Source organism: Sporomusa sp. 246TCP1 (assembly GCF_057319775.1).
Genome location: NZ_CM170492.1, coordinates 4,014,901 through 4,130,243, shown reverse-complemented (window position 1 = coordinate 4,130,243; position 115,343 = coordinate 4,014,901). Strand labels below are relative to the sequence as shown.

Annotated in this window: 102 protein-coding genes, 1 pseudogene, 3 riboswitches and 2 other annotated features (2 of these 108 only partly in view); of the genes and pseudogenes, 90 read left to right on the top strand and 13 right to left on the bottom strand. The window is 43.9% G+C overall.

Annotated features, from left to right (window positions below):
* The 19 genes from AC1ECB_RS19525 to AC1ECB_RS19435 form a co-directional block, all read left to right on the top strand.
* Positions 1–479: the 3' portion of a LamB/YcsF family protein gene (locus AC1ECB_RS19525; RefSeq protein WP_485665351.1), read on the top strand. It extends 286 nt beyond the left edge of the window; 479 of the gene's 765 nt are visible here — the last part of the coding sequence; the start codon falls outside the window, past its left edge; its stop codon occupies positions 477–479.
* 28 nt (positions 480–507) lie between these two features.
* The gene (locus tag AC1ECB_RS19520; RefSeq protein ID WP_485665350.1) at positions 508–1,299 is read left to right on the top strand and encodes a putative hydro-lyase; all 792 of its coding nucleotides are present in this window, start codon (positions 508–510) and stop codon (positions 1,297–1,299) included.
* A gap of 48 nt (positions 1,300–1,347) precedes the next feature.
* Positions 1,348–2,106 (top strand): 5-oxoprolinase subunit PxpB, encoded by a 759-nt coding sequence (gene pxpB, locus AC1ECB_RS19515; RefSeq protein ID WP_485665349.1) that lies wholly within the window; start codon positions 1,348–1,350, stop codon positions 2,104–2,106.
* Positions 2,103–3,110, top strand: a complete 1,008-nt coding sequence (locus tag AC1ECB_RS19510) for a 5-oxoprolinase subunit C family protein (RefSeq protein WP_485665348.1) — start codon at positions 2,103–2,105, stop codon at positions 3,108–3,110. The genes pxpB and AC1ECB_RS19510 overlap by 4 nt, the downstream gene beginning before the upstream one ends.
* A gap of 58 nt (positions 3,111–3,168) precedes the next feature.
* Positions 3,169–3,633: an acetyl-CoA carboxylase biotin carboxyl carrier protein gene (accB, locus tag AC1ECB_RS19505; protein ID WP_485665347.1), complete on the top strand. Its 465-nt coding sequence runs from the start codon at positions 3,169–3,171 to the stop codon at positions 3,631–3,633.
* Positions 3,634–3,684: 51 nt separating this feature from the next.
* Positions 3,685–5,037, top strand: coding sequence for an acetyl-CoA carboxylase biotin carboxylase subunit (gene accC / locus AC1ECB_RS19500; protein ID WP_485665346.1), 1,353 nt, complete (start codon positions 3,685–3,687; stop codon positions 5,035–5,037).
* A gap of 204 nt (positions 5,038–5,241) precedes the next feature.
* On the top strand, positions 5,242–5,661 hold the full coding sequence (locus tag AC1ECB_RS19495; protein WP_485665345.1) for a bacteriohemerythrin: 420 nt from the start codon (positions 5,242–5,244) through the stop codon (positions 5,659–5,661).
* The gene (locus tag AC1ECB_RS19490) at positions 5,658–6,116 is read left to right on the top strand and encodes a chemotaxis protein CheX (RefSeq protein ID WP_485665344.1); all 459 of its coding nucleotides are present in this window, start codon (positions 5,658–5,660) and stop codon (positions 6,114–6,116) included. The genes AC1ECB_RS19495 and AC1ECB_RS19490 overlap by 4 nt, the downstream gene beginning before the upstream one ends.
* Before the next feature lie 165 nt (positions 6,117–6,281).
* Complete coding sequence (locus tag AC1ECB_RS19485) at positions 6,282–7,220, top strand: BadF/BadG/BcrA/BcrD ATPase family protein (protein WP_485665343.1); 939 nt, start codon at positions 6,282–6,284, stop codon at positions 7,218–7,220.
* Positions 7,221–7,242: 22 nt separating this feature from the next.
* Positions 7,243–8,160 carry an N-acetylmuramic acid 6-phosphate etherase gene (gene murQ, locus AC1ECB_RS19480; RefSeq protein ID WP_485665342.1) on the top strand — a complete coding sequence of 306 codons (918 nt, stop codon included), beginning with the start codon at positions 7,243–7,245 and terminating at the stop codon, positions 8,158–8,160.
* Positions 8,157–8,462, top strand: a complete 306-nt coding sequence (locus tag AC1ECB_RS19475) for a PTS sugar transporter subunit IIB (protein WP_485665341.1) — start codon at positions 8,157–8,159, stop codon at positions 8,460–8,462. The genes murQ and AC1ECB_RS19475 overlap by 4 nt, the downstream gene beginning before the upstream one ends.
* A gap of 12 nt (positions 8,463–8,474) precedes the next feature.
* Complete coding sequence (locus AC1ECB_RS19470; protein WP_485665340.1) at positions 8,475–9,743, top strand: PTS sugar transporter subunit IIC; 1,269 nt, start codon at positions 8,475–8,477, stop codon at positions 9,741–9,743.
* Positions 9,740–10,081 carry a PTS lactose/cellobiose transporter subunit IIA gene (locus AC1ECB_RS19465; RefSeq protein WP_485665339.1) on the top strand — a complete coding sequence of 114 codons (342 nt, stop codon included), beginning with the start codon at positions 9,740–9,742 and terminating at the stop codon, positions 10,079–10,081. The genes AC1ECB_RS19470 and AC1ECB_RS19465 overlap by 4 nt, the downstream gene beginning before the upstream one ends.
* A complete protein-coding gene (locus tag AC1ECB_RS19460) occupies positions 10,069–10,959 on the top strand; it encodes a family 4 glycosyl hydrolase (protein WP_485665338.1) in 891 nt (296 codons plus the stop codon). The genes AC1ECB_RS19465 and AC1ECB_RS19460 overlap by 13 nt, the downstream gene beginning before the upstream one ends.
* Complete coding sequence (locus AC1ECB_RS19455; RefSeq protein WP_485665337.1) at positions 10,859–11,380, top strand: family 4 glycosyl hydrolase; 522 nt, start codon at positions 10,859–10,861, stop codon at positions 11,378–11,380. The genes AC1ECB_RS19460 and AC1ECB_RS19455 overlap by 101 nt, the downstream gene beginning before the upstream one ends.
* Positions 11,381–11,402: 22 nt before the next feature.
* Positions 11,403–12,152 carry a carbohydrate deacetylase gene (locus tag AC1ECB_RS19450; RefSeq protein WP_485665336.1) on the top strand — a complete coding sequence of 250 codons (750 nt, stop codon included), beginning with the start codon at positions 11,403–11,405 and terminating at the stop codon, positions 12,150–12,152.
* A gap of 45 nt (positions 12,153–12,197) precedes the next feature.
* On the top strand, positions 12,198–12,464 hold the full coding sequence (locus AC1ECB_RS19445) for an HPr family phosphocarrier protein (protein ID WP_485665335.1): 267 nt from the start codon (positions 12,198–12,200) through the stop codon (positions 12,462–12,464).
* Positions 12,465–12,499: 35 nt separating this feature from the next.
* Positions 12,500–13,741 carry an exo-beta-N-acetylmuramidase NamZ family protein gene (locus AC1ECB_RS19440; RefSeq protein ID WP_485665334.1) on the top strand — a complete coding sequence of 414 codons (1,242 nt, stop codon included), beginning with the start codon at positions 12,500–12,502 and terminating at the stop codon, positions 13,739–13,741.
* 21 nt (positions 13,742–13,762) lie between these two features.
* Positions 13,763–14,620 (top strand): DUF2889 domain-containing protein, encoded by an 858-nt coding sequence (locus tag AC1ECB_RS19435; protein ID WP_485665333.1) that lies wholly within the window; start codon positions 13,763–13,765, stop codon positions 14,618–14,620.
* A gap of 40 nt (positions 14,621–14,660) precedes the next feature.
* On the opposite strand, the gene AC1ECB_RS19430 is transcribed toward AC1ECB_RS19435, so the two are convergent.
* Together AC1ECB_RS19430 and AC1ECB_RS19425 are read right to left on the bottom strand one after the other, a co-directional pair.
* Positions 14,661–15,296: a LysE family translocator gene (locus AC1ECB_RS19430; protein ID WP_485665332.1), complete on the bottom strand. Its 636-nt coding sequence runs from the start codon at positions 15,294–15,296 to the stop codon at positions 14,661–14,663.
* A 339-nt stretch (positions 15,297–15,635) separates the two neighbouring features.
* Positions 15,636–16,208 carry a nitroreductase family protein gene (locus AC1ECB_RS19425; protein ID WP_485665331.1) on the bottom strand — a complete coding sequence of 191 codons (573 nt, stop codon included), beginning with the start codon at positions 16,206–16,208 and terminating at the stop codon, positions 15,636–15,638.
* A 161-nt stretch (positions 16,209–16,369) separates the two neighbouring features.
* Here AC1ECB_RS19425 and AC1ECB_RS19420 point away from each other — a divergent pair, with 161 nt between their 5' ends.
* The 4 genes from AC1ECB_RS19420 to AC1ECB_RS19405 all read left to right on the top strand — a co-directional run bounded on the left by AC1ECB_RS19420 (position 16,370) and on the right by AC1ECB_RS19405 (position 19,308).
* Complete coding sequence (locus AC1ECB_RS19420; protein ID WP_485665330.1) at positions 16,370–17,224, top strand: helix-turn-helix transcriptional regulator; 855 nt, start codon at positions 16,370–16,372, stop codon at positions 17,222–17,224.
* Positions 17,225–17,523: 299 nt separating this feature from the next.
* A complete protein-coding gene (locus tag AC1ECB_RS19415; protein ID WP_021169690.1) occupies positions 17,524–17,883 on the top strand; it encodes a cupin domain-containing protein in 360 nt (119 codons plus the stop codon).
* A 229-nt stretch (positions 17,884–18,112) separates the two neighbouring features.
* Entirely contained in the window at positions 18,113–18,658 is a 546-nt protein-coding gene (locus tag AC1ECB_RS19410; RefSeq protein ID WP_485665329.1) for a flavodoxin family protein, read from the top strand.
* Between the two features lie 20 nt (positions 18,659–18,678).
* On the top strand, positions 18,679–19,308 hold the full coding sequence (locus tag AC1ECB_RS19405; protein WP_485665328.1) for a flavodoxin family protein: 630 nt from the start codon (positions 18,679–18,681) through the stop codon (positions 19,306–19,308).
* Between the two features lie 154 nt (positions 19,309–19,462).
* Here AC1ECB_RS19405 and AC1ECB_RS19400 read toward each other — a convergent pair whose 3' ends face one another.
* The 3 genes from AC1ECB_RS19400 to AC1ECB_RS19390 all read right to left on the bottom strand — a co-directional run bounded on the left by AC1ECB_RS19400 (position 19,463) and on the right by AC1ECB_RS19390 (position 24,120).
* Entirely contained in the window at positions 19,463–21,193 is a 1,731-nt protein-coding gene (locus AC1ECB_RS19400) for a B12-binding domain-containing radical SAM protein (RefSeq protein WP_485665327.1), read from the bottom strand.
* Positions 21,194–22,315: a cyclic nucleotide-binding domain-containing protein gene (locus AC1ECB_RS19395; protein WP_485665326.1), complete on the bottom strand. Its 1,122-nt coding sequence runs from the start codon at positions 22,313–22,315 to the stop codon at positions 21,194–21,196. It lies immediately after the preceding gene.
* A gap of 170 nt (positions 22,316–22,485) precedes the next feature.
* Positions 22,486–24,120, bottom strand: a complete 1,635-nt coding sequence (locus AC1ECB_RS19390; protein ID WP_485665325.1) for an ATP-binding protein — start codon at positions 24,118–24,120, stop codon at positions 22,486–22,488.
* Positions 24,121–24,567: 447 nt separating this feature from the next.
* Between AC1ECB_RS19390 and AC1ECB_RS19385 the strand changes: the two genes are divergently transcribed.
* From AC1ECB_RS19385 to AC1ECB_RS19270, 24 genes are all read left to right on the top strand, one after another.
* Positions 24,568–25,998, top strand: coding sequence for an amino acid permease (locus tag AC1ECB_RS19385; protein ID WP_485669372.1), 1,431 nt, complete (start codon positions 24,568–24,570; stop codon positions 25,996–25,998).
* A gap of 70 nt (positions 25,999–26,068) precedes the next feature.
* Positions 26,069–26,566 carry a HutP family protein gene (locus AC1ECB_RS19380; RefSeq protein ID WP_485665324.1) on the top strand — a complete coding sequence of 166 codons (498 nt, stop codon included), beginning with the start codon at positions 26,069–26,071 and terminating at the stop codon, positions 26,564–26,566.
* Positions 26,567–26,870: 304 nt separating this feature from the next.
* Positions 26,871–27,287 (top strand): IS200/IS605 family transposase, encoded by a 417-nt coding sequence (tnpA, locus tag AC1ECB_RS19375; protein ID WP_485664871.1) that lies wholly within the window; start codon positions 26,871–26,873, stop codon positions 27,285–27,287.
* 157 nt (positions 27,288–27,444) lie between these two features.
* Entirely contained in the window at positions 27,445–28,977 is a 1,533-nt protein-coding gene (gene hutH / locus AC1ECB_RS19370) for a histidine ammonia-lyase (RefSeq protein WP_485665323.1), read from the top strand.
* 1,058 nt (positions 28,978–30,035) lie between these two features.
* On the top strand, positions 30,036–30,497 hold the full coding sequence (locus tag AC1ECB_RS19365) for a GNAT family N-acetyltransferase (RefSeq protein WP_485665322.1): 462 nt from the start codon (positions 30,036–30,038) through the stop codon (positions 30,495–30,497).
* 86 nt (positions 30,498–30,583) lie between these two features.
* The gene (locus tag AC1ECB_RS19360) at positions 30,584–30,718 is read left to right on the top strand and encodes a hypothetical protein (protein WP_485665321.1); all 135 of its coding nucleotides are present in this window, start codon (positions 30,584–30,586) and stop codon (positions 30,716–30,718) included.
* Between the two features lie 24 nt (positions 30,719–30,742).
* Positions 30,743–32,077, top strand: coding sequence for a TIGR00341 family protein (locus tag AC1ECB_RS19355; protein WP_485665320.1), 1,335 nt, complete (start codon positions 30,743–30,745; stop codon positions 32,075–32,077).
* A 187-nt stretch (positions 32,078–32,264) separates the two neighbouring features.
* On the top strand, positions 32,265–34,130 hold the full coding sequence (locus tag AC1ECB_RS19350) for a sigma 54-interacting transcriptional regulator (protein WP_485665319.1): 1,866 nt from the start codon (positions 32,265–32,267) through the stop codon (positions 34,128–34,130).
* Between the two features lie 239 nt (positions 34,131–34,369).
* Positions 34,370–34,669, top strand: coding sequence for a UxaA family hydrolase (locus AC1ECB_RS19345; RefSeq protein ID WP_485665318.1), 300 nt, complete (start codon positions 34,370–34,372; stop codon positions 34,667–34,669).
* 24 nt (positions 34,670–34,693) lie between these two features.
* Positions 34,694–35,857: a UxaA family hydrolase gene (locus AC1ECB_RS19340; RefSeq protein WP_485665317.1), complete on the top strand. Its 1,164-nt coding sequence runs from the start codon at positions 34,694–34,696 to the stop codon at positions 35,855–35,857.
* A gap of 28 nt (positions 35,858–35,885) precedes the next feature.
* Entirely contained in the window at positions 35,886–37,160 is a 1,275-nt protein-coding gene (locus tag AC1ECB_RS19335) for a nickel pincer cofactor-dependent isomerase, group 22 (RefSeq protein WP_485665316.1), read from the top strand.
* A gap of 483 nt (positions 37,161–37,643) precedes the next feature.
* Positions 37,644–38,492: a sce7726 family protein gene (locus AC1ECB_RS19330; protein WP_485665315.1), complete on the top strand. Its 849-nt coding sequence runs from the start codon at positions 37,644–37,646 to the stop codon at positions 38,490–38,492.
* Between the two features lie 4 nt (positions 38,493–38,496).
* A complete protein-coding gene (locus tag AC1ECB_RS19325) occupies positions 38,497–39,432 on the top strand; it encodes a sce7725 family protein (protein WP_485665314.1) in 936 nt (311 codons plus the stop codon).
* Position 39,433: 1 nt separating this feature from the next.
* The gene (locus AC1ECB_RS19320; protein ID WP_485665313.1) at positions 39,434–40,507 is read left to right on the top strand and encodes an RES family NAD+ phosphorylase; all 1,074 of its coding nucleotides are present in this window, start codon (positions 39,434–39,436) and stop codon (positions 40,505–40,507) included.
* Between the two features lie 748 nt (positions 40,508–41,255).
* The gene (locus tag AC1ECB_RS19315) at positions 41,256–43,136 is read left to right on the top strand and encodes an IS1634 family transposase (protein WP_485665312.1); all 1,881 of its coding nucleotides are present in this window, start codon (positions 41,256–41,258) and stop codon (positions 43,134–43,136) included.
* A gap of 942 nt (positions 43,137–44,078) precedes the next feature.
* Complete coding sequence (locus tag AC1ECB_RS19310) at positions 44,079–44,453, top strand: molybdopterin-dependent oxidoreductase (RefSeq protein WP_485665311.1); 375 nt, start codon at positions 44,079–44,081, stop codon at positions 44,451–44,453.
* Positions 44,431–44,829: a molybdopterin dinucleotide binding domain-containing protein gene (locus AC1ECB_RS19305; protein ID WP_485665310.1), complete on the top strand. Its 399-nt coding sequence runs from the start codon at positions 44,431–44,433 to the stop codon at positions 44,827–44,829. The genes AC1ECB_RS19310 and AC1ECB_RS19305 overlap by 23 nt, the downstream gene beginning before the upstream one ends.
* Before the next feature lie 283 nt (positions 44,830–45,112).
* Complete coding sequence (locus AC1ECB_RS19300; RefSeq protein WP_485665309.1) at positions 45,113–46,507, top strand: ATP-binding protein; 1,395 nt, start codon at positions 45,113–45,115, stop codon at positions 46,505–46,507.
* 118 nt (positions 46,508–46,625) lie between these two features.
* A complete protein-coding gene (locus AC1ECB_RS19295; protein WP_485665308.1) occupies positions 46,626–47,396 on the top strand; it encodes a creatininase family protein in 771 nt (256 codons plus the stop codon).
* A gap of 29 nt (positions 47,397–47,425) precedes the next feature.
* On the top strand, positions 47,426–48,583 hold the full coding sequence (locus tag AC1ECB_RS19290; RefSeq protein WP_485665307.1) for an ABC transporter substrate-binding protein: 1,158 nt from the start codon (positions 47,426–47,428) through the stop codon (positions 48,581–48,583).
* A 48-nt stretch (positions 48,584–48,631) separates the two neighbouring features.
* On the top strand, positions 48,632–49,501 hold the full coding sequence (locus AC1ECB_RS19285; protein ID WP_485665306.1) for a branched-chain amino acid ABC transporter permease: 870 nt from the start codon (positions 48,632–48,634) through the stop codon (positions 49,499–49,501).
* Positions 49,502–49,516: 15 nt separating this feature from the next.
* Positions 49,517–50,497: a branched-chain amino acid ABC transporter permease gene (locus tag AC1ECB_RS19280; protein WP_485665305.1), complete on the top strand. Its 981-nt coding sequence runs from the start codon at positions 49,517–49,519 to the stop codon at positions 50,495–50,497.
* A 9-nt stretch (positions 50,498–50,506) separates the two neighbouring features.
* Positions 50,507–51,280, top strand: a complete 774-nt coding sequence (locus AC1ECB_RS19275; RefSeq protein ID WP_485665304.1) for an ABC transporter ATP-binding protein — start codon at positions 50,507–50,509, stop codon at positions 51,278–51,280.
* Positions 51,281–51,985, top strand: coding sequence for an ABC transporter ATP-binding protein (locus AC1ECB_RS19270; RefSeq protein ID WP_485665303.1), 705 nt, complete (start codon positions 51,281–51,283; stop codon positions 51,983–51,985).
* Here AC1ECB_RS19270 and AC1ECB_RS19265 read toward each other — a convergent pair whose 3' ends face one another.
* The gene (locus AC1ECB_RS19265; protein WP_485665302.1) at positions 51,986–53,380 is read right to left on the bottom strand and encodes a sodium:solute symporter family protein; all 1,395 of its coding nucleotides are present in this window, start codon (positions 53,378–53,380) and stop codon (positions 51,986–51,988) included.
* A gap of 114 nt (positions 53,381–53,494) precedes the next feature.
* Positions 53,495–53,702, bottom strand: a binding site (T-box leader).
* Positions 53,703–53,856: 154 nt separating this feature from the next.
* Here AC1ECB_RS19265 and AC1ECB_RS19260 point away from each other — a divergent pair.
* The 11 genes from AC1ECB_RS19260 to AC1ECB_RS19210 all read left to right on the top strand — a co-directional run bounded on the left by AC1ECB_RS19260 (position 53,857) and on the right by AC1ECB_RS19210 (position 62,994).
* Positions 53,857–54,042 (top strand): hypothetical protein, encoded by a 186-nt coding sequence (locus tag AC1ECB_RS19260; protein WP_485665301.1) that lies wholly within the window; start codon positions 53,857–53,859, stop codon positions 54,040–54,042.
* A gap of 160 nt (positions 54,043–54,202) precedes the next feature.
* Complete coding sequence (gene thiS / locus AC1ECB_RS19255; protein ID WP_485665300.1) at positions 54,203–54,397, top strand: sulfur carrier protein ThiS; 195 nt, start codon at positions 54,203–54,205, stop codon at positions 54,395–54,397.
* A 2-nt stretch (positions 54,398–54,399) separates the two neighbouring features.
* Positions 54,400–55,203, top strand: coding sequence for a sulfur carrier protein ThiS adenylyltransferase ThiF (gene thiF / locus AC1ECB_RS19250; RefSeq protein ID WP_485665299.1), 804 nt, complete (start codon positions 54,400–54,402; stop codon positions 55,201–55,203).
* A 14-nt stretch (positions 55,204–55,217) separates the two neighbouring features.
* Positions 55,218–55,985: a thiazole synthase gene (locus AC1ECB_RS19245; RefSeq protein WP_485665298.1), complete on the top strand. Its 768-nt coding sequence runs from the start codon at positions 55,218–55,220 to the stop codon at positions 55,983–55,985.
* 5 nt (positions 55,986–55,990) lie between these two features.
* Entirely contained in the window at positions 55,991–57,142 is a 1,152-nt protein-coding gene (gene thiH, locus AC1ECB_RS19240; RefSeq protein ID WP_485665297.1) for a 2-iminoacetate synthase ThiH, read from the top strand.
* 7 nt (positions 57,143–57,149) lie between these two features.
* Positions 57,150–57,749: a thiamine phosphate synthase gene (locus AC1ECB_RS19235; RefSeq protein WP_485665296.1), complete on the top strand. Its 600-nt coding sequence runs from the start codon at positions 57,150–57,152 to the stop codon at positions 57,747–57,749.
* 141 nt (positions 57,750–57,890) lie between these two features.
* Positions 57,891–58,232 (top strand): DUF3870 domain-containing protein, encoded by a 342-nt coding sequence (locus tag AC1ECB_RS19230; protein ID WP_485665295.1) that lies wholly within the window; start codon positions 57,891–57,893, stop codon positions 58,230–58,232.
* A 228-nt stretch (positions 58,233–58,460) separates the two neighbouring features.
* Complete coding sequence (locus tag AC1ECB_RS19225) at positions 58,461–59,576, top strand: M20/M25/M40 family metallo-hydrolase (protein ID WP_485665294.1); 1,116 nt, start codon at positions 58,461–58,463, stop codon at positions 59,574–59,576.
* A gap of 17 nt (positions 59,577–59,593) precedes the next feature.
* A complete protein-coding gene (locus tag AC1ECB_RS19220) occupies positions 59,594–60,685 on the top strand; it encodes a dipeptide epimerase (RefSeq protein ID WP_485665293.1) in 1,092 nt (363 codons plus the stop codon).
* A 26-nt stretch (positions 60,686–60,711) separates the two neighbouring features.
* The gene (locus AC1ECB_RS19215; protein WP_485665292.1) at positions 60,712–62,022 is read left to right on the top strand and encodes a GntT/GntP/DsdX family permease; all 1,311 of its coding nucleotides are present in this window, start codon (positions 60,712–60,714) and stop codon (positions 62,020–62,022) included.
* Between the two features lie 78 nt (positions 62,023–62,100).
* Complete coding sequence (locus AC1ECB_RS19210; RefSeq protein WP_485665291.1) at positions 62,101–62,994, top strand: serine hydrolase; 894 nt, start codon at positions 62,101–62,103, stop codon at positions 62,992–62,994.
* 143 nt (positions 62,995–63,137) lie between these two features.
* On the opposite strand, the gene AC1ECB_RS19205 is transcribed toward AC1ECB_RS19210, so the two are convergent.
* A complete protein-coding gene (locus AC1ECB_RS19205) occupies positions 63,138–63,485 on the bottom strand; it encodes an ASCH domain-containing protein (RefSeq protein ID WP_485665290.1) in 348 nt (115 codons plus the stop codon).
* Positions 63,486–64,098: 613 nt separating this feature from the next.
* Between AC1ECB_RS19205 and nspC the strand changes: the two genes are divergently transcribed.
* Together nspC and AC1ECB_RS19195 are read left to right on the top strand one after the other, a co-directional pair.
* The gene (nspC, locus tag AC1ECB_RS19200) at positions 64,099–65,202 is read left to right on the top strand and encodes a carboxynorspermidine decarboxylase (RefSeq protein WP_485665289.1); all 1,104 of its coding nucleotides are present in this window, start codon (positions 64,099–64,101) and stop codon (positions 65,200–65,202) included.
* A gap of 28 nt (positions 65,203–65,230) precedes the next feature.
* Positions 65,231–66,481 (top strand): saccharopine dehydrogenase family protein, encoded by a 1,251-nt coding sequence (locus tag AC1ECB_RS19195; RefSeq protein WP_485665288.1) that lies wholly within the window; start codon positions 65,231–65,233, stop codon positions 66,479–66,481.
* A gap of 65 nt (positions 66,482–66,546) precedes the next feature.
* Here the strand turns inward: AC1ECB_RS19195 and AC1ECB_RS19190 are convergent, their stop codons facing one another.
* The 3 genes from AC1ECB_RS19190 to AC1ECB_RS19180 form a co-directional block, all read right to left on the bottom strand.
* On the bottom strand, positions 66,547–68,229 hold the full coding sequence (locus tag AC1ECB_RS19190) for an EAL domain-containing protein (protein WP_485665287.1): 1,683 nt from the start codon (positions 68,227–68,229) through the stop codon (positions 66,547–66,549).
* A gap of 75 nt (positions 68,230–68,304) precedes the next feature.
* Positions 68,305–69,147 carry a TIGR00266 family protein gene (locus tag AC1ECB_RS19185; RefSeq protein ID WP_485665286.1) on the bottom strand — a complete coding sequence of 281 codons (843 nt, stop codon included), beginning with the start codon at positions 69,145–69,147 and terminating at the stop codon, positions 68,305–68,307.
* Between the two features lie 124 nt (positions 69,148–69,271).
* Complete coding sequence (locus AC1ECB_RS19180) at positions 69,272–69,679, bottom strand: PaaI family thioesterase (RefSeq protein ID WP_485665285.1); 408 nt, start codon at positions 69,677–69,679, stop codon at positions 69,272–69,274.
* A 255-nt stretch (positions 69,680–69,934) separates the two neighbouring features.
* A riboswitch (ZMP/ZTP riboswitch) is annotated at positions 69,935–70,021 on the top strand.
* A 56-nt stretch (positions 70,022–70,077) separates the two neighbouring features.
* Positions 70,078–70,196, top strand: a riboswitch (molybdenum cofactor riboswitch).
* A 718-nt stretch (positions 70,197–70,914) separates the two neighbouring features.
* Here AC1ECB_RS19180 and AC1ECB_RS19175 point away from each other — a divergent pair.
* Entirely contained in the window at positions 70,915–71,577 is a 663-nt protein-coding gene (locus tag AC1ECB_RS19175; protein WP_485665284.1) for a redox-sensing transcriptional repressor Rex, read from the top strand.
* Between the two features lie 132 nt (positions 71,578–71,709).
* Here AC1ECB_RS19175 and AC1ECB_RS19170 read toward each other — a convergent pair whose 3' ends face one another.
* Entirely contained in the window at positions 71,710–72,099 is a 390-nt protein-coding gene (locus AC1ECB_RS19170) for a hypothetical protein (RefSeq protein ID WP_485665283.1), read from the bottom strand.
* A gap of 178 nt (positions 72,100–72,277) precedes the next feature.
* A riboswitch (molybdenum cofactor riboswitch) is annotated at positions 72,278–72,396 on the bottom strand.
* 538 nt (positions 72,397–72,934) lie between these two features.
* On the opposite strand from AC1ECB_RS19170, the gene modA reads away from it, so the two are divergent.
* The 8 genes from modA to AC1ECB_RS19130 all read left to right on the top strand — a co-directional run bounded on the left by modA (position 72,935) and on the right by AC1ECB_RS19130 (position 80,665).
* Positions 72,935–73,747, top strand: a complete 813-nt coding sequence (gene modA / locus AC1ECB_RS19165) for a molybdate ABC transporter substrate-binding protein (protein WP_485665282.1) — start codon at positions 72,935–72,937, stop codon at positions 73,745–73,747.
* Between the two features lie 125 nt (positions 73,748–73,872).
* Entirely contained in the window at positions 73,873–74,559 is a 687-nt protein-coding gene (gene modB / locus AC1ECB_RS19160) for a molybdate ABC transporter permease subunit (protein WP_485669371.1), read from the top strand.
* A 305-nt stretch (positions 74,560–74,864) separates the two neighbouring features.
* Positions 74,865–75,671 (top strand): polysaccharide deacetylase family protein, encoded by an 807-nt coding sequence (locus AC1ECB_RS19155; RefSeq protein WP_485665281.1) that lies wholly within the window; start codon positions 74,865–74,867, stop codon positions 75,669–75,671.
* A gap of 78 nt (positions 75,672–75,749) precedes the next feature.
* Positions 75,750–76,010: a binding site (T-box leader), on the top strand.
* Between the two features lie 54 nt (positions 76,011–76,064).
* Complete coding sequence (ilvB, locus tag AC1ECB_RS19150) at positions 76,065–77,762, top strand: biosynthetic-type acetolactate synthase large subunit (protein WP_485665280.1); 1,698 nt, start codon at positions 76,065–76,067, stop codon at positions 77,760–77,762.
* Positions 77,762–78,259, top strand: a complete 498-nt coding sequence (gene ilvN, locus AC1ECB_RS19145) for an acetolactate synthase small subunit (RefSeq protein ID WP_021169647.1) — start codon at positions 77,762–77,764, stop codon at positions 78,257–78,259. The genes ilvB and ilvN overlap by 1 nt, the downstream gene beginning before the upstream one ends.
* 185 nt (positions 78,260–78,444) lie before the next feature.
* On the top strand, positions 78,445–79,302 hold the full coding sequence (locus tag AC1ECB_RS19140; protein WP_485665279.1) for a response regulator: 858 nt from the start codon (positions 78,445–78,447) through the stop codon (positions 79,300–79,302).
* On the top strand, positions 79,293–79,754 hold the full coding sequence (locus AC1ECB_RS19135; RefSeq protein ID WP_485665278.1) for a chemotaxis protein CheX: 462 nt from the start codon (positions 79,293–79,295) through the stop codon (positions 79,752–79,754). Before AC1ECB_RS19140 ends, AC1ECB_RS19135 begins: the two co-directional genes overlap by 10 nt.
* A 53-nt stretch (positions 79,755–79,807) precedes the next feature.
* Positions 79,808–80,665 (top strand): YitT family protein, encoded by an 858-nt coding sequence (locus AC1ECB_RS19130; RefSeq protein ID WP_485665277.1) that lies wholly within the window; start codon positions 79,808–79,810, stop codon positions 80,663–80,665.
* Between the two features lie 65 nt (positions 80,666–80,730).
* On the opposite strand, the gene AC1ECB_RS19125 is transcribed toward AC1ECB_RS19130, so the two are convergent.
* Positions 80,731–81,483, bottom strand: a complete 753-nt coding sequence (locus AC1ECB_RS19125; RefSeq protein WP_485665276.1) for an exodeoxyribonuclease III — start codon at positions 81,481–81,483, stop codon at positions 80,731–80,733.
* A 426-nt stretch (positions 81,484–81,909) separates the two neighbouring features.
* On the opposite strand from AC1ECB_RS19125, the gene AC1ECB_RS19120 reads away from it, so the two are divergent.
* From AC1ECB_RS19120 to AC1ECB_RS19030, 19 genes and pseudogenes are all read left to right on the top strand, one after another.
* Entirely contained in the window at positions 81,910–83,205 is a 1,296-nt protein-coding gene (locus AC1ECB_RS19120) for a dicarboxylate/amino acid:cation symporter (protein ID WP_485665275.1), read from the top strand.
* Positions 83,206–83,381: 176 nt separating this feature from the next.
* Complete coding sequence (locus tag AC1ECB_RS19115; RefSeq protein ID WP_485665274.1) at positions 83,382–84,590, top strand: MFS transporter; 1,209 nt, start codon at positions 83,382–83,384, stop codon at positions 84,588–84,590.
* Positions 84,591–85,245: 655 nt separating this feature from the next.
* Positions 85,246–86,439: a hypothetical protein gene (locus tag AC1ECB_RS19110; protein WP_485665273.1), complete on the top strand. Its 1,194-nt coding sequence runs from the start codon at positions 85,246–85,248 to the stop codon at positions 86,437–86,439.
* 51 nt (positions 86,440–86,490) lie between these two features.
* Entirely contained in the window at positions 86,491–86,847 is a 357-nt protein-coding gene (locus AC1ECB_RS19105) for an energy transducer TonB (protein WP_485665272.1), read from the top strand.
* 87 nt (positions 86,848–86,934) lie between these two features.
* Complete coding sequence (locus AC1ECB_RS19100; RefSeq protein ID WP_485665271.1) at positions 86,935–87,357, top strand: hypothetical protein; 423 nt, start codon at positions 86,935–86,937, stop codon at positions 87,355–87,357.
* A gap of 504 nt (positions 87,358–87,861) precedes the next feature.
* A complete protein-coding gene (locus AC1ECB_RS19095) occupies positions 87,862–89,319 on the top strand; it encodes a WD40 repeat domain-containing protein (RefSeq protein WP_485665270.1) in 1,458 nt (485 codons plus the stop codon).
* Between the two features lie 27 nt (positions 89,320–89,346).
* Positions 89,347–89,883, top strand: coding sequence for a lipase family protein (locus AC1ECB_RS19090; protein WP_485665269.1), 537 nt, complete (start codon positions 89,347–89,349; stop codon positions 89,881–89,883).
* 213 nt (positions 89,884–90,096) lie between these two features.
* Entirely contained in the window at positions 90,097–91,203 is a 1,107-nt protein-coding gene (locus AC1ECB_RS19085; RefSeq protein ID WP_485665268.1) for a WD40 repeat domain-containing protein, read from the top strand.
* A 27-nt stretch (positions 91,204–91,230) separates the two neighbouring features.
* On the top strand, positions 91,231–91,767 hold the full coding sequence (locus tag AC1ECB_RS19080) for a lipase family protein (protein ID WP_485665267.1): 537 nt from the start codon (positions 91,231–91,233) through the stop codon (positions 91,765–91,767).
* Positions 91,768–91,958: 191 nt separating this feature from the next.
* A pseudogene (locus AC1ECB_RS19075) lies at positions 91,959–92,306 on the top strand (Tle-like phospholipase domain-containing protein); the annotation flags it as partial.
* Positions 92,307–94,396: 2,090 nt separating this feature from the next.
* A complete protein-coding gene (locus AC1ECB_RS19070; RefSeq protein WP_485665266.1) occupies positions 94,397–95,185 on the top strand; it encodes a calcium-binding protein in 789 nt (262 codons plus the stop codon).
* 913 nt (positions 95,186–96,098) lie between these two features.
* Entirely contained in the window at positions 96,099–96,455 is a 357-nt protein-coding gene (locus tag AC1ECB_RS19065) for a hypothetical protein (RefSeq protein ID WP_485665265.1), read from the top strand.
* A 126-nt stretch (positions 96,456–96,581) separates the two neighbouring features.
* A complete protein-coding gene (locus AC1ECB_RS19060; RefSeq protein WP_485665264.1) occupies positions 96,582–96,875 on the top strand; it encodes a hypothetical protein in 294 nt (97 codons plus the stop codon).
* A 52-nt stretch (positions 96,876–96,927) separates the two neighbouring features.
* Positions 96,928–97,329: a hypothetical protein gene (locus AC1ECB_RS19055; RefSeq protein ID WP_485665263.1), complete on the top strand. Its 402-nt coding sequence runs from the start codon at positions 96,928–96,930 to the stop codon at positions 97,327–97,329.
* A 17-nt stretch (positions 97,330–97,346) separates the two neighbouring features.
* Positions 97,347–106,730 carry a proprotein convertase P-domain-containing protein gene (locus AC1ECB_RS19050; RefSeq protein WP_485665262.1) on the top strand — a complete coding sequence of 3,128 codons (9,384 nt, stop codon included), beginning with the start codon at positions 97,347–97,349 and terminating at the stop codon, positions 106,728–106,730.
* Positions 106,731–106,830: 100 nt separating this feature from the next.
* Complete coding sequence (locus AC1ECB_RS19045) at positions 106,831–108,978, top strand: type I secretion system permease/ATPase (RefSeq protein WP_485665261.1); 2,148 nt, start codon at positions 106,831–106,833, stop codon at positions 108,976–108,978.
* Positions 108,969–110,366 carry an HlyD family type I secretion periplasmic adaptor subunit gene (locus AC1ECB_RS19040; protein WP_485665260.1) on the top strand — a complete coding sequence of 466 codons (1,398 nt, stop codon included), beginning with the start codon at positions 108,969–108,971 and terminating at the stop codon, positions 110,364–110,366. Before AC1ECB_RS19045 ends, AC1ECB_RS19040 begins: the two co-directional genes overlap by 10 nt.
* A 142-nt stretch (positions 110,367–110,508) precedes the next feature.
* Complete coding sequence (locus AC1ECB_RS19035; RefSeq protein ID WP_485665259.1) at positions 110,509–111,423, top strand: Na/Pi cotransporter family protein; 915 nt, start codon at positions 110,509–110,511, stop codon at positions 111,421–111,423.
* A 223-nt stretch (positions 111,424–111,646) separates the two neighbouring features.
* Entirely contained in the window at positions 111,647–112,243 is a 597-nt protein-coding gene (locus tag AC1ECB_RS19030; protein WP_485665258.1) for an ECF transporter S component, read from the top strand.
* A gap of 91 nt (positions 112,244–112,334) precedes the next feature.
* Here AC1ECB_RS19030 and lepB read toward each other — a convergent pair whose 3' ends face one another.
* The gene (lepB, locus tag AC1ECB_RS19025) at positions 112,335–112,898 is read right to left on the bottom strand and encodes a signal peptidase I (protein WP_485665257.1); all 564 of its coding nucleotides are present in this window, start codon (positions 112,896–112,898) and stop codon (positions 112,335–112,337) included.
* Between the two features lie 179 nt (positions 112,899–113,077).
* On the opposite strand from lepB, the gene AC1ECB_RS19020 reads away from it, so the two are divergent.
* Entirely contained in the window at positions 113,078–113,929 is an 852-nt protein-coding gene (locus AC1ECB_RS19020) for a YitT family protein (RefSeq protein ID WP_485665256.1), read from the top strand.
* A gap of 542 nt (positions 113,930–114,471) precedes the next feature.
* Positions 114,472–115,343 carry the 5' portion of a lipoate--protein ligase gene (lplA, locus tag AC1ECB_RS19015; RefSeq protein ID WP_485665255.1) on the top strand. 130 nt of this gene lie beyond the right edge of the window, so 872 of the gene's 1,002 nt are visible here — the first part of the coding sequence; its start codon is at positions 114,472–114,474; its stop codon lies beyond the right edge, outside the window.

The window sequence follows — 115,343 nt, the reverse complement described above, 5'->3', positions numbered from 1 at the left end:
TGGCCTTTATTAAAGCCGAAGGCGCAAGTATGCAGCATGTTAAGCCGCATGGCGCCCTCTATAATATGGCGGCCAAAAGCAAACCGCTGTCAGCAGCTATTGCCGAAGCTGTTTATAAGGTAGATCCCGGTTTAATTCTGTTTGGTCTTGCGGGTAGTGAACTAGTCGCTGCCGGAGAAAGAATTGGCCTGCAGGTAGCTCATGAGGTATTTGCCGACCGTACATATCAGCGTGACGGTTCGTTAACCCCACGCAAACAACCGGATGCACTGATTACCAATCAGGAAGAAGCCGTGCAGCAGGTTGTCCGCATGATTAAGGAAGGCAAGGTATTATCGCGACAAGGCCAGGATATTGCCGTCAAGGCCGATACGGTATGTATTCATGGTGATGGTAAACATGCGCTGGAATTTGCCCGGAAGACACGGGAATATCTCCTTAACGACGGGATAGCTGTCAAGGCTATGGGTGATAAATAGCAACATTGGGACAAAAAGAGGGATGAAAATGAGTGAGTATGCAAATATGAGTCCGGCGGAAGTACGTGCCCTTATTCGCCGGAATGAATGGACTAAACCAACATCCGGAATGGCTAAGGGATTTACCCAGGCCAATCTGGCTATTTTGAAGAAGGATATTGCCTTTGATTTTCTTTTGTTTTGCCAGCGGAATCCGAAACCCTGTCCGGTGCTTGATGTCACCGAGGCCGGATCGCCGGTGCCCAGGCTGGTGGCTCCCACTGCGGATATCCGCACAGATATTCCTAAGTACCGGATTTACCGGCATGGCGAATTGGTAGACGAAGTAACAGATATTCTTACCTACTGGGAAGACGATATGGTTGCTTTTCTTATCGGCTGCAGCTTCACGTTTGAACATCCGTTGATGAATAGCGGTATTCCCGTGCGTCATATCGAAGAGAACTGCAATGTGTCCATGTATAAGACCAATATTCCCTGTGTACAAGCAGGCTGCTTTGAAGGCCCGGTAGTGGTGAGCATGCGGCCAATACCGGAAAAGGATGTTGTGCGGGCAGTCCAGATAACCTCCCGCTTCCCATCCGTTCATGGTGCGCCTATTCATATTGGTAATCCGGCCGGTATTGGGATAAAGGATATTGACAAGCCGGATTTTGGTGATCGTGTTACGATTAAAGCCGGAGAGGTTCCGGTATTTTGGGCCTGTGGCGTTACGCCGCAAGCGGTAGCTATGCAGATAAAACCTGAGTTGATGATTACCCATGCTCCCGGTCATATGTTTATTACCGATATACAGGATGAAAAATTCAGTGTGTTGTAAGTAACGCTGTAGCATGCTATATATAGCAAGAGACAGAGGTGGATACTCGTGAGTCAACAAACAGAGACGGCTGTGCTTGAATACCAACTGCTGCCTGTCGGCGAGGCAGCCCTTATGGTGGAATTCGGTAAAGGCATTAATCCTGAGACAAATAAGAAAGTAAAGGCACTAGCCGATTATCTGGACCGGCAGCCTTTGCCGGGAATGTTAGAATATGTATCGGCTTATTCCAGCGTTACTGTGTTTTTCAATCCGGCACAAGTAAAGCAATTGTGTAAAGAACAGTTAAACCAGCAAGCAGAACCGCTGGCTTATGAAGTTTTTGCTGATTTATTAGTAGAAGTGCTGAGTAAACTAGACAATAGTATAGCAATTGTGCCCAGAACGGTGGAAATTCCCGTCTGCTATGGTGGTGAATTCGGCCCGGATCTTGCTTATGTGGCAGAGTATAATAACCTTACAATGGAAGAAGTAATTGAAATCCATAGTCAGGGGCAGTATCTAGTGTATATGATCGGATTCGCCCCTGGATTTCCTTATCTTGGCGGCATGTCGGAAAAAATAGCCACACCCCGGCGGTCGTCACCGCGTCTGGAAATTCCGGCAGGCTCTGTAGGAATTGCCGGGATGCAAACCGGTGTCTATCCGATCACAACCCCTGGCGGCTGGCAGTTGATTGGCCGTACGCCGCTGCCCTTGTTTCGCCCCCTGGCGGCATGTCCCAGTCTCTTGCAGGCAGGCGATATTATCCGGTTCCGGCCAATTTCTTTGGCTGAATATCAGGAATATGAGGAGGACAGGCCATGAGTATGACTGTGCTGCGGCCCGGCCTGCTTTCCAGTATTCAGGATCTGGGCAGATATGGTTTTCAAAAGTACGGCGTGATTGTAAGTGGCGCTATGGATTCCTACGCACTGCGCGTAGCCAATATTCTGGTTGGCAATGAAGAAGACGAAGGCGTGCTGGAAATGACACTAATGGGGCCGTCGCTGCGGCTGGAGCAGGATATGCTGCTGGCCATAACCGGCGGCGATATGGCGCCAACCATTAATGGCGCAGCAGTGCCTATGTGGCGGCCGGTTTATGTAAGGAAAGGCAGTGTGCTCGATTTTAAAGGGTGTAAGTCAGGCTGCCGTTCCTATTTGGCTGTGGCCGGCGGCTATGCTATTCCGGCCGTAATGGGTAGCAAAAGTACCTATTTGCGGGCAGGACTTGGCGGCTTTCACGGGCGGGCATCGCAGCCAGGGGATGTGCTTCCTTTACGAAAGTCCTTGTCAGGAGTGGCCGGACGGTTAATTAAACAATTAGCTGTTAAGCTACAGGATCATGCTTTTGCTGCTACGGCTTGGTATGTGGCAAAGGGTAACATCCCCAAGCCTACTCAGTCGATTCAAATACGCATTACCCGTGGTAATCAATATGAACATTTTACAGCAGAAAGTAAGGCGCAATTTTTTTGTCGTCCTTTTCAGGTTACTGCTCAGTCTGACCGAATGGGGTATCGTTTATCAGGTCCGGTGATGGCGTTAAACGAACCGCTGGAAATGATTTCAGAGGCGGTTGCACTGGGTACTATCCAGGTACCGCCTGAGGGCAACCCGATTATTTTGCTGGCAGATAGGCAAACCGCTGGGGGTTATCCCAAAATAGCTCAAGTTGCAGCAGTAGATGTTGCTATTATCGCTCAGACCAGACCAGGAGATCAAATTTGGTTTCAGGAAATATCGTTAAAAGAGGCAGAGCAGCTTTATCTTGAACGGGAAGAATATTTGCAGTACCTCAAACAAGCCATTGCCTTACGGCTAGTTTAACTCTATTGTATTTGCTTGGATGCGCAGTAACGGTAAGAATGATTGAGGAGTGAAATTCATGTTTACCATTGATGAAATAAAAGAATTAATTAAGGCCGTGGATCAATCGTCGATTGGTCACTTGGAATGGAATAATCAAGGTGCGAAGCTAGTCATTACAAAAAATCCTGGCATGACGCAAGTGCAGCCGGCTACCGTGCCGGTCTCGCCAGGTACTGCTTTGCGGGAATCAGTGGAAACGGCAGCGGCAACTGGTGAAACGGTAGCGGTAGCTGATGAAACGACATTTCGCGAAATTCTCTCGCCAACTGTCGGAACCTTTTATGCTACCCCTGAACCTGGTGCAGCGCCGTTTGTAACTATTGGTGACAGGGTAGAGGCAGGTACTGTTGTGTGCATCCTGGAAGCCATGAAATTATTTAATGAAGTATCTGCAGACGTAACAGGAGAAGTTGTGAAAGTGTTGGTGAAAGACGGAGATTTTGTGGAGTATGGCCAGCCGCTGTTATTAGTAAAGCCATAGTATCCCCGGTTTAGCAAACAAGATCAGGTAGAGGAACAAAGGAGAAAATAAATGTTCAAAAAAGTGCTAATTGCTAACCGGGGTGAAATTGCCGTCCGGATTATTAGGGCCTGTCGTGAAATGGGAATTGGTACTGTCGCTGTTTATTCGGAAGCTGATGCGCAAGCACTGCATGTCAGGTTAGCCGATGAAGCGTATTGCATCGGTCCGGCTGCTGCCAGGCAGAGCTATTTAAATGTAGCTAGTTTGCTTACGGTGGCTGCTGCTACCCAGACTGATGCCATTCACCCGGGCTATGGTTTTTTAGCTGAGAATGCGGAATTTGCCGAAGCTTGTAGTGCTTGTGGAATAACCTTTATTGGCCCCAGTCCGGAAGCTATCAGGAGGATGGGAGCAAAAGCAGCAGCCCGAGATACCATGAAGCAGGCAGGTGTTCCCATTATCCCTGGTACGGAGGGTATTATAGAGGAAATAGCAGTGGCCGTTGCTGTGGCTGAGACCATTGGCTATCCGGTGATCGTCAAGGCCACCGCCGGTGGCGGCGGCAAAGGCATGCGGGTAGCTGCTAATGCTGCAGATTTAAGCCAGGCCATTCGTCAGGCGCAAAAGGAAGTAGAAGTTATTTTTGGCGACTCCGGTGTTTACTTAGAAAAATATTTAGAAGAGCCCCGGCATATTGAAATGCAGATTATGGCCGATAGCTACGGCAATGTCGTCTATCTGGGCGAACGGGATTGCTCTATTCAGCGCCGTCATCAAAAACTGGTGGAAGAAGCGCCGTCACCGGCTCTGGATGAAAGGCTGCGCCAACAGATGGGGCAGGTTGCCGTGCAGGCTGCCAAGGCGGTACATTACCAGGGAGCAGGCACGGTAGAATTTCTGCTGGATAAACATGGTGAATTCTATTTTATTGAAATGAATACCCGGATTCAGGTTGAGCATGCCATAACGGAGATGGTTACAGGCATTGATTTGATTAAGGAACAGCTAGCCGTGGCGGCAGGCTGCCGTCTCAGTTTTTCGCAAGCAGAAGTACAGGTAAATGGCTGGGCTATGGAATGCCGTGTCAATGCAGAAAATCCAGCCTGTAACTTTATGCCTTGCCCCGGCAAGGTAGGACGCTATCTGCCGCCTGGTGGGTTTGGTGTCAGAATTGACAGTGCTGTATACCCCGGGTGTGATATCTCTCCTTTCTATGATTCCCTGGTGGCAAAAGTCATTGTCTGGGGTAAAACCAGACAGGAAGCCATTGAACGGATGAAACGGGCGCTTAGCGAATTTGTTATTGAAGGCGTGCATACCACTATTCCCTTTCATCAGATGCTATTGAACCACCCCCTATTTGTTAAGGGCGAGGTGACAACAGGTTTTTTGGAAACCTATTGCAATATAATGGAAGAATAGGACGGACATAAGGATACCAACTTTGATGTGTTAGCATAAAAAGCGGGGCCTGAACCATTTTAAGTGGATCAGGCCCCGCTTTTATGAATAAGCTCTTCCTCATTGCATTTTATTTTTGGTAATTTTAACTAGACTATTTTTAAATTGTAGATTATAATAGTTAACAAACAACTATTATTAATTACAAGGGGAGATGGATGTCCTATGATATGGAAAGAAAAATATAAAATTGGAATTCCAACCATTGATAAACAACATGAGGAACTGTTTAACCGTGTTGCTGATTTTGTGCAAGCTATTCGTCAGGAAGGCCGCTGGGAGGAAAAAATAGAAAAGGTAAAGGATACGATGGTGTTTCTGCAGGAGTATGTTGTGACACATTTTAATTATGAAGAACAGTATCAACAAACATTAGGCTATCCAGACTGTGAAGAGCACCATAACATTCATGAGGCATTTAAGGCAGATATCCAAAGTTCGGCGAAAGAATTTGCGGATGCAGGTTATCATGAGCAAGCTGTGCAAATTTTGGCAGGCAGACTGTTGGCTTGGCTGATTAATCATGTGGTTGCGACAGACCAGAAGATGGCACAATATGTGACAGAACAGGGGTTGGAAATATGAAGGCAGAATATGTAAATCCGGTCTTTAAGGCTGTTACGGATGTTTTTAAGGCTATGCTGGATATTGAAGTAAGCCGGGGAGCAACAGGGGTTGCAGCTGGTGGGAGCCAGGAGGTGGATATCCGGATTAATGTGAAAGGTGATGTTTCTGGTTCCATTCTGTTTCAATTTCCGCAAGATACGACATTAAATATTGTGCAAATCATGTCCGGCATGGAATTGAAGGAATTAGATAGTTTTGTTACTTCGGCCATGGGGGAAATATCTAATATTATTAGCGGTAATGCAGCAAGCTATCTATCGCAGCTTAATTATCATTGTGATATTATGCCGCCGCAAATTGCTGTGGCTGATGCCGTTGTTTCATCGCATTTTTCTCCTGAAACCTTGAGTATCCCATTGCATACTAATATAGGAGATATGAATATATGTATTTCTCTTGACGAAATGAAATAAGGTATGAATTAAAATGGTCGATGCTAAAATTTGGCTTACTGAAATAATCGCAAACCTTGGTAGGGGAGCGGTTATTTTTTATTGGACATGTTTTATTTTTTTTCTGAAAAAAGTAACAGGAAAGAAAGTGGTCTGTGTCAAATATTGCTGAGAAGTAGAAATGTTATGTCAGGTGATGTGATGATGAAATGGGTTATAGGGATAGATGGTGGCGGAACTAAAACTGTGGGCTGCGCTGCAGCTGTTACCGGCAAGATTTTAGGCCGGGTGGAAAAGGGGCCTGGCAACTATCACATCACCGGGGTGGCCAAATTTACGGCAGTGATTGCTGGTATCATTGACGAACTGGCCGTTAGCTGTAATTTGAAGAAGGCGGACTTACTAGTAGTAAGTCTTGGGCTGGCCGGTGCTGACAGAGTAAGAGACAGGGAAATTGTCCTGGAGGCACTGGCAGAATTAGGTCTGCCTTGCTGTTACCTGGTAAATAGTGATGCCAAAATTGCGTTGGTCGCAGGTTTAGGGAAAGCCGAAGGTATTATCTTGATTGCCGGAACAGGCTCAATTGCCTATGGGATAAATAGGCAGGGTGCTGTCATTCGCGCCGGTGGCTGGGGACACCTTGCCAGTGATGAAGGCAGCGGCTATGCAATTGGCCGTCAGGCAGTAGTAAGGGGAATTCGGGCTGCTGAAGGGCGCGATAAAGCTACGATAGTACTGGACATGATCATGGAATACGCAGGCCTAAAAAGTTGGAATGATATGATTGGCTATATTAATAACCAAACGACGTCGAAAGGTGATATTGCAGCATTTGCCCAGGTGGTGGGGGACGCAGCCAAGCAGGGAGACCAAGTGGCGATCGAGATAGTAAAGCAAGCAGGCGATGCGCTGGCCAGCTTGGTGGAATCGGTTATTACCCGTGGTTTTGGTTGGGGAGAACCGGTGCAAGTATGCATGTATGGTGGCATCGTAACCAATATTTTGATGATTCGTGAGCGGCTGGAAGAGGTTCTGGCTGATAGGGCCAACACTGTAGCTTGTAAAACTCAACCGGTAGAAGGGGCTGTACGGCTGGGGCTTGAATGGGTGCAGAACAAGGTTTGAAAATTCGGCTGGGGGCGATGAGATGGGTGTAAAAATTGAAGATTTGCTTACCGAAGCGGTTAATCCGCAAACGGTGAATATGGATAAGCTGACTACAAGCCAACTGCTCGAAGCCATCAATGCGGAAGACAAGACAGTGGCTGCGGCGGTGGCAGAGGAAATACCCTATATTGTATTGGCGGTTGATAAAATAACAGCAGCACTGCAAATTGGCGGACGATTGATTTATATCGGAGCCGGAACCAGTGGGCGGCTAGGCGTGCTGGACGCCGCCGAGTGTCCGCCGACCTTTGGCGTTGAGCCTGATCAGATAATCGGGCTAATTGCCGGAGGTGATACAGCTTTGGTAAAGGCGATAGAAGGAGCCGAAGACGAGATTAGCGGTGCCGTTATTCAATTGCAATTAGTGAAGCTTACAGCGAAAGATGTGGTTGTTGGTCTGGCAGCCAGCGGCAGAACTCCTTATGTCCTTGGTGGTTTGAAATATGCCAATACGGTTGGCGCTTTTACTGTCGCCATAAGCTGCACGCCGAATTCGATGATTGGCAAGGTGGCTAAGCTTGCCATTACTCCATTGGTGGGGCCGGAGGTAATCACCGGATCTACCCGGATGAAGGCTGGCACGGCTCAAAAACTGGTACTTAATATGCTGACAACAGCAGTCATGGTTCGGTTGGGAAAGGTGTACGGCAATTTAATGGTAGATGTTAAGCCGACTAATGCCAAACTGGTTGAAAGAGCCAAACATATTGTCGTTCAGGCAACAGGAGTAAGCTGCGAGCGGGCTGGAGAAGTTCTTGTACAGGCAGGAATGAATCCCAAGACGGCCATTGTCATGATTGAACGAGATTGTTCTGCTGCACAGGCCTCCTGCTATCTGGCGGCAGTTGGTGGGTTTATTCGTAGGGCGATTATAGATGAAAAGAGGACGGAAAGATGAAGTTACTATTAGTATGTTCTGGCGGCATGTCTAGTGCTATTGTAGTTAAAACCATTGAAAAGGAAGCCGCTAAGATGGGTCAGGTGATTACTGTTAAGTCGGTAGGCAGTGGTGAATTTGCTGAGGAACTCAAAAATGGCTGGGATATAGCACTGATAGCGCCTCAGGTGCGGCATCGTGCTGCCTTTTTTCAGGAGGCCGCGGCAGAATATAATGTTCCTGTGGCCATTATTCCGCCACAAGGGTATAACCCGATGGGTGGAGCCATCATTTTAGCAGAAGTTAAGAAGATATTGGATTAGGCAGGAGAGAAGATGCACAAATTTTTTGCACTGCTTGATAAATATCTAATACCTACCATGACCAAGCTGTCAGAACAGCGACATCTTCGCGCGGTGCGCGATGGGATTATTTCTACTATACCACTCATTATTGTTGGTAGTTTCTTTTTGATCCTGGCTTTTCCCCCGTTTCCGGCCCTGGCGGCGGCTATCAAACCCTACACAGGCCAAATCCTCATACCATTCCGGTTAACTATGGGCTTGATGGCTCTTTACGCTTGTCACAGTATTGGGTATCATCTTGCAAAATCATATAAACTTGATGGAGTGTCAGGCGGAATTTTGGCGATGGCCGCCTTTTTACTGACAAGTGTGCCGGTGACTTACCAGGATAAGGGAATGGCGCTGCTAATGGAAAATCTCGGGGGCGGCAGTATGTTTGTCGCTATTATTATGGCCATTTTTGCTGTAGAGGTACTGCGGTTTGCCAAGACACGCAAGCTAACGATAAAGATGCCGGGCGGAGTGCCGGAATCGGTTGCCAAGTCGTTTGAGGCTCTTATCCCGGCAGCCGTTATTATACCGGCAGTCTGGCTAGTGCGGGATTTTATCGGGTTTGATATTCATCATTTTGTATTGGAATTATTTCAGCCATTAGTGCTGGCAGGCAACACGTTAGCCGGGATCTTAGTACCCATTGTTATTATTACTTTGCTTTGGGCAACCGGTATTCATGGTGATTCGGTGGTTGGCAGCGTAGCCCGGCCGGTGTGGCTGGTGTTGCTTGACCAGAATATTGCGGCCGCGGCCGCCGGGCAACCGATTCCTAATATTGCGCCAGAGCCTTTTTTTCAGTGGTTTGTTTGGATTGGCGGCTCAGGAGCCTCTCTTGGTTTAGTGCTGATCATGCTTTTTTCTAAAGCTCCTTATCTCCAAAGTATGAGCCGGGTCACTTTTTTGCCGGGAATCTGCAATATCAATGAGCCAGTTATCTTCGGGGTCCCAATTATGCTTAATCCGCTTTTGTTTTTACCGTTTCTGCTTAGTCCGGTCGCTATTGCGATTCTTACTTACTTTATTATGGATATTGGCTTAGTGAATAAGCCTTATATACTTGTACCCTGGACCCTGCCTGCACCCATCGGGGCTTATCTTGCCACAGGCGGTGACTGGCGGGCAATTGTGTTGGTATTTGTTAATATTATAATTGCTGCTGCACTTTATTATCCGTTCCTTAAAGCCTATGAACGCAAACTCAGCAGAGAAGGCATGGCGGGGGAACTGGAGGAGGGATTGAAATGACAGAAGAAGTAATTTTCAAAATTATTCTCCATGCCGGTAATGCCAGGGCTGAAGCCTATGATGCATTGCAAGCCGCCCAGGCGGGAGAATTTATCAAGGCTGCTGAACATCTACAGCGAGCCGAGGAAGAAGTAGGTGCTGCCCACCGGGTTCAGGCTGATATGATTCAACAGGAGGCGCAGGGCAATAAAGTGGAGCTTACGCTGCTGACTGTACATGCGCAAGATCACTTGATGACAGCAATGTCCGAGAAAAATCTAATTGAGAGTATGATTGAAATGCACAAAACTATCAGACAGCTTTCTGCCAAGCTGGAGGCGTCCTCATGTCAGGATTAAAGGTTGTTGTTATTGGCGGCGGCAGCAGCTATACGCCGGAATTGATTGACGGTTTTATCCGGCGTGCGGCAGAATTGCCTGTTGCAGAGATCTGTCTTGTTGATATTTTGTCAGGGCAGCATAAACTGGATATTGTCGCTGATTTGGCGCGACGGATGGTTGCTAAGGTAGGTTTGGACAGTAAAATTACCACTGCTATGGACCGGGCGGCAGCGCTGCAAGGAGCTGACTTTGTGGTTACCCAGTTTCGGGTTGGGGGGCTGGCCGCGCGCGCCCGGGATGAACGGTTTCCATTGCAATATGGTGTATTAGGACAGGAAACTACTGGTCCCGGGGGTTTTGCCAAGGCGTTGCGTACGATTCCTGTTATTCTGGATATTTGCCGCGACATGACAAAGTTATGCCCTGAGGCTTGGTTGATTAATTTTACTAATCCTGCAGGTTTGGTAACCGAAAGTGTGCTAAAATATACCAAGGTTAAATGCCTTGGCTTATGTAATGTTCCCATCCATATGAAGATGACGATTGCCAAACTGTTGGATGCCGATGCTAACGATATCTTTATTGATTTCGCCGGACTTAATCATCTGGTCTGGGGACGAAAGGTATGGCACAGAGGTATTGATGTTACGGCAAGCGTCCTGGAAAAGATGCAGGATGGAGCGGCTCTTACAATGAAAAATATCCCGGATCTCAAGTGGGATGGCGATTTTCTGCGATCATTGGGGATGGTGCCTTGCCCGTATCATCGCTACTATTACATGACAGACTCTATTCTTGCCGAAGAGCAGGCTGCAGCGACAGCAGGGGGCGGGGACAAGAGCAGAGATAGTTCAGGCTGTAGAAGAAAGCTTATTCAAACTATATCAGAATCCTGAACTGGCGGAAAAACCGGCAGAACTGGAAAAACGGGGCGGCGCCTATTATTCAGATGCGGCGGTATCTTTGATTAGTGCTATCTACAATGACAAGCGGGAAATACATACGGTAAATACTGTGAATCAGGGAGCTATCAGTGGTTTGCCAATCAACTGTGTTATTGAAACTAACTGCGTTATTAGTAAAAATGGTGCTAGGCCGTTAACGGTGGGGACGCTTCCGCCAGAGATTGCTGGCTTGGTACAGCAGGTGAAGGCCTATGAAATGCTGGCTGTAGAGGCCGGCGTGCACGGGGATAGCAATAAAGCGCTGCAGGCTCTGGCTAACCATCCGTTGATTCCTTCTGTCAGGGTAGCCAAACAACTGCTGGCTGATTTGCTGTCATTAAATGCGGCGTATTTACCGCAATTTAAGGATTGATTAGGGGAAGCGGGGATAAGATATGCTTGATTTAATAATAAATGCCGATGACCTCGGGTTAACACCCGGTTGTAACCAAGGGATTATCAAAGCACTAACTGCAGGGATTGTTACGGAAACTACCCTGATGGTTAACACCAGCTATACGCAGGATGCAGTAGAAAAACTTAAGCAGCATGGGGTAAAGCGGGTTGGTCTTCACCTAAACCTTACATTTGGCCAACCAATTATACCGGCGGCTCAAGTTTCTAGTCTGGTAGATGCTCAGGGACGGTTCCGGCGTAAGGCAGCTGAGGCGGTAACCTTTATGAAGACCGCTGATATAAAGCGCGAATTAAATGCCCAGGTTGAGAAATTCCTGGCTACTGGACTGGGTCTGACACATTTAGACAGCCACCATCATGTCCACACCTATCCGGAGGTACTGGAAATAGCCATCGAGCTGGCAAAGCAACTTGGCGCACCGCTGCGGCAAGGCAATGCGGTTGTTCAACAAGCCATTAGCAAGGCCGGTGTCGCAACTACTGATGCTATTGCACTTGAATTTTACGAGCAGGGTGCGAATATGAATCATTTAATACAAATTATCCAAAGTCACCCGCAGGGTACACTGGAGATTATGTGTCACCCGGCTGAGCCGGACCAACTGCTTTATGATATAAGCTCGTATAATCGGTGGCGGGAACAAGAATTGGCAGTCATGCTATCGATGGAAATACGAGAGTTCATCAATAATAATAATGTCCGGTTGGTCGGGTTTGATGCTTTGTAGGTATATTGTCAGTAGGGATAAAAATTGACTGTAAGGAGAATTTTCATGTTAGAACAGACTGTAACTATTGTAAATAAGGTGGGTTTACACGCCCGTCCGGCGGCTTTGTTGGTAAAAACAGCCAGCGACTTTCCCGGTGAAGTGCTGTTGGTAAAGGATGATAAAACCTATAATGCTAAAAGTATTCTTGCTATTATGAGCGCCGGGATTAAACAAAACGATAGCATCGTGGTTAGGATCAATGGTGAAGGGGAAGTTCAGGCTATGGAATCGGTTATTGCTCTCATCAAATCGGGATTTGGTGAAAATTAGATGTAATAAATTGTTGGAAACTGGGGGGAGAAGGCTTGAAAAATAAGTGGAATGGTATATGGATGACTGCAATGGTGGTCGCATTATTACTAATAGGAAGTGTTATCGGCTTTGCCAGTTCTGCGCAACCGGAAAAAACCAGGGTTAAACTGGGAATTGACAATGTTGATCAACACCTGGCGCTTTTTGACGGTAAAAGGGTTGGTCTTATCACTAATGCCACTGGTATGAACAGCCAGTATCAGAGCTCGATTGATGTTTTGGCGGCCAAGACTAATCTGGCAGCCTTATACTCCCCGGAACATGGCATTCGCGGCGCAGTTTCTGCTGGTGACAAGGTGGGCAGCCTTACAGATGCTAAGACTGGTTTGCCTGTATATAGTTTATATGGCGCTACCAAAAAGCCAACACCAGAGATGCTCCAAAATATAGATGTACTTGCTTTCGATATTCAGGATGTCGGCGCACGTTCTTATACTTATATCTATACTATGGCTTACGCGATGCAAGCAGCTAAGGAAAACGGCAAAACCTTTGTAGTATTTGATCGCCCCAATCCGATCGGGGGAGTGGCGGTGGAAGGTGGTCTTATTAAAAGCGGTTTTGAATCCTTTATTGGGATGTACCCCATTCCCATCAGGCACGGTATGACTGTTGGCGAGCTGGCGAGACTATTTAACCAAGAATTTGGGATTGGCTGTGATTTGACGGTTGTAGAAATGACCGGCTGGAGCCGGGAGATGTATTTTGCAGAGACAGGCTTGCCGTGGGTAATGACATCACCCAATATTCCCACACCAGATACGGCGCTGACCTATCCGGCGACAGGTATCTTTGGCGGTACTAATATATCGGAAGGTGTAGGAACGACCAGACCTTTTGACTTTGTCGGTGCTCCCTGGCTAGACGCTGAGAAATTTGCCGAGCGTATGAACGCCATGAAACTTCCGGGCGTAGTTTTCCGTCCGGCGTACTATATTCCCCGTTTTGGCAACTTTACTGGTCAAACGTGCGGCGGGGTTCAACTTCATGTAACGGATCGTAAAGCATTTATGCCTGTAAGGACAGGCTTGAGCTTGTTATTTACCGTTGAGGAACTAAGTGATGGCCAGTTTGCTTTTACATTCAGCGGTAAGGGAGCACCGATGATTGATTTGATTACCGGTGATGACGGACTGCGGCTTGGCAGGTATACATTAGAGGAATTGCTAGTGAGTTGGGAGCAAGAAGCTAAGGATTTCAAGGAAATGGCAAAAGCTTATTATATTTATCACTAGCGGCAACAGGGGGTCAATGTAATGAAATTTAATTTTCACTGCAATATATTTACAACAGTGCAACGAAGTGGTAAGAACGACATAGTAGCACAAAGTCATCTCGTTGATACCGTTATGAATGCGAGTGCCAAAATCAGGGCATCAGTCAATAGCTTTAAGATTTTCGATGCCAGATGGGATATCTACCATTCGCCTGGCGGCAAACTCAATGCTGGCGGCGAAGTTGTCGGTATGCACGGTGCTGAGGCTTATATTGACGCCGGTCCGGTGTTGCGAGCTGCGACTGAATCCTTAGGATCAATGCCCCGCTATCTTTTGACTGACTGCATCGCCGGTATTGTGTTGGGCGAAATTGGCATTTTTAAAGAAAGAGGTTACTCTAACCTTGATGAGTTGGAGCATTTCTGGCGGAAAAACCAGGCTACCTCTTGTTATCGTTTTGCCCATATGGATAGATCGACGCAAAGTTGGTCTGGTTACATTGAGGGCAACCGCAGCTGGACTGATTGCTTGTTCAACCGTACTAAGACCGCTACCATCTTTAGTGATGATTCTGGCAAAATAAAAGTGTGCGGCACACTCGCCGACTTTTACCATGAATTATCCATAATCGTAACTCTCGACAAAGGCATTGTTGTGGATTGTGACGGACAGTTTTTACGCTATCCGGACTCGATCTGTCTGGAATGTATCGGTCGCCTGAATGATCTGATCGGAAAATCATTAAATGAATTGACAAAAAAAGAACTCGGCCGCTACATTGGCGGTCCGTTGGGCTGCAGCCACTTGCTTGATATACTTGATCATATCAAGCTAACAATAAATCAGGCCGATAAATACGATAACCTACAACAAGGCAAGCAAGTAAACAAGGTATGAACCGTTTCAATACGGCTCATGCCTTGTTTTTTACCTGCTATTACGTTCTTTCCGCAAATGCCAATCGTATTCCCAGAGCAATCAGAATTGAACCTAAAGTACGGTCAAGCCAAGAGTTAATCGCTTGATTTCTCCGTAGACAGCCAGTGATTTTGGCAGCAAGAAAAATAACAGAGAATTCGACGACAAAGCCCATTAGAATAACCAGAATACCTAGTCCAAATAACTGAAGTGGTACAACCCCTATTTCCGGACGAATAAACTGCGGTAAGAAAGCCATAAAGAAAATGGCAGCCTTTGGATTTAGAATATCAACAAGCATTCCTTGTTTAAATGCCGCCCATGAGGATACTTCTACTATTTTTGCTGCAGATAACTCCGGGATAGTTCCGGCGCTGCGCAAATTTTTGATTCCTAAGTAGATTAAATAGGCAGCTCCTACGTACTTTACAACAGAAAAGGCAATAGCTGAGGTTGCGAGAATAGCAGAAAGCCCCAGTGCGGCAGCAGTCACATGTACTAAAGCACCGGTACCGACGCCAAGTGAAGAAGCCATGCCGGCGTTTTTACCACAAGCGATTGTCCGGGAGAGTATGTAGAATAAATCAGGCCCTGGTGAAATATTAATGGCTAGTGAAGTTGAAAGGAATAGTATCCAATAGGTAAGATCGTCCATATTTTCACCTCCAATTTTCTTATTTTAGCGCAGAATGTGAATTGGCGTAACTCTGAAGAATGTCCAGCATATTCCACCACGGTTACTATTATACACTATCAGCTCCCCATCTAAAAATGAATAGCTTGTGACATAGCGTAAATAAAAAAAGTGCTCTAGGGCCAAGAGTATCAAAGCTTTAGAGCACTTTCAGGTTATTTCTTTTGACTAGCCGAGTTTAAGAATGTCGTGATTGTGGGCAATGGTGACGATAAAATTCTTTCGAGACACGGGGTCATCTTGGAGGCAGATGTAAAGATATTCCGCCTGGCATGGCTTTGTTTAACTTTGGACCAAAAACTACGCAAATATAATCTCAAACGGTTTTCTCTTGTTCGAACTTTCGGTAACAGATTTTTTGCTTGCTGGATGGCCGATAATCAGCGGTGCAACTAATGCGTAATTTTCTGGAACTCCCAGTTCCTTTTTTACAATTGGGTCAGCGAATATATTATGGGCTTCCCCAATCCAACAGCACCCAAGCCCCTCTTCCTCGGCAAGAAGATGGAGATTGCCTGCGACCATGCTGCAGTCATAAATGTACCAGTAGGAGTCGGTGTTTCCATAGATGATGATAATTGAGGAGGCGTTGTAGAATATATTGGCCGTGGGATCGCGAAATGTTTTTTCATACTGTTGCATATGCGGAGAGGTAGGGAGATTCTCCAACCACATCTTCTTAGCCGCATCCGAGTATGCTTTCATTTTTGCCTTATCTGTGATGACAACAAACCGCCATGGCTGATTGTTCGAACCACTTGGCACCCAGACTGAATTATTGATTAATTCGGTTAACTTTTCTTTTGGCAACACCTCATCAGTAAAATTCCTGCATGAGGTACGCCTTCTGCTGAGGGTTCTGATCATTTCCATATAAATTCCCCTTTCTCTTATCCCCGACAGATCTTGGTGATGATTATTCATTGCCGTTATAACATCTATTTCTTTATCCTCCTTGTTAATAGATATTTGACAAAATGTATGTTATCATTATTACAAAGTTTTTATCCTATTGCCAGGAGTGAAATTATCCTATGATTAATACTCCCACTAAAAACCTTGAGGAAATCCGGCGAATAGAATTATCGAAGTTTTTACGTACTCGTCGAGAACGGATAAACCCTGAAAATTATGGATTGCCTATTTCGCCAAGACGCCGAACTCCCGGACTCAAACGTGAAGAAGTGGCTCAACTCGCTGGGGTAAGCGTTTCATGGTATACATGGTTGGAACAAGGACGTCCTATTCAGGTTTCAGAACAAGTCTTAAATAGTATTGCTCGTGTTTTTCAACTTGATTGGGCAGAACGCAAACATCTATTTGTACTTGCCAAAGATTATTATCCCACTCAGGAATTAGCTACAGATAATACTTGTTTTATTAGTTCAAACTTACAACAAGTGCTTGATGTATTCGGTATTTGTCCTGCCTATGTTATGGATCAGCGCTGGCAAGTTGTAGCTTGGAATAAAAGCGCATGTAAGATTTTTGCGGATTTTTCCACCCTATCTCCCCGTGATAAGAATCTTATCTGGCTTTTATTTACTGATCCTTATCAAAAAGAATTATTAGTGGAATGGGAAAAAGAGGCCAAACGGTGCCTTGCAATGTTTCGAATTAGTAGCGATCAATATATTGCGGAGCCATGGTTCAATGAATTAGTAAATAGTTTGAAAAATATCAGTCCTCATTTCAGGAAATGGTGGGATTTGTATGATATTCAAGTCCCACAAGGAAAGTGCAAAAAAATAAATCATCCTGTAGTTGGCCCAGTAACATTGCAACCTACAACATTATTATCTGCAGAATCTCCTGAATTAAGAATCATGGTTTATACCCCACTTTTGGATGAAGACACAAATAAGCTTATTAAATTGAATTCCGTCTAAAAACCTGGATAGAGGTCTCGCCAGCAAAGCGCTTTGCTAGCGAGACCTCTATATATAATGAATTACTATTTTTTTTTATGCCCATAATTATTTATTTACGAATCGTAATGTTGAGTAGTTATTTTGTTACTACTTGTTGCTCTATTTAAATAAAAATAAATTATTAGCAGGATTTATTTTCTATTAGTAAAATGTTTGGTTAAATTGGTTACTTATAGATAAAAATACTGATAAATATGTTACAATTAGATAAGAAGGATCTTTTTGTATGAATAAATATAATTGGGGAGTGTAAAGTTATGGAGAAAATAGTTCTTTCTAAGAAATTTAGTCTTTTTACAGAATACTGGAGTCCGAAGATAGTAGGCGAGTTAAATAATTCTTACATAAAGCTGGCCAAATTAAAAGGAGAATTTGTTTGGCATCACCATGACAACGAGGATGAAATGTTTTTTGTTGTAAAAGGACGACTAGTAATAAAATTCAAAGATAAAGATGTTGTGTTGGATGAAGGTGAACTGATTGTTATTCCAAAAGGAGTTGAACATCTTCCTATTGCAGAGCACGAAGTACATGTGATGCTTATCGAACCTAAAACTACTTTGAATACTGGTAATATAGTAAATGAGAGGACAGTTGAAAATTTGAATAGAATATAGGTAGTGACGCCCGAATAGAAATACTAACTAAAGATCCCTCCTTAGCTACATATAGAAATGAAAATAATACATGGTATAAAAAAGGATACTATACCACAAAAAAGTGCATACTTGCAAGTTGAGCTATTAGTATGTATTATAAAGCACAGGATAGTATTTCCAGGAGCAAAACGCAACGCCATTAACTAGCAGTCTCTTGGGAGTATCCTTTACTAAAGGAGGAATCTATATGTTAAAAAATATACTCGTTTTAACAGGTAGCCCTAGAAAAGGCGGCAATAGCGATAAGTTGGCCGATGCATTCATTGCCGGCGCCCGGCAGGCGGGACACACGACTGTAAAATATACAACTGCCGATAAAAAAATCAAGGGATGTATAGACTGTCAGACTTGTTTCCAAAATGGTACCGCCTGTTCTGTTCCAGATGATTTTAATGAGCTTGCGCCGCTTCTGGAACAAGCCGATATGGTTGTGTTCGCAACACCATTGTACTGCTTCTCGTTTCCGGCACAGTTGAAAGCTGCTATTGACAAGTTCTATTCTTATTTAATATCGAAAAGGACATTGAAGGTAAAGGAATGTGCGCTTCTAGTCAGCGGAGGTGCGAAAGATGAAACTAAGTTCGAGGGTATTGTTAAGTCCTATAAACTAATTGCTGAATTTCTGAATTGGAAGGATAGCGGCATAATCATTGCACCAGGGCTTCATGATAAAGATGATATTCTGAAGACCGACGGACTAAAGCGGGCTGAAGCATTGGGGAAAAACATTTAATTATACAGGAGGTACTGTTTATGAAAGTAGTTGCATTTAATGGAAGTCCTAAAAAGGAAGGAAACACTTATTATGCTCTAAAAATTGTAGCTGAGGAACTTGAAAAGGAAGGAATAGAAGTCGATATTGTTCATGTTGGCAACAAAACAATAAGAGGATGCCTTGCTTGTAACGCCTGTGTCAAAAATAATAATGAGAAATGTATAATTGATAATGATGAAGTAAATGAATGGATACAAAAAATGAAAATGGCTGATGGCATACTATTAGGCTCACCTGTCCATTATTCGGCTATAGGCGGAACGATGAAGTCCTTTTTGGATAGAGCATTCTATGTTGCCAATACAGGTTTTTTAAGGCATAAGGTAGGAGCGGCTGTTGTTGCTGTTAGGCGATCAGGTGGAGTTACTACGTTTAATCAACTAAATAATTATATTAACTATGCTGAAATGCTTATGCCAAGCACAAATTACTGGAATGTTATCCATGGGATGAGACCGGGCGAAGCTCTAGAAGATGAAGAAGGAAGACAAATAATGAGAGTTCTGGGGAAAAACATGGCCTGGCTCATGAAAATAGTTGAAAATGGACAACAAACTATAAAAGAACCAGAAAGAGAAAATAAAATACTTACTAACTTTATTCGATAGTGAAAGTGAGGCATGAACCATTTAATGTGGTTCATGCCTCGTTTTTCGTGTGTCCGGCATGGGCATTTACTCGTTGATGAAAGTTGAATATGGGAAGTGATAGTGCCAAACGATAGTCTGGAAAGGGAAGGCTAGTGCAAAGTCCAGGTCGGGATTATAGTGTATTTGAGGCCGCAATTTGCCTACTGACTTTATTGATGGCTGCTGCAATCTCGCGTGTATAGTCCGAACTACCGCTCATGATGTCAATAAGCGTACGCTGCTTAAAGATAAGTAGATCGGTCTTAGAACTAAGTCCGATCGCCTCGGTCATCATTAAGTATTCATCTGAAATATCTGTGGGAATGCCAAGGCTTGCCGCGTAGGCTCGCAGCTTGCCTGTCTCGTTAAGCAAAGTCTTGCCTTCCATAGTGTTGAGAGCAAACCCCATATCCTTCCATAGCTCGGCAGGTTTGTAAATAGAGTATTCGTAGCGCATGAAATTCTGCGCAAAAGCTGCCGCTCCTTCTGAAAATGTGAAACCGTATTTTTCCGGATTACAATACCAGCTTGTTTCCGGAAACGGTCCCGGCGGGTTTACAATGACAGTATCAGGCAGCGTTGCATCAATAAGATCAACATTGGCGTTGTACACTTCATTCAACTCAACTTCTGGAGGCAACGGGCAAGGGTAAATGAGTGACAGTCCGATACGGCATGGTAAGCCGGCAGCATCTGAGGCCAGCCTAATTGTTGCGATAGTACCGACAATGTCCTGTTTCGTTACCCCTTTGTTCATGACCAGCTGATTAACATCATCATGTCCGGTTTCGCCACCCATAAATACTGCTCGTAATCCCGCCTGAATCATAAGGCGATAGGCAGTAAGCATTTCTTGGTTGGGCTTACCGGCACGGATAAACATGGAGTACCGGATGGTAAGACCACGCGCCAGAATTGCTTCTGCAATATTCCGGCCATGTTCGATAGTGGTTTCCGAGCTGCTAAAGCGAAAAAAAGCAATTCCGCGCTGCAGCATGGTTTCCATTTCAGTAATAATATCGGCTACTGGCCGGGGGGTAAAGGGAACTGTGCAGCGGGTATGGGAGCAAAAATTACAACTATTCCAACTGCAGCCAACACCATCGACAATCGTATGAAAGTGAATTTTATCTTCAAGATCTGCATCCCGGTAGTCCGGGATTGTCTGGCTAGCTAAACTTTGTACAAGTTCTTCTTTGTCACCGGCAAAGCCGCCGGTTTTGAGCAAAGTTCCGCCAAAGGTCTTTTGCACCTGGTCAAGAAAGGTGCTCCTAGTATGGTTCTGGCGGCGCAGGTTAACAAGTTTGGCAAGTATTTCTTCACCAGGCCCCATGATCGCAAGATCAAAGCAGGGTTCACGCAGTACAAAGTCGCCATATACCTTAACCTGTGGCCCACCAACGATTATTATTGTTTCAGGGCAGTGATTTCTGACTGCCGTTGCCAGCTCGCAGCTCCATTTGAAAGCATCTCCGTACCAAAGCTTGAGTCCCAGTAGCGGGATATTTTTGGATTTTATCTCCTTGACAATTTGTTCAATCCTGGCTTGCATATATTCGTGTCTGCAATGCAGTGTATAAGCGTGAAGCGGCCAGGATGCCAGCAGCAGCCCGTGGCCAAGTAACTTGTTATGGTAGGTTTTAAGCTGCAGTTTGACTATTGCTCGTAAGAGACGCACGCACCTGGCAGGTATTCTTTTTTCCAAGGATGTTATCCTTTGATCGTCGATGACCTCTGCCAGAATATCCTTTGTTTCAAGGTAGGTTCTGAGTATTGCCAGACTGTTTTCCAGCGCGGTATCGGACACAACCCGCTGCCGGGGTGCAAAGCTGTTAACCAATAGGATTTCAAGTGTGCTATTCATTTATTTAACCTCCCTATTTTGATTGATAAAATGCAGTTTTCCTGGAATCTCGGGGAAAGAACGACATAATTTTTCGAAAGGAGCACGCGATAGTACCAAAATGACTGAGTTTTCAGTCGCGATGACATCATTATGATGATGGGTCTGATCTAAGATACCGATGTCGCCAAAAATGTCACCAGGTTTGATTGGTGAAGCCTGGCCGTTAAGCACGCTCATTTGACCGGCAAGAAGGATATTTACCTCATTGCAGACGTCCCCCCGTCGAATGAAATAGTGCTCACGGCTGCATTCGATAAGGGTGCCAATTTTCAGGAGTTGCCCGGCTTCCTCGTCATTTAGGTCACGTAAAATCTCCAGATTGGTAACAGGGTTACCGACTAACTGTTTAATGGTATTCCAATGGTCTTGACTGCTTGTAAGAATACCAACAGGATATTTGAAGGCTTCTGGCACATTGCTTGCCAGCCATTGTTTAGCTGCCGGAGAATTTGTTAGTTTTCTTGCCAGGCGTAGATACGGAGATTTCACAGCTTTAAAGTGGTCAATGTCTTCAGTCAGCAGTAATGTCGGCACAATAAAGCCATATCCAGGATCCTGGAAGCCTGGAGCAATTTGGCGATAGCCTAATTGCTCGTACATAGGAATAAGATAAGGATTCGAACCACTGAAACTAAATTGAACATTATGCTGACGCGACAACTCATAGACTTTGGCCATGAGTCTGAAAGATAACGGGGTTTTGCGCAGGCAGGGATCAACCATAAGTTTAGTAGCGAAACACATGGTTTTCCTTGCCGGGTCAAATTCTTGATAGCGATTTAACTGAAATATCTGGCCCAACCGTGCTGGAAAGTCTTTGGCACCACCAATCACAGCCCGTGCAGTACCAACTATTTGACCATTTAACTCTGCATAGGCCAGATGACTCCAGGAATCCATTTCTTCAGAGATACTCTTTTTTACATGGTCGGCTCCGGGGATAGATCTTTTCATTTCTTCCACCTGAATCTTATAGCGAAATTGATAAATTGCCTGTCGTTCCTGCTCTGTGACAGCATCTTTAATTTGGACGTGTTCACAATCCTGATTTGTTTGCGTGGAGTATTGCTTATTTAGCATACTTTCGTCACCTCTTATTTTTGTTGTTATCAGGCAAATAGAGTTTTAACTGGAGGATCCACAAAATCACCTGCCTTTCTATTTACCTCTCGGTGCAACCAGCGTGAAATCATCTCTGGCGGCAGAAATAAAAAAAAAGACCTCTCGGCCTTTTTTCCAGTAGTAAGGAGCTAGCTGTTAGGAAATATAACATTTATCGTTGTTCCAGCTGGCCCAGTGTTAATATCCAGTTTAGCATTATGTCTAAGACAAATACGATAGCAGATAGCCATTCCCAAGCCTGTGCCATTTTCCTTAGTTGTAAGAAAGGGCTTACCCAGGTTGTCCATGACATGGTCAGGAATTCCTTTACCCTGATCAGTGACAGTAAGTGTTGTATTATTTCCGCTAGCCAATGTTTTAATTTCCAGCTTTCCGCCTGATGTCATTGCCTCAATAGCGTTGCGGGTGAGGTTAAGTATAAGTTGCTTGATTTCTTTATCGTCAATATACAGTACCGGAATATCGCCCAGGTTTAATTCTACGGTGACTTGTGATGGTACTGCAGTTGCCTGTACTAAGGGGTGAAGTGCCAGTAAAATATGATTCAAATTGCATTTTTTCATTTCAACGATTTTATTTTTGCTAAGTGATAGATATTCAGTAATGATCTGATTGGTGCGGTCAAGTTCTTCCAATAAAAGACCAAATTGCTCCTTATAATTGATGAAATCGTTTTTCTTTCCTAGAAGCTGCAGGTAACCCCGTACGGTTGTCAGGGGATTGCGGACTTCGTGGGCAAAATTGGCAGCCATTTCGCCAACAATATTTAGTCGGTCAAGCCGCGATACGTCTTCCTCTAATAGTATTCGCCTGGTAATATCCCGCACAATACCCTCGGCAGCTATGGGACGGCCAGTGGAATCAACAACAAATGAGTTTTTTTGTTCTGCCCATACGATATCCCCATTTCTCGCTCTTACCCGCAGAGTTACGAAACCATCAGGGAGATTGCCGGCAGTTGCTGTTTTTCTCAATTTAGCGCGGTCATCAGGGTGAATGATACGCATAACCTGCCGAAGTGTCCGGAAGTGGTCGGGCGGATAACCTGTCAGGTGAGTCACCGCCGGACTAATATAATCAAATCCTGCAGGTGAATTGAAGTTGTATCGGTAGATAACATCGGTGGTATTTCTGGCAAGCAACTGATAGTATTGTTCTAATTCATTTCTGGTTTTTTCGAAATAGACGAGGATAATTCCTATAGCGATGGCGTATCGGAGTAATCCATCAATTAAATAGCCCCAGGGTGCAAACCAACTTAGGCAAAATAAGAATGGCATGTCGAAAGCATGCACTCCTAAAAGAACAAATGCAGAAGCGGTAAGCCATTTTCCCATACCATGGGCACAACTATTCCAAATGACCAAGCCGGTATAGATGTAGGCGGAGCCAACAAAAGCTACCCCAGGAAGCATATATAGACTGGGTGCCAGTCCCCCAAAAATACCGAGAAAGGAAAGCGTTGAGAATCCTAAGGCCGTTACCAGCCACTTCGGTGATAAGCGTTTGCCCGCAAAACCTACTGCCCCTGCAATCATGAGCAGACTGTTGGCAAAAGACAGTCCAATATAGAGAAAGGATGGCACGATTAATTGTTCGCCAAAAGGTTTGTCCAAAAAGACAAGCCTGATTTCCTGTAAGATCCATACCAACACCCATTCTGCCAGATAACTTTGCTTATATTGAATAAATAGGTAGGTATAGGTTAATACCATTAAGGCAGTAGCAATAATGTTTGTTGTGATAGCCGTATCAAGCGACATGCAGATTCCTCCTAGGTGCGTTCACTTACAACACTTTCGACAACTTCTAGAAAACTTCCTGGAATTCCTCTACATATTTCGACTTGCCCGGTTATAAAAATGCAAAAAACGTCATCCGAGGAAAGACTTACTTCCAATTCTGAATCTGATGCTTAAATGGGGGAAATTATAGGAAGGGGATTGACGAAATAATTTCTATAATTTATAATAGACTTAAAGTTCGAAAAATTACATCATATTCCGTTTGTTATGCCTATAGCTATTAGATATTAGGGGGCAAAACTCTATTTTGAGTTTTGCTCTTTTTTATTTGGCCATTGCTGCTGTTCATCCTATTTAGGCCAAGCATATTTCAAATCAATCAAACCGGGGGAGGGGGAAGAAGTCGCACAGCATACCGAAAATCAAAAGGATTTGTAAAGCTTGTAAAAGGTTGGGGGAATAATGATGACAACACCAACAGTAAATCTTGAGCAACTTTGTCCGGAGAAGTCCGGGCTCAAACGTGATATGAAGTCACGTCACCTCATGATGATTTCTATTGGAGGAACGATTGGCACCGGGCTATTTATGGGCTCAGGCCAGGTAATCAGCCAAGCTGGACCGTTTGGTGCTATTCTAGCCTATTTATTTGGTGGTTTTGTAATGTATCTGGCGCTCTTGTGTTTAGGTGAATTAGCAGTGGCCATGCCTGTGGCTGGTTCATTTCAGACCTATGCCTCGCGGTTTATTTCGCCGGGTACTGGTTTTACTGTCGGCTGGTTGTATTGGATTAATTGGGCGGTTTGTATTGCTGCCGACTTTACTGCTGCCGGTATTATTATGGCAGCTTGGTTTCCGGAGGTTGCCGTTTGGATTTGGTGCGCAATCTTTGCGGTGGTGTTAGCCGCGTTGAACTTGATTTCTGTCAAGGTATACGGGGAGACTGAATTTTGGTTTGCCAGTATAAAAGTAGTGGCTATCGTTGGCTTTATTATTGCCGGTGCCGGATTAATGTTTGGTTTTGCTGGCCGGGAAGGTGCAATCGGCTTATCGAATTTTGGTATAGGCTCTGGTCTTTTTCCTAACGGGGGCTGGGCTGTATTTTTAACCATGATTACGGTAGTATATTCCTTCCAGGGATCAGAATTGGTCGGGATTGCAGCTGCTGAATGCGAAAATCCCGGCAAAAACGTGCCGCGTGTCATTAAAGGGATTGCTTTGCGAATTGTGCTTTTTTATGTGTTTGCCATGATTGTACTGGCGGCTACTATTCCATTTAGGGAAGCCGGTCTGCTGGAAAGTCCGTTTGCTCATGTATTTGGCCGTATTGGCATTCCGCTTGCCCAGGATATTATGAGCTTTGTTGTGCTTACTTCTGCTTTGTCGGCAGGTAATTCTGCGCTATATGTTTGTTCGCGGCTGCTCTGGTCAATGTCCAAGGATAAGCAGGCACCTGGCTGGTTATCAAAGTTGAATTCGCGGGGAGTTCCTTTTTATGGCGTACTTGTGACCCTGGCGCTATCTGGTTTATCCTTGCTTACCAGTGAGTTTGCCGCAGATACTGTGTACTTGTGGCTTATGTCCAGTGTAGGTTTGACAGGTTGCCTAATCTGGTTTATCATTGCCTGGTGTCAGCTTAACTTCCGCAAGAATTTCATGCAGTTAGGCGGCAAATTGGAAGAACTGATTTTCAAAACTCCATTTTACCCCATTGTGCCTGTCATTGCCATGTTATTAAACGTCGGCATTATTCTCAGCCTATATTTTGATGAATCACAGCAAATTGTTTTGTATACCGGTATACCGGTCGTGGTGTTTATCTATCTGTATTATATATTGGTGCATAGTAAAAAAGGCGAAAATGCCAACGCGGTGGATAGTAGTTTGAAAGCATAGCACTTTAGCCTTGACTTTTTTCAAGAGCTGACTTATGATGCAACTAAGATATCTTCCGTAGATAAGAGATATGAGTGTAGCGGCAGGTGCTAATTTGCCCACAGAAATAGGGAGAAAGCATGGATATAGTTCAATGATGAGTTTGGGAAAAATAGCTGTGTTATCAGTCTTGCAATCAGAACCGGAAGAGGTCAGGTTGCTGGATCAGAGCTTGCCATCAGGCTACAAAGTATATAAAAGCAAAGTGGGATCGATGGATTCAGCGAAGATTTTTGCAGCTATCGAAACAGCTGCAAAGCGCGAAGGTTTTATTAGCAGCAATTATCGGGAAGAACACGCCTTATACCATAGTATTCTTGAAGCCTATCAGGGTATCTGCCGGGGCAATGCAGGCTTAGGTAATGTATTGCGCAGTGCAGGTTTGTTATATAGCATCGTCCGCGGACCCAGAACAGTCGGTTGTGCTGATGACGGCGAATGGATTGCGGTTGCCTTGTACGGTTATATGGGAGCACCCATGAAGGGCTTTGAGCATGAAGTGCTTGGCCTGGGGATGAATCCGATTTGATCAGCTTAATAAAAAATAAAGCAGTAATAATAAAGTTAACCCAAAGTTATGAGATATAAGGGGTAAACTCAGTAATGAGTTTACCCCTTATATATTAAATAAAGGAGATACTACTTATGAATAATAAATAAATTGCCAGGCATTTCGTAGACTGAATTCGATAAATGATAATCCTAATCCCCCAGCTATGCTGGGGAGAACAGAGTAAGCAGAAGCGTTACTGCGGGTGAACTAAAAAACCTCCTGTGTTAGTATGATACTGGTGTCGCAAGCCAATATCAGAGAACATAGGAGGTTATCCAAAATGGACAGTTCAAGCTTATCACATACAAAATGGAAATGCCAGTATCACATAGTTTTTATACCGAAGTACAGAAGGAAAGTTCTGTACGGAAAAATAAGGGCGGATGTGAGAGAAATATTAAAAAAGCTCTGCAAATACAAAAATGTAGAAATTATTGAAGGAGCAGTATGTGCTGATCATGTACATTTATGCGTAAGTATCCCGCCCAAATTGAGTGTAGCAGAATTTATGGGATATTTGAAAGGGAAGAGTGCGTTAATGATATACGATGTACATCCAGATCAGGGGAGTAAGTGGAATAGAGCATTTTGGGCACGAGGCTATTATGTAGCAACAGTGGGAAATATCACGGAGGAAGCAATTAAGAGATATATACAAGAACAACAGGAAGAAGCAAAAAAAGAAGAAAAGAACTAAAAGAGCCTCTTTCAGAGGCCGATGGTAACAATGCTTGCGATACCCGCCTTTTAGGCGTAGCAAGTAATCAGCCCTTACAGGGCTAATAACAAGCCACCACTTGAAGTGGTGGTCGTATGACTAAAAATTTGATAAATTAATCAGGAGGCCTGAAAAAATGATAATATTAGACGGATATTCTTTGACATTAGCCGATGTGGTAAAGGTGGCCCGGGGCTATGAAACAGTGGAATTAAGTGAAGCAGGGCGTAAGCAAATTATCGACAGTCGGAAAATTGTAGATAAAATTTTGGAAGAAGAAAGTCCGGTCTACGGAATTTCTACGGGTTTTGGCGATTTTAGCCAGATATTTATTTCCAAGGAAAAACGGGAAAAGCTGCAAAGAAACTTAATATTAAGCCATGCGACTGGTGTGGGGCAATATTTACCTGAGGATGTTGTGCGGTCAGCCATGGTGCTTAGAGCTAATTCACTGGCAAAAGGCTATTCGGGAATTAAACTTTCGTCTGTAGAAATGCTGCTAGCAATGTTAAATAAGCGAGTGTGTCCGGCTGTTCCGGCGAAAGGCTCGGTAGGGGCTAGTGGTGATTTGGCTCCTCTTTCCCATATGGTATTAGTCATGCTGGGGGAAGGCCAGGCTATTGTCAATGGTAAGCTGGTGAGTGGGGCCGAAGCGTTAGCGCAAAGCGGCCTCAAGCCGGTGGCGCTTGGCGGTAAGGAAGGATTGGCCCTGATTAATGGTACTCAGATTATGACCGCTGTAGGTTGTATGGTCTGGCAGGATGCTGTTGATCTTATGAAGACAGCTGATGTGGCCGCCGCGCTTTGCATCGAAGCCCTTAAAGGAACCCGTACTGCTTTTGATCCGCGTATCAGCCAAGTCAGGCCGCATGTCGGACAGCTTGCTACTACAGAGAACATGTTGCGACTGACGGCTGACAGTGCTATTATTGAATCCCATGTCAATTGCTCCAAGGTGCAGGATGCCTATTCCCTGCGCTGCGTACCTCAGGTTCATGGCGCATCCAAAGATGCCTTGCGGCGGATGGAAGAAACATTAACAGTCGAAATTAATGCCGCTACTGATAATCCGTTGATTATGCCTGATACGGGCGAAGCCATCTCTGGTGGCAACTTCCATGGGCAGCCTATTGCATTAGTCATGGATTATCTCAAACTGGCTTTGGCGGAGATCGGCAATATCTCCGAGCGGCGCACCAACCGTTTGCTTGATTCCCATTTAAGCGAGTTACCACCGTTTTTGACCGCCTATCCCGGTGAAGATTCCGGTTTGATGATTACCCAGTATACAGCTGCTTCCTTGGTATCGGAGAACAAGGTACTTGTTCATCCGGCCAGTGCGGATTCGATTCCCACCTCGGCGAACCAGGAAGATCATGTAAGTATGGGGACAATTGCCGCCCGGCAGGCGCGGGAGATCCTGGATAATGTGCGTTATATACTGGCAATTGAGTGTTTGGCAGCTGCGCAGGGTATTGATTTCTTGTCGCCGCTGAACCCGGGCAAAGGTACCGGCGCAGCGCACAAGGCTATTCGTCAGGTAGTGCCTCATTTAGATGAAGACAGAATGCCTGCTCCGGATATCCAGAGCATTTATGATTTAATTGCTGACAGAACACTGGTAATAAAAGTAGAAGAAGCGATTGGAACGCTGAAAATAAGCGGATAAAGGAGCGTATGAACACGAGGTTCTGGGTTTAGGGATGAATCCGTTATAATACCAAGACGTTTTTAAAGAAATTTGTGTTATGAATAGAGCAAGTACCCATAACTTAGCCGTGCTTAGGTTATGGGTACTTGCTTGTCACGTTTCGACGGTATCTTGCCCCTGCAGGTTGCGCGGGTGGCAGGCAAGAGCTATGGATTTACCGAGCAGGATAAAAGAAAAGTGGAGTGAACAAGCGCAGCAGAATAATCGGAATTCCTAAGAATAGAAATTAGAAAAGTCTTGATTTTATTTTGGTGATAGAATAAAATTATACTAACAACTGATTTAAAATAATAAATTGTTAGTTGGGAGCTGTATTTTAAATACGTATGGCTTATGTAAAATGAAGCTAAGGCGGATAACAAATAAGAGTATAAAAATGAATAGGTAAGTAAGTTAGCGGTGGAGTCTGCAACAAGGACTTCGTCTTTTCTTTTTTAGGATAATAATGTGATTGCAATGAATGGATATGCTAATATTGAGGAGGAGATATTATGATGAGATTTATTTGGGGTGTTCTATTTTTTTTATGCTAAGTAACACGGTGTATGCAATTTCTCCAATTACTAGTGATGTTAGCAAAGAGGCCCAGAATTACGGAAAAATATATGCACATAGCCAAGTCGACGATTTTTTGCGACCATGGACATCTTATGAGGAAAAAGCTGAGATGCTTAATTTATATTAAAAAGCTGCGAAAGCAGGAACACGATTTTCCTGAGTGAATTGCATTAAAGACATTTTTAATCCAGTATTTGTTTTACAAAAGGTGGAGTCTGCACAGGGCTACATTTGTATTTTGTAATAGCATTAGTTGTTATCGGAAAAGAAGGTGTTTTAGTGGATGAAATTATGCCCTACGGTTCTGCGGGGTATTTTCTATGATTGTAGACATTACGGATGCCTGGCAAGAGATCGTGGTTGGTGATGAAATTGTATTTGGCTTGACATTATCCGAGATTACTTTCGGCAAGTGATTCGCGTTACGTGGAAAAGCGGTTCAAAGGAGGAAAGGTTTCATGAAGGTTGAATTGTTGGAAAATGTTGATTTAACAATGTTACAACGCTTGGTACAACTGGAAACAGAGGCATTTGGTAATGGGGGATTAAATGAATGGCATCTTGTGCCGTTCATCCGGCATGGCCGGGTATTTGTTGCCAGTGAGCAGCAAGAGGTGGTAGGATTAATTCAATACATGCGGGACTGGGACAATCCACGAAAAGCATATTTGATGGGAGTTTCCATAGCGAAAGAGAAGCGTGGACAAGGGTTGGGTACAATGTTAATTCGTATTAGTTTACAATTATTGAAAAAAGAAGATATCGAAGAGGTTGAATTGACTGTAAACCCTGAGAATTGTGGAGCGATCAAGGTTTATGAAGGAAAGTTGGGCTTTGTGGCGAAAGGTACAAGAATAGATGAGTACGGTGCAGGTGAAGATCGTTTAGTGATGATTTTATCGTTGTGTAATTTTACATGATAGGAAGACGCATTCTATACAGGTAATGCCTTAGTATATAGAAATGCGTTTTTTTATCTAATAAGACGGATTGAGGGGAAGTTATTATGAATACGAAGATAAAACCAGGGTTGAATGAATGGGCGGCAACGGCGATTTGCGGCATGGAAAGGCCTTGTGGCAGTGAAACTGATAAGTCAGTTGGAAGCAGCGCAAGAAATAAGAGAAGAACGGATTCATGATTCAGGAGGAGGTTCGCATAGCTCATGACGCAATGGCCTGATAAAGAAGGGCAAAAAACGATTTATAATAATGTTTCCGGTGATGCCAGCCCTGACCGTTATTACTTTGGGATGGTCATATTGTCGTGTACGGTAGCTACCTATGGATTGTTGTCCAACAGCACGGCAGTTGTAATCGGGGCCATGCTGATTGCTCCCTTGATGGGGCCCATTCTTGGCGGGGCGCTGGCAGTGGCGACAAACAGCAACCCCTTGCTTAAAATGTCGGCCAAGGCGGAGGCTTTGGGAGCAGTAACGGCAATTGTTCTGGCAGCGCTATTAACATTGGTGTTGCCGCGGGCGGAATTAACGCCGGAAGTCATGGCGCGGACGATGCCGACCATATTAGACCTGGTGGTTGCCTTGGCTTCTGGTGCGGCTGGAACTTACGCCATGTGTGTAAAGCCACAGGGGGCTACCCTGCCGGGGGTAGCCATTGCTACCGCGTTGATGCCCCCCTTATGTGTAGTAGGTATCGGGCTGGCAAAGCAGAATTTTTCCGTGGTTAGCGGGGCATTTCTGCTGTTTTTAGCAAATATGATTGCCATTAATGTAGCGGCTATTGCTATGTTTGAGTTAGCGGGATTTTCCCGTGACAGTTGTCATGATGAAGCTTGTAAAGTAGGTGATGCCAAGAAAACGACCTACCATATGTTATACCCGGTTATACTCTTGATCGTCATTTCAATACCATTGGCCTTTATCATGTATAAAACGTATAGTCATGCCAACATTGAAAAAGTAATTAAAACCTCATTAATCGAATCCTTAGATGCCATTGCACCTCACTCGACTTTGATTTCGACAGATTACCGGGAACAGAATAATCACTATCAAGTCGATGCCGCCTTTCGTACGACAAAAATTATTGTGCCGGAGAATATCCGGCAAATGGAGAATTTACTGGAATTGCGATTAGGAAAACCGGTAGGCATTAGCGCTGATGTAGTATTGGTGCAAAAAGTCAATGACAAGACAAATATTGATACATTTCAAGCATTACTGCCGAAAGTAAAAGAAAAGGAAATTGTCGAAGTGGTAAAAAGCAGTACACCGGAAGAAGTAATTGATACTGTTTTGCAAGAAAAACTGTCGCTGTTGCCGAATTCGAATTTGGAGGATTATATGTTAGAGTATCGTAAAGGGGAAGGAACATACAAGGTTACTGTGAAAATTTCCAGTTCAGCTCCCACGGATGACAAGTTGAGTAAAACTATTCAAAATATTCTTGAGGAGAGGTTAAAGCGACGGGTCGAAGTCAAAATTGAAAGTAAAGCGCTGGAAAGCAATCCTGCTACACCACAAAAATTCAAGGGGTAGCTTTGTTCTGAAGGGGCAGTAAAGAAAACTCGAAATAGAGGTGAACGAGACTATATGGTGAAGTACGCCGACCGATACGACCTTTTGCTTCCAGTATGAAAAAGAAGTTGAGCGAGTCGCCAAGCTGCAGCGATAGCTTACATATTTTATTGTGGATTATATAATTGGGTCCCAAAGAGGTGGGTTTATGAGAATTACTATTATTGCGCCCATGACCAATATTATGGATGCTGCCCGTGAGGCGATCACAAAACAAGACTTTAATTGGCGGGGTGAGATAGAAATAATACATGGTCTCTTAGAAAACGGGCTAGATCAAGCGTACCAGGCGGTAAAAAAAGGCACAGATGTCATTATCAGCCGGGGGGCAACCGCATCTTTGATTGCGAAACACGTGGATGTTCCGGTAGTAGAGATTCAAGTTACTGCCTTTGATATTCTTCGGGCTTTAAAAAGTGTTGGTCATGTTTCGGGTACGGTGGGTGTGGTATTTATGCGGCGCTTTTTATTTGAGTGTGAGAAGCTAGGCGATTTGATCGGCATACCTATCCATGAAATTTTTGTGGAAAACGAAATGATTGCGGAAGAAATGATTGAAACAGCTTGCCGCCAGGGTATTAATACATTTTTGGGAGACGCTTCCTCAGCTAGGCTGCTTATTGAACGAGGCCTAAAAGTGGGACTTATTGAATCAGCGGTAGAGTCTGTAGGCAAAGCTATTACTGAGGCTATCAAGCTTGCTGATGTTCGTCGGCGTGAAAGGGAAAAGGCGCAGCTGTTTCGTACAATTATTGATGCCATTGCTGACGGAATCATTGCTATTGATAAAAATGAACAGGTTACTACGTTAAACCCGGCCATAGAGCGAATGTATCAAATTCAAAGCGCAGAAGTTATTGGCAGGAAGATTGGCGATATTATTCCCGATGATGGTTTGCGGGATTGCTTAACAGGTGATAAATTTGAACAGGAAAGCGTACGGAGTATAAACAATCGGGTTTTTGCAATAAAACGAATTCCTATTAAGCTTGGCGAGGACATCGTCGGCGCTATTGCCAATGTGCAGGATGTCACGCAATTGCAGTATTTTGAGCAGGTTGTGCGGCAAAAATTGAATAAGAAAGGTCTTGTGGCTAAGTTTCATTTGGAACAAATAACGGCTGCTTCACCACAGATGAAAATTGTTAAAGAACGTGTGCGGCAATATGCGGCTAATGACGCGACTGTACTGATAACCGGTGAATCTGGGACTGGCAAAGAACGGGTCGCGCAGAGTATTCATAATTTAAGTCAACGAATGACAGGGCCATTTGTAGCAATAAACTGTGCCGCACTTCCGGAGGCTTTGTTGGAAAGTGAGCTTTTTGGTTATGAAGAAGGAGCATTTACCGGAGCAAAAAAAGGCGGAAAGTCCGGCTTGTTCGAGGTCGCGCATGGTGGAACTATTTTTTTAGACGAGATTGGTGAAATGCCTTTATCCTTGCAGGCCAGGCTGTTGCGGGTTTTGCAAGAAAAAGAAGTAATGCGATTAGGGGCTGAAGGCCTTATTCCGGTAAATGTACGCATATTGTCAGCTACCAATCAAGATATGATGCAATTAGTTGACGAAAAGAAGTTTCGGGTTGATTTGTATTACCGCTTAGACGTTCTGCGGCTGCATATTCCACCACTTAGAGAGCGGGTGGAGGATATCCCCGGGTTGATACAGAGCTTTTTGGAAAAATCTCCGCGCGGCAATATCGTGGGAATTACCGAATCTGCGGTAAAATTCTTGCAGAAGCAATTTTGGCGGGGTAATATTCGCGAATTGGAAAATGTTATTGAAAGGGTAAAGCTGCTTGCGCCAGGACCATTTATTGAGGAAACGATGGTTCGTCAGGAATTGGCCACCTGCGGACCTGTTGTGAGTGACACTCCAAGTACTGCTGCGCGGGATGGCGTGTCAAGGCATGAAATTGAACAAGTATTGTTTGAGGAAAAATACAATTATACACGAACTGCCCAAAGGCTGGGAATTAGCCGCACCACCTTGTGGCGGAAGCTTCGGCAGTGAATATATAGTGGAACAATCGTGAAACAAAATGTAAACATGAAACAATCTGTTTCAACATGACTGCCAGATTGTATATGTCACAGCTTGTAAGACTATTGAGGCCAGAGCAGTGAATCCAGGCCTGAGTGCCTTTGGCAGAAGTCGTAAAACCAAGAGAAACAAGCTTGGCACGGAACTTGCTTGTACTATGGAATGAGACTAATTACCCACAGTGAATAAATGAGTTTTGGAGGAACGATATGAATAAATTCAAAGCCATAGTTATGAAGAATAAAGACAATGTTGCAACTGTGACCGAGGATGTTGAAGCAGGCTCAGATATTGCAATCAATATTGATGGTGAAACAGTAACCCTGCATGTTACAGATCGAATTCCGTTTGGACATAAAGTAGCCATTAAGGCTATCGCAAGGGACGAAAAAATTATTAAGTATGGTGAAGTTATCGGGATGGCGACTACCGACATAGCGGCAGGGCAGCATACCCATGTACACAATATAGTAGGCTGTCGTGGGCGCGGCGATCTGGTCAGCAAATAAAAAAAGTTATAGGAGTGATAAACAATGAATTTTATGGGATATCGCCGTCCGGATAAAACGGTGGGAATTCGTAATCATGTATTTGTTTTACCAACAGTAAATTGTGCCAACCAAGTGGCGCGGGGTATTGCGGCAAATGTAAAAGGAACTACCTGGGTGGAACACCAACATGGCTGTTCGCAGTTGGGAGCAGATGCAGAGCAGACAACACGTGCTTTTATCGGCCATGGTATTCATCCAAACGTCTACGGGATAGTCGTTGTTGGTCTGGGCTGTGAAGTAATACGTGCGCAGGACGTGGCAGCGGCCATCAAAAAGCAATGTCCGTACAAACCTGTGCATACCATCATTATTCAAGACGAAGGCGGCTCGCTTAAATCCATACAAGCCGGTGCAGCGGCAGCTCAGAACATGGTGATTGAAGCGTCGATGCTACAACGTGAGCCTATTGATGCAGCAGAATTGATTCTGGGAACAGAATGCGGCGGTTCTGATGCCTGTTCCGGGCTATCAGGCAATCCGGCACTGGGCGTAGCTAGCGATATCTTAATTGATGCCGGCGGTACGTCGATACTTGCCGAGACCGCTGAACTGATTGGGGCTGACCATATTATTGCCGAACGGGCAATTAATGAGGCTGTGAAAGAGAAATGTTATGCCACCATTAAGGGCTTTGAAGAGTCTGCCAAGCAGATGGGAGTAGATATGCGGGGCAGTAATCCGACGCCAGGCAATATAGAGGGTGGCCTGTCCTCAATCGAAGAAAAGTCTCTGGGCTGTGTGTATAAGGGTGGATCGCGGCCATTGCAAGCGGTAATCGACTGGGCGGAAAAGGTGACTACCAAGGGACTTGTCTTTATGAATACGCCTGGTAATGATATTGAACAATTAACTGGAATGGTAGCAGGTGGTTGCCATATTTGTGTATTTACCACCGGCCGTGGCACTCCTACCGGGTCGCCGATTGCCCCTACTATCAAAGTTGCTACCAATACGGCTATGTTCCAAAGAATGAGCGATAATATGGATCTCAATGCCGGTACAGTCATAACTGGTGATGAAACCGTTCAAGAAGTCGGAAAACGGATAGTTGCTGAAATGTTGGCGGTTGCTTCCGGAAAAGTTACGAAAGCTGAGGTATTAGGGCATAACGATTTTGCAATTATGCGAATTGGCCCGACGATGTAGTAAGATGTAAGAAAAGGAGGAGCGGCTAATGGGTATTATACAAGAATTATTGAAGGGAATACAACTGCCGCGGGTGGTAAAAATTCGCCAGAATTTTAGGGTAACTCAAATCAGTGACATACCAGCAACTATGCACCAGGAGTTTGCTAAAGCAGATATCGGTGACAGAGTAAAACCAGGTATGCGTATTGCTATCGCCGTAGGCAGCAGGGGTATGGATAGGATTCCTGAGCTGGTTCGGCTGACGGTAACAGAAATCAGGCAGCGCGGCGGCGAACCTTTTGTCGTACCGGCCATGGGCAGCCACGGTGGCGCTACTGCTGCCGGACAAACAAAAGTATTAGCTAGTCTTGGGGTTACCGAAGAGAGTGTTGGCTGTCCAATTATCTCATCAATGGAAGTTGTTGAAATTGGTAAAATCAGCAATGGACTTGCTGTGCATATCGATAAAAACGCCTATGAAACTGATGGGATTGTAATTATTAACCGGATAAAACCCCATACTGCTTACCGGGGTCCCTGCGAAAGCGGTTTAGCCAAAATGCTTACCATTGGTCTTGGTAAGCAAAAGGGTGCAGAAACTTGTCACATGTATAGTTTCAAGCATATGGCCGAACATGTTTTTGAAATGGCTAAGGTAAAGCTTGCGTGTTGCAAGGTGTTGTTTGCTATCGCAACGGTCGAGAATGCCTATGACAAGATATCAACACTAGTGGCGGTTCCGGCTGAAAAAATTATGGAAGTTGACCAGCAATTGCTGCCTGAGGCCAAAGCCAAGATGCCACGGATACTATTTGATCCTATTGATATTCTCGTCGTCGATCAAATCGGCAAGGAAATCTCCGGCGATGGAATGGACCCGAATATCACCGGACGTTTTCCCACGCCTTATGCCAGCGGCGGTCTGGATGCTAACAAAGTGGTAGTGCTTGATTTGACAAAAGAGACCAATGGCAATGCCTGCGGGATGGGGGTTGCGGATTATACTACCCGCAAATTGTTTAATAAAATAGATTTTGATTATACCTATTCTAATTTAATAACAAATACGACTCCAGGACCTGCCCGTCTGCCGATGATGCTGGCCGATGACCGGGAAGCCCTGCTCACGGCAGTTAAAACTTGCAATGCCCGCGATATGTCCAAAATAAAACTGGTTAGAATAAAAGATACTCTCCATATCGGAGAAATCATTATTTCCGAAGCTTTATTACCAGAAGCCCGAGCCAACCCGGATATTGAAATTTGTGGCGAACTGATGGAAATGGAGTTTGATGAGGCGGGCAATCTATTGGGTTTATAAAAGGATGTTATAGTATTTCAAAGCGAAAAAGGACTGAACCTGCAAAAGGGAATCAGTCTTTTTTGCTTTATTTGGTGTATTATTCGCAGTAAGAAGTTTTTTGAACTGCTTAATACGTCATTTATTCTGGATATATTGAATAGCGACAGAGAAACTTCGATAGAATTGTAGGAGTAACACAACGACAAATAGCCAGAGTAACCGGGATTCATCAAAGTATTATTTTTAAGGTGTAAGCGAAGGGGAGCAAAAAGAACGTCCCGTTGCTTTTCAGACTATGGGCATACAAATTCTTGAGGTGCTTTTGTTTTTATCTTGGATATAGTCAAGACTCCCGCCTCTATAGGCGCGTTAATTCAGGTGTAGTGGACTCTCCAACAGAATCCCCAATGTTTTAGCTATGCTGAAACGAGTTCATAAAATATGACCCAAAATGATAATTCATGTTATAATTACATTACTAATATACAAGGAGGGAGTTTTGTGAGTAGTAACAATTTGGCCTTAAACAGACTCTTTACTCGGTATATTTTTGAAGACTTGGTTACTAATTATAAGAACGGCACATATTGTACAGTGGTTCAACGCTATCTGAAAGATGATTCGGACAAAAGTAATGGAGAATTAATTAGTAAAATATATAAATATATGTTAAAAAATTATCGTAACGAATATTTTTACCAAAACACTCTTCTTAACAAATTGTTACTTGGTCGCCATAGTCTTAATACAACTACTGCTCTTACGCAAGTACCTATTGGAAAATCAAAAGCAGACTTTGTAATGATTAACGGTAAAGCAGTTGTGTATGAAATTAAAACTGAACTTGATAGCTTTGAACGGTTAAACACTCAGTTGGTTGACTACTATAAGGCATTCAATCATGTATGTGTTGTTACTTGTGAATATAATTATGAAAAATTAAATGCAATATTACAAGATACCCCTGTTGGAGTATGCATTCTGTCAGATAGGAACACTTTGCAATTTAGGAAGGAACCTCAAGAAAATAATGTTAGTTTAAGTTATGAGGCACTTTTTAAAATCTTACGTAAGCGAGAATTTGAAAGTATTATTCTAGACTATTATGGTCATTTGCCAGAAACAACACCAGTTTTCTTTTATGATGAATGTTTTAAATGGTTTTCCAAGATTGCATTAGATGAAGTATATTTAATGGTATTGAAATTGTTGAAAAAGCGAAATCATATTATTAAAGAATATTTTTTAAATGTACCATATGAATTAAAGTCGCTTATGTATTTTTATAATGCTACTCAAAGCGACTATACAAAACTAGAAAAATTTTTAAATGACAAATATAGGGGGTAAGGGGATGTATTTTCCTTATGTAAGAGGACGTCAATATGAATTGTTGGCGTTGCGCGAATTGGTTGAGAATGCTTTACTCAGCATACATATTCTCCCAATCATTGAGCCCGTTAAATTATCTTCCACTTTGTCAAAGACGATGGAGGAGTTTATTAAAAAAGAAAAAAGACTTGGAATAGTATGCAATCCAGCAGTTGGATCATTTAATAGTGATATGCGAGATGATGATAAAAATTCAAACAAACAGAAATTTCTGAGTATGTTAGATAATGAGCATATTACTAAATCATATATTATGAAAAAACATTCGGCGGCTCAAATAGAAAATTGGGAACAGAAAAAGGGTGTCAAGAAAAGTGATTGGATTATAATAAGTAACGACCGTGATTGTATTGAAGAATATTCTGAAATTTTTTCTAAAACAGCACCACAATTTGTTCTTATTCCCGATGAATTTAGACGAAAAATTCGCTTGCATAAGGTCCTTTTTGAAGATAGATTTGAAAAATGCGATCGAAATTCAGATTATCAGAAAAATGATGATGAATTTTTTTCAGAAGATCATCTGTTTTATAAGGACGAAGGCTTTTTAGGATTTGGAGATTATTCTGTAATTGGAAAAGATTATTTGGAATCTGGATTTGCCCCGTATGCAGTGGCTATTCATATTATCTATTTTGCAGAAGATAAAAGTTTGCGTGTTCATCATTTTGTTTCTGATTCTAACGATGATATTCAAAACCCGGCAAAGAAATTTTATGAAGCTGTTGAAAAATTAACAAAGTGGGTAGAAAAAAACGATATTAATCCTACTATGGGATTACAAGCATTTTTAGATCATTATAAAAATCAGACATATCCGGGACTAGGAAGTGTAAAAAAACTCTCTTTGATGCATCACCTAGAACTTGTTGGTAAGTACTTGGATGAGGTGGGGTGATATGAACTGCTGTGTACGGTGTTTTAAAGATACTGAAATAATAGCAATCATCAGAGGTGGAAATAAAAAAGGAAAATGTGATTTCTGTAATTGTGAAAATACATATGTTCTTTGTATTAACGAGGAAAATGAATATTTAAAAAACAATATTGAAGAGCTGCTTGACATATATACACCTATTAAAGATATTGGCAAAGACTATCCACGCGATAAAACTAATTTGCTTAAAAATATTCTTCACTCGCAATGGAGTATATTTAACTTAGATTCGGATGGTATTTATAGATTTTTAATTTCATTACTTCCTGAAAAATATGCTGAACAGCCAGAGCTTTTTGATAGTCCTGTTGGTATAGCTGGAAGTATAAGCGAAGAATATTTAAAAGAATATTCTATCCTTGGTACTTCCCAATGGAATGATTTTGTAAGAGAGATTAAAGAAAAAAATCGATTTCATACTAATATTATAAATACTAAAATAATAAAGACAATTTTTCAATCTGCATGCAAGCAATATAAAGCCGATCATATATTTTATAGAGCAAGAATTTGGACAGATGGGCAAGGCTTTGATAAAGAACAGATGGGAGCTCCCCCAGCAAAAAAGGCAAGTGCTGGTCGAGCAAATCCGGAAGGAATCAGTTGCCTTTATTTAGCGGATTCAATTGATACAACTCTACATGAAACTCGTGCCGGAGTGTACGATTATGCTACAGTAGGAAAATTTAAATTACTAAAAGATATTGAGGTAGTTAATTTAGCAGCTATTGATAAGATTAGCCCATTTCAGCAAATTGATAGTAGTCTGCTTGCGATTAACTTGCCACACCTTAGAAAAATCGGTGATGAAATTTCCAAACCTCTAAGGAGACATGACAGTGCACTAGATTATCTTCCTACCCAATATATCAGTGATTACATAAAAAGTGCTGGCTTTTCCGGAATAGAATATAAAAGTACAATGTGTAAAAGTGGTGTTAATTTTGCAATTTTTGACCAAACGCTACTTGAATGCATCGAAACCAAATCTTATGATATTGAATCTCTTACTTATAAGTATGATTTCCTTGAATAAAAACCATGATAGCCGGGAGCGAGATTAAATTACCCGATTGCTTAACTGAGGGGTCGATACCGATAAAGGCTACTAACTGCTTAGCCTTTAAACATGTCGCGGGGACAGGTCCACTGACACCACTGGCCTAAGCACTATTTCTTGGTTTAAAGCCAACTCTGCTGCAATTCCTTTTGGAAAAAGGTTAGTAGTTAGCCACAGAAGCTTTATAAGTTCCGCTTAGCGTCTAATTGGTTTCTATAGCTATTATTCATACATGATGTGGTAAATCTGCGTTTGGATTTTTATTCGAGTATATCTTTGCCGCTACCCCCAGAGTTTACCATTTGCTTATTTGTGTGTCAACGGACCTGTCCCCCCGACACCTGCGCTTGTAAATGATGCCGTCCCAGACATCCATGATAAGTGCCTAAGACAAAGGCTTTTGTGTTCGAAATTACGATGTGTACTCATTTTAGGAAGCCTTCGTTAGCAGAATAGCGTGTCGCGGGGACATAGCGTGTCGCGGGGACAGGTCCACTGACACCACTGACCTAAGCTCTATTTCCTGGTTTAGACCCAACTCTGCTGCAATCCCTGACAGGGGACAGGTTACTTGTCCCTAACCCAAGTTTCGAGTAAAACAGTAAAAAAACAGCCAAAATTGCCACTTAGATCCCGCCAAGCCTTGATTTTGTTGTGTGGATAACTCAATGTTAAAAAAGTAGTGACCTAAAATTTAGTATAGTATATTGAACGTACCGTTGACATGCGCTATAATGGTAATATGTTTATTCGAGCATATAAAACAATTAATAAAAAAACCAAAACAGAATACATTACTCATCGGCTAGTCGAAGCATACAAAACGGAAAAAGGTCCTCGTCAGCGTATCATTATGCATCTTGGCACTATTGATATTCCTAAAAGTCAATGGCAACAATTGGCCGCTATTTTAGAGACTCGATTATCAGGCCAAGAGTCAATAATTGAGGATAATGCAGAATTAAGTGCGTTGGCTGATCAAATTATAAAGAGGCATGATTTTATTGCCAATAAACAACTGGAGAAAGAGGAACGAAAGGCGGCAGCCGATATTGCCGAAATTGATTTAAACTCTGTAGAAACGGGTATTAGCCGGTCATTAGGGGCCGAGCTTGTTGGTAACACATTTTGGCAAAGACTCCAGTTTGATGAAATTCTGGCTGGGTGTGGCTTGGATGATAAAGAGGCATCATTAGCTAAAGCTGTGGTTTTAGGCCGGCTTATCGCTCCCGGGAGTGATTATGCCACTTGGAATTGGTTTCAAAACAATAGTTCTTTGCCCGAAATGACAAAGGTTTGCTTGCGTGGTCTTGGAAAAGACTCATTTTATGGCATTGCGGATATTTTGTATGAACATAAAGAACGCATTGAGCGTAAACTTAGCGAAATAGAAGGCAATCTATTCTCGTTCACGTCCATGCTTGTTTTATATGACCTTACCAATACCTATTTTGAGGGCAATGCCCTTGGCAACAGGTTAGCTCATCGTGGCAAGTGTAAATCGAAATGTTCGGACTGTCCTTTAGTCACACTGGCATTGGCGGTAAACTCCCAAGGGTTTCCTGTATTTAGTCATATATATGGCGGAAATCAGTCAGAGCCTGAAACTCTTGCTGATATTCTGAAGCGATTGCAGCAAGACAGTCAATCCGTACTGCCGAAAATGCTGCCAACCATTGTTATGGACCGAGGCATTGCAACAAAGGATAATATTAAACTTCTGCAAGCGTATGGGTATTCATATACCATTATTGAACGACGCCAGGTAGAAAAAGAATATGAGGCTGAATTTGAAAATGCCAGAGCAAGTTTTGAAAAACTTGAAATGCCGGAAGATCAAAAACGGAATAAGACCATATACCTGAAAAAAATTGAACTTGCAGAAACCAGCAGGGTTTTAGTGTTTAGTGAAGGTAGGGAAGAAAAAGAACAAGCCATTGATGCACTAAAGGAAAAACGTTTTCTTGAAGATATGGTAAAACTCAATCGTTCCGTTTTAAAAGGCAGCATCATCAAAGCTGATAAGGTTGGCGAACGGATTGGCAAAATTAAAGCAAAATATGCTTCGATACAACGTCATTACACCATTCAACTTGTGTACAGTGAAAATAACAGTAAAGTAGAGCGGATTGACTGGGATAAAAAGCCTACACGCCAACAACGTTCTTTGCTAACAGGATGCTATGTTATTGAAACCACTCACACCGCGTTGAATGCTTCTGAAATTTGGCATCAGTATATGACTTTAAGTCATATAGAGGCAGCTTTTCGTGATCTTAAGACTGATTTGGGCGTTCGCCCAGTATACCACCAGACAGCAGAACGCACGAAGGCTCATTTGTTTATCAGCATATTAGCCTACCACCTACTGGTCAGCATCGAACATACATTGAGAAATGGCAGCATGAACAAGGAATGGCGTACGATTCGTTCCATATTATCGACACACCAAAGAACAACTGTTATTTTAACGGGCGCGGATGACACCATTCATCATATTCGCGTCTCAGGCCGCCCTGAGACGGAGCATGCTGGAATTTACAAATTATTAGGAGTTAAAGATCCGCTAAAAAGAATTAAATCTAAGGTTGGTTCAAGGAAGTAGTGACCAAATTTTTAAAAACAATCCAGCATTGCCAATGCTTGCGGGGATTATACTCGAAACTTAGGCTAGAAAGATTTGAGTGTTAGGGTGAAGGCACACCGCGTAACTCCCGTAACCCCCCGGCCTTTGCCGGAAAAAGCGTTCCGCAGGAGAAAATCCGGGCGGTATTCCGTTAAAAAATCCGTACTGTTTGAGCGTAGCGAGTTTACAGATTTTAAGAATATCGCCCGGCTTTTCAGCTTTTGGAGGCGTGCGCACTGTTCCTGGACAATCTGCGCAGAAATGTGCAATAAAACCAGGCGGAAAAACCGAATTCTGCATTTAAATTGGTAGGAGAAGAACCTACTATGGATTGAATACTGGCAAACCATCCCTAATACTCCGACGTGCATCTGCAGATTATCCTGCAGGTGTACGAAGCTCGGGGAAGGCGGCGAAAAGTAGACCTGCGAAGTGGTCAGCAAAGTAGTCGGGGGGCTATAAAGTGACCATGCCTACTCATCAGGAACTTCCGTATGTACGACTCGGACCTGTCGTGGGGACAGGTCCACTGACACCACTGATCTAAGTTCTATTTCCTGGTTTAGACCCAACTTTGCAGCAATCCCTTTTTGAAAAAGGCTATGTTGCATGTCAAAATATTCGGCTTTGAGGACTTTATTGATGAGGCGGATGAAGCGAAATGAGAACTTGGAATACTGTCCGGCAGCGCACTCAGCCACAGACCCGGATTCAGTCAACAGGCTTTACCGTATATGGCCTGACTATGCTAGGCCACTCGATAGCAGGCGCTGTCTAATCCTAAATTTACCGACATGTTGTTGTCCCCTAGAGGCTTTCGCGTGAGGTAAGTCGGTTGTCTTACATCGCATCGCAGGAGCGATGTATTTCTGTGAAATATATATGAAGTGCGCAACGTGCGCACAGATAGGAGTGATGATTTTGAACTCAAAAAACAGAAAACATTCGGCTATATGCGGCGTGTGTCCTGGCGGTTGTGCTGTTGAGGTGTCAGTAGAAAATGAACGACTTACGGAAATTAAGCCGCTCGCCAATGCTCCGTTTGGGTCGCTATGCGTACGCGGTAAACATGCTGCGGAAGTGGTATATTCGCCAGATCGGCTTAAAACGCCATTGTTGCGAACTGGCCTGAGGGGGAAAGGAAAGTTTCGTCAGGCGAGTTGGGATGAAGCTCTAACCTTCATGACAGAAAAAATACTGGCCATTTGTGATAAGCATGGTCCGGAGGCGTTAGTCAGTCACTCTGGCCGCGGCTGTTTTGAAGCGTCTATGGATGAACTTGGCAGTTTACCGTGAGTATCCGCTTATCTTGAATACCGGAGCCCGTATTCATTCTACCTTTCGTTCCCAGCACCTTAACATACCCGGGTTAGTGAAGCTTCAGCCAAAGCCTGAGGTACTTATGCATCCCGATGATGCAAAGGCGAGAGGAATAGCGCAAGGAGATAAAGTTAAGGTTAAAACAGCAAGAGGCCAAATTTCATTATATGCCTGCATTACTGAACGGGTTGTACGCGGTTCAGTAGAAGCTAATATGGGCGGGGGGACACCGATCCAAGTTGCCGAATGGCAGGAGGGTAATATAAACGAAGTATGTGATTTTAACAACCGTGATCCAATTTCTGGATTTCCAGTGTATAAAACCCAGCTTTGCCAGATTGAGAAAAGTTAGAAAGAGTTGGGTGCTATAACGGTTTAGATTAAACTCTAGAACGGATTGGAATTAGGGTAACCGTCAAACAAAAACACACATTGCAACAAAAAGCCACCTAGCTATAAAACTAGGTGGCTTCTATAGTGATATTATAATTTTATTGCTGCATCTTGCAGTATTACAAAAAAATAGTCATTTTTTGTAATACATTGGGAGGAAATAGATAATATTCCAGGAATATATTAACATACAGATATTGTATCGATAAAGTTGGGGTAGTGTGTAGGAGGGCGAGAAATATATGCTTAGCGAGAATCCCGGACCAAAGCTTGGCGATATTATTGAAAATATTAGTATACCGATTTATGCGTATGACAAGAATTGGAGATTATCCTACATTAATTCTGCTGCAGAAGTATTATGGGGTTATAGCCGTGAAGAACTCTTAGGCAAGGTCATATGGGATATATTTCCGGAAGCTATTGGGAATAGATTTGATCATGAATATCATAAGGCAATATCGGAACGTAAAGAGGTGTGTTTTGAAACCTTTGCTACTATTCAAAAGAAATGGCTGGAAATCCGGGCGTGTCCAGTAGAAGACGGTTTAATAGTTTATGCTCAAGACATAGATGAAAAGAAAAAGGCCCAATCGGAAGTTAAAAGCTGGTCTAGACAACTAAACCAATTAATTGAATTATGCCCTCTTGGCATTTTTATATTAAATAAGGAAGGAATTATCGAGACTATTAACTCGGCTTTCATTCAAAGATTTCTCCCGGATTTAAAAAAAGAAGAATGTATCGGTAAATCAGGCAGATATATCTCAGAGTGTTTGGGAGTAGCTTGGGAAAGTACCGCTGGTTATAGCGCTCTCAATGGAAAACAAATATTAAATTGCATTGAAACCGGTCTTGATTGGGTGGTTGTCTCCAATGCCGTTCCGATACTTGATAAAGACGGAAATACTATTGGTGCTATGGGAGTGTTTTACGATATTACGGAATATGAACGCATGAAAGCGGAAATAGCAAAATTAGATAGATTCAATCTGGTAAATGAAATGGCAGCAGGGGTAGCACATGAAGTTAGAAATCCTATGACGGTTATTAAAGGCTACTTGCAATTTTTTAGCCGAAAGGTTCCGAGTGATATGATAGAACAATTTACTATTGTTTTGAATGAATTGGAGCGAGTCGAGCAGCTTATTACCAATTTCCTTTCCCTAGCTAACAACAAGGCAATAGAACGAAAATCGCAAAATTTAAATACTATTATAAAGCAAATTACTCCCCTAATAGTAAGTGATACAAATAAACGGGATATTGAACTAGTAATGGTGTTAGACAAGGAGTGTCCCGATCTATTACTAGATGACAAAGAAATTAAACAATTGATTTTGAATCTTGTTAGGAATGGTCTGGAAGCTATGAGCGGGCATGGAACCCTTACTATCGAAACAAGTGTCAGGGACGATATGGTTCACTTATTTGTTAAAGACTGTGGCTGTGGAATTGGCAAAGAGTACCTGAATAAAATATTTGACCCTTTCTTTACCACGAAAGCCAACGGTACAGGGTTGGGGCTTTCTGTTTGTGCAGGAATTGTACGGCGGCATGCAGGAACCATTCAAGTACAATCAGAGACCGGTCAAGGAACAAAGTTTACTATTATTTTTCCAACTAAGACGGGCTAAATGCCTTTCAGGTTGTTTGGTAATCCGGAATTTGGATACTCTGGCCAAATCAGTAGTATACCTTATAGGATCTATTTTAAATACGTGGAGCCAGATGGTGTGAGGAGGATGAAATATTTTGAGTATTTGGTTACAGGAAAATTCATGGAAAGAATTAGACAAACTTCGAAAAAACGGAAAAAATGTCATCATTATACCAGTGGGAAGTACGGAACAACATGGCTATCATTTGCCACTAGGGACTGATACTATGGTAGCTATGACGCTGGCAGAAGATGCTGCACAACAAACAAAAACAGTTGTTGCTCCACCCCTTTGGTTTGGTTGGAGTCCCCACCATATGGCGCTTCCGGGAACGATAACCTTCCGTCCTGAAGTTTTGATTGAGGTTTTATATGATATTATTGATTCGCTGCAGGTTCACGGCTTTCAAAAGTTTGTCATCATTAACGGACATCGTATAGTTAATATTGCCTGGATGCAAGTGGCTGCTGAAAAAGCACAACGTCAATTAGGCGTAAAAGTGGTGTTATTTGATCCGGCGTTTATGTCCAAAGACATTATGGATGACCTTCAATTTGAATCAGTAGGTCATTCGGACGAAATTGAAACATCTCATATGTTGTATAGGCATCCGGATTTGGTTGATATGAGTAAGGCCGTTGACAATCCGGTGCTTAAAAATTCTCTTTATTCCTGTGATCCGTCTTTCACCGGCGATACTTTGTGTTATGTTCCCAGCACTGTCAAAGAGATGAGAAACTCTATTGATGCTGCAGGCGGTACTACAGGCAAACCCAGCAAAGCCTCGGCTGAAAAAGGCGAAAAATATCATAAACATTTGGTAAACCATTTAATTCAGGTGATTTTACAGCTTCAGCAAAATTAGTTCAACAAAAAGTAAAGGAGAGAAAAAACGTGAAAAACAAAAAAATTATCGGGATGATATTGGTTGTTCTTTTGGTCGTCACCAGTTTAGTAGGGCTAACCGGATGCAGCAATACAGTATCACAAAAAGTTCTCAAAATCGGCGTTATCGGTCCTGAATCCGGCGGTGCGGCTCAATTAGGTCAGGGGCAGCGGAAAGCAATTCAATTGGCGGTGGATGAGATTAATGCTCAAAAGTTGGCCGGTGACTGGAAATTGGAAGCTTATTTTGAAGATGATGAAGGCAATCCTACCAAATCAGCCAGTGCAACTAACAAGCTGATTCAGCAATCACAAGTAAATGTAATTATCGGAGCTATTCACAGCTCGGCAACCCTGGCAGATATGGTTATTACGCAAAGAAGCGGTATTCCCCAGCTTACAGCAGGATCTACAGGAGCTTCGATTACGGAGCAAGGCAATAAGTGGGTTTTTCGCACAGCTGTTAATGATGAATTTCAGGCAAATGCACTGCTAAAATATGCCAAGGATGTTACCAAGGTAACGAAAATTGCTACATTAACTGCAGCTGACGATTATGGACAAAGCGGTGAAAAACTATTGCTTATTGCTGCACAAAAAGAAGGTTTGGAGCTTACTAATAAGTCTACATATAATAACGGCGACAAGGATTTTAAACCTCAACTTCTTTCCATTAAAGACAGCGGAGCGCAAGCTATTTTCATGTGGGGATTATATAACGATGCCGCACTGATTGCCAAACAAGCGAAACAACTCGGACTGAATGTGCAACTGTTCGGTGCTTCCGGAATGGCGGCGCAAAAGTTAATTGAATTGGGCGGCGATGCGGTACAAGGTCTGATTCTTACGCAAACATTCTTGCCGAGTTCTCCTGACCAAAAAGTTAGCGAGTTTGTAAATAAGTACAAAAATCAGTATCAGGAAGATCCTATTCCTCATGCTGCTCAAGCGTATGATACAGTGTATATACTTGCAGATGCGGTAAAGAAAGCAAATAGCAACAAACCGGATGCTTTAAGGGATGCTATCGCCAAAACAACAGGGTTGAAACTTGTTACGGGAAATCCCCAGTTTGATGACAAGGGTAATGACATCGGTAAGCATTTGTTAATTACCGCAATTAAGGGCAATATCTATGAACTGATTCAAACCGTTTCAACGAATTAATCAGGTGTTTGGCAAGCTTCATCAAATAAAGTATTAGGAGAAGTGTTTATGCAATACATCTTAAATGGATTACCAATTGGAGCGATTTATGCGCTGGTAGCTTTAGGTTTTAGCCTGACATATGCTTCCGCCGGCGTATTGAATTGGGCTCAGGGTGATATTGTAATGCTGGGAGCGTTTATTGGTTTTACTTTTTTCCAGATTATGAATTTCGGCTTCAGCGTATCATTATGTATTTCAATGATTACCTTGGCTGTGATAGGAATTATGGTGCAATTCTTCATTCTCCGTCCACTGCAGAAAAGGCAAGCACCGGAAATTAACGTAGTTATCGCTACACTGGGCGTAGCTATTATTATGCGCAATATAGCGCTTATCATTTGGGGAGCGGATGCCCAAATCATTCCATCGCCTGTTAGCAATAACCCAATCCAATTTAGTATGTTGAGTATTACACCACAAGACATTTTGATTATTGCTATTGGAATTCTGCTGATGTTGATTTTACAGGTTTTTTTAAAATATACAAACGAAGGGCGGGCTTTACGGGCCGTGGCGCAAGACCGTTATGCAGCAATCGTAATGGGCATTGATGCGGAAAGAAGTGATGCAATAGCTTTTGCGGCAAGCTCTGCCTTAGGGGCTGCAGCAGGAATATTAGTTGCTCCTGTATTTTTTATAACATTCAATATGGGTGTGGGCATCGGTCTAAAAGGCTTTGTCGCCGCAGTAATTGGTGGCTTGGGAAATATTCCCGGAGCGATAGCGGGGGGCTTCTTTCTGGGAGTCGTAGAGTCTTTAGCCGGTGGTCAAATTAGTTCCGGTTACCGGGATGCAATTACCTTTGCTCTGCTCATTCTTGTATTGTGGCTCAAACCTACTGGTTTATTCTTGCAAAAAACAAGACAAAAAGTTTAACTAGGTGGTGTACTGATGCGTAAAGTACTAAGCAGCACCAAAGAAATTTTTCTAGTTGTTGTTGTACTGATAGGCCTTGTGCCAATGGTTCTTACTAACAATTACTATTTGCACATTATTAATTTGGCGGGTATTTATACGTTGATAACTCTTGGCTTGAATTTGCTTTTTGGCTATACCGGGCAGGTATCTATGGGACAAGCAGGGTATTTTGCCATCGGCACGTATGTATCGGCGCTTCTCATGTTTAATCTGCAATTTAGTTTTTGGCTGACGTTGCCGTTGGTATTGATTACCTGCGCTGTCGGCGGCGCTGTTATCGGAATTCCGGCCATGAAATTATCAGGCCCTTATTTGGTGTTGGCAACTGTTGGCTTCGGTGAGATTATTCGCCTGATTTTGTTAAATTGGACGCCAGTAACTAAGGGCGCAGCCGGACTGACCGGAATTCCGCTGCCGGAATTTTTTGGCATAAAGCTATCTTCCGAACAAGACTTTTATTATCTAATTATGAGTTTCCTGCTGCTGGGGACATATATTGCGTACCGTCTTGCGCAATCAAAAATTGGGCGCACGTTTTCTGCCATTCGTGAAGATGAATTAGCGGCAGAAGCTATGGGCGTACCGATAAACCGCTATAAAATAGCAGCCTTTATTATCAGTGCGATGTATGCCGGAATTGCCGGTGCGTTATACGGATGTTTTTCAGGCGTTGCCAGTCCGGATAATTTCACTTTTGAGGATTCAGTGGGATTTTTGTGTATGTCGGTCATCGGTGGCAGCTGGTCTATTTCAGGAGCTGTTATCGGGGCATTTATGCTGACAATTTTATCGGAAGCATTACGCGCTTTTCAAGCTTATCGACTGATCATTTACGGGGTTATTCTGATTTTTACCGTGATTTATATGCCTCAGGGATTGGCGGGACTGATACAAGAAAGGAAAATACGTATTGTTGCACGGCTAAATACTGTCAAGCCGTCAGGACGTCCATAGGAGGAGCTTATGAATACATCTTCAATGCTTCACATAAATGATATTTCAAAGTGGTTTGGCGGCTTGCAGGCATTGAGCAAGGTATCAATTTCTGTCACTGCAAGTACAGTACACGGGATTATCGGTCCTAACGGTGCCGGTAAAACAACACTCTTTAATGTTATAACCGGGATGATTAGTCCTGATCAAGGCAGTGTTTTATTGAAAGGAAAGCTTTTGCCCCGCCAAAAACCCCATAAGCTTGTATCAATGGGCATTGCCCGTACTTTTCAAAACATTCGGTTGTTTAAAAATATGACAGTTTTAGAAAATGTTATGATTGGTCAACATGTGCATACTCCTACGCCTGTTTTCTCTATTATCCTAAATACTGAATTTGCTCGTATTTGGGAAAAGAAAACCAGGGAGGAGGCGTTGATAGCACTGGCCTTTGTGGGGTTGGAAGCCAAAGCCGCGGAAATTGTAAAAAATCTTTCCTACGGTCAGCAGCGGCTAATCGAATTTGCCAGAGCCATAGCAGCAAAACCCAAACTGATTTTACTGGATGAACCTGCCGCAGGAATGAACCCCACGGAAAAAGCAAATTTATTACAATTTGTGTCGACTTTGCGTGAGAACGGTTATACGATCATACTTATTGAACATGACATGAAATTAGTCATGAATATATGTGATACTATTTCTGTATTGGATCATGGTAAAAAAATCGCGGAAGGTAATCCGGAAGATATTCGCATTCACCCCGAAGTAATTCGCGCCTATTTGGGAAAGAAGGAGCCATGAATGATTGAATTAACAGGAATTAAAGCCGGTTATGGAGCTACGGAAGTTCTCCATGATATTACTTTTAGAGCTGAAACTGGAAAGATAACTACCTTGATTGGCGCTAATGGGGCCGGTAAAACAACGACTTTAAATTGTATTGCTGGAATATTGAAACCAACTACCGGACAAATATTGTGGAACGGAGAAGATATTTCCCAACTTTCTCCAGCGGCAATTGTTCGGCGGGGAATTTCTCTTATTCCTGAAGGTCGACATGTATTCCCTGATATGACAACTGCCGAAAATTTGCAATTAGGAGCTTATACACGCAAAGATAAAGCCGGTATTAAGCGCGATTATGACTGGGTATTCAGTTTGTTTCCCAAACTGAAAGATCGCCTTGGCCAATTGGCAGGCACTCTTTCCGGCGGTGAACAGCAAATGGTGGTTGTGGGGCGGGCTTTAATGGCAAATCCTGAACTGCTACTGATGGATGAGCCGTCAATGGGTCTTGCACCTATTATGGTGGAAGAGGTTTTTCGTGTTATTAAAGAAATTATCAACCAAGGAAAAACTATTTTACTTGTTGAGCAAAATGCCGCCTTAGCTTTGGAAACTGCTTATCATGCTCATGTCATTGAATTGGGACATATTGTTTTATCTGGAACAGGAAAAAATCTTTTAAAAAACCCTGAGGTTGAAAAAGCATATTTAGGTCTATAATCATTCACTGCTGGCTATTGGCGCCCGGTCAAGCATATAGGTTAAGAAAAAGGTGCCAAGGCAGGCCAGCCACTCAAGATAGATAACATGGGGGAAGATGCGGATGGCTGGGGTGGTTTGCCATAAAATTAATACGGCCACACCGGTCAATATTGTGTAAAAGGCGGAATTTTTCCGGCAAAGGCGCGGCGCGAAAAGGGTAAATAATACAATAACGCTGAAGGCAGCAGTAAGGCTAAGGCCGATCATAAGGGTATTAATAATACCGCTGATGGTCATGGCTAACAGCAGGGTAAGTAAGCCTAGAAATACTACAGCCCCTTTGGTGACTCTAAGAAAGCTTTTTTCACTCACGGCAGGGTTAAAGAATTTTTTATAAATATCCTGTGAAAACAAGGTTGCTGAGCTAAGCAGCAGGTTGCAGGCAGTGGATACGTCGGCTGCCCACAGCGCAGCCAAAGTGATACCGGCAAGAACAGGGTCTAAGGACATAATCGTCATCGGGAGTGCCAAGGCCGGAGTGACATCAGGGAACATGGACTTAGCCATGACTCCCATTAAGGCGCTAACGAAGCCGATAGGCAGCATCATCAATCCGCCGATAATAAAGCCGCGCTGCGCTGTCCGTACGTCTTTGGCTCCCAGTGATATCTGAATAATGCTTTGCAGTGACAGGTTAACAGTTATTAATACCACAATCCAGGTAATAATGCCTACAAGGCCGACACCGTCAAAAAAATCCATGTAGGGTACATTGGCTGGCAGCTGGGCCTTAATGTTTGCCAGACCACCGGCATGGGTTACGCCGACAATGGTGGCGAGGATAATACCGATATATTTTAAGCTAACATTTAAAAGATTGGATAAGCTGGCAGACCACATGCCACCAAGGGATGTAATACCAATAAATACAACCGCGCTTGTCAGCATACCTGAGGTTAGGGTGAAAATTTCGGGCATTAGGGCACAAAGGATACTGCCGCCAGCTACGTACTGGAGGGACATTATCACCAATTGAATGACTATTTGGCAGACAATTCCTGCAATCATTCCTTTGTTATCATAATAGCGGCCCAGTAATTCGGGGATTGTGGTGATATTTAATTCACGATATTTTTTGGCCACCAGCATACCCATGGCAATGGCGCCCAGCCCCCAGGCAGTGGTATACCAACCGGCAGAAAGGCCGACCTTATAGGCTTGCTCGGCTACACCGATTGTGGACGCGCCGCCAACGGCAAGCCCCACAATCGATACGGTGATGAGTGGGGTAGTAAGCTGTCTGCCGGCAAGAACATAGTTTGTTGCACTGCCGGCAGAGCGACGTTTAGCATAATAACTTATCAAAAATAATAAGACGATGTACAGGCAAACAATAATGAAAGGAATATGCATAATAACCTCCTGAAATATAGGATTTTCGTGAAAAAATCGCCCCTCTGGCCGAGGGACGATAGTTACCGTGGTACCACCCATTTTGGATCTTAAGCAAATAAAAAAGGGAAGTACCTAAGGGGCGAAAAAGCCGCGGTACCACCCTGTTTAAATCCTAAGATCTACTTTAAGTCTGTAACGTAGACATTACGGCAAAGCCTACTATAATTTTCAGCCTGCGGTTCGGGAAGGAACTTCACCCGGTAGTTTCAACTAGTTCGCACCAACCACTAGCTCTCTGAATGAAAAGTACTGAATTACTTTTTTCCGTCATCACCGGTAAATTTCTTTTATTATCGTTATTATAGTCACCTAATGGATGGTTGTCAATATATTTCCGCACTACTATTTACAAATTTCCTGATATGTAAGGGCATTTGCAGGGAAGAGTTAACTTTTGTCGAAGGTTAAGGTCAAAATAAAAGAGGGGTATTGCTATGTCTGGGGCTCCGACTATTTGGGTAAATAGCGATATGAGTGAGCAAATAGCTGATTTCAATGGTGAATATGTCTTGATAACTACGCAGAATATGCAGAAGACAGTGCTCGGAAAAACATTAGAAGAGGCTAGAGAAAAACTCAAAGAAATTGGTAGATATGATATTGCTGCCCAGCTTAGATAAGATACTATAAGTAACTAAAACCGAACTCTTGATTTGTCGTATGAAACGTGTTATTGTTATATTAATTAAAAATTGAAAAAGAGCACAAAATGGGGGACACCACCGAAAGGGTGTCATTCTCATTTTGTGTTTTTTTATGCCAGAAATAGGGGGGGGAGTAGTGAAACTAAACGGTAAGGTAATTCTGCTGGAACAAGAGCAGACTTTATTTGAGTTTTTAACGGCAGAGCAATTTGATTGCAAAAGCATTGCGGTGGAGCACAACGGGGTGATTGTCCCTAAAGCAGAGTATGAAAGCATTCGGCTTTCAGAACAAGATACTTTGGAAATCGTTCGCTTTGTAGGTGGTGGTTGAAAGTGCAGATTGAGGTCAATGGGAAAAAGCGCCTGATCGCTTGTCGTACCGCTTTTGAAGCACGGGCGCAGCTGGGAAATGATACCGACATTGTTATTTTAAATGGCTTTCAGATTGACAGTGACTGTCCTTTGACGGAAAAGGATTCCTTGACGATCATCCGTAAAGGCACTATGCCTGCCCAGGACGAACTGGAAAGCATGATGATGGCACGGCATACGCCGGCAGTACATAAAAAGTTGAAACAGGGTCGCGTAGCCATTGCCGGCTTAGGAGGGCTGGGTTCCAATATTGCGGTTATGCTGGCGAGAATTGGCGTTGGGCAGTTGCTGTTGGTTGATTTTGATATTGTCGAACCCAGCAATTTGAACCGGCAATGCTACTACATACGTCATCTGGGAATGACAAAAACCCTGGCTTTGCAAAGCCAACTGGCAGAAATTAATCCGTTCATTCAAATTGAAACCCGTACCGTACGGGTAGAAGCAGGCAATGTGGCAGAACTGTTCTGCGGCTACGAAATTCTGTGTGAGGCGTTTGATAAACCAAATGCTAAGGCGATGCTGGTGAATACAGCTTTGGAAAAACTGCCAGAGATCAAAATTGTTGCCGCTTCAGGCATGGCCGGGTTTGCAAGTTCCAATTTGATCAAAACAATAAGACCCCTTAAGCGGCTGTATGTATGTGGTGACCTTGAAAACGGCGCCGGAATCGGCTCAGGGTTAATGGCTCCCAGAGTGCAGATTTGTGCCGGACATCAGGCCAATATGATTTTACGGCTGTTAGTGGGAATAGAAGAAATATGAGGAAGGTGCTTAGGATGAACGATCAACTTGTGATTAGGGGACATGAATTTAAGTCACGATTGATTTTGGGATCTGGTAAGTTTTCACTGGAAATGACCCAGGCGGTAATACAACATGGTGAAGTGGAAATGGTGACACTGGCCTTGCGCCGTGCCAATGTCGGCGGTCAGGAGAATATTCTGGAGTACATTCCTAAGGGAATTACGCTCTTACCGAACACTTCCGGTGCCAGAAACGCCGAGGAAGCTGTCCGCATTGCCCGGCTGGCCCGGGAAATAGGCTGCGGGGACTTTATCAAACTGGAGGTCATTCATGATTCTAAATACCTGCTGCCAGATAACTATGAAACAATCAAGGCCACGGAGATTCTGGCCAGCGAAGGATTCATTGTAATGCCTTACATGTATCCGGATCTGAATGTAGCCCGTGCATTAGTTGATGCCGGGGCGGCTTCAGTCATGCCCCTGGGGGCACCGATCGGTAGCAACAAAGGGCTGTGTACAAAAGATTTCATCCGCATTCTAGTGGAGGAAATCGAGCTGCCAATCATTGTCGATGCGGGAATCGGCCGGCCATCGCAAGCGTGTGAAGCCATGGAAATGGGGGTAGACGCGGTGATGTGTAATACGGCTATTGCTACCTCAGGTAATGTTGCTCAAATGGCAAGAGCTTTTAAACAGGCCGTTGAGGCAGGGCGGGCAGCGTATTTAGCCGGGCTGGGGCGTATTTTGACTGGTCAGGCGGAGGCATCCAGTCCATTAACCGGATTTTTGGAGGAGTGATGAAGATGACATGCCAGACAAATCATATGGCTTATATGGAAGGAATGGAAGTTATTGATTCAGACATAATGGAAAAAGTCACGGCTTTGGTGAAAACATATGATTATCAGCACTATACAGTCGAAGATGTGAAGCGAGCATTACAGATAGAAAGACTTTCTATTGATGATTATCGAGCGGTTCTGTCGCCGGCGGCGACAGATTGCCTGGAGGAAATGGCGGCGAAAGCCACTGCAGAGACCCGTAAACATTTTGGTAACTCTATCCAAATGTTTACGCCGCTTTATATTGCCAACTATTGTGAAAATCATTGTGTCTACTGTGGCTTTAACTGCCACAATCGCATTAACCGGGCTAAGCTTTCTTTGGAGGAAATCGAAGAAGAGTTAAAAACGATAGCTGCAACAGGACTGCAGGAAATTTTACTGCTTACCGGCGAATCCCGTCATCAGTCTGGGGTTGAATATATTGGGGAGGCCGTCAAATTAGCGGCCAAATATTTCACAACAGTAGGGATCGAGATTTACCCCTTAAATAGCGACGAGTATGCGTACCTGCATAAATGCGGGACCGACTTTGTTTGCGTTTATCAGGAGACATATAATCCGGATAAGTATGAGCAGGTGCATTTGCGTGGTCCAAAACGAATTTATCCGTATCGCTTTCATGCCCAGGAGCGGGCTTTGCAGGGAGGCATGCGGGGTGTAGCTTTCGGTGCATTGCTGGGCTTGGATGACTTTCGGAAGGACGCTTTTGCTGTTGGTCTGCACGCCTACTTTCTGCAGCAGAAATATCCCCATGCGGAAATTTCCTTTTCGACTCCCCGCTTGCGGCCCTATGTTAACAATGCGAAGAACAACTCTAATGATGTTCACGAAAGACAACTATTGCAGGTTATGCTGGCTTATCGTCTGCTTATGCCTTTTGCCGGAATTACGATTTCCACCCGGGAGCGGGCCGGGTTTCGCGATCATGTCATTGGGATGGCGGCTACCAAAATCTCCTCCGGGGTTAGTGTTGGTGTCGGGGGACACAAAGAGGAAGAAAAGGGCGATGAGCAATTTGAGATTGCCGATCCACGCAGTGTAGCAGAGGTTCATCAGATGATTCTTGGCAGAGGGCTCCAACCGGTTTATACCGACTATGTGAGAGTGTAGCGCGCAGATGTTGATTTGTGTGACTCAGCGCAAGCTGTGTCAGGAAAATTTTCTGTACCGCATTCAGCAATTGGCCCAGGCAAAGCCCTATGCGGTACTGCTGCGGGAAAAAGATTTGGATTTGCCGTCCTATGAGCAACTGGCCTGGAAAGTGAAAGAAATATGTGACCGCTATGGAGTGCTCCTGATTCTCCATCAAAACAGCACGGTTGCCGAGAAAATGAAGCTTACCCATCTGCAATTGTCGCTGCCGGCCTTACGAGCTTATCAGAAGAGAGCACATTCCCTGCTTGTCGGGGCGTCGGTCCACTCGGTTGCAGAAGCTGAGGAAGCAGAGGCTTTGGGGGCGGCCTACATCGTGGCTGGACATATTTTTGCCACAGATTGCAAAAAAGGGACCCCGCCCCGGGGGTTGTCCTTTTTGCGGCAAGTCTGCCAGGCAGTTTCCCTGCCGGTTTTTGCTATTGGCGGGATTACCAGTAACAGCGTGAAGGGGATCTTGGAAAGTGGAGCGAAGGGTTGCTGCATCATGTCAGAGGCCATGACTTGCCAGGAACCGGCGGTGCTGGTACATGAATTTGTGATGGCGATACCCCCCTGTATTTAGTAACCAGAGAGGATGATAGTCCCCTTATGGTGGTCAAATATTGTATACAGTGTATTATACAAAAGCGGGAAGGAAAATTTTTTCTATTGTCGAATTGCAAAGCAAACATGAAAAATGCTTTTGAATTAAGGGGAGATAACCATGTTTGCGAAAGATACCATATATATTGCCGGCAGTGCAAAAACACAGCATAATAATGCAATTACAATTCAGTTTGGACAATTTTTTATCGGTTTTGTTATTAATAGACAAACTGGTGATATTTTAGCATGTGATGCCTCAACTACCCTTAGTGTAACAAATGAATTTATTCGCAATTTACTTGTCGGTAAAAACATCCAAGATGATACAGATATCATCAGGCAAGAAATCGAAGATCGTTATTTCGGTTCTTCACAGAAAGCAATCTTGGTTGCCTATAAAGATGCACAAAAGCAATTTGTCAATATTCAGCAAGGAAGGCATGCAAAAAATGTTATATAGCTTTAATAGTTGTAAGAATTTGTTCAATCGGTTGCAGGATTTTCCAAACGAGCAGCGAATAAGTTAAAACAGAATATAAGAATTATTTAGTTTTGCTGCTTTATCTATATGTATGCTCTGCTTATAAATAGGCATAGACGTAAATAAAACCCAGCAAAATGTGCCTTCCTGGCGGGAGGTTCATTTTGCTGGGTTTTTTATGTCGATGCGAAACTGGGAGTGAATTATTTGGAAAATGTTAATACGCAACGTTTGGTAGACCAATTTATTGAACTAACTAAGATCGCCAGTCCTTCCCTGCAAGAGGCCGCATTCGCTGCGCATATGAAAAAAGAATTGACAGTCCTTGGATTTACAGTTGAAACCGACCAAGCCGGTGTAGCTGTACAAGGTAATACCGGTAATATTATTGCGACTCTGTCTGGTACCAAGGCAGCTGACCCGTTGATGTTTTGCTGTCACATGGATACAGTAGCACCTTGTGAAAACATTCAACCAATTGTAAACGGTAATACAATTACCTCTGACGGTACTACAATCTTAGGCGGTGATGATAAAGCGGGAATAGCAGCCATTCTTGAGGCTGTCCGGCAAATCCGGGAACAAGGAATTGCCCATGGAACGCTGCAAGTTGTGCTGACAATTGGCGAAGAGATCGGCATGTTTGGTGCTAAAAACCTTGATTACAGTAAAATTCAGGCCCGTAAGGCTGTTATTTTGGATGCTGATGGTCCACTAGGCAACATCGTGGTACAGGGGCCGGCGAAAGATGTTATTTCGGCGCAAGTATATGGCAAGGCAGCTCATGCCGGGATGTATCCCGAGCAAGGTATCAGTGCTATTCAGGTGGCCGCACGCGCCATTGACCGGATGAAGCTGCTGCGGATTGACGTCGATACGACAGCCAATTTGGGAACAATCAAAGGCGGCACAGCCACGAATATCGTTGCTGACCAGGTGGAAGTCATAGCCGAAGCACGCAGTTTGTCTAATGAGAAACTTGACACCCAAAGTCGTCACATGCAGGCGTGTTTCGAGGAGGCAACCCGTAGCTTTGGCTGTACAGCCAAAGTAGAAATTCAACGCAGCTATGCTGCTTTTCACTTGCCTGCTGATACGCCGCTAGTGTTGCAATGCAGCGTTGCAATGCGGGCGCTGCAACTTGAGCCCAAACTGGTTTCTACAGGCGGCGGCAGTGATTGCAATGTCTTTAATGCCTATGGAATAGCAGCGGTAGATATCGCGATTGGTATGACCAATGTGCATACAAAAGCTGAGAGCATCAACATTTCCGACCTAAAGACGGCGGCTTGTCTGGTCTTGGAAATTATAAAACACAATTAAAACAAGGAGGTTTTGGTATGAAAATTCGTGAAATAAAAATTGGCAAGGTCAGCGTTACCCTGAAAAAGCCATTTAAAACTGCTTTGCGTCAGGTAAATTCGGCTGAAGATATCATCATCAAGGTAATAGCCGATACAGATGAAATCGGTTATGGTAATGCTCCGCCTACCGCAGTTATTACCGGCGACAGCCAGGATTCGGTCATCGCCGCCATTCGTGACACGATTGGGCCCAAGCTTATTGGCATGGATGTGGATAATATTGAAACAATTATGACCACTATCGATACGGCGATGTTACATAACAACTCAGCGAAAGCTGCTGTTGATATTGCGGTTTACGATTTATTTGGTAAGCTGCATAATATTCCGCTGTATAAGTTGTTTGGCGGCTATTGCAATAAGATGACTACCGACCTGACCATCAGCGTAAATGCACCGGATGAAATGGTGCGCGATTCGCTGGAAGCAGTAAAGGACGGATTTACGGAACTAAAACTCAAAGTAGGTACTGACGTGGCCTTAGATATACAACGGGTAAAAGCCATCAGGCAGGCCGTTGGTAATGATGTTAAGTTGCGTCTTGATGCCAATCAGGGGTGGAAACCGAAGGAGGCGGTACGTACCATCCGTCGTTTTGAAGACATGGGACTTACTATTGAGTTAATTGAGCAACCGGTGAAGGCGTATGATTTTGCAGGGCTTAAGTACGTCACTGATCATGTGGAGACTGCTATTATGGCCGACGAATCGGCTTTCGGGCCTTATGAGGTATTTCAGTTGCTGGCAATGCGGGCCTGTGACCTCATTAATATAAAACTTATGAAAGCAGGTGGTTTGCATAATGCGCTGAAAATTGCTAATTTGGCTGAAACCATGGGGGTTGAGTGTATGATGGGCTGCATGCTGGAAAGCAAAGTCGGCATAACAGCGGCCGCCAGTTTGAGTGCCGGGAAACGAATTGTAACCAAATCGGACTTGGATGCGGCAGTGTTATTAGCTGCAGACCCTGTCATAGGCGGCGTAAGTTTTACGAAAAATGAACTGCTTATTCCTGATGCACCAGGGCTGGGGATTACTGCCATCGAAGGCTGGCAGGAAATTAACTAAAAACCTATTAGGGAGGACGATCAAATATGGGAGCAGCCGCCGATTTTAATATCTGGTGGGGATTACTCGGATTACTGCCTTTATTAGTTTATGTTATTTTGGTATTCCGGGATTTTGACCCTTTGCCTGTAACGGTATTGTGTGTAGTAATTGGGGCCATCATTACCGGACAGGATCTGGTGTCCTTTGGCAATGTGATGTCCAAGGCAATGGGTTCATTTCTGGCTTTAGTCGGCCTAATCATTATGCTGGGCCGGGGACTTGGCGAAGTGTTAACAGAAACAAAAGTCAGCCATACACTTGTTCATAAAATCATTTATGGTATTGGCGTTGACACGGAAAATAAAGCCATGCTGGGCATGATACTGTCTTGCTTGGTAGTTGTTGGTTTATTAGGCACCATGGCTGGTGGCAATGCTATTTTGGCACCGATTATACTGCCGATTGCAGCGGCAGCCGGTTTATCACGCAGCACAGTTGGTGTATTGTTTCAAGCCTGCGGTGAAGAAGCGCTCATCCTGGGACCATTTACACCGCCGGTAATTACACTATTGGGATTGACACACACCAATTATGGCGAAATGCTGCTTACAGTCGCTTTGCCTATTGCGGCCGTAACGCTGCTTACTACCTGGATTGTTGTGCATCGTATTCAAAAAGCGACCAAGGATACAAATGCTTATGAAATACCGGAGAATGTAAATCAATTTGTACCAACCACAAGGCAAACTAACACGAGTATGTTATTTATATTGGCCTTTATTGTTGCTGTTGTCTATGGCATCATCGCCAAAGCCGGAACGTCTTATGTAATTGTGGTAATGCTTGGTTTGTCCCTGATTGTTGGTGTGGCCGGCGGATTAAGCTTTGATAGGATATTTAAACTTATTGTAAAAGGTATGGCCGGCAATGTGGGCCTGTTTATCTTGTTTGTATTTCTTGATCCGTTTATGAACTTTATTGAACAAGCAGGCGGCTTCAAAGCCTTGTCGCTTATTCTCCAGCCGCTGGTCAATTTAGGCGGTAAGCCGTTTGTCGCTATTATTGGTGGGTTAACCGGCGCTTTTGGGCTGACTGGTGCCACGGTTGCCGTATTAAAAATGCTTAATGATATGTTCGGTAACTTGGTAGCGCAGTATGGCGTAACAATGGCAGCCTGGTCAGTTGGTCTGGTTGTGGCAACTCGTGTGGCTAACTTTGTTTATCCGGGCTCCAATATGTTTAGCTCCATGGGCTTTGCCGAATCAAAAGATATTAAGTCGATGATAAAAAATGGTGTTATTGTTGCTATTGCCCAAATTTGCTTTCTTGTTGTTTATGCCTATATGTTTTCTTAAATTGCCGGTAAGCAAAGCCGGAGTTACAAGGTTAGGTAGGCTTATAAGAGCCTATCATATAAAAAGGAGGCTATTTTTATGAACAGGAACCTACTCGAAAAGAAAAAGTTTTTGTCTATCTTGGTATGCTTTGGAATACTCTGTATGTATGTGGCTGCTCTTCCCAATTTGGTAAGTGCCGCTCCGATTTCCGACAAATGGCTGAGCGAACAGGTCAAGAATTTTTCCACCCAAAAGGAAGCACAATATGCTATCTATGTACGACCGCTTAATCAGGCAGGTCAGGATGTAGTTCTGAATTCCCATAAGATGGCTTCGGCGAGCTTGATTAAAATTCCGATTATGATTGAAGCCTTTAACCAAAAGAATCAGGGAAAACTGGATTTCAACGAGCGGTTTACTATCCGTCATGCAGATACAGTAGAGGGTGGCTCTGTCTATAACCTTCCGGATGGCACCGAACTTACTATCGGTCAATTGGTTGAACTTATGATTGTACAAAGCGATAATAGTGCCTGTAATATTCTAATTGACAAATTAAAGATGGAAAATGTCAATACTATGATAAAAAAACTGGGTTGTTCTAGTGATACGATATTACAACGAAAGATGATGGATTTTGAAGCCGCTAAACAAGGTCGTCAAAATTATACTAACGTAACAGACATGGCTAATATATTAGAAAGATTATATAACAGTAAATGCCTTGACCCGAAAAGTGATAAAGCTATGCTTGAGATCTTGAAAAGACAGGAAGACAACCTCATTATTCCGGCTCAGTTGCCTCATCATATCCAAGTCGCCCATAAAACCGGCGAACTGGATGGTATGAATTATGATTGTGGCATCATCTATGGACAAAGCCATAATTATATTCTTTGCATGATGGCTGAAAACGTAAAAGATGAGCCGCAGGTATTCTATGATATGTCCGCAATGTCTCTGGCTATTTATGACCAAATTGGCCGGTAATAGTTACGCTTTTCAATCCCCCTGTCACGGCGGTGACATCCCCCCTTTAGCAAGGGAAACGGGGGGTTAAAGGCATTTTTCTTGAACCAAAGGGGCCGTTGCACTTGTGTGCGACAGCCCCTTTTTAGTTATATTCTGCCGTGTTATTCTATTATTTCTGAGAAATGAATTACGGTAACCACATCATCAATATGGATTTGTCTTTCGTAGATCTCTTCAAAGATACGAATGAGTTCCTCAGCAGTTTGAATCTCCGGATTTTGATGAGTCAATTCACTTGTTGTTAAATCACTGTACTTTTTTGTGAGTACTTTATCAATGATGGCTTTAAACAGTCGCTGTTTCTGGCCATATCTTTTACCAAAAGTAATCCAAACAATTGAATTCTCAGGATAACTATCTCTGATATCTCCTGGACGAATTGTCGTGCTCTTCTGGCGCGACAGTAATAAATGTTTATTGTGTTCTGAAATAAAGTTAAGTGCGAACATCGTAATCCCTCCATTAATGGGTATTTATTAAAATCGATCATACAGGGCGGTGTTGCGTAAAGATGGGTTTACCTTTTGTATATTGTTTCTGCATGTGTGTATAAAATCCTGCAATGTCCTCTTGATTAAACAAATAAATCAGAGGAAGTAGCAATCCTCACACCTGCTTTATACCGGAGATTAAACCTAATTATTTCGCTGTATCTGAGATTGAGAACCAAGCCTGTCCCGCTGTTCCATTACCATTCATGACATGATAGCAAAAAGTTGACGGAAAAGGAACGTCCCCTATCGTCCTACTTGTGAAGGCTTATGTGTGGCGGGGTATGGCGGAATGATAGAGAGCCTGGAATTTAGTGCTGAAACGAGTTTTATCGCTAAAATTTGGTTGTTTTTAAAGAATATTCGACAAATGCATTGTTTTTTGTTATTATTAATGTCAGAGAAATAATAAGATGCAGAAATAGTAACAGCTGGAAAAAACATGCTGTTTTCTGCTGCTTTGCCCCTAATAAATTGCTGGTCAGATTATTAGGGGCAAGGCGGCTTATTTTCGGTTAGTATCAGTAATTTAACCCAATTTAGGACATCATTCAGAAGTAGGAGCTTGAAAATGAAAATTCCCACACCCTATTACCTTATCGACGAGAAAAGGTTGCTGCGCAACCTAAAGATCATTCAGCAGGTGCGCGAGCTTTCCGGAGCTAAGTCGGTATTAGCACTAAAGTGCTTTTCCACCTGGAGTGTATTTGAGCTGATGAATCAGTATATGGACGGCACAACATCAAGCTCGTTATTTGAAGCACGCCTGGGGTTTGAAAAATTCGGCAAGGAAACTCATGCTTATTGTGTGGGCTATTCTCCAGAGGATATCCTGGCTGTCACTAGGTTTGCCGACAAAATCATTTTTAATTCGGTTTCCCAGTTAGACAGATATTACAATATCGCCAAGTCAGCTAAACTTGGTTTGCGCGTCAATCCGGGAATCAGTTACTCGCATTTTGACCTGGCCGATCCAGCGCGCAAACATTCGCGGCTGGGCGTAGTGGACAAAGCGGAGCTGGCAAAACAAATATATCGCCTTAGTGGTTTTCTATTTCATTATAACTGTGAAAATGATGATGTTGATACCTTTTGTCAACAACTGGATATAATTAGTGACTGTTATGGGGATATGCTCAAACGACTGCAGTGGGTAAGTCTTGGCGGTGGCCTATATTTCACCAAAGAGGGCTACCCGGTAGAAAAGTTTAGTAAAAGGCTGGCAGAATTTGCGCGCGAGTTCGATGTACAGGTATATTTAGAACCAGGAGAAAGCGCCATCACCGGCTGTGCTGAATTGGTTACCAGTGTGGTTGATTTGGTGCATAATGAAATGGATATTGCCATTGTGGATGCTTCTGTCGAGGGACATATGCTGGACTTATTGATATACCGGTTGTCAGCCAAAATTGATTCAGGCGATGCCGGGAATCATAAATACATGGTAGCTGGGCGGTCTTGTCTGGCAGGCGATGTTTTTGGCAACTTCCAATTTAAAAATAAGCTGGAAATCGGCAGTGAAATTCGCTTTGCCGATGCAGCTGGTTATACTATGGTAAAGAAGAATTGGTTTAATGGACTACAAATGCCGGCGATTGCGGTGCGTAGGCTGGATGGGTCAGTAGAGGCTATTCGCCAATTTAGTTATACAGATTTTTTAAATAGTTTGTCCTAATTCAAATTTACGAGTAGAGGAGAAGGAAATGAAAAAAAACGTTTTAATTGTCGGTGCTGGTGGCGTGGGTCATGTAGTTGCCCATAAATGTGCAATGAATAATGATGTATTGGGTGATATCTGCATTGCTTCGCGTACCCAGCAAAAATGTGATGCGATTATTGAAAGTGTATTACGTAAAAATCATTTGAAGGATACAACAAAAAAGCTATACTCACGTTCAGTGGATGCGATGGATATTCCGTCTGTGATTCAGTTGATCCAAGATACTAAATCGGAAATCGTTATTAATGTTGGTCAGGCCTATGTTAACATGACGGTTTTGGAAGCATGCATTGAAACTGGTGTTGTATATATGGATACTGCTATCCATGAAGATCCGGACAAGGTTTGTGAAAATCCGCCCTGGTATGCCAACTATGAGTGGAAACGTAAGGATCGCTGTGCGGAAAAAGGTGTTACCGCAATTTTAGGGATTGGATTTGATCCCGGAGTTGTTAATGCCTGGTGTGCGTTGGCCCGAAAGGACTATTTTGATACGATTGATACGATTGATATTTTAGATGTTAATGCTGGCAGCCATGGTAAGTTTTTTGCCACCAACTTTGATCCGGAGATTAACTTCCGGGAATTTAGAAAAGTATGGACCTGGATTGATCGCAAATGGGTGCTGCAAAAAGTACACGCAATAAGGGTGGACTATGATTTTCCGGTTGTGGGGAATTGTCCGGTGTATTTAACAGGACATGATGAACTGCATTCTCTTTCTAAGAATATTGATGCCAATTCCATTCGCTTTTGGATGGGCTTTGGCGAACATTATTTGAATGTATTTTCGGTTTTGACCAACCTTGGCTTGACCTCGGAAAAACCGCTTAAAGTAGCCGAAGGTGTGGAAATTGCACCGCTTAAAGTACTAAAAGCGTTGTTGCCGGACCCATCCTCCCTCGCGCCTAACTATGTCGGTAAAACCTGCATTGGCAATTTTATTAAAGGAACCAAAGACAATAAACCACGCGAAATCTTTATCTATAACATTTGCGATCATGCCGAGTGTTACCAGGAAGTTGAATCTCAGGCGATCAGCTATACGGCAGGGGTTCCCCCAGTCGCGGCAGCCATCCTGATTGCCCGTGGCGACTGGGACGTAAAACACATGGTAAATGTAGAAGAGTTGGATCCCAAGCCGTTTATCGAGTTGTTGGATAACATGGGCTTGCCGACAGAAGTTATTGAAAAGCCTGCAACCTTTACGGCACCAGTTATTGAATCCTTATAGTGGTGTTTGATTATATATGAAAACCTCCTGTGGCTACCCGGCTGGGTATCTGCAGGAGGTTTTTTCTAAGCGAATCGATCCTGTTTTTGCAATAGCTTCTCAAATTCGGCAGGCGGCAGAGGTCGGGAAAAAATATATCCCTGTATTTGATCGCATTTGTGTTTTTGTAGAAACTCCAATTGCTCCTGTTTTTCGACACCCTCTGCTACAAGCAACATATGCAGGCTTTTGCCCATACTAATAATTGCATGGGCAATGCTGGAGTCTTTGGAATCCTGGCCAATTTCATCCACGAAGGATTTATCTATTTTTAAACAGTCAATATCAAAGCGTTTCAAATAGCTTAAAGAAGAATAGCCTGTGCCAAAATCGTCAATTGATATGTGGATTCCCAGACTTTTTATATTCGCAAATGTCTTCTGTGTTGCGACCGCTTTGTTCATAAAGGCTCCTTCGGTAATTTCAAGTTCCAGCCAACAAGCGTCAAGTTCTGTCTCTGCAAGGGTTTCTTTGATTTGAAGCAGCAAATCTTTCTGGTTAAACTGGTTGGGCGAGAGGTTGACGGAAACTCGCAGCGGCGGATAGCCGGCTAACTGCCATTGTTTATTTTGTCTACAGGCAGTCCGCAAGACCCACGCTCCTAAAGAAAGAATAAGTCCGGTTTCTTCAGCAACTGGAATAAATTCAGCCGGCGAAATAAAACCGCCGTTATAGGGTAGACGCAGTAGGGCTTCCATTCCCACAATTTGTCCGGAACTACTAGTAACCCGGGGCTGATAATAAACTTGAAAGCCTTCCTTTTCGATGGTTTGATGAATAATGTTTTCCAGTTCCATTCGGCGAAGAACTTTTTGCTGCATTTTGCCTGTGTAGTATTGAAAACTATTGTTGCCGCGTTGCTTGGCAGCATACATAGCCGTATCGGCGGCCCGCAAAATGGAGTCTATGTCTTTACCGTCCTGCGGATATAAACTAATTCCGATACTGCAGGTAATATGAAAGGCGTTATTTTGGGCTGAGAAGGGCTGTTCAAATACAGCGATGACTTGCTCGGCCAGCGTAGCAGCCTGTTGTTCAGTGGTAATATTTTGGCATACTAAGATAAATTCATCGCCACCTAATTTGGCCAGGGTATCTATGTCAGGCAAACAGGCCGCCATCCGTTCGGCAACAGCAGCTAATATCTGGTCACCGACATGATGCCCTAAGGTATCGTTGATATATTTGAAACGATCTAAATCAATATATAAGAGTGCCAGGTGTTGTGTTGTTTTTTCTGAAAAGAGTTTATTTAACCGTTCGACAAAATACCGACGGTTAGGCAGGCCGGTTAACGCGTCCTGATAGGCAACTTGCAAGAGCTCTTCATTTACTGTGATAATTTCTTGTACATAGGCTTTTAACGTGTTTGCCATATGGTAAAAGCTACGGGATAACCGTCCGAGTTCATCAGTAGTATCTATTGGGACATAATCTCTTAACGCAGTTAGATTTCCCGAGGCAACCTGTTCAACTTGGCGTACCATTTCATTAATCGGCTGGGTAATCATTTTCGTAAATCGTATTGTTGCAAAAATGGCGATAAAACCAAAAACAATGGAAAGAACTATAATATACATAATCTTCATATTGCGGGAAAGTTCTTTAATAGCGACAAATTCGGAAAAACCTACTAGGCCAAGGAAAAAGGCCATAACTACAATAACTAAGAATATTTTATAGGACATTCGAATATCTAAAATTTTCATAAACATCAAATCCTTTATAAAAAATCAAGGAGGAATCGCCCCCGCGATTCCTCTTTGAGCCAAACCTTCGGAAAATTAGTCGTTGTCGTCGCCGCCCAGGAAGCTTCCCAGGCCGCCAAGTACAGTTCCGCCTAAAACCGTTTTACCAAGGATGCTGCCTTCTTCTTTCGAACCGCCTTGTTTTGGTGCGGCAGCCAGCATTCTGCCAGCTAAACGAGAGAAGGGCAAGGACTGCAGCCATATCTTACCTGGCCCGCTCAAGACGGCAAAGAATAAGCCCTCACCGCCCAATAAAGCAGTTTTTACATTGCCGGCCTGTTGTATTTCAAATTGCACACTAGGTTCAAAAGCCACCACGCAGCCGGTGTCAACATGTAAGACTTCGCCAGGCTGGAGGTGGCGTTCCACGATGGTTCCGCCGGCATGCATAAAGGCTAGGCCATCGCCTTCAAGTTTTTGCATAATGAAGCCTTCGCCGCCAAACAGGCCTGTCATAATTTTGCGTTGCAGGTGAATACCGACAGAAACGCCCTTGGCTGCACATAAAAAACTGTCTTTTTGGCAGATAATTGTGCCGCCGATTTCCGGTAGGTGAACCGGAATTATATTTCCAGGATACGGTGCGCCAAAAGCCGCCTTTCCTTTGTTACGACCTTTATTGGTGAATACTGTCATAAATAAACTTTCGCCGGTAAGTAAGCGCTTACCGGCGCCAACCAGTTTATCGAAAAAGCCGCCCTGATTGCTTTTTGCCGAGCCATCACCAAATATGGTATCCATAACGATGGTGCTATCTTTGTACATCATGGCTCCCGCTTCGGCAATCACACTTTCGTCAGGATCAAGTTCTACTTCCACAAACTGCATTTCTGAGCCGAAAATTTTGTAGTCAATCTCATCAGCGTAATTTCCACTCATTTCAGTATCACCTCTAATTTTTATTTATAAAACAATGCCATAATTTGAAAGTAATATACTATTCCGTAACCAAATAAAAAAATCCTGCAGCTTTCCAAAATCCTGCAGGGATTTTTAAAAAATATTAATCTTCGAAGGTTAATTGTGCTTCTTTCCGGTATACCATTCCCTGAAACGCAGCTATTGGTTCGTGTTGTTCATCATAAATATTTACAAGGTAATGCCCCAGTTTATGATTCAGTGAGACTTCCCGCGCTTCAGCAAACAAGGTTCCGGTACTAACGGCCTTCATATACGAGATAGTGGCATTAACGCCCATAGCAATACGACCATGAGAATTCGAAGCTATCGCAAGGGTAAAATCGGCAAGTGTAAAGATAGCGCCACCATGCACGGTTTGGACTCCATTCAAGTGGTGTGGCTGGATTACCATTTTTACCCGGGCATAACCCATCTCGGCTTCTAATAACTCAAGACCCACATGCTTGGCAAATTGATCATTAGTAGAAAAAAACTGCTTGACTTTTTCCATTTTATATCCTCCTGGCAATAAGCATTTTTTAGCGTGCTATATTCAATAGGTTATATCTACTCTCTCATGGCAAGTTAAGAATATCTTCTATATGGCAAAAACTATGTCCTGCTGGAAATCCAGATAAAATACAGTAAAGTTTTGCCTATACAAGCGAAGGTACATTTGTCTTTTGTACTTATATTTGTCCAAAAAAAATTTGTCAGGGCTTGACGATTACAGCAAAGCTTGTTAAAATGTGTACATAGTTAAATAGTGGATTTGTGCTATTGACGGTTAAGTGGAGTTTACCACGTGAAGTGCAAATTCTTGAAAACAATGTTGACCGTCTGGGCAATAATTTACATAAATGTGTAAATGTATGCTCAGGTGGTCTTTTGGTCTCTGTTTATTTCGTTAAATTTCATCAGCTCCGAGTTGTTTATTCTAAACCTATTGAGGTATGATAGACAACCGATGGGTGCAGTAGGAAACGACTGTGCCTCCCTTTTTGGAAAGGAGCGTTACCATTAATATTCGGGATAGTTATGTCTTATTGATTGGGTTTTGGAGCTGAGTGAAGTATATAGCTTGATAAATACCAATGCAATATGGCTTGGTTTTTTATTCGCAATATAGAACCCGGATTGATTAACGCTTAAAGGCCAGGTGCCTCCTTACCAAATTAGGAGACGTCCGGCCTTTATTATTTTGCAAGGCAGTGTGTAATTGCAGCGGCTTCAACGCTTAATGAGTGAAGCTGAAATGATAAAAATATCGGCTGCGAATTAGAATATTGAGACAGTTGAAATACAATTGTCAAAATAGAGGGCTTAATGTAGGAATGCTTTTGACATAAGCCTGTTATTAAACCACAGCTGGAGGTGTTGTGAAAAAAATGTTGTCGACAGTGGAACCTAGAAGTACTTCAACGTATTGGTTGTACTTGTGCCCTAAAATACTTGTAGTTGCAAGAAAAGTTACTATGTGGGAAACGAAGGTCGCATAGGGGTGCGGTGGAATCGTAGTCCCCAGATAGTAGCCTTTCTTAAAGATAATTTTGCAAGTCAGACTTCTCAGTATACCTTTATGTTTGCGTTGGTACTTCCTCTTCTATTGTTGGGACTACTCATAACCTTCGTTTTAACAATAAGAAGTTTATGAGTAATGAATGATGTTTAGAAATCCGTTTCGGAACGTGAATCGATTAAGTAAAATATCAAGGATTTTCCTTCTGAAGAGGTAGGAGGGACACAATGTTTATATCGCGGGAAGATATATCCAGGCTTACTATTCAAAGAATGGTTTTATATCACAGTGTTTTAAAGCTGATGCAGGAGGAAGGTATAACCGTTTGTATTTCCAAGGAGTTGGGCCGGCGAACCGGTATATCGCCACACCTCATCAGAAAGGACTTAGCATATTTTGGCGGATTTGGTACTAAAGGGGTAGGGTATGAAACTGATTACCTTTTTCGGCGAATCGAAGAAATTTTAGGATATGACACTAGCTGGAATACGGTGTTGGTTGGCTTGGATATGCCGACAGTAGTACCCATTATGTGTTATTCGCGTTTGTGGCCTGAGGCAGTTAAAATTGTAGCTATTATTGATCTAGGTAAAAAAAATCAAGGTATGACAGTACATAATTTAGGATTAACAATAGAGTCGATTGATCATATTAAAGATATTATTTGCAGCAGAAAAATTATTATTGGTATACTGGCTGTGCCACCATCATATGCCCAGAAAACTGCAAATCAATTGATTCGGGCCGGAATTAAAGGAATTGTCAATTTTTCTTCATTCCCAATTTTTGCTCCTGAGGATATCGCCATAACGCAGGTAAATATGACTTCTATGTTTAGCCAATTGACTTTTGATCTTAAGCATGTAGCAACGAATGATAGCTGTAGTTAATTCATTGTAAGATTGAAAGAACCGGAAAGTGTGGCTGGATAAATGCAAGTGGCCTTGACTAATCCTACAAAATTGTGGGTTAGCCAAGGCCATTTGCATAAACTAAAATCGATGAGTTAGAAGTCATCTTTTTTATGTTCCATGACTTGGGTGGTTTACTGCAATTTTTTTGCAGTTTTGCAGTATACTCACCCTTTCTGTTTGGTAAGACTCGGAAATAATTGTACTTCGCTCGCTTTTGGCGGCTTGTATTGCTTCTTTGACTGTAAGCAAAGATTCCGTGATGCTTTTAATGTTGTCTGTCAACGATACAAGAATAGTAACATAGGCTTCAAAAGTAAAGTCGTTTTTGGTCGATGTGGCTTCTTGAATGGCTTTATGGGTGTCAACAAGGAGTTCCTGAAGTGTGTGTTCTAAATATTCTAAGTCGGTTAGTGTGTAGCAGCCGGGTTCGCAGTCGACCAATAGCATTATTTTTCCGTTTTTCAAAATATCGCTGTGGGCATGAATTCGTTCTAACATGATTATTCCTCCTAGCAAAGTAGTATTCTTGACATAGAACTGTGCTACCATAACAGTAAAGGTACGATTTTCAAATCTAAACAACAAAAAAATATGCCAAGCCTATCCAAAATGGAAAGGGCTTGGCAATGAATTTAAGCGGGCGCAGAAGGAATCATGAAATAGGCACAAATAATGCACCGCTTAAAATATTGCTCCTTTCCAAATGGGAGACATAGCCGTTTCCCGCTATACCGATCGGCCGGATACCATACCCTGAAAGGCTTAGGTAAATCGGCTAAGGAGCAGAGTATTCAATTGTGAAACTTTGAATGTGAGTTTTCAACATTAACTAATGTAGACGAAGATAACAAACTTAATATTATTATATTGTTTGGTATTGTATAAAGCAATAGGGAAGACGTATATTTAGGCGGGCAATTTTTGTATGGACTATAATGCATGCAGGTAAGCAGGAGCCCTGATACTTCAAATTTTTAGAAGGTTGTACAAAAATATTTGGTAATCTCTTGCAAATACCATATAACAAATACTATAATAACAGCATGGGAATTATGTTGGTTTATGTTATAATACGTTAGTTTATGATTGACTTGTCCGTAAAGTGGTTTTCCCAGTGATTAATACATTCATTTTGAACCTGATATAGTTAAAAAAGTTTGTGCAGGGGCTGCGGCAGAAAAACCCTAAACTCCAAATAGGGTTGTTGGCGGTATTATACCAGCTACGGTGAAGAAATTTGCCGGGTTGGTTAATATCTCTGTGGTTAGCTCTGTACTATATGCCTATCTGCTGGATAGCCTGCGAGATAGAGCAAATTTAAGGGGGAAGAAAGATGAGAAGGATTAAATCAAGCGTGTTTGGTATGCTGGCCTTGGTAGTAGTTGCTATTTTTAGTCTGGTTGGTTGCGGCGGCGAAAAACAAGCTCCACCGGCGGCCCCGCAAGCGCAGGTGGTAGAAATTAATGTATCAGCTGCGGCAAGTCTCAAGGATGCACTTGCAGACATTCAAAAGGATTATCAGGCGAAAAATCCCAATAGTAAGCTTGTCTACAATTTTGGGGCCTCTGGCGCTTTGCAGAAACAAATTGAGCAGGGTGCACCTGTAGATGTTTTTATTTCGGCTGCTCCTAAGCAGATGAACGAATTGGAAGCTAAAAATTTAATGAACAAAGCCACCCGCAAAAACTTGGTTGAAAATAAGTTAGTTGTAGTTGTACCAAAGGAAACAAAGCTCAACTTAACCAAGTTTGAAGATTTAACTCAGGATGGTGTGCAAAAGATTGCACTTGGCGAGACCGCCACAGTGCCTGCCGGCCAGTATGCTCAGCAGGTTTTGCAAAAACTGGGCCTTTGGGATAAAGTAAAGGATCGGGTCGTATTTGCCAAAGATGTCCGTTCTGTTTTGGCATATACTGAAACAGGTAATGTTGAGGCAGGAATTGTGTATAAAACAGATGCTATTTCCAGCGATAAGGTGAAAGTTGCCGCTGTTGCCCCGGAAGGCACTCACCAGCCTATTGTTTATCCTGTTGCCGTGGCTACCGGTACCAAGCAGCAGAAAGCAGCCGAAGCCTTTATGGAGTATTTGTTTAGCGCAGACAGCAAGGCTATATTTGAAAAATATGGCTTTGTTATGGGGAAATAGCAGGTAGAAAAGTCTTCTAAACATCTCCAAGACTGAAGCCTTTTTGACATACAAAGGTACTGCGGTCTTTAAGAAATACGGTTTTACTTTTGTCGGTTCAAGCCAATAAAGCAGGTGATATTGTGATGGAATGGCAGCCAGTACTACTATCGGTCAAGGTTGCACTTAGTTCATTAGTATTTGTATTTATCTTTGGAGTTGCTGCTGCTTATAGTATGAGAAGTTTTGAATTTCCAGGCAAAAGCGCATTGGAGGCGTTATTTGCTTTGCCGTTAGTATTGCCACCTGTAGTGACTGGCTTTATATTGCTGGTTTTGATTGGAAAGCAAGGGCCGATAGGGCAATTTCTGTCTGAAGGTTTCCATACTCAATTAATTTTTACTCCTTATGCAGCAGTGCTGGCTGCTACGGTGGTTTCATTTCCATTAATGTATAATAGTACCAAAGCAGCTTTTCAAGCTGTGGACTGCAATCTTGAGGATGCAGCCAGGACGTTAGGAGCCAGTTCCTGGCGGGTTTTTTGGACAATAACCATTCCTTTGTCCTGGCCGGGCTTGGTAGCCGGGTTAGTAATGGCTTTTGCCCGGGCAATGGGAGAATTCGGGGCAACTATTATGGTGGCTGGCAACATTCCCGGTAAGACACAAACGATTCCTTTGGCAATCTATTTCGCGGCAGAATCTAATGATTTGACGTTGGCTGGCGCGTATGTTCTAATGATCAGTGGAATAACCTTTTTTCTCATTTTAGGGCTTAATGTTTGGTCTAAAAGGAACTGCGGGAAATCATCATCAGTAAAGGGCGTATTTTAATGCTGCAAGCAGCTGGTTTGGATTTCTGGTCCAGATGGAAAGGTTTAACATTTTCCAGGATTGAACGCCTAAGGACCTAAGGCTTTTCTTATCAAATAAATTTTTGCAGTTTTACAGTGTTGGTTATGTGCAAACGGCCTCGCTCCCTATGCTAAATTAGGGAGCGAGGCCGTTATTGCATTTTTATGCTATACTTCTATTATACAACGCGTAAAAGATTTTGCTTCTTTACCTTTCAGTTATGAAGTTTTATTTTTGTTGGAGTTAGTTTATAATAAAACAATAAAATAAGAAGAGGGATTTAAATGCAACTTGGAAAAAAACTATTATGTCACCAGCTTATTTGCCTGCTTGTTGGACTGTTACCTGCTATGTTTGCAAATAATGCATATGCTCAGTATCTTAATGGTATTCCCGTATTGTTGTACCATCATGTGAGCGAGGATAACAGTGATTTGCCGCAGTTGACGGTGACGCCGACAGAGTTTGAACGTCAGATGGACATGTTGCAAACAGCTGGTTTTAAGACTATTTCGCCAGAAGCGTTAGCAGCATATATGCGGCAGGAACCGGTTGCGCTACCCGATAAGCCGATTCTGCTTACGTTTGATGATGGTTATGAGGATAATTATACGAATGCTTTTCCTATATTAAAGCAACATGATTTTAGTGCTGTGATCTTTATGGTTGGTGTGAATGTTGATAGAGATAAGCGGCTGTCGAGCAAGCAAATGAGAGAGATGTCTGCCTATGGCATTGCTTTTGGAGGCCATTCACTGACTCACCGTGATTTAACCTCTTTATCAGGACCAGAGTTAAAACGGGAGATTAAAGATATTCAAATGAAACTTAAGCAGGTTACTACTAAACCTATAGAGGTATTTTCCTATCCCTATGGCTGTTTTAATCTGGATACCTGGGAGGTAACAGCATCAGCCGGCTATCAGGCGGCGTTTACTGTCCTGCCGGGACTTAATACCCCAGACCGGGATAATATCTATTTATTACGGCGCATACCGATTTATAGTACTACCGACTTTAATGCTTTGTTTATGCTGTTGGACACCAATCAAGTCAAAACCAAGCTGCTGCAATATTCACCGGAAATATGAGTAGCAAGTTACAGCAATAGAATGTTCTTGACAATAGGACGATTTTTCTGTAATATAACAATTAGTATAATAGAAGACGAAATGACGATGAACGGAAGAGTAGTTATATCATGATAGCAACAGCGAGCTGGGAGTGGTGTGAGCCGGCACTGTCAAATATAATGAAAATCATCCGCGAGTTGCGAGCTGAATTGTTAGTAGGCTACGCCGGGTTCTCTTTAGAGAAATTGCCGCCCGTTACTGCGGCGAGGTATCGAGTTTAACCTCCGTACCTATGAGCAGCTATGGTTATTAACCATAGAATTTGGGTGGTATCGCGGATTAACCTCCGTCCCTTTTGATAAGGGACAGAGGTTTTTTTATTTATAAAAAGTATAGAAGGGAGAAATTAGCTTGAAAATGTTAGGAGCGGAAGCAATTATTGAGTGTTTGAAGGCGGAAGGGGTAAACCTGGTGTTTGGCTATCCGGGAGGTTGTGTATTAACCTTATATGACGCGTTGTTTAAAGCTAATTTTCCCCATATTTTAACCCGTCATGAACAAGGTGCCGTTCACGCTGCTGATGGCTATGCGCGGGCAACTGGCAGAACAGGAGTTTGTTTTGCCACCTCAGGCCCAGGAGCAACTAACCTCGTAACTGGTATTGCCACTGCCTATATGGATTCTGTTCCTTTGGTAGCTATTACCGGACAGGTGGGGGTTGGGGTGATTGGCAAAGATTCTTTTCAGGAAGCCGACGTCCGGGGTATCACGACCCCGATTACCAAGCATAATTATTTAGTTAAGAAGGTTCAGGATTTGCCGAGAATCATGAAAGAAGCCTTCTATATTGCGCGGACTGGACGACCGGGACCGGTTGTTATCGATATTTCACGCGACGTGTTTAATGCAACTTTGGATTTCGAGTATCCGGATACGGTTGCACTACGAGGTTATACGCCCTTGTTTGATGGTGACTCTGAGAGCGTGGAGCTGGCTGTACAGGCTATGCTGGAAGCTGAAAATCCGATTATCTTTGTTGGCGGCGGTGTTACTCTTTCCGATACAGCCGGGGAGTTTCGTAAGTTTTCTGAGCTGACGGGCTTTCCCGTGGTATCAAGTTTGATGGGTTTGGGATGTATTCCGTCTGATTCACCGCAGCATTTGGGGATGGTGGGTATGCATGGCACCTATGTTGCCAATATGGCTACTACCGAGTGTGATCTTTTACTGGGCATTGGCGTTCGGTTTGATGATCGGGTAACGAGCGTAGTCAAAAATTTTGCGCCCCAAGCCAGGATTGTGCATTTTGATATTGATCCGGCTGAGGTAAATAAGAATGTACGTGCCGATCTGCGGGTTGTTGGTGATCTTCGCTGGTCATTGCCACTGCTTTGTGAAAAGGTAGCCAGGCGCAGTCCTGCAGAGTGGCGTCAGGGAATTGCCGCGTGGAATGAGCGTGTGCAAACCTGGAAACAGGAAAAGCCGTTAACCTATGACCATGAATCAACAAGAGTTATGCCGCAGACAGTTATTGAGAAGGTAAGTCAGCTTACCCAGGAGAATACTGTTATTGTGACCGATGTTGGACAACATCAAATGTGGACCGCCCAATACTATAATTTCCCCAGAGCTCGCTCGTTTATTACTTCAGGCGGCTTAGGGACGATGGGCTATGGTTTGCCGGCCGCTATTGGTGCGCAACTGAGTTTGCCTGATAAAAATGTGGTGCTGTTTACCGGCGACGGCAGTATCATGATGAATTGTCAGGAACTGGCGACCGTGGCCGATAATAACTTGCCGCTAAAGATTTTTGTTATGAATAATGAAGTGCTGGGGATGGTGCATCAGTGGCAGCGGATGTTTTACGGTCAGCGCTATTCGCATTCCAGCATTAAGGGGAAAACTGATTTTGTCAAGCTTGCCGAGGCTATGGGAGTACCTGGTTTGCGCGTAACTCATCCTGATGAGCTTAATGCAGTGCTGGTAAAAGCGCTAAACATGGAGGGGCCGGTGTTGGTCGAGATACTACTGCCGCCTATGGAGGATGTATTGCCTATGGTTCCACCAGGCGGCCGGCTGGATGAAATGCTGTTAGGAGGAATGGGCTGATGAAATACACATTGGCGGTGTTGGTAGATAATAGGCCGGGGGTATTGACACATATCTCGGGACTTATTAGCCGGCGGGCTTTTAATATCGAGAGTATCGCCGCCGGCTATACGGAAGAGGCAGACACTACCCGGATTACGATTAGCGTTGAGGCCGATAATGAGGTTGAGTTGGAGCAGGTTGTCAATCAACTTTCTAAGTTGGTTGATGTCATTAAGATCGTTAACCTTACCTATGTTGAGTCTATTGAACGGGAATTGGCGCTGATTAAGGTAAGAGCCAGTAAAACCAATCGTTCTGATCTGGTAAATGTCGTCGAGATATTTCGGGCCAAAATCATTGATGTTAACCGGGAAACGGTGGCGATTGAGCTTACCGGCGAGGAAAGCAAAATTGACGCTTTTTGCGAAGTATTGTTAGATTTCGGGATTATTGAGATTGTCAGGACAGGTAAAATTGCACTGGCGCGGGGGCCGGTTCCGGCCAAAGAGATGTAGTATTGCCAGACTCCATATAACGAATAGAAATTATCAAAGACAAAGGCCAGTTCCTTTGTCTTTGATAATTTATGGAGTTGTTATCTTAAGCAATTTGAGTTATTATTAACATAGGAAATCACATTTTCTGGGATGGTTAGTGGTAGTTAGTCATGTAAAATACAATACGAAAGTAGGGTTTAAACTTGAGCATTCGCATTATGATTGTTGACGATTCCCCTTTTTCCCGTGTGATTTTAGCAGATAGTTTGCAGCAAGAAGGTTATGAGGTTGTTGGTGAGGCCGATTGTCTGGAGTCTTTAGTAGAAACCTATAGCCAATGTAAACCGGATATTGTGACTATGGATATTGCCATGCCTGGAGCGGATGGGTTTGAGTGCAGCAAAGTACTGCTTGCCCATGATTCAATGGCCAAAATTATTGTAATTAGTTCCATGAAGGATGAGGAAACGGAAGCTGAGGTCCGGCGTATTGGTGTGGTGGGTTATGTGCAAAAGCCTGTTGACTCAGAGGTATTGAAGCGGGTTATTACCGGGGTTATGTCTCCGGACCGTTTATACGAGCAACTGGAGAACCGGAGTATTGATATGTTCCAGGAAGCATTGGCGCAAAGCATAACGCGCATGACTAAAACAACAACTACCTTTTCGGAGCGGACGCGGTCAGACAGAGAGGTTTCGCAGGGGATAACAGTAGTTATTGGCATAATTGGTCGTTATTCAGGTTCAATGATCTTGGATTTGTCACGGGAAACGGCAGAAAAAATGGCAGCAGTCATTTTGCGTCGGTCGGCAAAGAACCAGGAAGAGGTTATGGCTATGGCTGCGGAATTTGCCAACATAGTTGGTGGTGTGGCTTGCTCTATGTTAAATAAAAAGGAATCGGCATTTGGACTCAGAGTATCGCCGCCTAGTGTATTCTGTGGTGAGCAGACGAAAATTGCCAGCCCTACTATCCAACTTCAGGGTATCTATGCGAATAACGATTTTGGACGCATATATCTCGGTATTGGCTTTAAGAAAGGAATGGTATTATGGATGTAAACATAATTAATCCTGTACTTGAGGCTTTTACCAATATTCTGCCGCAGATTGGGTTTCAAACAGTAACGAGGCAAGGAGTTTCGCTGGCAGATTCCACTTTGTATTATCAGGGCGTACTTATTAATGTTGGTGTTCTTGGTCCGGTGCAAGGCGCAATACTTATTGGCATGGATATTGATTCAGCTAAGCAGTTTGCCTCCAAAATGATGATGGGTATGGAAGTAACTGAATTCGATAGCTTGGCGCAAAGTGCTATTTCTGAGATGGGAAATATGGTGTGTGCTAATGTCTGTACCAATTTTGTAAAGTCTGGTATTAACGGCATGGATATATCGCCCCCAACCTTGTTGATTGGTGATGGACAGGTAAGACTAGCAGTCCCGAACATTATTGTAGTTGATTTTTCTGTGGATACTATCAAGATAAAGGTTTTTGTGGGTTTGTACAAGTAAGGTTAGTTGATCTACTTAGAAAAGTTGCAGATGAAGCCAAAGGAGGATGATATATGACAAAACGAAATTCAAATTTGCGTCTTCTAAAAAAATATATCTTGCTTTTCATAGGCTCGATCATAGCCGCAATTGGATTGGAGATTTTTTTAGTTCCTAACAATATTATCGATGGCGGTGTAGTAGGCATTTCTATTATGGTTAGTCATGTAACCGGATTACCTTTAAGCCTGTTTTTGGTAGTGCTCAATATACCGTTTTTATATTTGGGATATGCGCAAATTGGTAAAACATTTGCGCTATCAACTCTCTTTTCTATCGTATCATTGGCGTATTGGGTTTCGTTCTTTCATCCCATTCCAGGACTAACCAATGATTTATTCTTAGCAGCCATATTTGGGGGTATTATCGTTGGTATTGGTGTGGGCTTGATCATCCGGTATGGGGGTTCACTTGATGGAACAGAAATTGTTGCCATTTTGCTGGACAAGCGTACCAGCTTCTCAGTCGGCGAAATAATCATGTTCTTTAATTTATTTATCCTTACCAGTGCCGGGTTTGTATTTAGCTGGGATAAGGCTATGTATTCACTGGTGGCCTACTTTGTTGCCTTCAAGGTCATTGATACAGTGATCGAAGGTCTGGATGAATCGAAAGCGGTCATGATTGTATCAGAAAAGCCTGAAGAGATAACCGAAACACTAATGGCCCGGTTAGGCCGGGGAGTTACCATCTTACATGGTGAGGGCGGCTACACTAAGGAACGCAAAGATGTACTGTATTGCGTTATTACGCGGTTAGAGATGGCAAAACTAAAATCGATTGTTGATGAAGTTGATGAAAACGCCTTTGTTACCTTTAATGATGTTCATGAAGTAATGGGTGGTCAATTTAGGAAAAAGGCAATTCACTAATCACAATTTCATAGTTAATGCGAAAAAACAGGCCAGTACTTAAATTAGGTACTGGCCTTTGTATTTTATACTAACTCAAGACCAACCGGACAATGATCACTGCCCATGATGTCAGCATAGATACTGGCTTCTTTGATTGAGTTTGTTAGCCGTTTAGACACTAAAAAATAATCAATACGCCAACCGATATTCCGCGCTCTGGCATTCATCATATAAGACCACCAGCTATAGGCGTCTTGCTTTTCCGGGTATAAAGCGCGAAAGGAATCAGTAAAGCCTGCCTGGAGCAGCAGTGTCATTTTATTTCGTTCTTCATCAGTAAAACCGGCATTCTTGCCGTTGGTTTTCGGATTCTTAATATCGATCTCCTGATGGGCAACATTGAGGTCGCCGCAAACAATTACCGGTTTACCTTTGTCAAGCTGAGTTAGGTAAGTATTGAAATCATCTTCCCATTTCATGCGGTAGTTGAGGCGGGCAAGTTCTCGCTGGGAATTGGGAGCGTAAACATTAACTAGCTGAAAATCAGCAAATTCCAGGGTGATCATTCGTCCTTCCTGATCATGTTCAATGATATTCATGCCATAGGTCACAGCTAAGGGTTTGATCCGCGTAAAAATAACAGTACCAGAGTAGCCTTTTTTCACGGCGCTGTTCCAATATTCGTGATAACCTGGCAGCACCAATTCAGATTGTTCCTGTTGCATCTTAGTTTCCTGGACACAAAAGATATCGGCATCCATAGTAACAAAAAAATCATGAAATCCTTTATTGAGACAAGCCCGTAGTCCATTGACATTCCACGAGATCAGCTTCATAATATCCCTCTTCCTCTGTGCGGTATCGTCGAGAAGTATATTCCCTGCCGGTTTGCTATTATCCTTCTTAGTAAAATGTAACAGAATATAGTAAAGATAATCTAGATGTTAAAATGTAAAATACTGCAGGTCCACCTGGTAAAGACTTATAAATATTTGAAAAATTTCAAATTGTTTTTTGTATATTCTATTAAATGGACTATAAATTGCTGCTATCCATGAATTATAATAGAAAGATAAATACAATTATGTATCAGGTTATGTTAACATTACTATTATGACGGGAGATGATTACCAAAAGTATACTGGAGAGATACTTTGCCTGTCCGCAATGTAAAGACAAGAAGTTGAAGTATCAAAGTAAGAGGAGCGGCCAAAAGTAGTGCAAGAGGAAATCCTTTAATTTTATGAAAGGTAGGGATGAGAATGAAACAATACCAAAAACTTATTTTAGGTTTCTGTGCTGGTGTTATTGTTGGTCTTATCGCGTATTATACTTTGCCTGAAAAAGTTTATCCATGGATGAAAACGTGGACTGAAGTTTGTACCTTAGTTGGCGCTATTTTCCTTAAAATGATTTTTATGGTTGTTGTTCCCCTGCTGGTTTCAGCTCTAATGCTTGGCGTTTACGAACTGGGCAAAGGCCGCAGTTTGGGGAAAGTTGCCATGAGATCATTGGGATTTACCATCTTGTTAAGCGCAATTGCGGTTTTTGTTGCCATATTGATGACCAACGTATTGCAGCCAGGTGTTGGTCTGGAGTTTGACCCGGTCCAGCTTGCCAAGAATCAGGCCGTTATCTCGATAGACAAAAACATGCAAGCTGCGCAAGCTAAGCCATGGACTACGTATATTACGGATCTGATTCCGCAAAATCCGATCGACTCTGCTGCAAGAGCTTTCAGCGGCGAAATTATTGCTGTGATGGTCTTTGCGTTGATGTTCGGTTATGCTCTGAGTATCTGTGTTAAAGATGAAAACCACCCCTTCATTAAGATGCTTGAGGCCATTTACAATTGTTCATTGAAAGTCATTGACTGGGCAATGCAAATCGCCCCTTATGGTATTTTTGCTATTGTATTCAATACTACCTACCGTATGGGTGCCGGCTTCTTGGCAAACGTCGCTTACTTTGTCGGCGTCGTTGTACTGAGCTTGTTAATTCAGCAATTTGTTGTATATGCTCTTTGCCTCAAAATTTTTGCCAAAACAAACCCCTGGACGTATTTTAAGAATTGTCGTGAGGCCTATGTATATGCATTTTCAACCGCTTCTTCAAATGCTACTTTGCCGATTGCATTAGAAGTTGCAGAAAAATCATGTAAACTTCCCCCAAAAATTGCCCGTTTCGTACTGACTTGCGGTGCCTCTGCTAACCAAAACGGCTCAGGCTTGTATGAAGGCGCTGTTTTGCTGTTCTTAGCACAGGTATTCGGCGTGGATTTGACATTTGGCCAGCAAGTGGTAGTAGTTTTAACTGCCGTGTTAGGTGGTATCGGTACAGCAGGCGTTCCTGGCGGTACTTTACCGATTATTGCTATTTTGTGTGTAAATGTTGGTGTTCCGGTGGAAGGCTTAGGATTGATTCTCGGCGTTGACAGATTCCTGGATATGTGCAGAACGACTTTGAACGTATCCGGTGATTTGGTCATTGCCAAATTAGTCAGCGCTGGTTTCGAAACAGACACTCCTGAAACGAATAAACAAGGAATAAGTGCCTAATTCTAAAACTGTGGGAAAGTGTAGCAGTTTTTTGTAGAATGATGTATAATTATAACAGAATATAGTTCTAACACATAAAAAGCCCCCATAAACTTACTGAAGAGGTAAGTTTTGGGTGCTTTTTTATCCTATTACCCACTGTTAGAATTATATGATAAAGAGGGAGTTGTATAGCTTTGAATTGGCGTAGAAATCTTTGGACTTTAGCTTTTGCAGTGATGCTGTCAGGCTCAAGTTATACTATGGTTATACCGTTTTTGCCGCTATATCTTTTGGATATCGGGGCCAGTCCTCAGAAGGTAAATATGTGGTCAGGGCTGGTGCTTTCAGTTACGTTTCTGGTTGCTGCTGTGCTGGCTCCCTACTGGGGGCGATGCGCAGATAAAAGTGGCCGGCGCCGGATGGTCATGCGGTCAGGCTTCAGCCTGGCTGTGGTTTATTTTCTGGGTTCACTTGTTAGGAATCCACTGGATTTGTTTTTTGTAAGGCTGCTGCAAGGGTTTGCTAACGGCTTTGTCCCGGCGGCTATGGCAATTGTAGCTGCCTCTGCGCCTAAGGGAAACTTGGGCCTTAGCCTGGGTATTATGCAGACCACACTGCTAGTCGGCGGTATTTTAGGACCACTAGTGGGAGGGACACTTTCTCACATCTTTGGCATGCGTCTTTCCTTTGTGGTAGCTGCCGGCATTATTTTTGGCGGCACCTTGTTAGTAGGCTGGCTAGTAGTAGAACCGGAGACAGAGAATCAGTCTGCCTGCCAGGAGACTGGCAGTATATTGGGGGATTTGAAAACCGCGCTTGCTAATCGGCAGCTAGTGCAGATGATGCTGTTGTTATTTGCTGTGCAAGCCGTTGGCATGGTGTTGCAGCCGGTTATTGCATTGTATGTGGCTGAATTGCAGGGCACTATGGATGGAGTTGCGCTAAAGGCTGGCTTGGTATTTAGTCTGGCCGGTATTGCCGGAGCAATAGCGGCGCCCATATGGGGACGATTGGGTCAAACACGAGGCTTTTTTAAAATTATGGTTATCGCTTTCCTGGGTGCCGGAATATTTAATCTGTGGCAGTTTTTCGCCAATGATATTTATCAGTTCGGCGTGCTGCAATTTCTTTATGGGTTATTTATTGTGGGTGTATTTCCGGCCATTAATGCGATTGCGGTATCTTCTGTCGATGCCGACGCGCAAGGCCGGGTCTTTGGGCTGACAACAACGGCCAATCAGTTGGGGCAGATGCTGGGACCGGTTTTGGGCGGCGTGATTAGCTCGTGGCTGGGAATTGCATCAGTGTTCCTCTTCACTGGAAGTATACTTATACTGCTGGGCGGGTTGGTATTCCTCGTCTTTATGTATAAAACCTGCCCACGGGAGCAGGCCCAATCGTAAATTGCCGCGAGAAAAGAATAGCCGGCAAACATATAGAAACACCCTCCAACATATGAGACAATGAGTTATTTTGCAGATAGTTTTCTGATTTATGGCGGATTTATTGTGCTATCAGAATGCCGTTTTAATGTGTAAATTAACATCTTGAATTTCCAGATATAATAAAGACAATAGTGAAAGGCATGTGTATTACAAGCCTCTCACTATTTTTTTTGAAGCGTTTTTGGTGAAATGGATTTTTTAAAAGAAACTAAATAATAACAGTAGCAAAACAAGCTGAAAGAATAAAAGATTATATAAACTTATAAAAAATGAGCTTAATTTTGTTGATTATAGTTGATTTGAATTGTGAGCTGCTTTATCATTTAAATAGGAAGATATGGAATTTTATTTAAAATTTAACTATCAATAGGAGCCTTTACATAAAAATTTCTAAGAACCAGTGAAAATAGAAATCTTAGAGGAGGATGGAGTATGGATTAAAGTCGTAAAAAGCTACGGTATTAGTGCTTAGCAAAATGAATTGGGCTTGCATCTTAAGACGCATGTTATTATTCAAGATCGAAACAAAGTGTTTTGCGGTTTCGTATTTGGAAATCAGTATTCGGATTAATAATGATAGCTAGTTTTTGTTATCTTGAAGGGGGTTTAAATTATGAAGAAAACGTATGTGGTTTTAATTGTCTTGGTATATATAGTTATCTTCACTAATTCAGCGAAGGCAATGGATACTATACTTCTTATTACTCACGATAAAGCCTTTTCTGACAAGTGGGATAAGACAGCCTTAATTGCAGGGCCAAATTTAGTAATACCTAAGCAAGTTTTCCGAAATCAGGACTTACTAATAATGCCTATAATTGGTAATCCGGCAATTGATAATATTCGTTATGCTAAAGTACATTATGAATTACAATTAATTGAACCTGATGGTAAGATTGGCTTTGAAAGAAAGGATTTACGGTCAATAGATGGAATAGTAAGTAACCCTAAAATATTTAGATCTAGTTTGGACTATACGAAGCTAAGATTTGATAATGAAAGCAAACCGGGTAAGTATACGGTCAAAGTTGTGGTAAGGGATCTAATTGCTAATATTAGCGTTACCAAGGAACAACAGATTGAGCTGACTGAGTATGGAAATGAGAAATATTTTAGCGATTTTGCGAGCTACTCTAATTGGACTAATACATATTATCGTAATCCAACGCCGGAAAAGGCGATAGATGGACTTATCTTTTACGCAAAATTATCTCCGACGATCCGAGGCAAATCATTTCCTTTTACTAGCGCTTTTTTTAGTAAAATTTTTAATGATAACAAGTATTTAATCCTATATCTTTTAAAAGAATATCAAGAGCAAAGTGAGGACACTAAAATTGCCATTTTGGAAATCCTTCCTTATATTGAATATGACGCAAGTGATTTTATTAGTAACCTAACAGAAAAAGAAAAACTATTTTATCAGGCATGGTTAAAAAAATGTACACAATATCCTCATGCTGGTATACATCCACAACTTTTAAAAGATAGTGCGATACAAGCATCGCAATTAGACATGTTATGGGGGACATTTATAGCAAGTGGTGAATATAAACCAGTTAAGGCAATTGTTGATGTTCTGGCGTTTGGACGGTACAAAGGAGAGCTTGCTAAATATACCCAGACTAAGCAAGGAGAAGATCAAGAAAACGCTGCTTGTGACCTAATCTACCGCGCTGCAAAGTGGTCGATAAAGAGTAACATACAACAACACCAGCTTGTTAGGGATTACTGTAATTTTATTTATAATAATGAGCCTTTAAGCGAACAAGTAAGCTCAGAACTTAGAGAAATATTGGGAAATTAAATTAATTCCAGGGAATTTAATATTTTGAAAAAATAGAAAAGGATGATTAATATGCGTAAAATAAAGTTTGTGTCAATTGTGCTAGTGTTTTGCATTATGGCCTTGCTTGGTTCTACTTGCAATGCTAACGTTTCCTCGCCAGAGAGCGAGACAGACCTTGCTCTCCAAAAGATACCCCTGAAGATTAGTGAATCATCTGTTGGCAATCCAGATGAGGCCAAGAAAAAATCTTGGGAGGGTAAGGTATTAGTGAGGATGTTTATATCGGATAAAGGCATTGTTGAAGATGCAAAAATACACAAAAGCTCTGGTTCTGAGACTCTCGATAATGCAGCCCTGAAGTATGTGATTCATCGAAAATCTGTTTTATTACATGGAACCTTTCTGATTACGCAGATTTTTGGATAACAGATAATTAGTTGACTGATTTAAGGTGAATAATGGATTCAGTAGAGTTTAAGAGGGTGTCACCAACCCCGTCTGTACTCTTCCGGAATGGGAACTGCTGTCAATGCCTATGGCAACCAAACCTATTATCCTGTTGACCCTCTCGTTCTGGACCTCAATGGTGATGGTGTCAAGCTCACCGACTATGCCAGTAATCCTGTCCTTTTTGATGCCGACCATGACGGTAAGCTGGAACAGACCGGCTGGGTATCCAAGGAAGATGGGATGGTAGTCGTCGACCGGAATGCTAACGGCAAAATTGATGATATGTCGGAGACTCTATCGGAATACTATGGCGGACAAGCGGGGACTAATGGCAATAGTACTAAGCCGTACAAAAATGGTTTTGAGGCGTTAAAGAGCCTGGACTCTAATCACGATGGTGTATTTAATGCCGGTGATGTTGCCTGGAGTACTGTAAAGGTGTGGGTAGGCAGCAATCTGGTTGTTCACTCAATTGGTGAAAGCTGAATGGGAGTTCCCAACATTTCCCATTTGCATAAGTTCTCAACAAAAGAAACGCATAAAAAATTGATATTGATTAGCAAACGATGTAGCGGAAGGCATTTGGAACAAACCTTTCGTTTTTTGATGTGTTTCCAGTTAAAATAATTTGCCATAAGATAAAAACGAAGTAAAACAAATAAAAACAACAATAAACTTGATTTATAATATAAAGTTTATTGTTTTAGTTGATTTATATTTTATTTTGCATTATTCTATACATAGAATAATATGTAAATATAATTAATAATTAACAATTTTAACTTTAACAGTAAAACATTACACTAAAAACAAGAAATCGGTTTGGAGGTGAAATATGGACTACAGACTAAGAAGCCGGAAGAATATATTGTCATAAATATAGTAAGCAAGCGGTACAAGAGTTTAAGATGGTGTCAGTAACCCCGTCCCCTTGACACTGTTGTTCTTTCTTTGCGTGCAAAAAGCAAAATTATAACGGAGTGAAACATTATGAAATATTCGTTGCCAATTTTACGCGTTTTGGCTGTACTCTATTTATTGCTTTCGATACTTAATGTAATTGGTTATTTTGGTATAGGTCCGGCGTTTTCCATAGTTGTATTTCCGACATTAGCCTTTCTAGTTCTTATAAAACCAACTTCCAACGGCAGGATTTTTCTGTCTGCCGCGCTACTTACTGAAACTTTAGTTCGTTTGTTTACGGCCTTTAGATTTGTCACCGGGAGCAGTCTTTTGTGGTACCCGGAATTACAGTTTCCGACAATAATCGGATACAATTATTATTGGGCTCTTGCTTTTTTTACTGCTTTTGGGTTGGTTATTAAGGCTAAGGAACAGTTTATGAATGCAGAAAAAAGGTCTTGGTACAAAGGATTGATCGTTATCCTGGGGTTTGTAGTAGTAATACTGCCATGGTATGAGGTAAATGTCAGTTTACGATCAGGGCCTGGGGTACTTGGTTATAAACCCTATGTTAAACATGTGCTGTTTAGCCCAAGTGGTAAAGTTGTGTCAATTACTGAGTTTAGTGTTCACACGTACGAGATTGATACAAAGAAAGAGGAAAAATTATCCCCGTCCGCCGGAGCGAATTCAGCAGTATATAGCACTGACGGCAAACTCTTAATAGTAGGGACTTCTATACCGCTAGATAAAGATAAAGGGAAGTTCGGAGTGTTGATTTATGATTTAACGACTGCTTCGCGTCAAGGACACTACCTGACTTTTAGTCCGGTGGAAAATGAAAGCGACAATTACTCGTATCCGGTCCAAAAGGTAGTACTAAAACCTAATAGTCAAGAAATTGCTGTAATTACTGGAAGAAACGAAGATTTTATTGAAATCTGGGATATTAACGCCGATAAGCGAATACAACGTTTTGATCTTCATCAAATAAGTTTAAAACTTACCGGCAAACCGACATATGTATTGTCGATTGCTTTTGATCCGACCGGCCAGTATCTAGTGGCTGGGGGCATGAATGGTGATATGTTTCTATTCGATTTAGCAAAGAATATGGTGAAAAATTTTTCTTCAGGTTATGCAGGAGAGATATATGATTGCGCATTTAGTCCGGACGGGAAGATTCTTGCACTTGCGTTTAATCAGAAAGTTGACCCGAAAAAATATAAAGGTGGCTCTCTGAAAGGATATGTCGAACTGTGGGATTTTGCAAAACTGGAACTGGTCAAAAGAATGACATGGGACTCGGATGGCCGATGCCGTGCTATAGCTGTTAGCCCTGATGGCAGGTATGTATTATCTGCCGGTGACGGTAATCTTGTAAGAATTTGGGATACAAATAATGGTCAGCAACTGGATGTTTTAAAAGATTATCCTGATACAATTATTTACTCAGTGGCAATTAACCCTACAGGTGATTATGTGATTGCAGGCGGAGGTGAATATACGAAATTTTGGGCATTTCCTTACGCTCCAAGTCGTTAGAAATTAACATTAAAGGAGAGGATAGTAATGGCTACAACTGCAGAGTATTCAGTGATGAGTTTAGCTGTCTATGGTGGAAATCCATTGCCGGACAACTGGGTTCCGTTTGGAGAACCCGGAACGGGCGAACAATCTGGTTTTTATGGACAGGCATATAAAAACCAGCTAACCGGTGAGATAGTGGTAGCTTTTCGCGGTACGGAGATTACAGAGTTCAATGATTTAAGGACTGATGCACAACTTGCTACCGGGGTAGTTCTTCCAAAGCAGTTCTGGGATGCGCAGATTTATTATAAAAGTATTAAAGACCAGGCAGGACCAGAACATGTCTCCCTAACCGGGCATTCCTTAGGCGGAGCATTAGCTCAGCTAGTTAGTGCTTATTATTATACAAATTCTCCATCAGGCAGTAAGGTTAGTATATATACGGAAACTTTCGAAAGCCCCGGCATGATGAACATGGCGGGAAGCAATTTTATTGGATTTGATATTAATGCAACATATAATATAACAAATTGGAATAGAATATCTGATATTTTCGGGGTTGGATCACACATAGGATAGACTAACTTGCTTCCTCCGACGGTTAACTTACCTTGGTGGACCAGTGTTAGTGTTGCGGGAGGAGTTGTATTATCGGAAACAAGGGGACAGGGTATTTGTTTTTCTTTTATAGAATTTGGCAAAAACGCAATCCCTGTCCCCGCGTTTTCTTCTTATTGGGCTCTTGCTTTTTTTACTGCTTTTGGGTTGGTTATTAAGGCTAAGGAACAGTTTATGAATGCAGAAAAAAGGTCTTGGTACAAAGGATTGATCGTTATCCTGGGGTTTGTAGTAGTAATACTGCCATGGTATGAGGTAAATGTCAGTTTACGATCAGGGCCTGGGGTACTTGGTTATAAACCCTATGTTAAACATGTGCTGTTTAGCCCAAGTGGTAAAGTTGTGTCAATTACTGAGTTTAGTGTTCACACGTACGAGATTGATACAAAGAAAGAGGAAAAATTATCCCCGTCCGCCGGAGCGAATTCAGCAGTATATAGCACTGACGGCAAACTCTTAATAGTAGGGACTTCTATACCGCTAGATAAAGATAAAGGGAAGTTCGGAGTGTTGATTTATGATTTAACGACTGCTTCGCGTCAAGGACACTACCTGACTTTTAGTCCGGTGGAAAATGAAAGCGACAATTACTCGTATCCGGTCCAAAAGGTAGTACTAAAACCTAATAGTCAAGAAATTGCTGTAATTACTGGAAGAAACGAAGATTTTATTGAAATCTGGGATATTAACGCCGATAAGCGAATACAACGTTTTGATCTTCATCAAATAAGTTTAAAACTTACCGGCAAACCGACATATGTATTGTCGATTGCTTTTGATCCGACCGGCCAGTATCTAGTGGCTGGGGGCATGAATGGTGATATGTTTCTATTCGATTTAGCAAAGAATATGGTGAAAAATTTTTCTTCAGGTTATGCAGGAGAGATATATGATTGCGCATTTAGTCCGGACGGGAAGATTCTTGCACTTGCGTTTAATCAGAAAGTTGACCCGAAAAAATATAAAGGTGGCTCTCTGAAAGGATATGTCGAACTGTGGGATTTTGCAAAACTGGAACTGGTCAAAAGAATGACATGGGACTCGGATGGCCGATGCCGTGCTATAGCTGTTAGCCCTGATGGCAGGTATGTATTATCTGCCGGTGACGGTAATCTTGTAAGAATTTGGGATACAAATAATGGTCAGCAACTGGATGTTTTAAAAGATTATCCTGATACAATTATTTACTCAGTGGCAATTAACCCTACAGGTGATTATGTGATTGCAGGCGGAGGTGAATATACGAAATTTTGGGCATTTCCTTACGCTCCAAGTCGTTAGAAATTAACATTAAAGGAGAGGATAGTAATGGCTACAACTGCAGAGTATTCAGCGATGAGTTTAGCTGTCTATGGTGGAAATCCATTGCCGGACAACTGGGTTCCGTTTGGAGAACCCGGAACGGGCGAACAATCTGGTTTTTATGGACAGGCATATAAAAACCAGCTAACCGGTGAGATAGTGGTAGCTTTTCGCGGTACGGAGATTACAGAGTTCAATGATTTAAGGACTGATGCACAACTTGCTACCGGGGTAGTTCTTCCAAAGCAGTTCTGGGATGCGCAGATTTATTATAAAAGTATTAAAGACCAGGCAGGACCAGAACATGTCTCCCTAACCGGGCATTCCTTAGGCGGAGCATTAGCTCAGCTAGTTAGTGCTTATTATTATACAAATTCTCCATCAGGCAGTAAGGTTAGTATATATACGGAAACTTTCGAAAGCCCCGGCATGATGAACATGGCGGGAAGCAATTTTATTGGATTTGATATTAATGCAACATATAATATAACAAATTGGAATAGAATATCTGATATTTTCGGGGTTGGATCACACATAGGATAGACTAACTTGCTTCCTCCGACGGTTAACTTACCTTGGTGGACCAGTGTTAGTGTTGCGGGAGGAGTTGTATTATCGGAAACAAGGGGACAGGGTATTTGTTTTTCTTTTATAGAATTTGGCAAAAACGCAATCCCTGTCCCCGCGTTTTCTTAAAGTCTGGTGGTTAGACGAATAATAGGAGGGAATAAGAAATGGCCGTAACGACTTCGGTATATGCGGATTTAAGTAGTGTAATCTATTATGATGGGCTTACGAAAGTACCTGCAGGGTGGAGACGTATAAGTGTCAAAGAAGATGCTGAAACGGGATTTCGAGGCGAAGCGTGGACAAATGCTCCCAAAAGCGCAACAAGCACGAGCGGCTATGATGTGGTCATAGTAGCAAGAGGTACAGACAATACTCCAGGAGTATGGAATGATTTGCAATTAGGAATAGGGGCCGTTCCCCAGCAGTATGATGTTTTGAGATCGTTCTACGATACCGTAAAATTCGAAAACCAAGGCGCTACTATTTCTGGCACGGGGCATTCTTTGGCTGGCGGGCTGATGCAGCTACTTAATGCAGACTTGTGGAACAATAATAATGGGCAGCAGATACATATAGAGACTTTTGAAGCTCCGGGTATGTCCCAAGTTACGTCTCAGTTTGGCTGGAGCATGTATAACAATTATGATACAGTAAATTATTGGAGGTACAGTGACATTTTTCCATGGCTTGGCGCAATTCATTTAGGTAAAAACGTACAATTGCCTCCAACGGGATTCTATAATTTTTTAACAGAGCCAATTGCTACCTGTGTAAAAGGAGAACACAGCATGGCGTCTCTCGCGGATGATATCCGGACTGGGAAAGTGTCGACTACTATCGGCTATGTTCCAGATAGTAATTCATTTTTTCCACACTGGGAGAATTTGCTTGCTGAATCAACGCCGGATTTAAAGGCAAGTTTTGCCTCTTCTCTATTATCTAATGGGAATATAAATTTAAAGAGCTGGTTTGGAAAAGGCGGGTTAGATCCTTCAGGGAAAAACGGAAGTTCTGATGATATACTAGAAGTTGTTGTAACGGCGACCAGACCAGTAATAATCCCAGTCACAGTCCAGCCAGGAGATAGCATTAATGGCAATATTGCTGACGCATTCAATGCAGATGGGCAGGCTATAGTCAATGGGACAAGTAAGCTAGGCGGAAGCTATATATGTAATCCGGGTGAGGAGGTAAATGTTCCAGTTCTTTTTGATGATAATGGCAATGCTACTTACAAGGTCCAGCAAAATGATAACTGGGATATTATATCTGCAAGAACAGGCATTCCTATAGAGACTTTACTGGCTGAAAATCCAAGCCTTCCTAAACAAGGTATTCTCCCACAGGATACAAAAGTATTTTTCAATGTAACAGATGTAGCAAAAAACAATTTTCAAGTCACCGTTACCCCCAACCTCACACCAAAACAACAAGGATCAACCGACTTGCAGCAGCAGGAGAATCAGGTTGGACAAGGAACAGTCTTCAGCGGTGGCGGCTATAATATTTTAACAGATCCAATTAGCCTCAATTACGGTACAGATATTGTATCAGGATTATCCAATTCAATTCTTTCTGATGGAACCATGCCCGGGAATGGAAATCTTAACCCACAATATCTGATTACAACTCCTTTTGAGGGATTTATATCATCGCCAACCTGGTCAGGCGTAAATATCAACTCGATATCCGGTCAGACTTATATACCTGTAGATCCCCTTGTTTTGGACCTCAACGGCGACGGTGTAAAACTCACCGACTACAGTTCGGCACCTGTTCTCTTCGACGCCGACAATGACGGGGGCAGTCTGGAGCAGACCGGCTGGGTGTCGCCGCAGGACGGTATTGTGGTTGTAGATCGGAACAATAATGGTAAAATCGATAACATTTCTGAAACCATGTCCGAATACTACGGTGGAGCAGCCGGCGTAAACGGCACAGCAGGCACCAAGCCCTACAAGAACGGTTTCGAAGCGCTCAAAAGCCTGGATTCCAATCACGACGGCATATTTAATAGCAGTGACACCGCCTGGAGTTCAGTCAAAGTCTGGGTAGATGCCAACCACGACGGCAAGTCCTGGAATGATGCCAACAATAACAATGTCATTGACGCGGGTGAAGCTTCTGAACTCAAGACATTGACGCAACTCGGTATTACTCAAATCAACCTTGCCAACCAGGTCCAGTCGGGCGAAGTGCTTGATGGCAATGAAGTGTTGGCCCGCGGTAGCTTCGTCCAGAACGGTCAATCCAAGACGGCCATAGCCGCCAACTTTCTCGCCAACCCCAATGGCAGTACTTTTACCACTTCGGGCAGCGGCATTGTGGCAAAAACCCAAGGCTCAGGCAGTACAGCTCCTACCAGCGCCTACGTTGCGGGCAGCTCTACCGGTGAGATTATTAACGTGGCGACCAAAGGCGTGAAGAATGCCTACGGCGGTGCCGGAAACGACACACTTATCGGCGACGCAACAACAACTGGCTCGCAGGCGGACAGGGAAGCGACACCTTCAATGCCGGAGCCGGCGATGACGTTCTGCTCATTGACGCCGACGATAAACAGGCTAATATTCACGCCGGCGCGGGCACAGATGTTGTGCAGGTGATTGGCGATAAAGGCGTGACGCTAAACCTGGCGCAAGCCGAAGTTGAAATCGCCCAGGGTGGCCGAGGCGCTGACGTCTTCATCGGCGGCGGGACAAGCTCGGTCTTCATTTCCGGTGGTGATGGCGATGATATCATGATCGGCGGGGCGGCCAGCGATGCCATAGCCGGTGAAGATGGCGACGATTTCATTGATGGCGGAGCAGGCAACGATGTGCTGCGAGGCCACCGTGGGCGCGATAACATCTATGGGGGAGCAGGCGACGATTTTCTTGACGGCGGCCAGGACGACGATGCCCTCTACGGCGGCAGTGGCAACGATGTGCTCAAAGGCAGTACCGGCGATGACTATATTGACGGCGGTGCCGGCACCAACGTAATTGAGCTTTCCGGCAGCTTCTCCGAGTACCGGATTACCAAGACAGCCAACGGCGTGTGGATCAGCGACACAGTGGCCGGGCGTGACGGTACCGACTTTGTCAAAAACGTCAAAAAAGCCAATTTCAAGGACGTAAGTCTGGTTGAAATACCCAGCAATACCAGCGCGGGCCTGGAAAATCCGATGCCGGTGAAAGACGTGCTGACAAAGGACAAAAATGGCGTTGCCTTCGATCACGCTAACGCGCATCTCATTGCCAAGGAGCAACTGTTGATTAATGACATCGACTGGCAGGGGGACAGTCTTAAGAGAAGCGCAGGGGCGTTGTTTTTGCTTCTGATTAAAAACAAGATAAACAAAAGCAAAAATAGAAAAATAGTAGACACAACAGCAATTTGCGCAGCGTAACAGGGATTCATAAAGTATTATATCTAGTAGTAAATACCAGCGAAGCGAAATGAACGTCCCTTTGCTTCTTCTCTGGGCTAGAGAGGTGTTTTTTAGCTATTCAATTGCAAAACTGCGGAAACGATGTAGCGGAAGGAATTTGGAACAAACCTTTCGTTTTTTGATGTGTTTCCAGTTAAAATAATTTGCCATAAAATAAAAAAACAAAGTAAAACAAATAAAAACAAAATAAACTTGATTTATAATATAAAGTTTACTGTTTTAGTTGATTTATATTTTATTTTGTATTATTCTATACATAGAATAATATGTAAATATAATTAATAATTAACAATTTTAACTTTAACAGTAAAAACATTACACTAAAAAACAAAAAATCGGTTTGGAGGTGAAATATGGACGAAAGACTAAGAAGCCGGAAGAATATATTGTCATAAATATAGTAACCAAGCGGGGAGTGTTTAAGGTGGTGTCACCAACCCCGTCCCCTTGACACTCGGGAACAAAGGCATTGACTGGAAGCCTAAGCGAAAACGAGAAAGGTTTTACCAAAGATAAGGTTACGTGCTTGATAGCACACTTATTTGTACTTGAAAAGGCGTCCTACACATATAAATATGCGGCTTGTCTCCACTGGAGGCAGACCACTCACCTCCCCGTGATTTGTAGTATACCGTTGTCCCTACAAGTTGAGTATAGAAGAAATAAAGCGTTCTGGCATCAATTTTCATAACGTTTGTGCCTTGAACGCAGTGAAAGGCGTGAATATAAATATGGACGAAAGACTAAGAAGCCGGAAGAATATATTGTCATAAATATAGTAACCAAGCGGGGAGTGTTTAAGATGGTGTCACCAACCCCGTCCCCTTGACACTCCTCAAATAGAAAATATCCGACAGGGGAGGAAATATGGGTGATGGAGCCTTTAAAAATGGAACAAGTTGCACTTTCATTGAAGAAGTTATCAGAGATTATTATTAAAAGTGTACTTGGTTTATATATTATTGGTGCTATTTTTATGCTGTGGTGGAGAAGTAGCATCATTAATGTAATAACACCTAATGAGGAAATGGTTTTTGGTAGTATATTCCCGATGATTGCATTTTTTTTAATAAAACTGAACAGGTATCTGGTTGGTAAGAAGACTTCTTTGTGTTTGATTACTTCGATAATTGTGAGTGTGTTGCCATTTCTCTTTATTATATTTTCTGTCACAGCACCATTAAGAATTATTGTGCTATACGACAATCTCATAAGATCTTTTAGGTAATTTCGATAAACGAATAAAAGATGGCATGACATTGCCGGCCCACCTTAGATATCTAGCAATATGGAGACTCTGGTGATCGTTACTGGCTATAAATATGAAGATAGTAAAAACTGGAGGTAATTTGCTATGAGCGAAATTTTTGTACCCAATCCCGAGATTAAAAACATTACGGTAAACGGTATTACTGTGCCGGAACTGGCTGATTGTGCAGACTATTCTTACTCGACTACAGGTAATCCGCGTGGATTTACGGCAGTGGATGAGGTATGGGATAAAGCCACAGGTTTTTATGCTCGCATATTTCAAAAAAACGGAACCAATACATATGTAGTTGCTACTCGTGGATCGGATGAAGCAAGAGTGTCTGATGATGCTTTAGGGTTAGCTATCCTAGCTCCTCAGTTCGTCGATTCTGCGTAAGAAACTGTGTAATGAGACTGTTTCAATACTTCAAAGGGGAGTGGAACTGAATATGACATGGTTGCAAGTAATAGTAGTAAGTTTTGGAAACCCAATTGCGTGTTATGCACTGTTGTTCACAAGGTTTCCTGGCGCGTTTATTTCGCTAGGCACTAATATGGACAAATTATCATTCATTGGATGGATAGTGTTATTTTTATTTGGGTTTTCATATATTTTGGCACTTTCTGGAATTAGGGCAATATCCAAACATGACAGAACATTTCGTGAAATAATCTATTACGTTGTAGCGAAACTTTTTCCGGTGTCACTTATTGGTCTTATTTTACCTATTCTTTTATCCCAAGGCATGGAGTGGAATGTCTTTGGTTTCATAATTTTCCCACCGTCTATGCTCTTTACTATTGTGTACCTTGGTTTTTCATTTTCTTGTCTAATTTCTAAACAAAAATAAACAGGAGGTAATCTGTTATGAGTGAAATCTTTGTACCCAATCCGGAAATTAAAAATATTACGGTAAATGGTATAAATGTGCCGGAACTGGCTGATTGTGCAGACTATTCTTACAGAACTACAGGTGCTCCGCATGGATTTACGGCAGTGGGTGAGGTAGTGAACAATCTTACAGGTTTTCGTGCCCGTATATTTCAGAAAGATGGGACAAATACATACGTAGTTGCTACTGCCGGAACAGAGTTGCAGGTAGGGGATATTATATCTGATGCCTCTTTGGGCTTGGCTGTCCCGGCTCCCCAGTTTAGTAGTTCCTCAGATGTGTGGACAGCATTACAAGAACTAGGCATTGATAAAACAAATGTAGAGCAACGGGTGGTACTTACGTCTCATTCACTTGGTGTTGCCGATTCTTGTGATCAAGCTGGTTACATTTATGAACAGACAGGCGGAGTTTGGGTCCCAGGGATCGGTTTCGGGGGACCCAAATCAGCAGCCTCCGTGCAATTGAACCATAATGAAATATCTCTAAGTGAATGGGGAAATTTTAATTTTACGAATATAATCGATCCACGAGACCCTGTTCCCCAAATGGGATACGGCACTCTGTACGATGTTCCAAGTGGTCGTTTAGGAAATGATGTATTTATATTCAATAATTATAATGGTAACACAAATAGCTCAAATTCTAGCTTTCAATATCACCATAGTAATTTGTACTATTCGAACTCAAAAAATATTTATGACACGCCTACTTATGGCTTATCAGAATTAAAAGAAGTTTCTAACGGTATAATTGATAATTTTATTCCCACTGATGAAGTAATAGTAACGGCGACTAGGCTGCCCAAAGATCCTAATAATTACTATATACAAACAACCCTTCAATCAGGCGATGGATGGAATACCTTACAAACCATATATGGCAGTGGTGTAAAAAATGCAATTGATAAAGATGGCAATGCTGTATATAACACCACACTAAATTCCGGCACCACCATACTAATACCAATGACTGGCACTGACTTAGCTACTTTGCAACAAAGCGAAAATTTACGAGGCGGCGACAAAGGAATAAGTATAATAGGGTCTGGTGGAAATCTTTCATATGCTACATCTTATTTCGGAGAGGATATTACTCCGACTGGCGTAGCAAACAATAATGGTATAGCTAATCCAGGCGAAGTATCTATAGGACAGAATGTTGTGCTATTCCAGACACCTAAGAGTTCCACCAACACCTTCGATTTTACCTTTAACCCTAACCTCACACCAAAACAACAAGGATCAACCGACTTGCAGCAGCAGGAGAATCAGGTTGGACAAGGAACAGTCTTCAGCGGTGGCGGCTATAATATTTTAACAGATCCAATTAGCCTCAATTACGGTACAGATATTGTATCAGGATTATCCAATTCAATTCTTTCTGATGGAACCATGCCCGGGAATGGAAATCTTAATCCACAATATCTGATTACAACTCCTTTTGAGGGATTTATATCATCGCCAACCTGGTCAGGCGTAAATATCAACTCGATATCCGGTCAGACTTACATACCTGTTGATCCCCTTGTTTTGGACCTCAACGGTGACGGTGTAAAACTCACCGACTACAGTTCATCACCAGTCCTCTTTGATGCCGACAATGACGGGGGCAGTCTGGAACAGACCGGCTGGGTGTCGCCGCAGGACGGTATCGTGGTTGTAGATCGGAACAATAATGGCAAAATCGATAACATTTCTGAAACCATGTCCGAATACTACGGTGGAGCAGCCGGCGCAAACGGCACAGCAGGCACCAAGCCCTACAAGAACGGTTTCGAAGCGCTCAAAAGTCTGGATTCCAATCACGACGGCATATTTAATAGCAGTGACACCGCCTGGAGTTCAGTCAAAGTCTGGGTAGATGCCAACCACGACGGCAAGTCCTGGAATGATGCCAACAATAACAATGTCATTGACGCGGGTGAAGCTTCTGAACTCAAGACATTGACGCAACTCGGTATTACTCAAATCAACCTTGCCAACCAGGTCCAGTCGGGCGAAGTGCTTGATGGCAATGAAGTGTTGGCCCGCGGTAGCTTCGTCCAGAACGGTCAGTCCAAGACGGCCATAGCCGCCAACTTTCTCACCAACCCCAATGGCAGTACTTTTACCACTTCGGGCAGCGGCATTGTGGCAACTACCCAAGGCTCAGGCAGTACAGCGCCTACCAGCGCCTACGTTGCGGGCAGCTCTACCGGTGAGATCATTAACGTGGCGACCAAAGGCGTGAAGAATGCCTACGGCGGTGCCGGAAACGACACACTTATCGGCGACGCCAACAACAACTGGCTCGCAGGCGGACAGGGAAGCGACACCTTCAATGCCGGAGCAGGCGATGACGTCTTGCTCATTGACGCCGACGATAAAAAGGCTAATATTCATGCCGGTGCGGGCACAGATGTTGTGCAGGTGATTGGCGATAAAGGCGTGACGCTAAACCTGGCGCAAGCCGAAGTTGAAATCGCCCAGGGTGGCCGAGGCGCTGACGTCTTCATCGGCGGCGGGACAAGCTCGGTCTTCATTTCCGGTGGTGATGGCGATGATATCATGATCGGCGGGGCGGCCAGTGATGCCATAGCCGGTGAAGACGGCGACGATTTCATTGATGGTGGAGCAGGCAATGATGTGCTGCGCGGCCATCGTGGGCGCGATAACATCTATGGGGGAGCAGGCGACGATTTTCTCGACGGCGGCCAGGACGACGATGCCCTCTACGGTGGCAGCGGCAACGATGTGCTCAAAGGCAGCACCGGCGACGACTATATTGACGGCGGTGCCGGCACCAACGTAATTGAGCTTTCCGGCAGCTTCTCCGAGTACCGGATTACCAAGACAGCCAACGGCGTGTGGATCAGCGACACAGTGGCCGGGCGTGACGGTACCGACTTTGTCAAAAACGTCAAAAAAGCCAATTTCAAGGACGTAAGTCTGGTTGAAATACCCAGCAATACCAGCGCGGGCCTGGAAAATCCGATGCCGGTGAAAGACGTGCTGACAAAGGACAAAAACGGCGTTGCCTTCGATCACGCTAACGCGCATCTCATTGCCAAGGAGCAACTGTTGATTAATGACATCGACTGGCAGGGGGACAGTCTTAAGATAACCCAACTGTTTGACGTGCAAGGCGGTACGGCCACAATTACCACAGCAGGCGATGTACTTTTCACGCCGACTCCGGCCTTTACCGGCATTATGGGGTTCAAGTATACCATCGCTGACGCCAAAGGCAACCAGGCGGCAACGGCCATTGACTTTAATACCGGTCAGACCGCTGCCATGCGGGCGGCGGTGTACCTGAAAACACCGGACTTGCCTTCCGACCCCTTGGTTGTAGACCAATGGTATCTGTCGGAAGCCAACATTCTGCCGGTATGGAAAGATTACACCGGTAAAGGAATCCACATTGGCCAGTTCGAACCAGGCGGAGCATTTTCGACAACCAAAGAGGTACTGGATTATAAGCATCCGGACCTCAAAGATAATATCGACCCCGAATGGTTGGCTAACGCCACGCCAGGCAGCATGGCGGGTGATGGCGCGGAAGACCGTTATAGCAACCACGCCACCTTGGTAGCCGGCGTGATGGTAGCCGCCAAAAATGGGCAAGGCAGTGTGGGCGTGGCCTATGACGCAACGGTGGCCGGACACTGGCTGCCCAAAGATGACGTTGCCGGCATTGCCACTGGACTTGCATCGATGAAATGGTACGATGTGGTTAATAACAGCTGGAGTGCCAGTCCTAATTTCTTCCTGTCCACTGCACCGGTGGGTACGCAAGCCAAGGAATATGTCGACGCGGTGCAGGACGGTCGAAACGGTCTCGGAACAGTAATCGTGTCAGCTGCCGGCAATGACCGGGCCAAAGGCGGCAACACCAACTATAACTATAACAGCAATAACCGCTTAACCATTACCGTCGGCGCCATTAACGCGCGGACTGATCTAGGCATGCTGCAAGTAGGTGAAAAACCGTTCTCAAGCCAGGGCGCCAACATCCTGGTCGCCGCGCCGGGATCAAATATCACATCTACTTCGCGCCTAATCCAGAATGATAACGGCAGTACCTTCGGGTCAGACACTACGACCTCGCAGGGTACAAGCTTCGCTGCGCCGATAGTCTCCGGCATCGTAGCGCTGATGTTGGAAGCCAATCCCAAGCTTGGCTATCGCGATGTACAGCAAATTCTGGCGATATCTGCGAAAAAGGTGACTGACCCCAACACCACTTGGGCGACAAACCATGCTGCCAACTGGAATGGCGGCGGCATGCACTTCTCGCATGATTACGGTTTCGGCGAGGTTGACGCCCGGGCGGCGGTACGATTGGCTGAGACCTGGATGACGCAGCAGACTTACAATAATGAGATTTCTTTGGCAGCGCCGCCGGCATCAGGGGCCATCAATGCAGCCATTCCGGACAACAACGCGGCAGGAATCTCCCGTACCCTGGTTATGCCGGCCAATGGGATTCTGACTGAGCATGTCGAGGTACGTGTCAGCCTTACCCACGCCCGTCCGGGGGATCTGATTCTCAAGCTCGTTTCACCCTCCGGCACGGAAGCTGTTTTAATGAATCGTCCGGGTAAAGATCCTAATAATTCATCAGCTTCTGGCGATGCAACCTTTAATGGTTCCAATACGCTGGACTATGTTTTTACCACAGCTTGCAACTGGGGCGAGAACGCCGCCGGAACCTGGACGCTAAAGGTTATCGATACCGCGACCGGCAGTACCGGAACGTTAAATAGCTGGAGCATTAACGTGTATGGTAATGGTGATTCGGTTGATGACCAGTATGTTTACACCAATGAGTATGCAACACTTGCCGCCAGCGGTCGCAATGTCCTCAACGACACCGACGGCGGCCGGGACACCATCAATGCTGCCGCCATTGCCAGCGGCAGTTTGATTAACCTGACAACCGGTGCAGCCACTCTGGCCGGGACGGCACTGACGATACAAAATCCCGGCAATATCGAGAATGTCATTGGCGGCGAGTTCAATGACACCATTACCGGCAATGCGGCTACTAATTTCCTGGTAGGCGGCAGGGGCAATGATACAATAGCCGGCGGGGCCGGCTGGGATGTTTTGTTCGGCGGTGCCGGCAACGACACACTGACCGGTGGAGCTGACAGCGATGTATTTGTAATTGAAAAAGAAGCGGGCGCAACTGATGTCATTACCGATTTTGTCGCTGGCTCAGAAAGGATTCTGCTATCGAAGTTCGGTGCAAATGCCTATTCGTCGCTGATCTTTACCCAGGAGGGTGCAGACACACGGATCAATCTTGGCAATGGGCAGACAGTATTGCTAAAAAATGTCACCGCCAGTACACTTACAGCCAGCAGCTTTTTGAGTGTCGCCGAAGGGCTTACTCCCCGCGATTTGACAAATTATGCGGGCGTTCGTTTTGGCAATGATACGGCGGAAGCCGAAACCACTCTTCCCAATGACGGCTATATCTATTGGGCCGGCGACGGCGGTGAACGGGTCTTCGGCGGCACCGCCAATGATGCCATCTACGGCGGTGGCGGTGACGATATCCTGGTCGGTGAAAATACAACAGACGGCACAACCGGCGGAAATGATATTATGAACGGCGGGACCGGCAATGATGTGGTGCGCGGTGGCGGCGGCAACGATACATTGTACGGCGGTGACGGTTTTGACTACATCGGCGGCGACGCCGGCAACGACACCATTTACCTGGAAGGGGACCAAGCAGTCGCCGGCTGGAATACTGCCAATATTATCAGTGCCAGCGGGACTTTCACCGGCATGTCCTACAATCTGGCCGGCGGTACGGTGGCTGGCGTTGCCGGCGGCAGCGGCAATGACCGGTTTGTAGTGGCAGAAGACACAACGGCGGCCGCCTCACAAGGAGTGATGAAAAATCTCATTTACGACTTTGAAGTGACCAATAGCAATGAAAAAATAGATCTTTCCCACATTCGCTCGGTCAAATCATTTGCCGACCTTAACTTCAGCAATTTTAATGTAAACGGCGATCAAATCCTGCGCATTTGGCTGGGACCCATGGCGGTTGGCACGCAATACATTTCCCTGTACAACAAAACTGCCTCCCAACTCTCGGCAGCAAACTTTATTTTTGCCGATGCCGGCGCCTATCCGCCGGTAGCCCATCCCCTGCTGCAAGGAACCAGCAGCAACGATACTTTGATCGGCGACGCCGGCGGCCAAACGCTGGACGGCGGGCTGGGTGCCGACACCATGGAAGGGCGCACCGGCGATGACACCTACATCGTGGACAACGCCGGTGACGTCGTCAAAGAAGTGGCCGGTGGCGGCTATGACACAGTGAAAGCAAGTGTGAACTACACGCTGCCTGACGAAGTGGAAGCACTTACCCTGACCGGCACGGCCAATAGCAACGGCACAGGCAACGCCGTGGCCAACCGGATTACCGGCAATAGCGGCAATAACGTGCTCAATGGCGGTGGTGGCAGCGATATCCTAATCGGCGGCGCGGGCAATGACACCTATGTCGTCGATGACGGTGCCGACCGGATTCTGGAAAACCCCGGCGAAGGCACAGATACCGTCCAATCTTCGGTGTCCTTTACTTTGGCCGGTAATCTGGAAAACCTTACCCTTACCGGTACGGGCGCCATCAACGGCACAGGCAACGCCCTCAACAACATACTTACCGGCAATGCAGCCGACAACAAACTGGACGGAGCGCAAGGTGCCGACACCATGGCTGGCGGCGCAGGCAGCGATGTGTACCTTGTCGACAACGCCGGGGATGTTGTCACCGAGAACGCCAATGCCGGCATTGACACCGTTTATGCTACCCTTAACTACACCCTGGGCGCCAATGTCGAAAACCTCATTCTCGGCAACGCCGCAGTCAGCGGTACCGGCAACGAACTGGCTAACGAAATCACCGGCAACGCAGCCAACAACATACTGACCGGCGGCGCCGGCAATGATTGGCTGGACGGCGGCACCGGCGCTGATCAATTGCGGGGCGGCACTGGTGATGACACCTATGTGGTCGACAATGCCGGGGATGCAGTAACGGAAAATGCCAGCGAAGGCAATGACACTGTCCTTTCATCCATCACCTATACGCTTGGCGCCAATGTCGAAAATTTGGCACTGACTGGAACAGCCAATAGTAGCGGGACAGGCAATACACTGGATAACATCCTCATCGGTAATAGCGGAAACAATGCGCTGAGCGGCGGCGCGGGCAAGGATATCCTTGACGGCGGCAACGGTGCCGACATGATGGCTGGCGGTGCAGGTGACGATATGTACGTAGTAGATAATACCAGCGATGGCGTGACCGAGAATGCCGGTGAGGGCACCGATACCGTGCAGTCAAGCATTTCCTATACCTTAGGGTCTAACCTTGAGAATCTAACCTTGACAGGCACAGGGGCGATAAACGGAACAGGCAACACGCTGAACAATACCATTACCGGTAACAGCGCCAACAATGTGCTTAATGGCGGCACTGGGGCAGATACGATGGCTGGCGGTGCCGGCAACGACACCTACATCGTGGACAATGCCGGCGACATTGTGACCGAGAATGCGGGCGCCGGCACTGATATGATACAATCGTCCATTACTTATACGCTAGGCGCCAACCTTGAGAACTTGACTCTAACCGGTACGGCAGCAATCAATGGGACAGGGAATACGCTGAACAATGTACTTACAGGCAACGGTGCTAATAATGTACTGACCGGTGGCGCCGGCAACGATACCCTCAACGGTGGTGCGGGTGCGGACACGCTGGTTGGTGGCGCAGGCAACGACACCTATGTTGTGGATAATGCAGGTGATAAAGTAACCGAGAATGCCGGTGAAGGCACAGATACCGTGCAGTCAGCCATTACCTACACCTTAGGGTCTAACCTTGAGAACCTCACCTTGACCGGAACGGTGGCAATTAATGGCACGGGGAACACGCTGGACAATGTACTTGCCGGCAACGGTGCCAACAATGTACTGACAGGCGGCGCCGGCAACGATACCCTCAACGGTGGTGCGGGCGCGGACACGCTGGTTGGTGGCGCAGGCAACGACACCTATGTTGTGGATAATGCAGGTGATAAAGTAACCGAGAATGCCGGTGAAGGCACAGATACCGTGCAGTCAGCCATTACCTACACCTTAGGGTCTAACCTTGAGAACCTCACCTTGACCGGCACGTCAGCAATTAATGGCACAGGGAATACGTTGGACAACGTACTTACAGGCAACGGCGCCAACAATGTACTGACAGGAGGCGCCGGCAACGATACCCTGAACGGTGGTGTGGGTGTAGACACGCTGGTTGGTGGCGCCGGCAACGACACCTATGTGGTAGATAATATCGGTGATGTCGTGACCGAAAATGCTGGTGAAGGAACAGATACTGTGCAGTCCTGGATTACCTATATCCTGGGGGCCAATGTTGAAAACCTGATGCTGGCTGGCACAGCAGCAATCAACGGTACTGGCAACACGCTGAACAATACCATTACCGGTAACAGTGCCAACAATGTGCTTAATGGCGGCACTGGGGCCGATACCATGGCTGGCGGTGCCGGCAACGACACCTACATCGTGGACAATGCCGGCGACATTGTGACCGAGAATGCGGGTGCCGGCACTGATATGGTACAATCGTCCATTACTTATACGCTAGGCGCCAACCTTGAGAACTTGACCCTGATCGGCACGGCAGCAATCAACGGGACAGGGAACACGCTGGACAATGTACTTACAGGCAACGGTGCTAATAATGTACTGACTGGCGGCGCAGGCAATGATACCCTCAACGGTGGTGCGGGTGCAGACACGATGGTTGGTGGCGCAGGCAACGACACTTATGTCGTGGATAATGCAGGTGATAAAGTAACCGAGAATGCCGGTGAAGGCACAGATACCGTGCAATCAAGCATTACCTACACCTTAGGGTCTAACCTTGAGAACCTCACTTTGACCGGAACGGCAGCAATTAATGGCACCGGAAACACGCTAAACAATATCATTACCGGCAACAGCGCCAATAACACGCTCAGCGGTGGTGCCGGCAATGATACCCTGACAGGTGGCGCTGGCAGCGACACCTATCTATTCGGAAGCGGCGCGGGCAATGACACCATTAACAATTATGATACCAGCGTCGGGGCCGATGTCCTGCAGTTCCAAAATCTAGTGATGGCAAGTATTGCGTTTACCCGTAATGGCAATGATCTGGTGTGCACAATAGCACAAACCGGTGAAACCGCCCGTGTCAGCAACTGGACCTTAGGAACAAGCTATCAGGTCGATCAGTTCAAGTTCTCTGACGGTACATTAACCGCCGCGCAGGTTAGCCAGAAGATTGCGTAACACTAAAATCTGCAAGGCATAATAAGAGAACGTCGATACCGGTAGCATTAGCTACCGGTATTGATGCTGCTCAATTTGCCACATGTAACGGAGGCCAAAAATGGAACCAGAAAACAATAACCCCAATCGACCGGACAGCGGCTTGATGTGCCTGGTCACCGCTGCCCGGTTACTGGGCATACCGGCCGATTATCAGCAACTCAAGCGGGCCTTTCTCGTAAACGCAATAACAGCAGATGCGATCATTATGCTGCGAGCAGCCAAAGAGCTTGGACTGAAGGCCAAACAAACGAGTACGGTGATCACGAAACTGGCAAAACTATCGCTGCCTATACTGGCTTTGCTGGGCAACGGTCAATATGTGGTTGTCGTAAAAGCTGACGACCAAAGAGTGCTAATTTTCGATCCCTTTAAAGAACGGCCACTCACGCTAACCCACGAAACTTTCAGTGCCGCTTGGACCGGCACGGTGATTTTACTCACCCGCCGCTTCAGCCTGGCAAACCTGGAAAAAGAATTTAACTTTAGCTGGTTTATCCCGGTCGTGGTAAAATTCAAACGCTTTTTTGGCGAGGTTTTAATCACCTCGTTCTTTTTGCAAAGCTTTGGCCTAATCACGCCTCTGTTCACCCAGGTCATTATCGACAAAGTCCTGGTCCACAAAGGAGTGACCACGCTGGACATTTTGGCGGTCGGTCTACTGGTGATCAACTCGTTTGAAGGCATTCTGGGAGTTTTGCGTTCTTATCTTTTTTCCCATACCACCAACCGGGTGGACGTTATCCTTGGCGCCAAACTGTTTCATCACTTATTAGGGCTGCCGCTGCAATATTTCGAAATCCGGCGGGTGGGTGACACCGTAGCCCGGGTGAGGGAGCTGGAAAACGTTCGCCAGTTCCTTACCGGCTCGACCCTTACCGTTGTTCTCGACCTTTTTTTCGCTATCGTCTTTATTATTGCCATGTTTTTCTACAGCGTAACCCTAAGCTTTGTTACTCTGGCGGCGCTGCCGTTGTTCGTGGCCCTTTCACTTATCGTTACCCCCATTCTCAGGCAGCGTCTTAACCATAAATTTGCCTGCGGATCGGAAATGCAATCCTATCTGGTGGAATCCATTACCGGTATTCACACCGTCAAAAGCCTGGCCATTGAGCCGCAGTTCGACCACAAGTGGGAGGGAATTTTATCTAACTACGTCAAGGCTTCCTTTCATACCACCATCCTTGGCAACCTGGCCGGCAACACCGCCCAATACATCCAAAAACTATCCACCCTCGCGGTGTTGTGGTTTGGGGCTCATCTGGTTATGGATGGCACTTTGACCGTCGGCCAACTTATCGCTTTTCAAATGCTGGCCGGCCGGGTGACCGACCCGGTGCTGCGGCTGGCTAACATCTGGCAGGACTTCCAGCAGGTTCGGCTGTCGATTGAGCGGCTGGGGGATATCCTCAATTGCCCCCGCGAGCCGGTCTTTAACCCTAACCGGACGCTGCTGCCGTCCATCAAAGGCCATGTCGCCGTCGAAAATTTGTCCTTCCGTTACCGAAATGACGGTCCGTTGGTGCTGGACGGGATTAACCTGGCCTTTCCGCCAGGAACCACGGTGGGGATTGTTGGCCGTTCGGGTTCGGGTAAAAGCACTCTCACCAAACTCATCCAGCGGCTGTATATCCCTGAGCGAGGCCGGATTCTCATCGACGGTATCGACCTGGGCCAGGTCGAGCCGGCCTGGCTGCGCCGCCAGATCGGCGTCGTTCTGCAGGAGAACTTCCTGTTTAATGGCAGTGTGCGGGAGAACATCGCCGCCGTCGATCCGGGTGCTCCGATGGACCGCATTATCCAGGTGGCCAAATTAGCCGGCGCCCATGAATTCATTCTGGAGCTGCCGGAAGGCTATGACACCAGCGTCGGCGAACGCGGCACCGCCCTGTCCGGCGGCCAGCGCCAGCGAATCGCCATCGCCCGGGCTTTGCTGGTCAATCCCCAAATTCTTATTTTCGACGAAGCGACAAGTGCCCTGGACTACCAATCGGAAAAGATCATTCAGGATAATCTCCAGCAGATTTGCCGGGGCCGGACGGTATTCATCATCGCCCACCGCCTGTCGACAGTCAGAGATGCCAATATCCTGGTGGTCGTCGAAAAAGGACGGATCATCGAACAAGGCGGCCACCAGCAGCTCTTAAAACTAAAAGGCGCTTACTATCACCTCTATATGCAGCAGGAGGGAAAAGAAGGATGCGCTTAAAAATCGGGGACTGGTTTCAGGATAAACTTACTTGGCTAAAGAATTTGTACAAAGCAACAGATCAATCAGACCAACTCACCAAAAGTGAAATGGAATTTCTGCCGGCGGCCTTGGAAGTTGTTGAGACACCGCCGTCGCCTCTCGGCCGGGCTATTGTCTGGATGCTAATTTCCCTGTTCGTTATTGCGCTCTTATGGGCGTGCATCGGCCATGTTGACGAGGTGGCCGTGGCACCGGGAAAAATCATTCCCTCCGGCTATACCAAGACCATTCAGGCTTTCGACACCGGCGTGGTGAAAACCATCCACGTCAAAAACGGCAGTAAGGTCCAGCCCGGCGACGTGCTTATTGAACTGGACACTACCTTTACAGCGGCCGACCTGGCCCGCCAAATGAAAGAACAGGCCTATTACCAATTGGAAATCGCGCGTCTGCTCGCCGAACAGCAGGATATGCCGTTTGTTCCTAACAGCAACGCGGGGGTAAATCCCCAGGATGTTCAGTACCAACTGCAGCTATATCGCAGCCGGATGGCCGAGTATCAGGCCAAGCTGGCCGCGGCGCAGCAGGCGGTCAACCAGGCCGAAGCGGCGCTGGAAACTATCCAGGCCACAAAAGAAAAACTTACCCAGCAACTGGAGATTATCACCGAGCAAGAAAACAAAATGAAGGAATTGGCAGATGCCGGAGCAGTGGGAAGTTTTCAGTACCTGGAATACCGCAAGCAACGTATTGGCATCCAGCAGGATCTTGCTGCCCAGAGCAGCGACCTTGTCAAGGCCAATCACGCCCTGCTGCAAAGCATGGAGACCCTAAATAATATAAAAGGCGAACACGACCGGGATATTATGCAGAAGCTGGTGGACGACCGGCGCCAGCTCCAGGCGGTGGAAGAGGATTTGCACAAGGCGCAGGAAAAAAACCGTTTGAGTACCGTTACTTCCCCTATTGCCGGCACAGTGCAGCAACTGGCGGTAACCACGGTGGGCGGAGTGGTTACCCCGGCGCAAAATCTGATGCTGGTGGTTCCCGAAGGGGAGCAGATGGAAGTCGAAGCGTGGGTGGCCAACAAGGATATTGGCTTTCTCTATGAAGGCCAGAACGCCGAAATCAAGGTCGAAACCTTCAACTTCCAGAAATATGGGACGCTGGATGCGACCCTGGTGGAAATTAGCCGCGACGCGGTGGAGGATAAAGACAAGGGTCTGATTTACCGGGCTCTGCTCCGGACGAATAGCGACTATTTTGACCTGGCAAGCGGCCGGACGGTTTATATTAGTCCCGGAATGGCTGTAACGGCAGAAATAAAGACAAGGCAGAAGCAGATCATCGAGTATTTCATGGATCCGTTTATCAAATATAAAAGCGAGGGCTTGAGGGAGCGGTAAATGACTCAGGACAATGATATAAAACCTGCCCGCGGGAGCAGGCCCAATCGTAAATTGCCGCGTGAAAAGAATAGCCGGCAAACATACGGAAACACCCTCCAACATATGGTAAAAGAAAAGTATATGTTGGAGGGTTGCATATATGTTAGCGGTTTTTCTGGGTATAGGTATGCTGTTAGGTGGCATCTTTGTCATGCGTTATGGGTTGAAAAAGGCGCTGTGGTATCGGTTGCAGATAGTTTTAGAGAAGCTGACGAAAACGCCTTGGCGTGGTTTGCTATTAGGTACAGTGACTGCTGCTGCATTTCAGAGCAGTACAACGGTTTGTCTAATTACAATTGGCTTGGTAAGTGCTGATTATATGTCTTTTCGGCAGGCATTAGGCATTATCCTGGGAGCAAATATTGGTACCTGTTCTACTCTGGGACTGGTTAACTTGACACTTCCGTCAAATTATATTTGGGTTTTGATGCTATTTTGCTTTGTACTGGGTATTATTAGGAGACTGCGCTATGTAAGTTTTGCCTGTATAGGATTGCTAAGTATGTTTGCCGGCATTGAACTGTTAGTGCAGGGGATTGCAAGTATCTCCGAGTTGGAGCAGTTAACAGAGTATCTTATTCTTGCTAAAACGCAGCCGTTTTATGGTATATTGGGCGGTTTGATTGTAACAATAGTATTCCAGTCAAGCAGCGCTGCTACTGCTTTACTAATGTTGCTTGCTGACCGGGGCGTAGTAGATATAACTACAGCCGTTTATATTGTTTATGGCAACAATATCGGTTCCTGTGTATCATCTGTTGTTTTTAGTGCGGTAGCGCCGTTGGCTGCCAGGCGGGTGGCCCTGTCCCACATTCTGCTGAATGTCCTGGGGGTTGTTAGTTTTCTGCCCATAACTCAGTTTTTTATCATTGTTGCTGAGTGGATTACAACAGATTTCAGCAGCCAGGTGGCAACTATCCATATATTGTTTAATCTGTTATCTTCGATAGCAGGATTGTTGCTGTTTAATCAATTTACCAAGCTGGTTTTTTTTCTCATCCCCAAGCCTAAGTGATAAGGTAAATATGGGGAATTGTTTCTTTGCTGGTTGTGCTCTTAAAAAGGATTTTGTAAAAAAAATATACAAATTTTATAATAAATGTGGTAACATGTTAAACGGAAGTATGACAAGTTGCCTTTACTAGCTGGTATTTAATGGAAACCAGACTGGCGGCTTGGTACGCCCTGAAGAAATCGACTTATATCCCACAAGGGAATAAGAACGGAGGTAACGAATAATGGAAAAAATGGTGTCGCTGCGAGGAACAGGTAGATTTGGAGTGCGGCAGATTGCGATTATTGGTATGTTGTCAGCCATATCTATCATTTTGGGGCTTTCAGGCTTTGGATTTATTCCACTACCTACGGCTAAAGCAACTATTATGCAAATTCCGGTTATTATTGGCGCTATTTTGGAAGGCCCGGTTGTTGGGGCCATGATTGGCCTGATTTTTGGTCTATTTAGCATTATTCAAAGCTTAACTGCCCCTACTGTTCTTTCTTTTGCTTTTATCAATCCTTTAGTATCAGTGCTGCCACGCGTGTTTATTGGTGTTACTGCCTACTATGCGTATAAGTGGACACGGAGCAAACACGAAGGAGTTCGCATTGGTGTGAGTGCGGTGGTTGGTTCGCTCACCAATACGTTTGGTGTACTAACCATGATTTATGTCCTATATGCCGCCCAATTCGCTGCGGCGCGGGGAATTGATCTGGATGCAACCATTCAGGTCATTTATGGTATTGCGTTAATTAACGGTATTCCGGAAGCCATTATTGCTGCCGCTATTAGTATTCCTGTTGTAGGGGCAATTAAGAAACGGTATAAAAACTAAAACATAAAAGCCTGAGGCTCAGAATAAAATAATACCCTATAGAGTGACAAGGTAAAGTCTACTCTATAGGGTATTTTGATTTATAATCGTCTTATAACACAAGTACTACTTTTCCCAGTACATGACTGACAGGAACAGGCCCAATATAACGACTGTCGCTGGAGTTGTTGCGGTTATCGCCTAGCACGTATACTTGGTTTGCTGGCACAGTAACTTTCTTTGGAGCGGCAGTACGCATGGTTTCTTTAATATAGGGTTCATCAAGCACACTACCATTGCGGTATACTTGACCATCCTTAATCTCAATGGTATCGCCTGGCTTGCCGATGATCCGCTTAATCCAGATATGAGTATCAATCTCTGCCAGTTTGACAACGCTAAGGTATGTGGAGACAGGGTCGGCAAGATCATCTTTTACACCACGTTCACGAAATACGCGGCTATCAATAATGACGATGTCACCATAGTCAGGTGTGCCGACAAAGGTATGGGATAACTTAGATACAAAAACATAATCATTGTTATGAAGGTTTGGTTCCATGGAACTGCCTACAACCCGGGTGGGCTGAAATACGAAAGCATTAATCACAATCGCCATTGCCAGTGCAATGGCCAGGCTGTATGTCCAGTCAGCAATTTCTTTAAGTAGTTTCATTCTTGAATTCCTCCTAATATTAAAATTCTACCAGATTGAACGGGCAGTAGCAAGAAATATTGATAGTTAGGCTGAAATAATCAAACGATAGTACTAGATATAATTATTGGAGGATATTCACCGCATTTGAATAGTGTGGTAAAATTTAAATAAAGTAATGAACGAGTAACGGAGGATATATGAAAAATAAGATTAATCAATATGTATGGGTAGCCATTGGGTGTTTACTCAATGGTCTTGCCATTAACGCTTTTTTGGTGCCACACCATCTCTTAAGCGGCGGGGTTTCAGGTTTGGCTATTATTTTTTATTTTCTTTTTGGTTTTCCAATTGGAGTGCAAATCTTGTTGATGAATATTCCGCTATTATATGCCGGCTACCGGCTTTTGGGCAGAGAGTACACAATTGGTACCATTTATGGAACCATCTTCTTTTCTTTGGCAGTGGATGCCACGACGTTTGTTTCACAATTTAACCTAATTGATGATCCCATCATTTCGGCCGTTACTGGCGGTGTTCTCGCAGGTATTGGCAGTGGTCTTATTTTCCGCATGAACGGCAGCGGAGGTGGTTTAGATATTGTTGCTGCAATTGTAAAAAAGTACTATTCGCTTAACTTTGGGGCCGTAGGGTTTGCAATTAACTGTTTAATCATGGGTGTGGCAGCCACGCTGTTTGGCCTGAAGCTGGCGATGCTGACACTGATTTCGATGTTTATTAGTGCCAACCTTACTGATAAAGTGGTAGAAGGTTTTAATCGCAAAAAAACTGTTTTTATCGTTTCCTATAATACAGATGCTATTATTGATGTCATTTTAAAAGAGGTAGGGCGGGGTGTTACCATTCTACATGGACAAGGCGCATTTACCCGCCAGACCAAGCAAGTATTGTTCGTCGTTGTCACTCTAACCCAAATTGCCAAAATTAAACAACTGGTTGATGAGGTTGATCCTCATGCCTTTATGATTGTGCAGGATGCCGCTGAAGTTATGGGCCACGGGTTTACTTTGCCGAGAAGTAGGCAAATGTAGCTGATAGATATGCTGCGAATATACAGATAGTTACTTAAAACCACTGGTCTAATAAACGTAAATAAAATGGTAGCAATTTATTTGACAAGTTATTTATGGTATTGCGTTATATAGAAAATAGTGCTATAATTCCTTCATAAGTTAACAAATAAATATGTACCGTTATTTTGAATGAATTTAAAGTATAAGGTAAAATACTCAGATTATTAGCTTTACAATGCGGAGTATTTATTCACTGCTTGTTTAAATCTAAACTTAGGCAAAGGCGCTTAGTTATATCCTTTTTGGCGAAGGAATAACTAAACGCCTTTATTATTTCTAATTGTATTACCATAGTGCTGAGATTTTAGTAAGAGATAATCCTGCTATTACGTGAATTAGTGACTGATGAGTGGAATATGAAAAAATATGGTGTGATAAAAAGGTTATATACAGTTATTGATAAGGGGCTGGAGTGCTTAAAACGGTGGCTGAACACACTAGAAAATAAAATATGTGCTGCATTGTGAGTCCGGCAGCCTGTGTGAAGAGTGGTAAATAGTATGATAGAAGAAATTATTTATATCGAAAGCGATCAAACAAATCCCTATTATAATTTAGCACTGGAAGAATATTTGCTTTTTCGTGTGAAGAAAAAGCAATGTATATTGTATCTATGGCAAAATTTAAATACAGTTGTCATTGGAAGAAACCAAAATTGCTGGAAAGAATGCAGAATAAACCAATTAAAAGAAAACGGGAGTTATTTGGCAAGAAGGGTATCAGGTGGTGGCGCGGTTTTCCATGATGAGGGAAACTTAAATTTTTCATTTTTAGTAGAACAAAATGATTATGCTCTTGATAAGCAAGTAGATGTTATTTTGCTGGCATTGCAAAAGCTTGGACTTAACGCAGTGAAATCCGGGCGTAATGATCTTACCATTGAGGGAAAAAAATTTTCAGGAAATGCATTTTACGAAAAGAATGAACGCTGTTTACATCATGGGACGTTGATGGTAAATGTAGATGTCCGGAAATTGTCCCAATATTTACATGTATCGAATGAAAAGCTACAATCCAATGGCGTTAGTTCTATAAGAGCCAGAGTGGCTAATTTGGAAAATTTCTGTAAAGAACGTTTATCAGTTACTTGTTTAAAAGAAAAACTGGTAGAGGCTTTTGGTGAGATATACGGATTAACCCCGTTGAAACTGGGCATGGAACAGATTAAGTACAGTGATTTACAAGAATCGATTGATAAATTTTCTTCCTGGGAATGGGTATTTGGAAGAAAGATTAATTTTCAATATGAAATTTCAAAAAGATTTGCCTGGGGTGAAGTTGTTTTTCAGTTTAATGTGAACAGGGGGAAAATCGTAACGGTAGGAGTCTATTCTGACGCTATGAATTCGGATTTGATTGCAGCGATACCTGC

Coding starts and splice junctions, on each gene's coding strand:
- AC1ECB_RS19235 (WP_485665296.1), top strand. CDS start 57,150: ATGTTGATTTGTGTGACTCAGCGCAAGCTGTGTCAGGAAAATTTTCTG.
- modA (WP_485665282.1), top strand. CDS start 72,935: ATGAGAAGGATTAAATCAAGCGTGTTTGGTATGCTGGCCTTGGTAGTA.
- AC1ECB_RS19335 (WP_485665316.1), top strand. CDS start 35,886: ATGGGTATTATACAAGAATTATTGAAGGGAATACAACTGCCGCGGGTG.
- thiH (WP_485665297.1), top strand. CDS start 55,991: ATGACATGCCAGACAAATCATATGGCTTATATGGAAGGAATGGAAGTT.
- AC1ECB_RS19080 (WP_485665267.1), top strand. CDS start 91,231: ATGGCTACAACTGCAGAGTATTCAGCGATGAGTTTAGCTGTCTATGGT.
- AC1ECB_RS19395 (WP_485665326.1), bottom strand. CDS start 22,315: ATGCTAAATAAGCAATACTCCACGCAAACAAATCAGGATTGTGAACAC.
- nspC (WP_485665289.1), top strand. CDS start 64,099: ATGAAAATTCCCACACCCTATTACCTTATCGACGAGAAAAGGTTGCTG.
- AC1ECB_RS19110 (WP_485665273.1), top strand. CDS start 85,246: ATGAAGAAAACGTATGTGGTTTTAATTGTCTTGGTATATATAGTTATC.
- AC1ECB_RS19520 (WP_485665350.1), top strand. CDS start 508: ATGAGTGAGTATGCAAATATGAGTCCGGCGGAAGTACGTGCCCTTATT.
- AC1ECB_RS19465 (WP_485665339.1), top strand. CDS start 9,740: ATGACAGAAGAAGTAATTTTCAAAATTATTCTCCATGCCGGTAATGCC.
- AC1ECB_RS19340 (WP_485665317.1), top strand. CDS start 34,694: ATGAATTTTATGGGATATCGCCGTCCGGATAAAACGGTGGGAATTCGT.
- AC1ECB_RS19345 (WP_485665318.1), top strand. CDS start 34,370: ATGAATAAATTCAAAGCCATAGTTATGAAGAATAAAGACAATGTTGCA.
- AC1ECB_RS19055 (WP_485665263.1), top strand. CDS start 96,928: ATGACATGGTTGCAAGTAATAGTAGTAAGTTTTGGAAACCCAATTGCG.
- AC1ECB_RS19190 (WP_485665287.1), bottom strand. CDS start 68,229: ATGAAAATTTTAGATATTCGAATGTCCTATAAAATATTCTTAGTTATT.
- AC1ECB_RS19020 (WP_485665256.1), top strand. CDS start 113,078: ATGAAAAATAAGATTAATCAATATGTATGGGTAGCCATTGGGTGTTTA.
- AC1ECB_RS19090 (WP_485665269.1), top strand. CDS start 89,347: ATGGCTACAACTGCAGAGTATTCAGTGATGAGTTTAGCTGTCTATGGT.
- AC1ECB_RS19285 (WP_485665306.1), top strand. CDS start 48,632: ATGCAATACATCTTAAATGGATTACCAATTGGAGCGATTTATGCGCTG.
- AC1ECB_RS19450 (WP_485665336.1), top strand. CDS start 11,403: ATGCTTGATTTAATAATAAATGCCGATGACCTCGGGTTAACACCCGGT.
- AC1ECB_RS19095 (WP_485665270.1), top strand. CDS start 87,862: ATGAAATATTCGTTGCCAATTTTACGCGTTTTGGCTGTACTCTATTTA.
- AC1ECB_RS19305 (WP_485665310.1), top strand. CDS start 44,431: ATGAACTTGGCAGTTTACCGTGAGTATCCGCTTATCTTGAATACCGGA.
- AC1ECB_RS19415 (WP_021169690.1), top strand. CDS start 17,524: ATGGAGAAAATAGTTCTTTCTAAGAAATTTAGTCTTTTTACAGAATAC.
- AC1ECB_RS19445 (WP_485665335.1), top strand. CDS start 12,198: ATGTTAGAACAGACTGTAACTATTGTAAATAAGGTGGGTTTACACGCC.
- AC1ECB_RS19350 (WP_485665319.1), top strand. CDS start 32,265: ATGAGAATTACTATTATTGCGCCCATGACCAATATTATGGATGCTGCC.
- AC1ECB_RS19155 (WP_485665281.1), top strand. CDS start 74,865: ATGCAACTTGGAAAAAAACTATTATGTCACCAGCTTATTTGCCTGCTT.
- AC1ECB_RS19180 (WP_485665285.1), bottom strand. CDS start 69,679: ATGGAAAAAGTCAAGCAGTTTTTTTCTACTAATGATCAATTTGCCAAG.
- AC1ECB_RS19045 (WP_485665261.1), top strand. CDS start 106,831: ATGGAACCAGAAAACAATAACCCCAATCGACCGGACAGCGGCTTGATG.
- AC1ECB_RS19125 (WP_485665276.1), bottom strand. CDS start 81,483: ATGAAGCTGATCTCGTGGAATGTCAATGGACTACGGGCTTGTCTCAAT.
- AC1ECB_RS19260 (WP_485665301.1), top strand. CDS start 53,857: ATGTCTGGGGCTCCGACTATTTGGGTAAATAGCGATATGAGTGAGCAA.
- AC1ECB_RS19100 (WP_485665271.1), top strand. CDS start 86,935: ATGGGAACTGCTGTCAATGCCTATGGCAACCAAACCTATTATCCTGTT.
- AC1ECB_RS19215 (WP_485665292.1), top strand. CDS start 60,712: ATGGGAGCAGCCGCCGATTTTAATATCTGGTGGGGATTACTCGGATTA.
- lepB (WP_485665257.1), bottom strand. CDS start 112,898: ATGAAACTACTTAAAGAAATTGCTGACTGGACATACAGCCTGGCCATT.
- AC1ECB_RS19265 (WP_485665302.1), bottom strand. CDS start 53,380: ATGCATATTCCTTTCATTATTGTTTGCCTGTACATCGTCTTATTATTT.
- AC1ECB_RS19380 (WP_485665324.1), top strand. CDS start 26,069: ATGAGTGTAGCGGCAGGTGCTAATTTGCCCACAGAAATAGGGAGAAAG.
- AC1ECB_RS19495 (WP_485665345.1), top strand. CDS start 5,242: ATGATATGGAAAGAAAAATATAAAATTGGAATTCCAACCATTGATAAA.
- AC1ECB_RS19425 (WP_485665331.1), bottom strand. CDS start 16,208: ATGGAAATGATCAGAACCCTCAGCAGAAGGCGTACCTCATGCAGGAAT.
- AC1ECB_RS19280 (WP_485665305.1), top strand. CDS start 49,517: ATGCGTAAAGTACTAAGCAGCACCAAAGAAATTTTTCTAGTTGTTGTT.
- AC1ECB_RS19405 (WP_485665328.1), top strand. CDS start 18,679: ATGAAAGTAGTTGCATTTAATGGAAGTCCTAAAAAGGAAGGAAACACT.
- AC1ECB_RS19315 (WP_485665312.1), top strand. CDS start 41,256: ATGCGCTATAATGGTAATATGTTTATTCGAGCATATAAAACAATTAAT.
- AC1ECB_RS19030 (WP_485665258.1), top strand. CDS start 111,647: ATGGAAAAAATGGTGTCGCTGCGAGGAACAGGTAGATTTGGAGTGCGG.
- AC1ECB_RS19485 (WP_485665343.1), top strand. CDS start 6,282: ATGTCAGGTGATGTGATGATGAAATGGGTTATAGGGATAGATGGTGGC.
- AC1ECB_RS19360 (WP_485665321.1), top strand. CDS start 30,584: ATGAATACGAAGATAAAACCAGGGTTGAATGAATGGGCGGCAACGGCG.
- AC1ECB_RS19385 (WP_485669372.1), top strand. CDS start 24,568: ATGACAACACCAACAGTAAATCTTGAGCAACTTTGTCCGGAGAAGTCC.
- AC1ECB_RS19210 (WP_485665291.1), top strand. CDS start 62,101: ATGAACAGGAACCTACTCGAAAAGAAAAAGTTTTTGTCTATCTTGGTA.
- tnpA (WP_485664871.1), top strand. CDS start 26,871: ATGGACAGTTCAAGCTTATCACATACAAAATGGAAATGCCAGTATCAC.
- AC1ECB_RS19275 (WP_485665304.1), top strand. CDS start 50,507: ATGAATACATCTTCAATGCTTCACATAAATGATATTTCAAAGTGGTTT.
- AC1ECB_RS19510 (WP_485665348.1), top strand. CDS start 2,103: ATGAGTATGACTGTGCTGCGGCCCGGCCTGCTTTCCAGTATTCAGGAT.
- AC1ECB_RS19355 (WP_485665320.1), top strand. CDS start 30,743: ATGACGCAATGGCCTGATAAAGAAGGGCAAAAAACGATTTATAATAAT.
- modB (WP_485669371.1), top strand. CDS start 73,873: ATGGAATGGCAGCCAGTACTACTATCGGTCAAGGTTGCACTTAGTTCA.
- AC1ECB_RS19245 (WP_485665298.1), top strand. CDS start 55,218: ATGAACGATCAACTTGTGATTAGGGGACATGAATTTAAGTCACGATTG.
- AC1ECB_RS19035 (WP_485665259.1), top strand. CDS start 110,509: ATGTTAGCGGTTTTTCTGGGTATAGGTATGCTGTTAGGTGGCATCTTT.
- AC1ECB_RS19195 (WP_485665288.1), top strand. CDS start 65,231: ATGAAAAAAAACGTTTTAATTGTCGGTGCTGGTGGCGTGGGTCATGTA.
- AC1ECB_RS19185 (WP_485665286.1), bottom strand. CDS start 69,147: ATGAGTGGAAATTACGCTGATGAGATTGACTACAAAATTTTCGGCTCA.
- AC1ECB_RS19105 (WP_485665272.1), top strand. CDS start 86,491: ATGCGTAAAATAAAGTTTGTGTCAATTGTGCTAGTGTTTTGCATTATG.
- AC1ECB_RS19410 (WP_485665329.1), top strand. CDS start 18,113: ATGTTAAAAAATATACTCGTTTTAACAGGTAGCCCTAGAAAAGGCGGC.
- AC1ECB_RS19205 (WP_485665290.1), bottom strand. CDS start 63,485: ATGTTCGCACTTAACTTTATTTCAGAACACAATAAACATTTATTACTG.
- hutH (WP_485665323.1), top strand. CDS start 27,445: ATGATAATATTAGACGGATATTCTTTGACATTAGCCGATGTGGTAAAG.
- AC1ECB_RS19490 (WP_485665344.1), top strand. CDS start 5,658: ATGAAGGCAGAATATGTAAATCCGGTCTTTAAGGCTGTTACGGATGTT.
- AC1ECB_RS19470 (WP_485665340.1), top strand. CDS start 8,475: ATGCACAAATTTTTTGCACTGCTTGATAAATATCTAATACCTACCATG.
- AC1ECB_RS19400 (WP_485665327.1), bottom strand. CDS start 21,193: ATGAATAGCACACTTGAAATCCTATTGGTTAACAGCTTTGCACCCCGG.
- AC1ECB_RS19270 (WP_485665303.1), top strand. CDS start 51,281: ATGATTGAATTAACAGGAATTAAAGCCGGTTATGGAGCTACGGAAGTT.
- AC1ECB_RS19135 (WP_485665278.1), top strand. CDS start 79,293: ATGGATGTAAACATAATTAATCCTGTACTTGAGGCTTTTACCAATATT.
- AC1ECB_RS19325 (WP_485665314.1), top strand. CDS start 38,497: ATGTATTTTCCTTATGTAAGAGGACGTCAATATGAATTGTTGGCGTTG.
- AC1ECB_RS19175 (WP_485665284.1), top strand. CDS start 70,915: ATGTTTATATCGCGGGAAGATATATCCAGGCTTACTATTCAAAGAATG.
- AC1ECB_RS19475 (WP_485665341.1), top strand. CDS start 8,157: ATGAAGTTACTATTAGTATGTTCTGGCGGCATGTCTAGTGCTATTGTA.
- accB (WP_485665347.1), top strand. CDS start 3,169: ATGTTTACCATTGATGAAATAAAAGAATTAATTAAGGCCGTGGATCAA.
- AC1ECB_RS19365 (WP_485665322.1), top strand. CDS start 30,036: ATGAAGGTTGAATTGTTGGAAAATGTTGATTTAACAATGTTACAACGC.
- AC1ECB_RS19430 (WP_485665332.1), bottom strand. CDS start 15,296: ATGGACGATCTTACCTATTGGATACTATTCCTTTCAACTTCACTAGCC.
- AC1ECB_RS19230 (WP_485665295.1), top strand. CDS start 57,891: ATGTTTGCGAAAGATACCATATATATTGCCGGCAGTGCAAAAACACAG.
- AC1ECB_RS19220 (WP_485665293.1), top strand. CDS start 59,594: ATGAAAATTCGTGAAATAAAAATTGGCAAGGTCAGCGTTACCCTGAAA.
- AC1ECB_RS19320 (WP_485665313.1), top strand. CDS start 39,434: ATGAACTGCTGTGTACGGTGTTTTAAAGATACTGAAATAATAGCAATC.
- AC1ECB_RS19130 (WP_485665277.1), top strand. CDS start 79,808: ATGACAAAACGAAATTCAAATTTGCGTCTTCTAAAAAAATATATCTTG.
- AC1ECB_RS19435 (WP_485665333.1), top strand. CDS start 13,763: ATGAAATTTAATTTTCACTGCAATATATTTACAACAGTGCAACGAAGT.
- ilvN (WP_021169647.1), top strand. CDS start 77,762: ATGAAATACACATTGGCGGTGTTGGTAGATAATAGGCCGGGGGTATTG.
- AC1ECB_RS19170 (WP_485665283.1), bottom strand. CDS start 72,099: ATGTTAGAACGAATTCATGCCCACAGCGATATTTTGAAAAACGGAAAA.
- AC1ECB_RS19300 (WP_485665309.1), top strand. CDS start 45,113: ATGCTTAGCGAGAATCCCGGACCAAAGCTTGGCGATATTATTGAAAAT.
- murQ (WP_485665342.1), top strand. CDS start 7,243: ATGGGTGTAAAAATTGAAGATTTGCTTACCGAAGCGGTTAATCCGCAA.
- AC1ECB_RS19120 (WP_485665275.1), top strand. CDS start 81,910: ATGAAACAATACCAAAAACTTATTTTAGGTTTCTGTGCTGGTGTTATT.
- AC1ECB_RS19040 (WP_485665260.1), top strand. CDS start 108,969: ATGCGCTTAAAAATCGGGGACTGGTTTCAGGATAAACTTACTTGGCTA.
- accC (WP_485665346.1), top strand. CDS start 3,685: ATGTTCAAAAAAGTGCTAATTGCTAACCGGGGTGAAATTGCCGTCCGG.
- AC1ECB_RS19460 (WP_485665338.1), top strand. CDS start 10,069: ATGTCAGGATTAAAGGTTGTTGTTATTGGCGGCGGCAGCAGCTATACG.
- AC1ECB_RS19420 (WP_485665330.1), top strand. CDS start 16,370: ATGATTAATACTCCCACTAAAAACCTTGAGGAAATCCGGCGAATAGAA.
- AC1ECB_RS19085 (WP_485665268.1), top strand. CDS start 90,097: ATGAATGCAGAAAAAAGGTCTTGGTACAAAGGATTGATCGTTATCCTG.
- AC1ECB_RS19060 (WP_485665264.1), top strand. CDS start 96,582: ATGAGCGAAATTTTTGTACCCAATCCCGAGATTAAAAACATTACGGTA.
- AC1ECB_RS19050 (WP_485665262.1), top strand. CDS start 97,347: ATGAGTGAAATCTTTGTACCCAATCCGGAAATTAAAAATATTACGGTA.
- AC1ECB_RS19390 (WP_485665325.1), bottom strand. CDS start 24,120: ATGTCGCTTGATACGGCTATCACAACAAACATTATTGCTACTGCCTTA.